The sequence below is a fragment of the Microbacterium sp. K27 genome (assembly GCF_004794435.1).
In the GTDB taxonomy this organism is placed as follows: Bacteria; Actinomycetota; Actinomycetes; order Actinomycetales; family Microbacteriaceae; genus Microbacterium; species Microbacterium maritypicum_A.
The window spans coordinates 55,038-168,688 of sequence record NZ_SSDK01000046.1; the positions used below are offsets into that span (position 1 = coordinate 55,038).

The following is a 113,651-nucleotide window of genomic DNA, read 5'->3' on the forward strand; positions in this document are numbered from 1 at the left end:
GATACGTCATCGGCCACAAGGGCGGACCGGCGGTCTTCGAGCGCAAGGAATCGGGCCTCTTCAGCAAGAAGAACGTCGAACGCACGAACGCGTTCTTCGAGCGCTTCGGCGGCATCACCGTGATCCTCGCGCGCTTCGTGCCGATCGTGCGGACCTTCGCCCCGGTCGCCGCCGGCGTCGGCCACATGCCGTGGCGCAAGTACACGCTCTACAACCTGATCGGTGCGGTCCTCTGGGGCTTCGGGCTCACGATGTTCGGCTACCTCATCGGGTTCATCCCGCCGGTCGCCGAGTTCGTGGAGAGCTACATCGACCTCATCCTGCTCGCGGCCGTCGGTGGCACCGCACTCGTCACGCTGTGGCACTACCTGTCCGAGCGCCACAAGGCGAAGAAGGCCGAGGCGGCGGGCGAAGACGTGGTCACCGATGCCGAGGAAGCGCAGGAGCTCGTGCTCGACGCCGACGTGTTCGACCGCGCCCCTGACCTGGACGGCGACGGCAAGCACTGATCGATCATCGGGTGCCGGTTCCTCGGCACCCGATGATCACCCCGCGTTCTTCGCGCGCTCTTCCTTCGAGCGCGCCACGCTCGCGCGCAGCGCCTCCATGAGGTCGATGACCTCGCCGCCCTCGGCCGCTTTCTCTGCTTCCCCGAAGGTCTCGGCCACGTCGAACGTGTCGCCCGCCTCGATCTTCGCGTCGATGAGGGTACGGAGCTCCTTCTGGTACTCGTCGACGAATGCCTCGGGGTCGAAGTCCGCCGAGTAGCTGTCGACGAGCGAGGCCGAGAGCTCCAGCTCCTTCTTCGAGATCCGCACGTCCTCGTCCAGCGAGGGGAACGCGGCTTCGCGCACCTCATCGGCCCAGAGCAGGGTCTGCAGCACGAGGACCTTCCCCCGCACCCGGAGCGCGGCGAGCCGTGTCTTCTGCCGAAGTGTGAAGCGCACGATCGCCGTGCGGTCCGTCTGTTCGAGCGTCTTCCGCAGCAGCACATACGCCTTGGGCGACTTCGAATCGGGTTCGAGGTAGTACGGCTTGTCGAGGGTGAGCAGGTCGACCTGCTCGGAGGGCACGAACTCGACGACGTCGATCTCCCGGCTCTTCTCCGCGGGGAGGGCGGCGAGGTCGTCCTTCGTCAGCACGACGGTCTGGCCTTCGTCGACGTAGGCGCGGTCGATGTCGGCGTACGCCACGGTCTCTCCGCAGACTTCGCAGGTGCGCTGATAGCGGATGCGCCCGCCGTCCTTCTCGTGCACCTGATGCAGCGGCACGTCGTGGTCCTCGGTCGCGGAGTACACCTTGACCGGCACATTCACGAGCCCGAACGTCAGTGCGCCCTTCCAGATCGTCCTCATCACACCAGTAGACACCAGTCACAGCCGTCACGACCAGCCCCTTGACGGCGCCAGCCCCTTGACGGCGCCAGCCCCTTGACGGCGCCAGCCCCTTGACGGCGCTACCCCTGGCGGCGCTACCCCTGGCGACGCTACCCCTGGCGATGCTGCGCCTTGACTACGCTGGCCCCATGGTCGCAGACGCGCAGATCGTGCAGGTCGACGGTCGTCGTCTGCGGGTGACGAACCTCGACAAAGTCGTCTACCCCTCCACCGGCACCACCAAGGGCGAGGTCATCGCCTACTACACGGCCATCGCTCCACTCCTGCTCCCCCTCCTCGCCGGGCGCCCCGTCACGCGCAAACGCTGGGTCGAGGGCGTCGGGACCGCGGATGCCCCGGCCGACGCCTTCTTCACGAAACAGCTCGAACCGGGCGCACCCTCGTGGATTCCTCGACAGGCGATCCAGCACTCGGACGGTCCGAAGGAATACCCCCTCGTCCAGGACATCCCGACTCTCGTGTGGCTTGCGCAGGTCGCCGCCATCGAGCTGCATGTGCCGCAGTGGCGCTTCTCCTCCGCGGGCCTTCCCGGCAACCCCGATCGACTCGTCCTCGATCTCGATCCCGGCCCTGGCGTGGGGCTGGCGCAGTGTGCCGAGGTCGCCCGCATCGCGCGCGTCCTCCTGTCCGGCATGGGGCTCGACCCTCTGCCGGTGACCAGCGGAAGCAAGGGCATCCACCTCTACGCGTCATTGCCCGGCGAGCAGACGAGCGACGAGGTCTCCGCCGTCGTCAAGGAGCTCGCACGGATGATCGAGAGCGATCACCCGGACCTCGCGACCAGCGTCATGGCGAAGGCGGTCCGAGGGGGAAAGGTGTTCCTCGACTGGAGCCAGAACAACGGCAAGAAGACCACCATCTCGCCCTACTCCCTCCGCGGACGTGCACAGCCCTGGGTGGCGGCCCCTCGCACGTGGGAGGAACTCGACGCCCCGGAACTCGCGCAGCTCGACCTCGACGAGGTGCTCGCGCGAGCCGCCGCGGGAATCGACCCGCTCGCGATGCTCCGCCCGCCGGCGACGACTCCGCTCCCGCAACCCGCGAAGACCCATCACTCCCATCGATATCCCCGAAGCTCTCCCGCCCCTGGCGCCGCTGTCGCCCCTCCGGCCACGGCGTCGATGGCGCCGATGCTCGCGGAGAACGGCACCCCCGGAGTGGCACGCGCACTGAGCGACCCCTCGTGGGTCGAGGTGAAGTGGGACGGCATCCGTGCGATGGGCACCTGGGCAGACGGGCGCATGCTGCTGCACGCGCGCCGCGGCACGGACATCACGGCCCGGTATCCCGAACTCACTGCTGACGGCGCGCCTTTCCTCCCCGTGGCGGACGCCGTCGTCGACGGCGAGATCGTCGCGTTCGACTCCCACGGCCGGCCGAGCTTCTCCCTCCTCCAGAACCGGATGCACCTCACCCGGCCACGGGAGATCGAACGCGAAGTGGTCCGTACCCCCGTCGTCTACATGCTGTTCGACCTGCTGCGTCTCGACGGACACGACCTCACCGGTATGACTCTGCGCGAACGCAGGACCCTGCTCGAGGAGCTGATCGACGATCTCGACGCCCCCGTGCAGATCCCTCCCGTGTTCGACGACGTGGACGCGGCACTCGCCGCGAGCAGGGAGTTCGGACTCGAGGGCGTCGTCGTCAAGGATCCTCAGTCGCGATACCGGCCAGGGCAGCGCTCCCCCTCGTGGCTGAAGCTGAAGCACACGCGGATGCAGGAGGCGGTGATCGTCGGTATCCGGCCAGGGAAGGGCGACAGGGAGAGCACGCTCGGATCTCTGCTGCTCGCCGTGCCCGATCCGGACCGAGGAACGGGCGGTCTCCGCTACGTCGGACGTGTGGGGACCGGATTCACCGACCGAATACTGCGCGACCTGCTCGCACGACTCGATCCGTTGCGCGTGGACGCTGCCCCACTCGACGGCGTCCCCGCGCTCGATGCCTCCGACGCCCTGTGGGTGCGTCCGGAAGTCGTGGGCGAGGTCGAGTTCGCGAACTGGACGCCCGACGGTGTGCTCCGCCATGCCCGTTGGCGGGGGCTCCGCCCGGACAAGAGCCCGCACGAGATCGCCGTCGAAAGCTGAGGTCAGGACCGGATCGCTCAGGCGTGTCGCGGTTCGCAGTCCGCCTGTTCCGCAGGCTCGATCTGGAAGGTCGAGTGCGCCACGTCGAAGTGGTCGGCGAGGCATGCCTGCATCTCGGTCAACAGCTGCGACGAGCGTCCGTCGGCGAACAGCTCCGGCTCGATGCTGACGTGGGCCGTGAACACCGGGGCCCCGCGGGTCAGCTGCCAGACATGGACGTCGTGCACCCCGACGACACCGTCGTAACCGAGCAGGTGGGTACGGATCTCGCTCACCGCCGTGCCCTTCGGCGCGGACTCGGCGAGAACCGAGAACACCTCCCGCAGCAGCGCGATGGCCCGGGGGATGATCATCGCCGCGATGAACAGCGAGGCGATGGCGTCGGCCGGCATCCATCCGGTGATGAGGATGACCGCGGCTGCCACGATGACCGCCACCGAACCGATCAGATCTCCCATCACCTCGAGGTACGCACCGCGCACGTTGATGCTGGTGCGCTGCGCACGACTCAACAGCCACATCGACACCGCGTTCGCGAGGAGCCCGACCACGGCGACGACCAGCATCAGCCCGCCGGCGACCTCGACCTCCCCCGGATTGATGAGTCGCCCGATCCCCTCGATCGCGACCCAGGTCGCGAGGGCGATCAGGATCACCGCGTTGATCAGCGCGCCGAACACCTCGGCGCGCTGATACCCGAAAGTGCGCCGGTCGTCGGCCGGACGTGCGGCGACGGTGGCGGCGATGAGGGCGATCACGAGACCGGACGCATCTGTGAACATGTGCGCCGCATCGGCGAGCAGCGCCAGAGAGCCGGAGAGCAGTGCGCCGACGACCTGCACGAGCATCACCGTCGCAGTGAGGGACAGCGAGATCGCGAGCAGGCGTCTGCTGCTCGCGGAACGGATGCCACCGGGGGCGGGTGCGTGATCGTGCATGCCCCCAGGCTAGACCGGGATCGAGGGCCGGAAGGCGGGTTCCGGCTAGTCGGGAAGGGTAACGATTCTCAGCTTCAGCAGCGGTTTCTCGCGGCCGCCGTGCTCAGAGCGCGGCAAGCAGCGGAGCCAGTTCCGCGAAGGCGCGCGCTCGGTGCGACTGCGCCTGCTTCTCATCGGAGGAGAGCTCACCCACCGACCGCTCCTCCCCTGCCGGCTGGCCGTCAGGGATGAAGATCGGGTCGTACCCGAAGCCGCCGGCGCCCGACGCCGTATGCGCCAGGCGACCCGGCCAGCGTCCTTCCACGACCTGCTCCCGGCCGTCCGGCAGCACGAGGGCGATCGTCGAGGTGAAGTGCGCGGAGCGGTGGGGGTCGGCGATGTCGTGCAGCTGGTCGAGCAGCAGCTCGAGATTCGCCGTCGCGTCCTTCTTCTGCCCCGCCCAGTAGGCGGAGAACACCCCCGGTGACCCGCCGAGCACGTCGACGCAGATACCTGAGTCATCAGCGAGCGCAGCGAGTCCTGTGTGAGCGGCGGCCGCTCGCGCCTTGATGAGCGCATTCTCGGCGAACGTCACGCCGTCTTCCACCGGCTCCGGACCGTCGTAGCCGACGATCTCGAGGTCGGGGCGTGTCTGCTCCACGATCTGTTGGAACTCCGCGACCTTGTGCGGATTGTGCGTCGCGAGAACGACTCGCATCGTCATTCCCCCTTCAACGCGGCGAGCTGCGTGCCCTTCAGGTCGGCGCATCCGGCCAGACCGAGCTCGAGCAGCGCATCCAGCTCCCGCTTGTCGAACGGTGCGCCCTCGGCTGTTCCCTGCACCTCGACGAAGAGCCCACGGCCGGTGACCACGACGTTCATGTCGGTCTCGGCGCGCACGTCCTCGACATATGCCAGGTCGAGCATGGGCTCGCCGTCGATGATCCCGACCGACACCGCCGCGACCGAGTCGAGCAGCGGCGTGGAGTTCTTGCCGATGAACTTCTTCTCCCGGCCCCATTCGATCGCGTCGGCGAGCGCCACGTACGCGCCGGTGATGGCCGCCGTGCGCGTGCCGCCATCGGCCTGCAGCACGTCGCAGTCGATGACGATCGTGTTCTCGCCGAGCGCCTTCGTGTCGACGACGGCCCGCAGCGCGCGCCCGATCAGTCGCGAGATCTCGTGGGTGCGACCGCCGATGCGGCCCTTGACGCTCTCTCGGTCGTTCCGGCTGTTCGTGGCGCGCGGGAGCATGGAGTACTCGGCCGTGACCCAGCCCTTGCCCTTGCCGGTCAGCCAGCGCGGGACGCCGTTGGTGAAGGAGGCGGTGCACAGCACCTTGGTGCCGCCGAAGCTGATCAATGCCGATCCCTCGGCGTGCGCGCTCCAACCGCGCTCGATCGTGATCTCACGAAGCTGATCGGTGGAGCGGCCGTCGACGCGGACGATTTCGGACATGTGCTTCTTTCAGGTCGGGATGGCGGAACGAATCGGAGCGACTCGATCCGGGTTACTCGAAAGCGATCTCGGGGAGGGTGATCACGCCGGTCTGGACCAGTTGCACGTCCCGGACCTCGCGGCCCATCAGGCGGTTGGCCAGCGCGGTGAAGTCGTCGGTCGAGGCGCCGGTGGCCTCGTACACGTAGCTGGCGGTGGCATCCGGCGACGCGAGCAGATCACCCCGGACGAGCTGGCGGTAGACGTCGCCTGCCGTCTCATCGTCGCTGGAGACGAGGGTGACGCCCTCTCCCATGACGTAGCTGATCGCGCCCCGAAGGAACGGATAGTGCGTGCAGCCGAGCACGAGTGTGTCGACCTCGGCGTCTCGAAGGGGCGCGAGATACTCCTCGGCGACCGCGAGCACCTCCGGGGTACCCGTGATCCCGGCCTCGACGAATTCGACGAAGCGCGGGCAGGCGGCGGTGAACACCTGCAGCCTCTCGTTGACCTCGAGCATGTCCTGGTAGGCGCGCGAACCGATGGTGCCGACAGTGCCGATCACACCGACTCGTCCGTTGCGCGTGGTGGAGACCGCGCGGCGCACCGCGGGGCCGATCACCTCGACCACCGGAACGTCGTAGCGCTCGCGAGCGTCGCGGAGCATGGCGGCGGAAGCGGTGTTGCACGCGATCACCAGCATCTTGACGCCCTGCTCGACCAGGGTGTCGAGCACTTCGAGGGAGTAGCGGCGCACGTCCGCGATGGGCTTCGGACCATACGGCGAGTGCGCGGTGTCGCCGATGTAGACGAACGACTCCCGGGGCAGCTGGGCGCGGATGGCTCGCGCCACCGTGAGCCCGCCGACACCGGAGTCGAAGATCCCGATCGGCGCGTCGTTCATGACTCCCCAGCCTACCCGCGCGGAACCCGCCGCGTGCATCGGCGCTCTCACTAAACTGAGCGCATGACCACGTCGACGGCGCTGCTCACCGACCGCTATGAGCTGACGATGCTCGCCGCTTCCCTGCGTGATGGGACGGCGTTCCGCCCCAGCGTCTTCGAGTTGTTCTCCCGACGGTTGTCCGGCGGCCGCCGTTTCGGTGTCGTCGCGGGCACCGGCCGCCTTTTGGGCCTCTTGCGCGACTTCCGCTTCGGCGACGACGAACTGCGGTTCCTCAGAGATGAGAACGTCGTGGATGCCGCGTCCATCGCTCACCTCGAGAACTATCGGTTCACCGGATCCATCCGCGGCTACCGCGAAGGCGAGCTGTACTTCCCGGGCTCTCCGATCCTCACAGTCGAGGGCACGTTCGCCGATGCCGTGGTGCTCGAGACTCTCGCGCTGAGCGTGCTCAACCACGACTCCGCCGTCGCCACCGCCGCATCGCGCATGAGCATCGCCGCCGGCGAACGTCCGCTGGCCGAGATGGGCTCCCGCCGGGCCGCCGAGCGCTCGGCCGTCGCCGCAGCCCGAGCCGCATACATCGCCGGTTTCGGGGCGACCAGCAATCTCGAGGCCGGACGACGCTGGGGCATCCCCACGATGGGCACCGCCGCGCACTCCTGGACGCTGCTGCACGACACAGAGGAGGAAGCCTTCCGCTCCCAGGTCGCGAGCATGGGCACCGGAACGACGCTGCTCGTCGACACGTACGACATCCGCACGGGTGTCGAGACGGCGATCCGCGTCGCCGGCACGGAGCTCGGCGGCGTCCGGATCGATTCCGGTGACCTCCCGATCGTCGCGGGCGATGTCCGCGCGCAGCTCGACGAACTCGGTGCGACGTCGACACGCATCACCGTGACCAGCGACCTCGACGAGTATGCGATCGCCGCCCTCGCCGCCTCGCCCGTCGACGCCTACGGGGTCGGAACGTCGGTCGTCACCGGGTCCGGGTATCCGACCGCCAGCATGGTCTACAAGCTGGTGGCGCGCCAGGATGCCGAGGGGTCCTGGATCGGCGTCGCGAAGGCGTCCGCCGACAAGGCATCGCATGGCGGACGCAAAGCAGCGTTCCGCACCCTGGTCGACGGCGTCGCCACCGCAGAGACGGTCGTCGTGTCGGACGGCTTCGAAGATCTCGACACTGCGGCCGAGCACCCCGACGGCCGCCCGCTGCAGGTGACGTTCGTCGAGGCAGGCGAGATCGACTCCTCGTACGAGGGAGTCGACGGCACGGCAGCGGCACGCGCTCATCATCTGCGTGTGCGCGAAGAGCTCCCGGTACGTGCGCTCGCTCTCAGCAAGTCCGACCCGGCGATTCCCACCGTGTATCTCGAAGCCGACTGAGGTCAGCCGATCATCGACTCGTAGATCTCCTTGCATGTGGGGCAGATCGGGAACTTCTCCGGGTCACGGCCCGGGGTCCACTTCTTGCCGCACAGCGCGCGCACCGGCTTGCCGGTGATCGCGGACTCGAGGATCTTGTCCTTCTTCACGTAATGCGAGAAGCGCTCATGGTCACCCGGTTCGAGATTCTCCTCGCGGAGGAGCTCTTCCAGTTCGCGATCAAGCGTTGCCACGCCGCCCTGATCGGGGCTGTCCAGCGGAGTACTCATCCCGTGAGTCTAGCGGCGTCGAACGCCCAGCGGGCGGTCCTCACGCGGTCTCGACGAACTCCATCAGGCGCTCTCCACTGCGCTCGAAGATGCGACCGCCGACGACGGCTCCGGCTGCCGCGGTCACGAGACCGACGAGAAGCCCGACCCAGAAGGTCGCCGGAGCGTACGCCGAACCGTCGAGAATCGTCGCTGCGAACAACCAGATGGTCGGCACGCTCAGCACGATGGCGCCGAGCAACGCCGCTGCAGGACCGTACGCCCCGCGAGAGGTCGGTCGCTGCGGCTGCTGGAACGGACTGTCACCAGGCCGCGAGACCGCATACGGAGCCACGACCGAGACGATGCTCGAGACGCCGAGCGCGCAGAACAGCAGACTGGCCGCCAAGCCGCCCAACGGCAGCAGCAGACTCCAGTCCCCGATCAGCGCGAGTGAGAGCGGAACCGCGATGGCGAGAACGGGGATGGCGACGAGCAGCACAGGAACGAGACGCCCGAGACGATCAGGAAGCCCCCGGACGCCACTCGCGACGTGGGTCCACAATGCCGTCGAGTCGTAGGCGACGTCGTTGTGCGGCAGCCACCCGAAGAACAGCGCCATCACCGGCACGGGCACGAGCGCGGCGATCTCCAACGGGACTCCGGCCACGACGAGCGGGAGCATCGAGAGCACGCCGGCCACGGGGACGACGATGATGTTCATGATGTAGCGACGGTCACGAAGCCAATACACGAGGCTTCGCGCCGCGATCGCACCGAAGGCGTTCGACGGCAGCAGCCCGAACCACCCGAGTCCGGTGCGCTCGCGCAAGGCGACCGGACGCTCGGTCGTGGTCAGTAGACGCCGGACGAGCCACGTCCACACCATCCAGAGGAGAGCGACGGTGAGCACCACGATGACACCGCTGATCCACGCGGAAGCGGTCGCACCGGCCGCGGAATCGAAGAGGAAGGCGGGGGCAGCAGCGAACGGGCTGTAGCCGAACACGCTCGACAGGGTCGCCAGAGACGGGGGCACGAGACCGTCCCAACGAAGCGATCCGAAGAAGACCGCGACAGGGAAGGCGACCACGATCAACGCGAGTGCGAACAGCGCCGTGAGCTCGCGGGAGCGGCGCTCGGGAAGGAGCAGTGCATTGAGGGCCATACCGATCCGCGAGACCAGCATCGTGGTCAGGACACCGGCGATCGTCACCAGCACAGCCAGAGGCCAGGGCGTGCCTGCTCCGATCGCGACGATGCAGACACTGATGTAGACGGCGAGAAGCGCCATGCTCGGCACGCTGACGAAGGCGGCCAGTGCCAGCACCCAGGGCATCTGGCGATCATCGACGCCGAAGACCGCGAAGCGTCTCGGGTCGAGCTGATCGACGGCCCCGACGAGGATCGGGCCGACGAGGAATCCGATGAGAAGGGCCGCGCCACCGAGCACCGTGACCGCGCGGGCCACCGGTACAGAGGCTGCGGCAAGGCTGAACACGGCGACGCACACCGCGGCGGTGACCGCGACCACCGCGACGAACGAGACGATCGATCGAACCCGACGATCGCCGCGCAGGGAACCGAGAAGAAGCGCGAGTCTCAGTCGGAGAACGTGTGCAGCCACTCGAGCCCCTCCACCTCTCCGCTGGTGCCGGCGAGTTCCACGAAGCGCGCTTCGAGCGTCTGACCCGCGCGCACCTCGTCGATCGTCCCCTCGGCGAGCACTTCACCGCCGACGATGATCGCGACGCGCGAACACACGCGTTCGACGAGATCCATGCCGTGGCTGGAGAGGATCACCGTGCCGCCGTGCGACACATAGGCGCGGAGGATGTCCAGGATGACCGCCGACGAGACGGGGTCCACCGACTCGAACGGCTCATCGAGGACCAGCACGCGCGGCGAATGGATCATGGCCCCTGCGAGCATGATCTTCTTCGTCATGCCTGCCGAGTAGTCCGAGACCACGCGGCCGAGGGCATCGCCCAGATCGAAGGCACGAGCGAGGTCGGCCGCGCGCTTCTCGATCACATCCGCGGCGAGGCCGCGCAGCAACCCGTAGTAGTAGAGCAGTTGCCGACCGGTGAGGCGGTCGAACGTGCGCAACCGATCGGGGAGCACACCCATCAGCCTCTTCGCCGCGAGCGGCTTCTTGGCCTGGTCGACACCGCAGATGACGACGCTGCCCGCGTCGGCGCGGAGAAGCCCGGCGACGATCGAGAGCGTCGTGGTCTTGCCGGCACCGTTGGGCCCGACGATTCCGTAGAACGACCCCGCGGGCACGGTCAGGTCGATGCCGTCGACCGCGCGGTTGTCGCCGAACTGCTTCACGAGCCCGCGGATGCTGATCGCCTCGCCGGCGGAGAGGACCTCACCGGGCTCCACGGCATCGGAAGCTGCGTCGTCGGACTCCCCGACCGCCTGGATGGAATCGCTCGACTCCACCTCGGACGGATCGCCGACGGGCGTCTCCGTCTCGAGAAGTTCCGCACTGACAGATTCCTCGACAGGCTCCGCAGCGAGAGGCGGCACCGAGGCGGGCGCGGGCGCAGGCTCTGCGGCGGGCACGGGCTCCGCGACAGACCCGGTCGGCGCCGCAGCGGAGGCGGCCGGAGGAACGGTCTCGACGACCGGTTCGGTCTCGATCACGGGAGAGGCCGCAAGAGGAGCGGCCGCGACGGGCGGAACTTCGGGTGCGGTCACCGCCGTCTCCGCGGCCGCCTTCGCCTCCTCTGCGGCCTTCTTCGCCGCCGCCTTCTTCGCGGCCGCCATCTTGGCCGCCGTGGCCTTCGCGGCTGTGGTCTTCGCGGCAGCCGAGCGCGCCGTGGTCTTCGCCGCAGCCGCCTTGGATGCAGCGGCCTTCGCCGCCGTCGTCTTGGCTGCCGTCGTCTTGGCTGCCGTCGTCTTGGCCGCGGCCGTCTTCGCAGCCGTCGTCTTCGCAGCCGCTGTCTTCGCAGCCGCTGTCTTCGCCGCCGTCGTCTTCGCCGCCGTCGTCTTCGCCGCCGTCGTCCTCGCAGCCGTCGTCTTGGCCGCGGTGGTCTTCGCAGCCGTGGCCTTCGCGTCGGCATTGCGCGCCGCGGCGGTGCTCCGGGCGGAGCTCGCGGTCGACGAGAGGTTCGCCGTCGAGCCGTTGACGGCCTTGACGAGCGGCTCGACCACGACATCCGCACTGGGAGCCGCTTTCTCGGCAGCAGCCTGCGTCCCGGACGTCGCTGCCGACGACTTCCCAGCCGACGACTTCGACACCGCGGCACTGCCGGCCTTCGAACCCGCGGAGGTGCTCGCGCTCGCAGGCTTCTTCACCGCGGGTTTCTTCGCGGCGGGCGTCTTCGCGGCGGGCTTCTTCACCGCGGGCGGTCGCGCCGACTTCTCGGCGGCGGATGCCGCGTCCGGACTCTGCTTCTTCGCCGGCGCGCGCTTCGCCGACGTCTTCTCTTGCGCGGTCTCGGTTTGGTCCACCTGGGCGGTGCGGTCGTCAGGGGAGGCAGTCACCGTCCTACGGTATCAACGGGTGCCTGTACGCCAAGGCCGCCGCGCAATAAACTGCCCTCGGATCGCGCATTTCCGCCGCGATCGCACGGGAGACGGAACCCTGTGCATCCGGTGTGTAGTCGGTCACGAAATGACAACAGGGGCCTCCCGGCCCTGAGCTTCCCAGGCGGAATCGATACCATGAACGCGGCACGACGAAGTGTCTGGTCGGTTAATCGACCGTGAACACAACTTCCTTTAGGAGCACTCGTGACTCTTCAGACCGTCATCCTCGCCGCCGGAATGGGCTCGCGCCTCGGCCGCGCGCTGCCGAAGCCGCTCACCGAACTGAGCGACGGCCGCACGATCATGGGCCAGCAGCACGACAACATCCGCGCCGCATTCGGTTCGGACGCCCGCATCACCACCGTCGTCGGCTACCGCGCCGAGACCATCATCGACGCGTTCCCGCAGGTCAACTACGTCCACAACGAGCGTTATGACGAGACCAACACCTCGAAGAGCCTCCTGCGCGCCCTGGGCGCGACCGGTCGCGGCGGAGTTCTCTGGATGAACGGCGATGTCGTCTTCGACCCGATGATCCTCGGCCGCGCACTCGAGTACATCGAGCGCGACCAGTCGTTCGTCACGGTGAACACCTCCAAGGTCAGCGACGAAGAGGTGAAGTACACGGTCACGGCCGAGGGCTTCATCAACGAGCTGTCCAAGACCGTCAAGGGCGGACTCGGCGAGGCCGTGGGAATCAACTACATCTCCTCCGCGCACAAGAAGGCGTTCATGCGTCAGCTGCAGCGCGTCGAGGACCAGGATTACTTCGAGCGCGGCCTCGAGCTCGCGATCGCCGAGGACGGCCTGCTGCTCGAGCCGATGGACGTGTCCGACCTGTACGCGGTCGAGGTCGATTTCGCGGAAGACCTGGAGCGTGCGAACCTCTTCGTCTGATCGCTCGACTCGAAAGCCCGGCCTCTCGGAGGGGCCGGGCTTTCGGCGTTTTCGCGGGCTGGCTCCATAGGATCGCACCATGGCTCCCAAGGTGCACAAGATCCATTCGCTCCCGGACGACGCTCCCTGGGACAAGGGCGTGCCCCCTGCCGGATCGGCGGAGCACCCAATGATGGTGCGGGGCCTCGACCGCGTGCTGTCGATCCAGCGCCCGCTCGTCCTGGCGCACATCCGGAGCATCCGCCTGCGCAATCCGCACGCATCGCCTGCGGAGATCATCCGCATCCTGGAGCGTCGCTACCTCGCAGCCGTGACGACGGGCGGAGCGGCGGTCGGCGCGACGGCGGTCGTCCCCGGGATCGGCACCGGCATCACGCTTGCGCTCTCCGGCGTGGAGACGGTCGGCTTCGTGGAGTCCACCGCTCTGTTCGCGCAGTCGGTCGCCGAGGTGCACGGGATCGCGGTCGCGAACCCGGATCGCGCCAGAGCGCTGGTGATGACGCTGATGCTCGGCAAAGAGGGCGTCGACCTCGTCGGACAGCTCGCCGGTCAGGTGGCCGGGCGTGGAGGAAGCAGATCGTCCTACTGGGGCGAGCTCGTCACGAAGTCGCTCCCCCGCGCCGCGGTCGGCCCCCTCGTCGATCAGCTCAAGAGCATGTTCGTGAAGCAGTTCGCGGCGAAGGGCGGCGCTTCGGTCATCGGCAAGGCACTCCCGTTCGGCATCGGCGCTGCGATCGGAGGCGCGGGGAACAACATCCTCGGCCGTCGCGTGCTGACGACGTCCCACAAGGCCTTCGGTGCCGCCCCGATGGACCTTCCCCTCGAGTTGGAACCCGTGCCCGGCGCCGAGAAGCTGGAGTTGCGGATGCTGCGAGGTGCCCGCTACGCGGGCAACGCGGTCGCGGGAGCGGCCGGCACGACCGTCCGCGGGGTGGAGTGGGCGGGACGCAAGGCCCGCTCGATCGGCCGCCGCCCCAAGACCGACCCGGAACTCGAGTCCGGTGAACCCGAGGGCTGAGCGCACTTCGCCAAAGGATCGGCCGCCCCGTTGTGGCGAGCATCCAACAGCCGGAGGCGAGCCGACGATAGGGTGGAATCCGTGACGGACAAGCCCGACCTCTTTACCACCGCCGGCAAGATCGCGGATCTGCGCGCTCGCTATACAGAAGCCGTCGTCGACGCGGAAGCGAAGGCGAAGGAGAAGCAGCACGCGAAGGGCAAGATGACCGCCCGCGAGCGCATCGAACTGCTCGTCGACCCCGGGAGCTTCGTCGAGTTCGACGAGTATGTGCGCCACCGCACCACGGCCTTCGGCATGGATCGTTCGCGACCGTACGGCGACTCGGTCGTCACCGGCGTGGGCACGATCAACGGCCGCACGGTCGCAGTGTACTCGCAGGATTTCTCCACCTTCGGCGGTTCGCTCGGCGAAGTCGCCGGCGAGAAGATCATCAAGATCATGGAGTTCGCCCTCGCCGGCGGGATGCCCTGCATCGGGATCCTCGACTCGGGGGGCGCGCGCATCCAGGAGGGCGTCGTCGCCCTCGGCAAGTACGGTGAGATCTTCCGCCTGAACACCCGCGCGTCCGGTGTGATCCCGCAGATCTCCATCATCATGGGGCCGGCTGCGGGCGGCGCGGTGTACTCCCCCGCCCTCACCGACTTCGTGATCATGGTCGACAAGACCAGCCAGATGTTCGTGACCGGCCCCGACGTGATCAAGACGGTCACCGGCGAGGACGTCGGAATGGAAGAGCTCGGCGGCGCCTACACGCACAACACCCGATCGGGCGTCGCGCACTACCTCGCCGAAGACGAGGACGACGCGATCGACTACGCCCGCACGCTCCTCAGCTTCCTGCCGGACAACAACATGGCGGAGCTTCCCACATACGAGAGCACCTTCGAGTTCGAGACGACCGACGCCGACCGCGCGCTGAACACGCTCGTCCCCGACTCGACCAACCAGCCGTACGACATCCACACCGTCATCGAGCACGTGGTCGACGAAGGCGACTTCCTCGAGGTCCAGCCGCTCTTCGCGCCCAACATCGTGATCGGCTTCGGACGCATCGAGGGCCGGTCGGTCGGCATCATCGCCAACCAGCCTTCGCAGATGGCCGGCACGCTGAACATCGAAGCCGGCGAGAAGGCGAGCCGCTTCGTACGCTTCTGCGACGCCTTCTCGATCCCGATCGTCACGCTCGTCGATGTCCCCGGCTACCTCCCCGGCACCGATCAGGAGTGGACCGGCGTCATCCGCCGCGGCGCGAAGCTGCTCTACGCCTACGCCGAGGCGACCGTGCCGCTGGTCACCGTCATCCTGCGCAAGGCTTACGGCGGCGCCTACATCGTGATGGGCTCGAAGCAGCTCGGTGCCGACGTGAACCTCGCATGGCCGACGGCCGAGATCGCGGTGATGGGCGGCCAGGGCGCGGTCAACATCCTGTATCGGGGCGAGATCAAGAAGGCGGAGGAGGCCGGCGAGGACGTCGCGGCCGTCCGCACCCGACTCGCGAACGAGTACACGTACAACGTGGCCTCCCCGTTCCTCGCGGCAGAGCGGGGCGAGCTCGACGGGATCATCGAGCCGGCCAACACCCGCGTCTCGATCGCGAAGGCGCTGCGCGCACTGCGTGGCAAGCGTGCCGAGCTGCCCCCGAAGAAGCACGGGAACATCCCGCTGTGACCGGGAATGACACGCAGGACCACGGCGCTTCGGGTTCGGAGACGCCGATGCTCGACATCACGCGTGGGACAGCTACGGAAGAAGAACTCGCCGCCCTCATCGCCGTGATCAGCGAGGCCTACGCGACGGAGGCGGCGGACGCCGTCGCCGAGGAGCCGTCTGTCTCGGCGTGGACGCGGACACAGCGTCCGCTCCGCCGTCCGCTGCGGCGTGACATCCCGTGGGGACGTTTCGCGGGCTGACAGCCACTGCGGAGCATGCGCCGGCTCCGGTGGCGCAGGAGTGCGTCTGCGTGATCCGCGAACCCTCCGCTTCACGAATCACGCAGACGATCGTCGCAGGACCCCCAGAGCCCCGCTCGGCGACGTTCCCCGTTGCCGCCTCACCCTTCCCGTGCAGGGTCGGGCGTCCACCCCGGCGCAGACCGGAGTCGCCTTCTCGACGTGCGACGGTGCCGAGCGCACGGGGAGACGGTGGACTCCACTCGTCTGGTCGTGGGGGAACGCCAAATACTACATCGAATCGACTTATAGTCGCAAAACCCGCAGCCTCGACCGCTGCCGGACGGCGTTTGGTCCGGAGATCAGCTCTCGAGCAGCAGGTCGGAGGCGCGAGGGCTGAGAACGGAATCGAGCACGACGCACGCGGCCCCCACGGCACCGACGTCGTCCCCGACGACGGTGCCATCGACGGGGAGAGTGCGCACCGCGCGGGTCGCACTCGCGTGATCGAGCCTGCCGGGAACCTCTCGGAGGTACACATCGGCGAGCCGTGACCAGAAGGGACCTCCGAACACGACCCGATCCACATCGAGCATGTTCGTCAGAGCCGCCGTCAGCACCGTGATGTGTGCCGCTGCCTGTCGCAGAACCTCGACAGCCGCGGCATTCCCGTCCGCCGCGTGCTCACACAGTCGGCTGAATCTCGCATCGACTGCCGCAGCATCGGACGCCTGGTGGGCGTCGTCGAACACTCCCGCGCGCTCAGCCCGTTCGACGATCGCCTGCGGGGTGCAGACGACCTCCACGCACCCTCGGGACCCGCACCAGCATGAGGGCCCGTCGGGGTCGACGATGATGTGCCCGACCTCGCCGATGTTGCGTGTGCTCCCGCGGACCGCCTCGCCGTCTCTCGCCAGGGCGGCGCCGATGCCGATCCCCAGGTAGACGAACACGAAGGAGTCGTCGGCCGACTCGCGTCGTGTCCACAGCTCTCCGACCGCGGCCGACGTCGTGTCCTTCTCCAGCACCACCGGCATCCCCGTCATCTCCGCCAGCACCGCGCGCAGCGGCACACGATGCCACCCGGCGAGCTTCGGCGGGTCGATGACCGTGCCCTTCTCGGCGTCGAGCGGACCGGGAGCCGCGACTCCCACCCCTGCGATCCGCGAACGATCCACACCGGACTCCGCGATCAGGGCATCGATCGTCTCCGCCATGGTCTCCACGATCCGGAGCGGATCATCGGCCGGCGTGCGCACACTCCGGCGTCTGACGATGGCGCCGGACAGGTCGAGCAGCACGAACGTCATCAGGGCGGGATCGAGGTGCACGCCGACCGCGAAGCGGCTGTCGGCGACGAGCCGCAGGGTCACGCGCGGCTTGCCCGGTCCATTGATCGTGCGGCCGGCCTCTCGGATGAAGCCGTCATCGAGCAGTCGCCGAGTGATGTTGGTGACGGTCTGCGCCGACAGCCGGGTCGCGGTCGACAGCTCGATCCTGCTCAACCCCTCTCCTGATTGGCGGATCGCCTCCAGGATCACGGACTGGTTGAAGTCGCCCATACGCGGAAGATTGGTGCCACGACGCGTTGCCATCGTCCAATGATCCCCCATCGACGGGAAAATCGTGTCCCCCGAAATGCCGAATCTTGTCCCCCAAAATACCTACAGACAATGTTTGCGGAACCCCTCAGACTGAAGAGGACGCTTCGCGTTCGGCTGGTCTCTCTGTCCCAGGGTAGACAGACGCTGATCGGCCACCAGCGGATGGTTTTCGGGTAACTGTCCGCACGGAGAGGGGCAGGCGGATTCGCCGCCCCTCTCCCACTCTCACATCCTCGACTCCGGTCACCTCCCCAGGCCGGGGCCGAGGACGGAGCCGAGGTCGCTCACCGGTCCTGCCGAAAGTTCTTCCGTCAGCGCGGAATCTCGTGCCAGAGGTCGACCGCGTCGTCATCACCCGAGGAGCGGGTGCCCGCGCGGCCCACCACCGTCACGGCGACACGCGGGTCCCGCCCCGAGCGGATGATGAGCCGAGATGTCTGTGCATGACTCAGCACGACCGCCAGTTCGTCCCTGATCGCCTTGCGACGGGACTCGTCTATGCCGTCGAACCCGCCCTCATCGAAGACGGTCACGACCACTCCACGCCGTCGGGCAGCTTCGATCGCGTTGCGTACCGCGTCGTTGAGGAGGTCGGCGCCGCGCAGTTCGTCGCGCAGCCTGCCCTCGGCGAGCCGCGCGTCCAGACGTTCCTGATCGTTCAACACACCTCGCGCCGCGACCACTCTGCTGAGCACCGGACCGGCGACAGCCAGAGCGAACTGCGTGCGCAGACGCCTCTCGCGCTGACGCACCCGCTGCGTGGCATGCCACGCGGACACCGCCTGCTGGATCTCGGCGAGGCGCTCGGTGTCGCGCACCGCACGATCCCAGAACATCACGAGGAGTCGAGCGACGGCCACCCACATGATCGAGCCGACCAGCCCCAGGTTGAGGGCCACGACGAACCCCAGAGCCACCGACGCGGCCAGGACGAGCACCGCCAACACGAGCCAGCCGATCAGAGACCGCCGACGCACCACACACACGACCGCGAGCAGTCCGAGCGCCCCGATGTACCAGGTCGCGAACGGGGCGGTACGATCCGCCGGCTCGAGCGAGAAGGTCACGAGCACGGGAATCGCCATGCTCGCGAGCAGCGCGAGGACCGCCGACCACGTCGGCATCCGCACCGAGGAGCCGTCGCCGAGGATGGCGATGTTCACGACCACGAGATACAGGCCGATGGCGAGGACCATGAGCAGCGGAGCGGTCGGCTGCTCGATCCACCAGATCCCCCGTGCGACGAAGTACAGGGCGAAGCCGACGGCGAGAGAGGTGGCGACGCTGCGCACGGTGCGGTTCACGCGCGCTCCCATCCCAGGGTCACGGTCGTGCCGTGCGCGTCGGAGACGATGTCGGCCGTGCCGGCGACGCCCGCCATACGTGCGAAGATCGACGCCCGGATCCCGAGACGGTCGGCACCGATCGACGCCACGTCGAAGCCGCCGCCGGTGTCCGAAACCGTCACGCCGATCCCCTCGTCGCCGTGCCCCTCGACGATGATGTGGAGTCCACGACCGTTGGCGTGGGACACGGCGTTGCCGATCGCCTGCCGCGCGGCGAGCACGAGTGCGCGAGCGGCCCGCCCGGGTATGAGGCCGATGCCGCCGCGCTCCTCGACGATCGCATCAGCGCCGAGCTCGGACAGGGCTCTACGCAGCTCCACGACGATCTGCGCCGTGCCGACCGGCTCGTCACTGCCCTCCTGCGCGACGGCCGCTTCGGTATTGGCGAGGCGAGTGAGTGCCTCCCGGGCCATGGCGACGGCGAGCTCTTCGGCACGCTCCCCCTCCGCCCGCTCCGCGGCGATCAGCGCGGCGAGGACGCTGTCATGCATCAGTGCGGACATCGTCGCCCGCTCCTCCTCCGCGGCGGCCGCCGCAGCCGCTGTCGAGTACGACGCCACCGCCTGTCCCCTGGCCTCGTCCACGCCGGCGGCGACGGAACGGAACATCCAGCCCAGGGAGATGATGACGACCCCGAGGATGAGGGTGAACGACACGTCGAACGCCGTCGTCACCCAGAACTCGCGCGAGAACTCCCCCTGGACGAGCCGCACGTAGCCGTAGACGAACGGCATCCCCGCCGCCCAGGCGAACTGGAGCGGCAACGGGAACGCGAGCATCGCCGCGACCACGCCGACATTGACCAGGAAGAAGATCCAGGGCTGCTCGCCGGCGCCCTTGTCCGACGGGTCGACGATCGTCGGCCAGGCGGCGAGCGCGAGGACGTAGACCACGGCGAAGATACCGGAGAAGGTGCGCACCCCCCGGCCCACCAGACAAGCGACCAGCATCGCAGCCAACGGCACGAACACCACGATCAGGGTGACGACGTGCGCAGGATCCGCGTGCGAGAGCGACGCCATCGCAGAGATCAGCGCCTGCGCGCCGAGAACCGCCGAGCCGATCGCGACGACGATCGCGAGGATCCGCTCCATGCGTGTGCCGGTGAAGCGCTCGTACGCCGTCTCCGTGCTCCCCGGAGAGGGGATCTTGCTCCACGCGTCGCGGATGCTGAGCGGCTCAGCGGCCACCGGGTGCCTCGTCAGCCGTGACGATCCCGTCTTCCATCGCCCGGCGCAGCAGGTCGACCTTCGTCGGCGCCGGGCGCCCGACCTCGACGTACTTCACGCGGATGCGGGTGATGTTCTCCTTGGCCGTGGAGTAGGCGACACCCAGCTTCTCGGCGACGGCCTTCAACGGCAGCCCCGTCGCATACAGACGGAGCACCTCGCGTTCGCGCGTGGCGAGCTGCGCATCGGCGAACGCCCGGTCTCCCTCGACCGCGCTCGCCCATTCGACGTTGTTGAGAGCCTCGCCTTCCGCCACCGTGCGGATCGCGTCGAGCACGTCGTCGAGGGCGGAGGACTTGCTCACCACGCCGGCGGCCCCGGCGGCGAGCGCCTCGCGCACGGCTGCCGGCCGATCGGCGACGCTGTGGATCACGACGCTCGCGCCGTCGTTGACCAGCGAGGTCACGTTCTCGGTCACGGTCGTGCCGTCGCCGAGGGTGAGGTCGAGGACGACCACCTCGGCAGGTGCGGCCGCGGTGGATTTGCGCCATTCGAGGTAGGAGACCACCGTGCTCCCGGAGAAGACCACGGTCTGCGAATCACGCGCGCACGCGGCCTCGAGGCCGAGGCGAACGGACTCGTGATCGTCGATGAGTGCGACCGTGCTCATCCCCTCAGCCTACTGAGTCCCCCCGAGAAGCCGCGGATCGCTCATCGTGTGAGCAGCGCGACGACTTCGAAGTGGTGCGAGTGCGGGAACAGATCGAAGCCCCGAAGTCGGTCGACGTTCCAACCGAGGGTGCGGAAGGTGCCGAGATCCCGGGCGAGTGCCACGGGGTCGCACGCGACGTACGCGATGGCCTCCGGCGCGAGTGCGTGCACCGCTTCGACGACCTGCCGACCGGCACCGGCGCGGGGCGGGTCGAGCACGACGGCGCCCGTGCGCCCGCTCTTCTGCGTCGCCAGGAAGCGATCGACGCGCGCCGTCACGGCGTTCACTTCGAGCGGCGCGAGATTCGCGGCGGCGTGCGCAGTGGCGCGTGCACTCGACTCGACCGACACGATGTCGGTCCCGCCGAGATCGGCGAGCGTCGCGGCGAACAGGCCGACCCCTCCATACAGGTCGTAGTGCGTCTTCTGGTCGTCGACATGTCCGTCGAGGATTCCGTAGACCGCGGCGTCGAGCACGGAGGCCGCGCGCGGGTGCACCTGCCAGAAACCCGTGGCGTCGACCTCGAATCGACGGTCGTTGACCATCTCGTGGATCACCTCGGGAATGGGACGCTTGCGGAACCCACGCTGCACGCGGGGGGCGCGCTCGGTCTCCTCACGTCGGATGACGCGCACCGTGCCGTCGGCGGGCTCGACGAGTTCGATGCGGCCGGGGGCCTCGCCCCGCAGCGCGAGCGCCGCTTCGGCGATCGCGGGCCTGGCCAGCGGATGCGAGGTCACGGGGACGACGCGGTGGCTGCGTGCGGCGAACGGACCGGCGACTCCCGTGTCGTCGACATGCAGGGTGACGCGTGTGCGCCATCCGAAACCGTCGCCCGATTCCACCGACTCGATCTCGGGGGCGACCAGACCGCTGCCTGCGAAACGCTCCAGCGCCTCGGTCAGCACGCGCTGCTTGAGCTCACGCTGGTGGTCGATGTCGATGTGGCCGAGGTCGGCGCCACCGGGGCGGTCGGCCGGGTCCCGCGACACGTCGGCTTCCGCCCACACGTGCGGGCGGCGGTGCTCCGACGCCTCCAGCACCTCGATGGTCTCGGCCCGCCAGAAGCGGCGGGTCGAGGCGTCCGCCCCCTCCTGCGGGGCGATCAGCCGGGCACGGACCCGCTCTCCGGGGATCGCGTCGGAGACGAAGACCACGCGTCCCTCGTGGCGGGCGATGAACGTGCCCCCGTGCGCGATGCCGGTGATGTCGAGTTCGAGCACGTCGGCTGGGGAGGAAGTCATTCTTCGAGGATACGGTGGTGGACATGCGCGTCTGCCTCGCCTCCACCTCGCCCGCCCGACTCATGCTGCTCCGGCAGGCGGGAATCGAACCGCTCACGGTGTCGCCGGACGTCGATGAGGATGCGGTCGCCGCCGCCGAGGAGGAGAAGCGGGGCGCCCCCCTCGCGCCGGAGGAGCTGGTGCTTCTGCTCGCCCGTGCGAAGGCGGCCGCCGTCGCACGGAGCCTCGCTGCGGACGGGACCTTCGACGGTCTGGTGATCGGGGGGGATTCGATGTTCGCGCTCGGCGGGCGGGTCTACGGCAAGCCGTACACCGCCGAGGAGGCGACCAGGCGCTGGCAGGAGATGCGCGGCGAGACCGGCATCCTGCATTCCGGGCACTCGGTGTTCCGGGTCTCCCCCGACGCCGAGCCTAAAGAGGCCACCGCGGTCGCCGCGGCCGCCGTGACGTTCGCCGACGACGTGAGCGACGCCGAGATCGCCGCGTACGTCGCCTCCGGAGAGCCGCTCCTCGTGGCGGGAGCCTTCACCGTCGACAGCCTGGGCGGGGCGTTCATCACCCGTGTGGACGGCGATCCTTCGACGGTCGTCGGCATGTCCCTGTCGACCGTCCGCCGTCTCGCCACCGAGCTCGGTGTCCGTTGGACCGACCTCTGGTCGTAGACTCCCCTCCACGTTTTCCCGACTTTCTTGTGGGGAGTCGTCAAAGGGATCGGGGTCGTTCTCGCTAGGCTGGCAAGCATGCCTGCTATCGCCAAGGTGCTCATCGCCAACCGCGGCGAGATCGCCGTCCGCATCATCCGCGCCGCCCGCGACTCCGGGATCGCCTCGGTCGCCGTCTACGCCGACCAGGACCGGGATGCCCTGCACACCCGCCTCGCCGACGAGGCCTACGCTCTCGGCGGCTCGACCAGCGCGGAGACCTACCTCCAGATCGAGAAGATCCTCTCCATCGCCCGCCGCGCCGGTGCCGACGCCGTGCACCCCGGCTACGGGTTCCTCGCCGAGAACGCCGAGTTCGCACGCGCGATCATCGAGGCGGGGATGACCTGGATCGGCCCGTCTCCGGAGGCCATCGAGGCTCTCGGGGACAAGGTGACCGCGCGTCACGTCGCGGAGAAGGTCGGCGCGCCTCTCGCTCCCGGCACCCCCGGCCCCGTCGAAGGCGCCGATGAGGTCATCGCCTTCGCGAAGGAGTTCGGCCTCCCGATCGCCATCAAGGCCGCGTACGGCGGCGGCGGACGCGGCCTCAAGGTCGCCCGCGAGCTCGACGAGGTCGCAGAGCTCTTCGAATCCGCCACCCGCGAGGCCGTCGCCGCCTTCGGACGCGGCGAGTGCTTCGTCGAGAAGTACCTCGACAAGCCGCGTCACGTCGAGACCCAGTGTCTGGCCGATGCCGCAGGAAACGTCGTCGTCATCTCGACGCGCGACTGCTCGCTGCAGCGCCGCCACCAGAAGCTCGTCGAAGAGGCACCGGCCCCGTTCCTCACGGAGGAGCAGAACGAGCTGCTCTACTCGGCATCGAAGGCCATCCTGAAGGAGGTCGGATACGTCGGTGCCGGCACCTGCGAGTTCCTCATCGGCGCCGACGGCACGGTCTCATTCCTCGAGGTGAACACGCGCCTGCAGGTCGAGCACCCCGTCTCCGAAGAGGTCACCGGTATCGATCTGGTGCGCGAGCAGTTCCGCATCGCGGCCGGCGGCACCATCGACTACGACGACCCGAAGCCCCAGGGGCACTCGATCGAGTTCCGCATCAACGGCGAGGACCCCGGTCGCGGATTCCTGCCCCAGCCCGGCCCGATCCACGTCTTCAAGACCTTCGGAGGCCCCGGCATCCGTCTCGACTCCGGCGTCACCGCCGGCGACTCGGTGTCCGGCGCCTTCGACTCCCTGCTCGCGAAGATCATCGTGACGGGCAAGGACAGGGCGGAAGCGCTGGAGCGCTCGCGCCGCGCACTCGATGAGTTCGAGGTCGCCGGTCTCCCCACCGTCATCCCGTTCCACCGCAAGGTCGTGCGCGATCCCGCGTTCACGGCGGAGGACGGCGAGTTCGGGATCTTCACCCGCTGGATCGAGACCGAGTTCGTCAACGACATCCCCGCGTGGGACGGGGAGCTCGAAGCACCGACCTCCGCCGAAGCACGTCACACCGTGGTCGTCGAGGTCTCCGGCAAGCGCCTCGAGGTGAGCCTCCCCGACCGCGTCGCCGTCGCCGCCGGCACCGCCGGACGCCCGGCAGCGGTTCCGCCGTCGCGCCGCAGCCACGCCACCACCGCCAACGCCGGGGCCTCGGGCGACGCGGTGAAGTCGCCCATGCAGGCGACCGTCGTCAAGATCGCCGTCGCCGACGGACAGCAGGTCGTCAAGGGCGACCTGGTGGTCGTGCTCGAAGCCATGAAGATGGAGCAGCCGCTGCAGGCGCACAAGGACGGCGTGGTCGGCAACATCAACGCGGATGCCGGCGCCACAGTCTCCGCAGGACACCAGCTGCTCACGATCAGCTGACACCCGGCATCAGCGGAAAGGGCGCCCCACCGAGGTGGGGCGCCCTTTCCGCATCTCTCCCGGGATCAGGAGATGTTCACGAGATGCATCGCCCTGCTCGCATCGGTGATGCTGCTGGAGAGCGAGGGGTATGCCGCGAAGACCCGCGAGACCTGGTCGACCGTGAGACGGCGTTCGACCGCGACCGCGATCGGGTAGATCAGCTCCGATGCCTTCGGCGCCACGATCACGCCGCCGATCACGGTACCCGATCCCTTGCGCGCGATGAGCTTGACGAAGCCATCCTTGATGCCCATCATCTTCGCGCGCGGGTTCGCCGCGAGCGGGAGCTTGTAGACCAGGCCGTCGGCCACACCGTCCTCGACATCCTTCTCGCCGTAGCCGACCGTGGCGATCTCGGGCGCGGTGAAGATGTTCGAGGTGATCTTGATCTGTTCGAGCGGGATGACGATGTCGCCGAGGGCGTGGAAGACGGCCGTGCGCCCCTGCATCGAGGCCACTGAGGCCAGCGGGAAGAAGTTCGTGCAGTCGCCGACCGCGTACACGTTGGGGACGGAGGTGCGCGCGACCCGGTTCACCCGCACGTGTCCCGACTCATCGAGCTCGACACCCGCCTCTTCCAGACCGATGCCCGCGGTGTTCGGGATGGAACCGACCGCCATCAGGCAGTGGCTGCCATCGACCGTGCGCCCGTCCGACAGGGTGACCGTGACCCCGTCATCCGTGACCTCGACGCGGTCGGCACGGGACTTGGAGAGCACCTGCATGCCCCCGCGCTTGAAGACCTTCTCCAGAACGCTCGCCGCATCCTTGTCCTCGCCAGGGAGCACCTGCTCGCGGCTGGAGATCAAGGTCACCTTGGCACCGAGGTTCATGTAGGCGGAGGCGAACTCCGCACCGGTGACACCGGAACCGACCACGATGAGATGCTCGGGGAGCGCCTTCATGTCGTACAGCTGCGTCCACGTCAGGATGCGCTTGCCGTCGGGCTTGGCCGAGTCCAGCTCGCGCGGAGAGGCACCGACCGCCACGATGATCGTGTCGGCCTCGACCCGGTCGAAGTCGGTCCCGCCCTGGCCCGTCGACACGATGATCGCGGTGGGCCCTTCGAGGCGACCGTGACCGGAGAGGATGCGTACGCCGGCTTCGAGGAGCGTCGCACGCATGTCCTCGGACTGCTGACCCGCCAGCGCGAGGAGCCGCTTGTTCACGGCGGCGAGGTTGATCGCGATCTCGGGCTTGAGGGGTCGCGAGTGGTCGCCCTTGGCGTAGAAGTTGACCCCGAGGTCGCTCGCCTCGGAGATGGCGACGGCCGCATCGGCGGTGGCGATCAGGCTCTTCGAGGGCACGACGTCGGTGAGGACGGCGGATCCGCCGACTCCCACGCGCTCGACCAGGGTGACCTCGGCCCCCAACTGGGCTGCCGCGAGGGCCGCCTCGTAGCCGCCGGGACCGCCGCCGAGGACGGCGACGCGCTGAGTGCGCTCGAAAGTGGTGGAAGACATGGAATCCATTCTCGCGCAATCCTGGCACCCGAGCCTGCACCTTCCTAGAGTGGATCCATGCCCGAAACGCACAGCAACCCCCTCGACGACCCGACCGCGAACCCCTTCGAGGTCGCCGCACAGGCCGCCGCCGACATCGCCCGTCTGACCGGCGTCGAGAAGCACGACATCGCCCTCACCCTCGGCAGCGGCTGGGGCAAGGCCGCGGACATCATCGGCGAGACCGTGGCGACGATCCCCGCGACCGAGGTCACCGGCTTCTCCAAGCCCGCGCTCGAAGGACACGTCGGTACGCTGCGCAGCATCCGCACCCCCGACGGCAAGAACGTCCTCGTCATCGGCGCGCGCACCCACTACTACGAAGCCCACGGTGTGCGCCGTGTCGTGCACAGCGTGCGCACCGCCGCCGCGACAGGCGCCAAGATCATGGTGCTCACGAACGGCGCCGGCGGCATCCGCGAGACGTGGACGCCCGGTCAGCCCGTGCTCATCAGCGACCACATCAACCTCACCGCCGACTCTCCGCTCGAGGGCGCCACGTTCGTCGACCTCACCGACCTCTACTCGAAGCGTCTGCGCGAGATCGCCCGGACGATCGACCCGATGCTCGACGAGGGCGTCTACACGCAGTTCCGCGGCCCCCACTACGAGACGCCGGCGGAGGTGCAGATGGCGAAGCACATCGGTGGCCACATCGTGGGCATGTCGACCGCGCTCGAGGCGATCGCCGCCCGCGAGGCCGGCATGGAGATCCTCGGGTTCTCGCTCATCACCAACCTCGCCGCCGGCATCCAGCAGACACCGCTCAGCCATGCCGAGGTGATCGAGGCCGGGCGCGAGGCCGAACCGGTGATCTCCGCGCTTCTGGCCAGGGTGGTCGAGGCCCTGTGAGCGACGAGCGGCTCGCCCAGGCCCGCGCCTGGTTGCGACAGGACCCGGATCCGCAGACGCGCGACGAGCTGGCCGGCGTGATCACACGTGCGGCCGCCGGCGACCGAGAGGCCGTCGCCGACCTCGACGACCGCTTCCGCACGCGCCTCGCCTTCGGAACCGCGGGTCTCCGCGGCGAACTCGGCGCCGGCAGCAACCGGATGAACCGGGTTCTCGTCGGCCAGGCCGCAGCCGGCTTCGCCGCCTACCTGCGCGAGAAGTCGCACGGCGCGACCCCGACGGTCGTGATCGGCTACGACGGGCGCCGGAACTCCCGCGTGTTCGCGACGGACTCCGCCGAGCTGTTCGCCGGAGCCGGTCTGCGGGCGATCCTGCTTCCCCGCCTGCTCCCGACGCCCGTCCTCGCCTTCGCCGTGCGCCACTTCGGCGCCGATGCCGGCGTGATGGTGACGGCGAGTCACAACCCGCCGAACGACAACGGTTACAAGGTGTACCTCGGTGGCGCCGACCAGGGATCCCAGATCGTCGCCCCGGCGGACGCCGAGATCGCCGCGCACATCCAGCGCATCGCCGACGAGGGCTCCATCACCGCGTTGCCGCGCTCCACCGAGTATGAGACGGCCGGCGAAGAGGTCGTCGAAGCCTACATCGCGGCAACCGTGGCCGTGGCGCCAGCACCCGCCGGGACGACCGGGATGCGGTGGGTGTACACCGCGATGCACGGGGTCGGCTGGGAGACGCTGTCCCGCATCGTCAAGGAAGCGGGATACCCGCAGCCGTTCGTCGTCGACGAGCAGCTCACCCCCGACGCCACGTTCCGCACCGTGTCGTTCCCGAATCCGGAAGAACCGGGGGCGATGGATCTCGCGTTCGCGCGCGCCCGACGAGTGAAGGCCGACTTCATCCTGGCGAACGACCCCGATGCGGATCGACTGGCCGTCGCGGTCCCCGACGACTCCGCCCCCGACGGCTGGCGTCGTCTCACCGGCAACGAGGTCGGTCTCCTGCTCGGCGCGAGAGCCGCACGCGCGGCGGCCGGCACACCGGGCGCCTCGCTCGCGTGCTCTCTCGTCTCTTCCCCCGGCCTCGGCGCCGTCGCCGCGCATCACGGGTTGGACTTCCACGAGACCCTCACCGGCTTCAAATGGATCTCCCGGGCACCGGGTATCGTCTTCGGCTTCGAAGAGGCTCTCGGCTACCTCGTGAATCCGGAGACCGTGCGCGACAAGGACGGGGTGTCGGCGGCCGTCGCCATCCTCGGCCTCGCCGCCGAGGCCCGCGATCGCGGAGCCACGCTCGTCGATCTGCTCGACGAGCTGGGTGAGACGTACGGGCATTTCGCGAGCGGTCAGGTGTCGGTGCGGGTCGAGGACCTCGCCGTCATCGGCTCCGTGATGCTCGCGCTACGCACACTCCCGCCGACGCACATCGGCGGCCGATCGATCGCCTCGGCCGAGGACCTGCTGCAGGCCGCACCGGGTCAGCCCTCCGGAGACGTGCTGCGGTACCGTCTCGGCGACGGCTCCCGTGTGATCGTGCGCCCCAGCGGGACCGAGCCCAAGCTGAAGGTCTACATCGATGCGAGCGCGGAGTCGGCCGAGAGCGCACGTGACGCCGTCGCGGAGCTCGAAGCGGGCGTCCGCGCCCTCCTCGACGAACGCTCCTGAGCATGCCGGTCCGACGCCTCATCGTCAGCGCGCACAACGGGGTTCACGCGCGTCCGGTGGCCGAGCTCGTGCGACTCGCGCAGTCGCACGAGGCTCCGGTCACCCTGCGCACGGCCGACGGCACGACCGTCGATCTGACGAGCGTGCTGGCGGTCATGGACCTGGGGATCGCCTCCGGGGACTCCGTGGTGATCGAGACGGCGCCCTCCGCGACGGCGGAGGCCGTTCTCGACCAGCTCGCGGAGGTACTCGCTCCCCGCGGGTGACCGCTGCGCCGTCAGCCGTCGATCACAGCGACGAGCTCATCGAGGAACGCCTCGAACGTCGTTCCCTTCCGGACGATCCGCTGCACGCTCTCGCGTTCGCTGAACACTTCGACGAGCTGTTCGAACACGGTCTGGAACGCCGCACGATCGCTCTCGCTGAACGCGGCGAGCGCGACGACCTGCACGCGTCCGCCGCCCCAGGCCGCTGAGCCGTCCGCGACGCCGATGGCGATCGCGGTGCGGGTGGCGGTCATCTGGAGTGCGTGGGGGACGGCGAGTGCATCGGTGAACGCCGTCGACGACATCCGCTCGCGCACGATGGTGTTCTCGACGTAGTCCTCGCCGATCAGGCCGGCCTGCACCAGGAGACCGCCGAGACGACGGATGATCGCCTCCTCCCCCTCATCGGGAAGCGGGAACACGTACGCGTCGGCGAGGAAGTAGCGGGCGAGTTCGCCACGGAGGCGCGTGAGACGTCGCCCCCGGCGCACCCGGGCGGCCGCCTGCTGGATCCGGTCGACGTCGGCGTCGGTCAGGAACGGCTGGATGCGCACGAATCGGTCGCCGGACGACCCCGGTTCGATCGTGCTGAGCACGAGGTCGGTGTCGAAGGACGCCCAGTCGGGATCGACGTTGGTCACGACGGTCGTGACCTCGATCGCCGACCCCAGGGAGCGGTCGACGCTGGAGCGGAGCAGCTCATGCAACTCGTGATAGCCCGGGCAGACGATGGTGGCGGTGAGGATCGACTCGGCCTTGCGGCTGCGTTCGAGACGCCCACCCACGTGCATGGCGATGTAGGCGATCTCGTCGTCGTGGATGGGTGTGCCGACCCGGTCGTGCAGGCCGCTGGCGATCGAGACGGCCACCTCGAAGATCATCGGGTACGTCGTCTTCAGCGACCGGGTGAGCGGATTGCGGGTGAGGGCGCTCTCTTCGGCGCGGCGCAGCAGATTCTGCACGTGCAGGGCGAGACGCAGCACGAAGGTCTCGTCGACGAGGTCGACCTGGAAGTCCTCCGCCGCTCGGGCGATCTCCGCGCGTACCGCGGCCTCGACTTTCGGATCCACGCCGCTGCGTGCGACCTCACGCGTCGCGTCCTCGCCCGGCGCGACGATGCGGGTGAGCACGAGGGATGCGAGATGACCGCTGTCCCCCTCGCCGAGGACCACGGAGAAATGCTCGAAGGCGAGGCGGGCGATGACGGTCCCGACGCGCGGGATCTCCTCTCGGGTGCCCGCCGGGGTCGATTCGAGGGTGTGTCCAGCGGCGACCCGCTCGGCGGCGATCGCGATGTGCAGCAGCACATCGGAGATCGCGAGTTCGTTCACGTAGTAGCCGAGTTCGCCGAGTTCGCGCACGAGCGCGGACTTGAACGGCCCGACCGCGCTGGCGGCCACCGCCGATCCGGAGAGCGCCCGACGGAACGTCTCCGGATGGAACGAGGCGTCGTCCATCTCGTCGTGGGCGAGTCTGCTGAGCAGGCGGCGCTGCGCCGTCTCGTTGCCGCGCAGTCGCACGGTCTCGCGCTCGCGCTCGAGCACCAGATCCGTGCCGTCGAGCAGACCCCGCACGCGCACCAGGTCCGCTTCGAGCGTCGCTTCACTGACGTGCAGATCCTCGGCGGTGTCGAACACGTCGATGCCTCCGTGCTCGTCGAGCAGGAGCCGCACAAGCGTGTGCAGACGGTCGCGGGGTGCGGAATCCCCCGTCTGGCGCATCCGCAGCGCGCCACGGGCGCCGGATCCGGCACGGTAGCCCGCAGGACCCGACTCGATCACCGCGGCCCCGGGCGTGCGGGCGTTCAGCGCCGCGACATAGGAGCGGATGCTGCGCGGGGTGACGCCCATCAGGTCGGCGAGGCTCGCCGCCGTCGCCCACCCCTCCTGGCGCAGCAACGCCGCGAGGAGCTGGTCCTGGCGCTGGCGCGACATGATCCTCCCCTTCCGCGTGCTGACCGCACTGTCTCGACGTGTTCTCCATGATGTCAGGTGCCCGGCGCCCTCGGGCGGAAGGGCCTGTTCCGCAGGGGCGGAAAGGAACGTGTTGGCGCGCACCCCTCCACCGTTCCCAGACTGTTCTCAGGAAGGGTGGGCATCGATGAGGATTCTCGTGGTGTGCGGTGCGGGAGCATCGAGCACGTTCGTCGCGCAGCGGCTCCGCCGTGCGGCAGCCGCGGCCGGTCTCGATTGGGACGCGGCGGCCGGTATGGAGAGCTCCGTCGCCGGATCCGACCATGACCTCGTCCTCGTCGGCCCTCATCTGAGCGACCGCCTCGACGCCATCCGCGAAGGTGCGAGCGCGCCCGTCGCGGTGCTTCCGGACGACGTCTTCGCCGATCTCGACGGCTCGCGCACGCTCGACCTCGCCCGATCGATCCTCGCCGCCGCCGGCGAAACCCCGAAAGGAACATCATGACCGCCACCCGCACCGTTCGGATCGGCTCCTCGCACGGATTGCACGCCCGCCCCGCGAAGCTCTTCGCGCAGGCCGCGAAGGATTCCGGCATCGCCGTGACGATCGCCAAGGACTCGGGCAAGCCGGTCAACGCGGCGAGCATCCTCGGGGTCATCGCCCTGGCCGTCGAGCACGGCGACTACGTGACGCTCACGGCCGACGGCGAAGGCGCCGAGAACGTGCTCGACACGCTCACCGAACTCCTCACCACCGACCACGATCAGGACTCCGCATGAGCGAGCTCCGGGGAGTGGGGATCGGTCTCGGGGTCGCCCAGGGCCCGATCGTCCGCATGGCCGAGGCGATGCCCGCTCCGGAGAACACGCCCAGCACCGCGGGCGCGGACGTCGAACGCGCCCGAGTCCGCGACGCCGTCTCCACCGTTGCGAACGAGCTGAACGAACGGGGCGAAGCCGCCGGCGGATCCGCGCAGGAGGTGCTCGAGGCGCAGGCCATGATCGCCGAGGACCCGACTCTCCAGGACGAGGTCGACACCCGGATCGACGCGGGTGCGACGGCCGAATGGGCTGTGCACGATGCGTTCGCCGGATTCCGCGCCACGCTCGAAGCCGTCGGCGGCTACCTCGGCGAGCGCGCAGCCGACCTCGACGACATCGCGCAGCGCGTGCTCGCCCGCCTCCGCGGCGTCGACGCCCCCGGCGTTCCGAACCCGGGACACCCGTTCGTCCTGGTCGCGCGCGACCTCGCCCCCGCCGACACGGCGCTCCTCGATCTGGACCAGGTGCTCGCGCTGATCACCACCGATGGCGGCCCGACATCCCACACCGCGATCCTCGCGCGGGAGAAAGGCATCGTCGCGATCGTCGGGGTCGCCGACGGCGAGATGCTCACCACCGGCGAGACCGTGATCGTCGACGCGGCCAGCGGCGTCGTCACACGCGAACCGACGGATGACGAGAAGGCCCGAGCCACGGAGCGCGCAGCCGCTCGCCAGTCGGCCGACGCGGCCCCACCCACTCCCGGCGCTCTCGCCGACGGCACGCCTGTCGCGCTGCTCGCGAATCTGGGGAAGCCTGCAGACGCGGCCGATGCGGTCGTTCGGGGGGCCGAGGGCGTCGGGCTGTTCCGCACCGAGTTCCTGTTCCTGTCCTCGGCGCAGGCACCCACCATCGCGCAGCAGCGCGAGTCGTATCGCGAACTGCTGGCGGCGTTCCCCGGCAAGAAGGTCGTGGTCCGGATGCTGGATGCGGGCGCCGACAAGCCGCTGGCGTTCCTCAACGACGCGCACGAGGAGAACCCGGCTCTCGGTCTTCGGGGCCTGCGGGCGCTGCGGGCGAGCGAGGACATCCTGCGCGAGCAGCTCACCGCGCTTGCGGAAGCCGACGCCCAGACGGAGGCGGACCTCTGGGTGATGGCCCCCATGGTGGCGACGGTCGAGGAGACGATCTACTTCACCGGCCTCGCTCGGGAATACGGGCTGAAGACCGCCGGCGTCATGGTCGAGATCCCGGCGAGCGCCCTGCTCGCCGACCGCGTGCTCGCCCATGCGGACTTCGCGTCGATCGGTACCAACGACCTCACGCAGTACACGATGGCTGCCGACCGCATGCTCGGCTCGGTCGCCGGCTTCCAGGACCCCTGGCACCCCGCCGTCCTGCGCCTGGTGCGCGAGGTCGGCGATGCGGGCGCACGTCTCGGCAAGCCCGTCGGGATCTGCGGCGAGGCCGCGGCCGACCCTCTCCTCGCCGTGGTGCTGGTCGGGCTCGGCGCGACCAGCCTCTCGATGGCACCGTCGGCCCTCGCCGACGTACGACACGCGCTGTCCGAGCGCACCCCGTCCGAGGCGCGGAGCCTCGCCCAGGCCGCCCTGGCTGCCGACGATGCCTCCTCCGCCCGAACCGCCGTGGCGACGCTCGCCGCGGAACTCCCCCTCCACAAGAAAGAGACGACATCATGACGACGACGTCACCTGCCGCCACCAGACCCGGCGGCCTCCGCGTAGGAGTGCAGCGCTTCGGCACATTCCTCTCGGGCATGATCATGCCCAACATCGCGGCCTTCATCGCCTGGGGCTTCATCACGATGCTCTTCATCCCGGCCGGGTTCTTCGGCGCGGACAGCCCGTTCGGCTGGCACTGGGCCGGCGTGTCCGAGATCATCGGCGGGGGCGGCGACTCCGCCATCATCGGGTGGCAGGGTGCCATGACCGCGGTCGCCGAGGGTGACAACGGGAACATCCTCGCCTACGTCGGCCTCGTCGGACCGATGGTCACGTACCTGCTTCCGCTGCTGATCGCGAACACGGCCGGCCGCATGGTCTACGGCGAGCGCGGCGGTGTGGTGGCCACCATCGCCACCGTCGGTGTGATCGTCGGCACCAACATCCCGATGTTCCTGGGCGCCATGATCATGGGCCCGATCGCCGCGTGGATCACCAAGCAGATGGACCGGCTGTGGGAAGGCAAGATCCGCCCCGGTTTCGAGATGCTGGTGAACAACTTCTCCGCCGGCATCCTCGGAATGATCCTCGCGATCGTCGGCTTCTTCGCCTTCGGCCCCGTCATGCTCGGCATCAGCGCGGCGCTCGGCTCCGCGGTCCACTGGCTCGTCACGCTGCAGTTGCTGCCGCTGGTGTCGATCATCGTCGAGCCGGCGAAGGTGCTGTTCCTGAACAACGCCATCAACCACGGCGTCTTCACCCCGCTCGGGATCGAGCAGGCGGCGGAGACCGGCAAGTCGATCCTCTTCCTCATCGAAGCGAACCCCGGCCCCGGCCTCGGACTGCTGCTCGCCTTCACGTTCTTCGGCGTCGGCGCGGCGAAGGCCTCCGCACCGGGTGCGGCGATCATCCAGTTCTTCGGCGGCATCCACGAGATCTACTTCCCGTACGCGCTGAGCAAGCCGACCACGATCCTCGCGCTCATCGCGGGTGGCGCGGCCGGAGTCACCACGAACATGGTGCTCGGCGGCGGTCTGGCATTCCCGGCCGCACCGGGGAGCATCATCGCCGTGACCGCGGCCGCCATCGGACCCGGCGTCGGCAACCTGCTGGTCGTGTACCTGTCGGTGATCATCGCCGCCACCGTCACCTTCCTCATCACCGGTGTGATCCTGCGGGCCTCCCGCAAGCGCGATCTGGAGGCCGAGGGTGACACCTTCGGTGCCGCGATCGCCCAGACCGAGGCGAACAAGGGCAAGTCGTCGGCCGCGATGGACGCGCTGCGCACGTCGACCGCGACCTCATCCCCCGAGGCGGCTGCCGCCGCGAGCACGACGGTGATCGCCGCCGCGCCGATCGAGCGCATCGTGTTCGCGTGCGACGCCGGCATGGGCTCATCCGCCATGGGCGCCAGTGTGCTGCGCAACAAGCTGAAGAAGGCCGGCATCGAGGACATCACGGTCACCAACGAGGCGATCGCGAACCTCGACGGAACGGCCGACGTGGTGATCACGCAGCAGCAGCTCACCGAGCGCGCCGAAGCGAAGTCGCCGAACTCGGTCCACGTGTCGGTCGACAACTTCATGAACTCGCCCAAGTACGAAGAGGTCGTCGAGATGGTGCGTGAACAGCGAAAGGAAAACGAATGAGTGTTCTCACCCCCGAACAGGTCCGCATCCACCCCGGAGGGGCGTCGCGCGACGAGGCCCTCCAGGAGGCGACCGACATCCTGGTCGCGGCCGGAGCCGTCACCCCGGCCTACGTCGACGCGATGCGGCAGCGCGAGGAGACCGTCTCGACCTTCATGGGGAACGGGCTGGCGATTCCGCACGGCACCAACGACGCGAAGGACACGATCCTCGCGTCCGCCCTGTCGGTGGTCCGCTACGACGGCGGTGTCGACTGGTCCGGTGACCCTGCGACGTTCGTGATCGGCATCGCCGGCGTGGGTGACGAGCACCTGGAGATCCTCTCCCGGATCGCGATCCTGTTCTCCGAGGAGGACGACGTGGCCCGGCTCTCCGCTGCGCAGACCCCGGAGGAGCTCTACGCCCTCCTCTCGGAGGTGAACGAGGGATGAAGGCGGTCCACTTCGGGGCGGGCAACATCGGGCGCGGATTCGTCGGTCTGCTGCTGCGCGAGGGCGGGTACGAGGTCGTCTTCTCGGACGTCGCCAACGCGCTGGTCGACGCGATCAACGCGGTCGACTCGTACACCGTGCACGAGGCCGGCCCCGGAGGGACCGATCACGTCGTCACCGGATTCCGTGCCGTGAACAGCCGGACGGACCCCGCCGCAGTGGCGGAAGAGGTGGCGTCGGCCGACGTCGTCACCACCGCCGTCGGACCGACGGTGCTGCGGTTCGTGGCCCCGTCGATCGTCGCGGGACTGGCCCTGCGCTCCCCCGCCGCCGCACCGCTGCAGGTGATGGCATGCGAGAACGCGATCGGCGCCACCGACCTGCTGCGCCGCGAGATCGTCGCCGCAGCAGGAGCCGATGCCGAGACGCTGCTGACCAGAGCGGTCTTCGCGAACACCGCCGTGGATCGCATCGTGCCGGCGCAGCCGGAGGGATCGGGCGTCGACGTGACGGTCGAGCCCTACTTCGAATGGGCGATCGAGTCGGGACCGTTCGGCGGAGAGCTGCCGAGAATCCCCGGCGCGCACTTCGTCGACGACCTGGCGCCGTACATCGAGCGCAAGCTGTTCACCGTGAACACGGGGCATGCGGCAACGGCATACTTCGGGGCCCGTGCGGGCATCGAGCGCATCTCGGATGCCCTGGCCGATCCGACGATCGCCGCGAGCGTCTCGGCTGCCCTCGAAGAGACGTCGGCCGTGCTGGTCGCCGAGCACGGCTTGGACCCGGAGGATCTCGCCGCCTATCGCGCGAAGATCCTCGACCGGTTCCGCAACCCCGCACTCGTCGACACCGTGCAGCGGGTCGGACGTCAGCCGCTGCGCAAGATCTCGCGTCACGAGCGGTTCGTGGGCCCCGCAGCCATGGCCGCGGAGCGCGGACTGTCCACCGAGGCCCTGGTCGCCGCCGTCTCGGCAGCGCTCGAGTTCGACGACCCGGCCGACGAGCAGTCGGTCGAGCTGCAGCAGCTGCTGCGCGCGGAGGACGCCGCAGGGTTCACCACGCGGACGACGGGCCTCGACCCCGAGCATCCGCTGTTCCCGCTGATCCGGGATGCCGTCAACGCCCGCCAGCAGCACATCGAGAGGGCCTGAGCCGCGACCCGTCGACGCCCCCGCCTGCCGATACGATCGGTGGGCGGGGGCGTTTCGCGCACGACGAGGTGCGAGAACACACAGGTATCCGGGAGCCACATGAACAGATATGCCGTGATCGGCGCTGGTCCGTCCGGCCTCGCCGCAGCGCGCGCCCTGCAGAAGCGCGGGATCTCCGTGGACGGATACGAGGCCTCGCACGGCGTCGGCGGGCTGTGGGACATCAGCAATCCCCGCAGCACGATGTACGAGTCCGCGCATCTCATCTCCTCCCGCACGACGACCGAGTTCACCGAGTTCCCCATGCGGTCCCGGGTCGACTACCCCGGACACCGGGCACTCAAGGACTACTTCGACGACTATGCCCGGCACTTCGGGCTCGCCGACCTCTTCCTCTTCGACACGCGGGTCGCGCGTCTCGAGCCGCGCGACGGCGGCTGGGATCTGACCAGTTCCGGCCCCAGGGGAGACGAGACGCACTGGTACGCGGGCGTCGTTCTCGCGAACGGGACGCTCGCCGAGCCGAACATCCCGGCATTCCCTGGTGAGTTCACCGGCGAACTGCTGCATACACACGCGTACAAGTCGCCCGAGCAGCTCAAGGACCGGCGCGTGCTGCTGATCGGCGCGGGCAACTCCGGCTGCGATATCGCGGTCGACGCCGTGCATCATGCGGTATCCGTCGACATGAGCGTCCGCCGCGGGTACTACTTCGTTCCGCGGTATCTGTTCGGCAGGGCGAGCGACACTCTCAACCAGGGGCGACCGCTCCCCGCGCGCATCAAGCAGGCCATCGACAGTCGTGTGCTGCGGGCCTTCACCGGCGACCCCGTGCGGTTCGGGTTCCCGAAGCCCGACTACCGCATCTACGAGTCGCACCCGATCGTGAACACCATGGTCCTGAACCACCTCGGGCAGGGCGATCTGCGCATCCGTCCCGACGTCTCGCGCTTCGACGGCGCGAGCGTGCACTTCCGTGACGGCAGCGCCGACGACTACGACCTCGTGCTGCTCGCCACCGGCTACACCCTCGACTATCCGTTCGTCGACCGCGAGCACCTGCACTGGCGCGGTGCCGCGCCGCGGCTGTTCCTGAACGTCTTCCCCGCCTCGTTCAACGGCCTCTACGTGATGGGCATGATCGAGGCCTCGGGCATCGGCTGGCAGGGCCGCTACGAGCAGGCGGAGCTGCTCGCGGCCTACCTGAACGCGGTCGAGCAGGATCCGGAGCGCGCGTCGCGATTCCGCGATCGTGTGACCGGAAGCCCCTGGCCCGATGTGACCGGCGGCTACCGCTACCTGGGCCTGGATCGGATGGCCTACTACGTCAACAAGGACGCCTACCGCGGTGCCGTCCGGAACGAGAAGCGCATTCTGGAGTCACGGGCGTAGCACCCCTCGGTGACGAGCGACCGTCGACCGGGCGGAGTAGCGTTGTCTCGTGCAGAAGAAGCCCCGCCGGATCCTGAAGCGCGTGCTGTGGAGCGTCGCGATCGTGCTGGTCGTCGCCGTCGGCGGGGTGCTCGCCTGGACCCAGATCGGCGTCATGGCCGCGGAGCCGGAGCCGCTCGCCTCGGTGCGGGAGAACCCGGCCATCACCGTGACCGATGCCGACCAGGGCATCGTGCTCGCCCCCGCCGACGGGAGATCGGACCTCGGCCTCGTCTTCATCCCCGGGGCCAAGGTGGATCCGTGGGCGTATGCCGCGATCCTGCAGGGGCTGGCCGAAGAGGGGATCACGGTCGTGATCACACGCCCGTGGCTGAACCTGGCGTTCTTCGACCCGCGCGGACTCGACGCCTTCACCTCGGCGGCCCCCGACATCGATGTCTGGGGCGTCGGCGGGCACTCCCTGGGCGGCGTGCGTGCATGCCAGCTCGCGGACGACGCCGATGCGCTCGTCCTGTTCGCCTCCTACTGCGCGAACGATCTCTCCGGCAGTGGGCTTCCCGTCCTCAGCCTGTCCGGCAGCGAAGACGGGCTGTCCACCCCCGAGAAGATCGCCGATGCGCGCGATCAGCTGCCCGCCGATGCCGACATGGTCGAGATCGAAGGGGCGTCGCACGCGTCCTTCGGCGACTACGGACCGCAGGACGGCGACGGCACTCCGACGATCTCCCGCGACGAGATGCACGCGGAGGTCACGCGTCTGACCGACGAGTTCCTCGCACCGCTCTCGCCCTGAGCGTCACCTCCCCACGGCCCCGAGGACCGGGTCGAGCAGCGGATGGAGGTGCCGGGTGCGCAGGACCGCCGCCGCCGAACGCGCCCCCGCCTCGAGCGCAGTGGTGACGCCCGCCCCGTCGAGCCGCGCGTCGAGCACGCCCGCGAGGAACGCATCACCCGCGCCGTTCGTGTCGACGACCTCGACGGGCACCGCAGGAACCCGATGCACCACGCCGTGCTCGTCGACCGCCACGGCCCCCTCCGCTCCCAGGGTGCACACGGCCAGGCGCGCTCCCGCCGCGATGCGGGACTGCAGGAACACGACCGGGTCGTCCAGCCGGTCGGCGTTGCAGAACACCGCATCAGCGGCGTCGAGGAACGGCTGGTGGTAGTGCGCCCTGCCGTCGTAGTCGTGCACATCCACCCAGATCGGCGTGCCGGTCGATCGGGCGAGAGGCAGCAGGCGCAGGGGTTCCGCGGCGAGGTCGAGCACGACCGCATCGGCAGCGACCATCCGGTCGCGCATCCGGTCGTCGCGCGTGCCCTCGGCCGTGCTCGGGGTCGACAGGTACAGCGAGACGCGACCGCCTTCACGCGTCATCAGGTTCAGATGCCGTTCGGTGACCCCGTCGTCCCAGGAGGTCTGCACGCCGGCGGCGCGCAGTGCGTCGCGCACGCGCCCGCCCTCCGCATCCGTCCCGGAGATGGCATGCAGCCGTGTGGTCCGGCCCAGCGCGGTCAGGCTGAGCGCCTTGCCCGCGCTGGTCCCTCCGACCGTCTCCCACGTGTCCTCGGCGAACTGCATGTGCGGCACCGGCTCAGGAAGCCGATCCAGCACGATGATCGTGTTCCACGATGCCGGCCCGACGATGACGACGGAGGCGGATTCCGCTGCGGACTCTGAGGAGGAGGGCATGGGACCATCCTGCCGTGCCTCGTCTCGGCCGTCTCCTTCAGCCGATGCGCGACACCAGCGCGTCCAGCCCCATGCCGTAGTCGATGCGCACGACGGGAAGGGCGAGCTTGTCGGTGCCGACCTTCACATATCCGGGCTCGATGGTGCGACCCATCTCGTAGCCGGCCTGGGCGACGCCCTGCTTGGTGGTGTCGTTGTAATGCCCGTACGGATACGCCACGACCTGGCCCACACCGAGGATCTGAGCCGACGTCGTCAGGTCTGCCGCGATCTGATCGGCCGTCCAGTTGACCATCCGCCCCTTGCCGTTGTCGCCCGCCTGGTGCATGTCATGCGTGTGCGAGCGGCGCTGCACGTAGATGGACGGCGCCGGGTCCTGCCGAGCGGCCGTGATCATGAACGACGTGCTGAGCAGCTTGTACTTGTCGACGACCGGCACCGCGAGATCGAACCACGACTGGTCGGCGTCGTCATCGGTGATGATCACGCTCTTCGCAGGAAGCGAGAGCCGCCCGTCGATGAAGGCGCTGAGCTCGTCCCAGGTGGGCAGGTAGAAGCCCGTCGTCGCGATGTGGTTCATCTGTGCATCGAAGTCACCGATGTAGGCGTAGTTGCCGCGCAGCCAGCCCTTCTCCCCCTCGGGGTTCGCCGTGAACTGGTGATACATGAGGATGGGCACTCGCACGTTCTCCGCGGCGTTCTCCTCCGGCGTCTTCCAGGCGGCGAAGAGCTCGACCTGCTGGTCCGTGCACACCACGGGGTCGGCGCCGTTCACGCGGGCCGCGACCGTCAACGCTCCGGCGTCCGCCGCCGTCGCGTACCAGCCGGCGAACACCCGACCCTCCAGCTGCGGGATCGGAAGGCCCTGGTACAGGGCGTCCTGGAACTGCAGCATCGGGTCGGCAGGAGCCCCGTCGCCCGAGAAGGTCACCGCACAGGCGCGCGGATCGTTCGCATCCGCCACGATCTGCTCCGCCGGCGTCAGCGGATGCTCGATCGTGGCGGACTGCGCCTTCGGAATCGTGTTCTCCTGCGCACGGTTCAGCCAGACGAAGGCGGCAGCGCCACCTCCGACGACGACGGCGGTCACGACGGCGCTGACGATGATCGCGGCGCGCGTGCGGCGCTTCTTCCCCCCGGAAGCCATGGTCAGGCGTCGAAGCCTTCGGCGATCATCTCCACGAGCTCCTCGCGCTCCTCGACGGGGAGGAACGCCGCGGCGGCGGCGTTGAACTGAAAGGTCTCGAGGTCGTCGAGGTCGTACTCGAACGCCTCGACGAGCAGGGCGAGCTCACGCGTGAGAGACGTGGCGCTCATGGTGCGGTTGTCGACGTTCACGGTCACCGCGAACCCGAGCTGGTAGAGCAGGTCGAAGGGGTGGTCCACCATGGTGTTGCCCCACGCGGCGATGGCCCCGGTCTGCAGGTTCGACGAAGGCGAGAGCTCGAGCGGGATCTCGCGGTCGCGGACCCAGCGCGCGAGGTCGCCGAACTGCACCTGCACCTCGTCGCCCTCCTGGGTGATGACCTCGAGGTCTTCGGCGATGCGCACACCGTGGCCGAGCCGCAGCGCGCGCCCGTCCAGCAGAGCCGAGCGGATGGAGGCGGGACCCGCCGCCTCTCCCGCGTGCACGGTGACGGGGAAGAAGTTCTCGGCGAGGTAGTCGAACGCCTTGCGGTGGTTCGACGGCGGGAAGCCATCCTCAGGACCGGCGATGTCGAAGCCCACGGCACCGCGTCCGCGGAAGTCGACCGCGAGTTCGGCGATCTCGAGGGCGCGATCGGTGTGCCGCATCGCCGTGATCAGCTGCCCGATGCGGATGCTGCGTCCCGAGCGGTCCGCGGCGTCCTCACCCTCTTCGATGCCCTGCTGCACCGCCTCCACCGTCTGTTCGAGCGTGAGGCCGCGAGCCAGGTGCTGCTCGGGCGCCCAGCGCACCTCGCCGTAGATCACGCCGTCGGCGGCGAGGTCTTGGACGAACTCCCGTGCGACACGGGTGAGGCCCTCCTGCGTCTGCATCACGGCGGTCGTGAGGTCGAACGTCTTGAGGTACTCGACCAGCGAACCGGAATCGCTCTGCTTCGCGAACCACGATCCCAGCGCCTTCGGGTCGGACTCCGGAATCTCCAGGCCGATCGCGTCCGCGAGCTCGATGATCGTGGCGGGCCGCAGCGCGCCGTCGAGGTGGTCGTGCAGCGACACCTTGGGAAGGCTCCGCAGGGAGACCCCCTGAAGTGTGACGTCGCCGTTCGCATCGATCGACATGGTGATCCTCTCGGTCGCGGATGTGCTCAGTTCAGGCTAGCGGTCCGCCGTCACGCCGTGATGCGCTCACGGACGATGGGGCCGGTCACCGGCGCCTCATCCCCGATCTCCCACGAACCATCGAGGGCGTCGAGAGCCCTGCCGAACCGGGCATCGTCGGCGGCTGAGAGGGTGAAGAGCGGCTGGCCGGCGACGACGCGATCGCCCGGCTTCGCATGCAGATCGATGCCTGCCTCGAAGACCACCGGGTCCTGCGCCCTGGCGCGCCCCGCGCCGAGACGCCAGGCAGCGACGCCGAACGGGAGGGCATCCATGCGCGTGATGATTCCGTCGGTGGGGGCGAGCACCTGGTGGGTCTCGCGCGCCGTCGGGAGCGCGGCATCCGGATCTCCGTCCTGAGCGCGGATCATCGCCTTCCAGGTGTCCATGGCGCGGCCGTCGTCGAGAGCGGCCTCCACGTCGGCGTCCGGCTGTCCTGCGAGGGCGAGCATCTCGCGTGCCAGGGCGATCGTGAGCTCGCGCACATCCGAGGGTCCGCCACCGGCGAGGATCTCGACGGATTCACGGACCTCGTTCGCGTTGCCGATCGCAAGGCCGAGCGGGACGTTCATGTCGGTCAGCAGGGCGGTCGTCGCGACCCCGGAGTCGGTGCCGAGAGCGACCATGGTGCGGGCGAGCTCGCGGGCGCGATCGATGTCCTGCATGAACGCACCGGAGCCGAACTTCACATCGAGCACGAGAGCGTCCGTGCCCTCGGCGATCTTCTTCGACATGATGCTCGACGCGATCAGCGGGATCGCCTCGACGGTGCCGGTGACGTCGCGGAGCGCATACAGCTTCTTGTCCGCGGGTGCGAGGCCGGAGCCGGCGGCGCAGATGACCGCACCCACGTCTCCCTGCATCTGCGCGAACATCTCCTCGTTGCTCAGAGCAGCGCGCCATCCGGGGATCGACTCGAGCTTGTCGAGCGTGCCGCCCGTGTGACCGAGCCCGCGACCGCTCAGCTGCGGCACGGCCACGCCGAACGAGGCGACCAGCGGGGCGAGCGGCAGCGTGATCTTGTCGCCGACGCCACCGGTGGAGTGCTTGTCGACCGTGCGCTTGCCGAGGGAGGCGAAGCTCATCCGCTCCCCTGACGCGATCATCGCGTCGGTCAGCACGCGGATCTCGTCGCGCTCCATGCCGCGCTGGAAGATCGCCATCGCGAACGACGCCATCTGCGCGTCCGAGACATAGCCGCGGGTGTAGGCATCGACCATCCACCGCAGCTCCGCCTCGGGCACGGCACCCCCGTCGCGCTTGGCGCGGATCACATCGATCGCGTCGAACGGTTCGATGGCTCCCTGAGCCTGTCCAGCGGTCATCGTGCTTCCTCCAGGTCGCGCGGCCCGAACGCATCGGGCAGCACCTCGTCGATCGTGCGGATGCCGGAGACGGTCTCCAGGAGCATCCCGGGCATCGCATGCTCGAACAGCAGCTGGCGACAGCGTCCGCACGGCATGATCGTCTGCCCCTCGTTGTTGACGCACACGAACGCGACGAGCTGGCCGCCGCCGGACATGTGCAGGTCACCGACCAGGGCGCACTCCGCGCACAGCGTCACACCGTACGACGCGTTCTCCACGTTGCAGCCGGCCACGATGCGGCCGTCGCCGACGAGGGCGGCCGCACCCACGCGGTAGCGCGAGTACGGCGCGTACGCCTTCGTCATGGCATCCGTGGCGACCTGGCGCAGTTCATCCCAGTCGATGTCGGTCATTGCGATGATTCTCTCTTCCGGCAGGGCTACGACTTGATGTAGGGCTTGCCGTCTGCGGCAGGGGCCTTGATCTGCCCGGCGAATCCGGCGACCGCGAGCAGCGTCACGACATACGGCAGCATCAGCATGAACTCGCCCGGGATGGGCGTCTTCAGGATCGACAGCAGGTTCTGCAGGTTGGTCGCGAAACCGAACAGCAGCGCCGCGAGGGTCGCACGGATGGGATCCCATCGGCCGAAGATCACAGCGGCGAGGGCGATGAAGCCGAGCCCGGCCGTCATGTCCTTGCCGAACTGCGGCACCGAGACGAGGGTGAAGTACGCGCCTCCCATGCCGGCGATCGCGCCGGCGAGCAGCACGTTCCAGAACCGGGTCGGGTTCACCTTGATACCCACGGTGTCGGCCGCCTGCGGGTGCTCCCCGACGGCACGCAGCCGCAGACCCCACCGGGTGCGGTAGAGGCCCCAGGCCACCACGGCGACCGTGATGAACATCAGGTACCCGATGAAGGTCTGGTTGAACAGCACCGGCCCGATGATCGGGATGTCACTGAGGACCGGGATCTCGACGCGCGGGAATCGCACGGGCGTGTTCAGGGTCGCCTCGTTCGGAGCGAGGAGTGCGCCGTAGAGGAAGCCGGTGAGACCGGTGACGAGTACGTTGAGGACGACACCGACGATGACCTGCTCGACCAGATACTTGATCGCGAAAGCGGCGAGGACACTAGCCACCAGGACGCCGCCGATCATCGCCCCGACCAGGCCGACGAACGGGTTCCCGGTGATGCTCGACAGGAGCGCTGCCGAGAAGGCACCGAGAAGCAGCTGCCCCTCGATCGCGACGTTCACGACGCCGGCACGCTCGCCGATGACACCGCCCAGAGCGCCGAACACCAGGGGCACCGAGAGCGAGACCGCGCCGAACAGCAGGCTCGTGACCGGCACGAGTCCGCCGGCGGAGGCCCAGACGAGGAACGCGAAGACGGCCAGCACGCTGAAGGCGATCACGAGCCACAGGGACGGCGGACGGTAGGTCCATGCCCGCAGGAACGCCCCCACCGTGAGCACCACGAGGATGCCGAACACGACCCAGAAGGTCGAGGCCGTCGGCAGCGCCACATCCGGCAGCGCGAGCGCCGAGGACTGGTCGGAAAGGCGGAACGTGCTGATGCCGTCGCGCGGGACGAGCAGGAACAGCAGGGCCAGGAGCACGGTCGCTCCGGCCAGCACGATCGGCGCCTTGAGGTGCCGCTCCTTCACGGTCGCGAGCTGCACCGTGCCGTCGGCGGCCTGGGTCTGCACGAGGGACATCATGCCGCCACCGCCTTCTTCGCGGCCTTGGCTCTGAGCCGTGCCGCCTTCTCGATATCGGTCTTGGGGAGGAAGAACACCGTGCGCAGCAGCGGCGGTGCGGCGATGAACAGCACGACGAGCGACTGCACGACGAGCACGATGTCGACCGGGATGTCCTGCGCCTGCATCGAGAACGACCCCGCCTTGAGCGCGCCGAACAGGATGCCGGCAGCGAACGTGCCCCAGGCACGACTGCGCCCGAGGAGGGCGACGGTGATGGCGTCGAAGCCGATACCGGCATCGATCGTCTCGGTGACACCCGTGGTCACCGCTCCCTGGATCTGATTCATGCCCGCGAGGCCCGCGAGGCCGCCCGCGAAGAGCATGGCGTACACGTAGATGCGCTGCACGCTGATGCCCGCGGCCCGCGCGGCGTGCGGGTTCTCGCCCACGGCGCGCATCCGCATGCCGAGCGACGAGCGCTCGATGAGCCACCAGACGAACAGGGTCGCCACGATCACGATCACGAAGCCGAGGTCGAGAAGGGGGAACTGCGGTCCGAGCAGCGTCGGGAACTGCGCGCTCTCCGGCGTCGCCGATCCGAGGGCCTGGTTGGTGCCCGGCTTCTGCAGCAGACCCGGGGTGCGGATCATCCAGAGCAGCAGGTAGTACGCGATGTAGTTGAGCATGATCGTGAGGATCACCTCATGCGCACCGGTGCGCGCCTTGATGAGTCCCGCGATCGCACCCCAGAGCGCACCGCCCGCGATACCGGCGATGAGCGTGACCGGGATGTGCAGCCAGATCGGGAGGTCGAGCGAGAACGTCAGCAGCGCGGCGACGGCGACGCCGATCAGCATCTGACCGCGAGCACCGATGTTGAACAGCCCGACGCGGAACGCCAGCGCGACGCCGAGGCCGGCCGCGATGAGCGGTGCCGCGAAGCCGAGCGTGTTGGTGAGGGGTCGGATCTGCGCCGCGAAGTCCGCGCCACGGGCGTTGAAGATCGCCCCGCGGAACAGCGCCTCGTATCCGTTGTAGACGGCGTTCCAGGCGGCGACGAACGTGTCACCGGGCTGCGCGAAGAAGTAGACGGATGCCGCCTGGACGTCTTCGTTCGTCAGCGCGATGAGGATGCCGCCGACGATGAGCGCCAGCACGATCGCGAGGATCGTGGTCACGGCGCTGCCGCGGAGGATCTCCTTGAGGATGACGTTGCCGCGCGGGGGCGGCGGCACGTCGGAAGGGTCGCGCGGGACCGTGCCGGTGCTCGTGGCGAGCTCCTGCGGCGGGATCCCCTTGGTCACATCTCCTGCGCCGGGCGTCGCTCCGCTCACGCGGCCACCTCCCCTTCGGCCGCTCCGGCCATCATGAGTCCGAGCGTCTCCCGAGGCGTGTCGCCGGGGACGATGCCGACGATCGTGCCGCGGTACATGACCGCGATCCGATCGGCGAGAGCTGCGACCTCGTCGAGCTCCGTGGAGACCACGATCACGGGCACACCCGCGTCACGCGTCTCGATGATCCGCTTGTGGATGAACTCGATCGAGCCGACGTCCACGCCGCGGGTGGGCTGCGCCGCGACGAGAAGGCGCAGATCGCGGCTCATCTCCCTGGCGATGACGACCTTCTGCTGGTTTCCGCCGGACAGCGTGCCGGCGGGGGTCTCGGGACCCTGCGTGCGGATGTCGTACTCCTTGATGCGCGCACGGGCGAACTCGTCGAGTGCTCCACGCCGCAGCGTGCCGGCGCGGCTGAACGCCGGGTCGTCCGAACGGTCGAGGATCAGGTTCTCGGCGACGGAGAACCCGGCCACCAGGCCGTCTTCCGTCCGGTCTTCCGGCACGAAGCCGACGCCGGCGTCGAGGATCGCCCGCACGCTCTTGCCGACGAGTTCGTTGCCGTCGAGTCGGATGCTGCCTTCGACACGGGCGGCGAGACCGACGATGGCCTCCACCAGCTCGGTCTGACCGTTGCCCTGGACGCCCGCGATCGCGAGCACCTCCCCCGGCCGGACGGCGAAATCGACCCCGTCGACGACGATGGCGCCGGTGGGCGTCAGAACGCGCAGACCCGTGACCTCGAAGCCGCCCTCACCCAGGCGCGGCGGCTCCTTGTGCACGGTGAGTTCGACCGCGCGGCCGACCATGAGCGATGCCAGCTCGGAGTTCGTCGCAGTGGGCGAAGCCTCACCCACGACCTTGCCGAGGCGCACGATCGTGATCTTGTCCGCGACCTCGCGGACCTCACGGAGCTTGTGCGTGATGAACACGATCGCCGTGCCCTCGTCACGCAGCTGACGCATGATGCCCATCAGCTCATCCGTCTCCTGCGGAGTGAGCACCGCGGTGGGCTCGTCGAACACGAGCACCTTCGCGTCGCGCGACAGCGCCTTGATGATCTCGACGCGCTGCTGCACGCCGACGGGAAGATCTCCGACCAGCGCATCGGGGTCGATGTCGAAGCCGAAGCGGGCCGCGACCGATCGCACGTGCTCTCGCGCCTTCGCGATGTCGAGCGTGCCGAGGGCCTTGGTCTGCTCATGTCCGAGCATGACGTTCTCGGCCACGGTGAACACCGGGACGAGCATGAAGTGCTGGTGGACCATGCCGATCCCCGCAGCCATCGCGTCACCGGGACCGCGGAAGCGCTGCACCTCGTCGTCGAGGAGGATCTCGCCCTCGTCGGCCTGATACAGGCCGTAGAGGACATTCATGAGGGTGGACTTGCCTGCGCCGTTCTCACCGAGCAGCGCGTGGATCTCACCCGGTTCGACCACCAGATCGATGTGGTCGTTGGCAACGAGGGTGCCGAATCGCTTGGTGATGCCGCGAAGTTCGAGCTTCATATCTGCACCTTATCCAGAAGAGTCATCCAGAAGAGCCATCCAGACGAGTCTTCCAGGGGGATCATCGTGCGTCCACGACACGGGGCGAGTGGCATCCTGCTCACCACTCGCCCCGTGCGGGAACTGCGACGGATTTACTTGGAGGTCGGGGAGTTCGGGGACTCCACCTTGATGTCGCCCGAGATGATCTGCTCCTGCAGAGTCTTGAGCTCGTCGGTCAGACCTTCCGGGAGCTTCGACTCGAAGTCACCGAAGCCGGAGAGCTTGACGCCCTCGTTCTCGAGCGTGCCCACGTACGGGGCCGGGTCGAACTCGCCCTGGGCCGCGGCCATGGTCGCGTCCTTCACGGCGACGTCGATCGCCTTCATGATCGAGACGAGCGTGATGCCGGCGACACTCGGGTCGGCGACGGCGAGGTCGCTGTCGACACCGAGCATCAGGGTGTCCTTGCCGCTGTCGGCGATCGCCGCAGCCGCGCTCTGGTAGACGGGGCCGCCGACCGGGAGGATGACGTCGACGCCCTGGTCGAGCACACCCTGTGCGGTCTGCTTGGCGGTGTCGTTCGCGTCGAAGCCGCCCGTGAACGAGCCCTTCTGCGTGGCCTCGTCCCAGCCGAAGACCTCGACCGCAGCGGACTTGTCCTCGTTGTACTTCTCGACACCGAGCTGGTAGCCGTCCATGAACACGGCGACCGACGGAATCTGCATTCCGCCGAAGGTGCCGACCTTGTTCACGCCGCTCTGCGCGGACCAGGACGCGGCGGCGTAACCACCGAGGTATGCGGCCTGAGCCGTGTCGAAGACCAGGGGCTTGATGTTGGGAGCATCGACGTTGCCGTCGAAGTCGTTGTCGGCCCAGTCGTCGATGATCGCGTAGTCGATGTCGGGGTTCGCGAGAGCCGACTCGACCGTGGCGGCGGACAGCTTGAAGCCGACCGAGACGATGAGCGAGCAGCCCTCCGAGACCGCGGTCTCGAGGTTCGGCGCGTAGTCGTTGTCATTGGCCGACTCGAACTCGAGCGGCTTGATGTCCAGCTCCTTGGCGGCGCTGTCCATGCCCTCCTTGGCGGACTGGTTGAACGACTTGTCGTTCCATCCGCCGGCGTCGGAGACGAGGCAGGGAAGGAAGTCGGAGGCAACCGGCTCGCCGGAGCCGGCGGGCTTGTCTGTCGGAGCCTGGCCGCAACCGGCGAGTGCGAAGACGACGCCAGCGGCGACGGTGACGCCGAGCAGCTTCTTGGTGGTGGAGATGGTCAACTGATGCCTCCCTCAACGAAACCGCGGCCATCGCGGATCGATCAAAGTTACCTACTGTTTCGGCTTTTGTGCACGCCCGTGCCGCACGTGCTGGCCAATGGTTACCAAGCTGAAATCAAGACAGCCGATGAGCGTCTCCGCCTGCTCATCGGAGCAGACGTCAGAGCACGTCCCCGCGACCGGTGAGCTTGAGCGACTCGACGACGCTCTTCACCCGCTGCGCATTCTGCACCGTCGTGACCAGCAGCGCGTCGGGGGTGTCGACCACGACGATGTCCTGCACCCCCACCAGGCTGATGACGCGGGACGTCTGGCTGACGAGGATCCCACTCGCACCATCCGTGAGCACCCGCGCGTTCGGGCCGAGCACGGCGAGGTCGTTCTTGCGACCGTTGGTGATGAGCTTCGTCAGCGACGCGAAGTCCCCCACGTCGTCCCAGTCGAAGTGACCGGGGACCACGGCGAGGCGTCCCCGTCGGGCGGCGGGCTCGGCGACGGCGTAGTCGATGGCGATCTTCTTCAGTCGCGGCCAGATCCGATCGACCGCGGGGCCACGACGGTCGCGATCGTCCCAGGCCTCGGCGAGTTCGAGCAGTCCCGCGTGCAGCTCAGGCTCGTTCACGGCCAGCTCTTCCAGCAGCACACCGGCCTTGGCGATGAACATGCCCGCGTTCCAGAGGTAGCCGCGGTCGGCGATGTACGCCTTGGCGGTCTCGAGGTCGGGCTTCTCCACGAAGCTCGCCACCAGCGCGGCCTCACGCGCACCGTCGACGACGAGCTCGGGTCCCATCTTGATGTAGCCGAAGCCGATCGCCGGCTCGGTCGGCGTGATGCCGATCGTGCAGATGTAGCCCTCACGCGCCACCTCGACCGCATCGCGCACGGCGAACTCGAACACCCGGGTGCCGCGGATCACGTGGTCCGCGCTGAAGGAGCCGATGATCACGTCGGGATTGCGACGGTGCAGGATGGCCGCGGCGAGCCCGATCGCGGCCGCCGACTCGCGCGGCTCCGACTCCAGGAACACGTTCAGGTCGGGGATCCCCGGCAACTCCGCCTCGACGGCCGCCCGGTGAGCCCGGCCGGTGACCACGGCGATCCGATCCGCACCGGCGAGCGGCACGAGCCGATCCCAGGTGTCGCGCAGCAAGGAGTGTCCGGATCCCGTCAGGTCATGCAGGAACTTCGGTGCATCCGCGCGAGAGAGCGGCCACAGCCTGCTGCCGATGCCGCCGGCGGGGATCACTGCGTAAAAGTCCTCGATGGGTGTGCTCACCCTGCCCAGGGTAGCCGCAGCGATCATCTCGACATCGAGACACTTAGGCTCCCCTTCGTCGCTCCCAGTGATCTGACAGGAATAGGATGGACAGCGATCGGGCGTGCCTGACACTTCGACAGGCTCACACTTGGACAAGCGCAGCGCACGCGACCGAGTCACATCGATCCAGGGAGGACGACCGTGTCCACAAGCGCCCGCTTGACACCGTCGATTTCGGAAACCACGTCCAAGACCCCCCGCGGCACCCTCTACCGGGGTCGCGAAGGCATGTGGTCGTGGGTGCTTCACCGCATCACCGGAGTCGCCATCTTCTTCTTCCTGTTGGTGCACGTGCTCGACACGGCGCTGATCAGGGTGTCACCGGAGGCGTACAACGCCGTCATCGGGACATACAAGAACCCGATCATGGCCCTCGGTGAGGTCGTGCTCGTCGCCGGCATCGTGTTCCACGCGATGAACGGCCTGCGCATCATCGCCGTCGACTTCTGGTCGAAGGGCGCCAAGTACCAGCGCCAGCTGTTCTGGGGCGTCCTGCTGGTGTGGGGCATCATCATGGCCGGCTTCGTGCCCCGCCACCTGATGCTCGCGTTCGCCGGATTCGGAGGGGGACACTGATGTCTGCACAGACCATCGCCGCCGCCCCGGCTCGTCGCCGCCGCGGCGTCAACCTCGAGAAGTGGGGCTGGATCTTCATGCGTGTCTCGGGCGTCGTGCTCGTCGTGCTGATCTTCGGTCACCTGTTCGTCAACCTCATGGTCGGCGAAGGCATCCACGCCCTCGACTTCGCGTTCATCGCGGGCAAGTTCGCCACGCCGTTCTGGCAGTGGTGGGATGTGCTGATGCTGTGGCTCGCACTCATCCACGGCGCCAACGGCATGCGCACCATCGTGAACGACTACGTGACGAACAGCACGGCGCGCAAGGCGCTGGTCTGGGCGCTCGGGCTGGCCGCCGGCCTGCTCATCATCCTCGGCACGCTCGTGGTCTTCACGTTCGACCCGTGCCTGGGTGTGACCGAGGACAGCGTCCTCTGGTCCGAATGCGCCGCGATCGTCGGGAACTAGAAGAAGGCATACGAGAAGTGACTACCGAGACGCAGGATTCCGTCGTCCGTGACGGCGTGCACTACCACCAGTTCGACATCGTGATCGTGGGAGCCGGTGGAGCGGGCATGCGTGCCGCCATCGAAGCGGGCCCGGGCGCGAAGACCGCGGTGATCTCCAAGCTGTACCCCACGCGCTCGCACACCGGTGCGGCGCAGGGCGGCATGGCGGCAGCCCTCGCGAACGTCGAAGAGGACTCCTGGGAGTGGCACACCTTCGACACCGTGAAGGGCGGCGACTACCTCGTCGACCAGGACGCCGCCGAGATCCTCGCGAAGGAGGCCATCGACGCGGTCATCGACCTCGAGAACATGGGCCTCCCGTTCAACCGCACGCCCGAGGGAAAGATCGACCAGCGTCGCTTCGGCGGTCACACGGCCGAGCACGGCAAGACCCCGGTCCGCCGGGCCTGCTACGCCGCCGACCGCACCGGCCACATGATCCTGCAGACGCTGTTCCAGAACTGCGTCAAGCTCGGCATCAACTTCTTCAACGAGTTCTACGTGCTCGACCTGCTCACGGTGAAGGATGCCGACGGCAAGACCCAGGTCTCCGGCGTCGTCGCATATGACCTGGCCACCGGCGAGCTGCACGTCTTCCAGGCCAAGGCCGTGATCTTCGCGACCGGCGGCTTCGGCAAGATCTTCAAGACCACCTCGAACGCGCACACCCTCACGGGTGACGGCGTCGGCATCGTGTGGCGCAAGGGACTCCCCCTCGAGGACCTGGAGTTCTTCCAGTTCCACCCGACCGGGCTCGCCGGTCTCGGCATCCTCCTGACCGAGGGCGCGCGAGGCGAAGGCGCGATCCTGCGCAACGCCTCCGGTGAGCGCTTCATGGAGCGCTACGCCCCGACCATCAAGGACCTCGCCCCGCGTGACATCGTCGCGCGCTGCATGGTGCAGGAGGTCCTGGACGGGCGCGGCGCCGGCCCCCACAAGGACTACGTGCTGCTCGACTGCACGCACCTGGGCGCCGAGGTGCTCGAGACCAAGCTCCCCGACATCACCGAGTTCGCCCGCACGTACCTCGGTGTCGACCCGGTCGTCGAGCCCGTGCCCGTGATGCCCACCGCGCACTACGCGATGGGCGGCATCCCGACCAACAACGACGGCGAGGTCCTCGCGGACAACACCACCGTCGTCCCCGGCCTCTACGCCGCGGGCGAGTGCGCCTGCGTCTCGGTGCACGGCGCCAACCGCCTCGGCACCAACTCGCTGCTCGACATCAACGTCTTCGGCAAGCGCGCCGGCCGCAACGCCGTCGAGTACGTCAAGACCGCCGAGTTCGTCCCCCTCCCCGAGAACCCCGCCGGCTTCGTGTCGGGCATGCTCGAGGACCTGCGCAACAACCAGGGCACCGAGCGCATCGCCGTCCTGCGCAAGACGCTGCAGGACGAGATGGACAAGGGCGCGCAGGTGTTCCGCACGCACGACTCCCTCCAGCACGTGCTCGGCGTCATCGCCGAGCTGCGTGAGCGCTACAAGAACGTGCACGTCGACGACAAGGGTCAGCGGTTCAACACCGACCTGCTCGAAGCCGTCGAGCTGGGCTTCCTCCTCGACATCGCCGAGGTCGTCGTCTACGCCGCGCAGAACCGCGCGGAGAGCCGCGGCGGCCACATGCGCGACGACTTCCCGAAGCGCAACGACGAGAAGTACATGAAGCACACCATGGCTTACCTGACCGGTGATCCGCACTCCTCCACGCCGAGCGACCACATCAAGCTCGACTGGAAGCCGGTCGTCTTCACGAAGAACGATCAGGGCGAGTTCAACTACCCGCCGATGGAGAGGAAGTACTGAGCATGTCGACCGCCATCGCAGAGGCACCTGCCGACACGACCGAAGAGACCGGCATCCAGTCCTTCATCGTCACGTTCAACATCCGCCGGTTCAACCCGGAGGTCGACTCCGAGCCGCACTGGGTCGACTACGACGTGGAGCTCTATTCCACCGACCGCGTGCTCGACGCCCTGCACAAGATCAAGTGGGAGGTCGACGGCTCGCTCACCTTCCGGCGCTCGTGTGCCCACGGCATCTGCGGCTCCGACGCCATGCGCATCAACGGCCGCAACCGCCTGGCCTGCAAGACGCTGATCAAGGACCTCGACATCTCGAAGCCGATCTACGTCGAGGCGATCAAGGGTCTGCCGCTCGAGAAGGACCTCGTCGTCGACATGGAGCCGTTCTTCGCGTCGTACCGCGAGGTGCAGCCGTTCCTCGTCGCCAGCTCCGTTCCGGAGAAGGGCAAGGAGCGCGTCCAGTCCATCGCCGACCGCGAGATCTTCGACGACACCACCAAGTGCATCCTGTGCGCCGCGTGCACCTCGTCGTGCCCCGTGTTCTGGACCGACGGCCAGTACTTCGGGCCGGCGGCGATCGTCAACGCGCACCGCTTCATCTTCGACTCCCGTGACGACAACGCGGCTGTCCGCCTGGACATCCTCAACGACAAGGAAGGCGTGTGGCGCTGCCGCACCACCTTCAACTGCTCCGAGGCCTGCCCCCGTGGCATCGAGGTGACCAAGGCGATCGCCGAGGTCAAGCAGGCCGTGCTCCGCGGTCGCCCCTGACGCCGCGACAGGCAACAACGCGAGAACAGGCGGTCCCCTTCCGGGGCCGCCTGTTCTGCGTTCCTGCCCTGCTCACGCCCGTTCCGCTCTTGGATAGGGTGGGGAGGTGTCCGAACCCGATGGCTCCGCGACCGACCCCGGTCGCCTCGATGCGGCCGTCGAGCGCGCGACCGCGCTGACGCAGCGCACCCTCGGACTGTTCCCCGTGCGCGTCTGGCGCCACTTCCTGCAGCACAACGGATTCCTCCTCGCCGCGGGCGTGAGCTACCAGGCCCTCTTCGCGATCTTCGCCGCGATCTACCTGGCCTTCGCGATCGCCGGACTCTGGCTCGGCGGCAGCGATGAAGCCGTCGACGCCCTCATCGCGATGATCAACAGCTACATCCCCAACCTGATCCTTCCCGAGGGCGGTGTGGTCACGCCCGATCAGGTGAAGGACATCGCGGCGAGCACTACCGGAGTGCTGAGCGTCACCGGTCTGATCGCGCTCGGCACCGTGATCTGGACCGCGATCGGCTGGGTCACGTTCTCTCGTCGTGCGACCAGAGACATCTTCGGCCTGCCGCCCGATCGCCGCAGCTACGTGATCCTGAAGGCGCGCGACCTGCTCGCGGCGGTGATCTTCGGAGCTTCCCTGGTGGCCGGTTCGGTCCTCAGCTCGGCGAGCGCCGCGATCCTGAGCTGGCTCCTCGGTCTGCTCGGCTGGGACTCCAGTTCGAACGGGGTGATCCTCATCCGCATCGGCGCCGTCATCGTCTCCTTCGCGCTGATGTCGGGCGCCCTGGCGGCGATGGTCCGATTCCTCACCGGGACCTCCCTGCACTGGCAGACGATCTGGCCCGGCGCTCTCCTGGGCGGCGGCGCGATGACGATCCTGCAGTTCGGTGCGGGGTTCCTCCTCAGCTACACCCCGTCCAACCCGCTGCTCGCGACGTTCGCGATCTTCATCGGTCTGCTGCTCTGGTTCCGCATCAACGGCGTGGTGATGCTGGTGGCCTCCTCCTGGATCGCGGTCGCTGCACAGGACCGCGACCTGCCCCTCCTCACGCTGACCGAGGCCGAGCGCCGCATGGCGGAGTATCAGGCCCTGCTGACGGCCGCGCGCATCCGCGTGCGCGAAGCCCATGCCGCACGTGAAGCCGCGCCCTGGTACCGCGCGTGGAGCGCGGCGAAGGCCGTGCGCGATGCGGAGCAGGAGCTCGCCGACCTCGAAGCCTCTCCTCCCCCGCCGCCCGATCCGAGCACGCCGCTCGCCCAGCGTCTGCTCTCCGAACTGCACCGACCGGGACGGGATGTCGGCAGCGCTCGTTAGGCTTGTGACCATGCCTCATCTGCGTATCGCCACGGTCAATGTCAACGGAATCCGAGCGGCGGCTCGCAACGGGATGAGCTCCTGGCTCGACGACGCCGGAGTCGACATCCTCACGCTGCAAGAGGTGCGCGGACAGGACGAGCATCTCGAGGCCGCGCTCCCCGGCTGGTCATTCGTCCACGACGAGGCCACCGCGAAGGGACGTGCCGGAGTCGCCATCGCCAGTCGCACGCCTGCGCTGGCCTCGCGCACCGCCTTCGGCCCCGACGACTTCGACTCCAAGGGGCGATGGATCGAGGCCGACTACCTGATCGGCGACCGTCCGCTGACCGTGGTGAGCGCCTACGTGCACTCCGGCGAGGCCGACACCCCGAAGCAGGATGAGAAGTGGAAGTTCCTCGACGCGTTCGGCACGCGGCTCGCTGAACTCGGCGCCGAAGGCGCCCTCGCCCTCGTGACCGGCGACCTGAACGTCGGACACCGCGAGCTCGACATCAAGAACTGGCGAGGCAACCGCAAGAAGGCCGGTTTCCTTCCCCGCGAGCGCGCGTATTTCGATCGGTTCCTCGGCGAGGCCGGCGCGGAGGTCTCCGGTGTCGACGGCACGGTGGGCACCGGCCTCGGCTGGATCGACGTGGGGCGGAAGTTCCACGGCGAGGTCGACGGGCCGTACACCTGGTGGTCGATGCGCGGGCAGGCGTTCGACAACGACTCCGGGTGGCGCATCGACTACCACCTGGCGACGCCTGCACTCGCCGAGCGTGTGGAGACCTACCACGTCGCACGCGCTGCGGCCTATGACCAGCGCTGGAGCGACCACGCGCCCGTCGTCGTCGACTACCGCTACTGAGCGGCGCCGAGGGTGGCATCCGCGTAGCGGTACCATCCCCGGTACTCCAGGACGGTCCCGAGCACGGGACTCGTCGCGCGCATCTCGATGGTGCGTCGGTCGTGGGTGTCGTCCCAGCCGTCGACGAGATCGACGTCGATGCGGAGAATCCCGCGCAACGCGATCCTGCATCGGCCGAGACGCAGCGCGACGGCCCGAGTGCGCATACGCAGCGCACCGTCGTCGGTCACCGAGCACTCCTCGAGCATCTCGACCCGCCCCCTCGACCCCAGCGCATTCTGGACGAGGCCGGGATGTCCCGTCGCGAAGAGCCGGTCGACGACGTGCTGTGTCGTGTCGGCGAAACGGAACTCACGGACCGTGTCGAGCGTCGGCCGTCCCGAGGGCGATCGACCGGACACGGTATCGATCCGGAAGGGCACGTCGCGGCCGAACCGCGTGACGAGCAGCCGCGGCCCGACGAGGGGCGACGCGAGGGCGGCGAGGCGCCCGAACCAGCTGCCGGCGACCGCGAAGACCCCCTCGGCTCCGTCGTTCCTCGCCTCGACGCGCATCTGCGCCAGGAGCTCGGGATGAAGCCTCTCCGCCTCCTCCCCCAGCGCTTCGAGAAAGGCGGCTCCGCGCGCGGTCACTCGCGGATCTCCTCGCGGTACGGCTTGACGGTCTCCGGAGCCGGTCCGCCGACGAACTCGCAGGTGAAGGCACCGCGGTAGCCGAACAGGAACCCGAAGACATCGTTGTGGATCTCGAGGTCGATCAGATACCGCTCCTGCTCGTCGTCGTAGCGCTCGATGAGCCGAGCGCGCCCGCTGAAGAGCATCGGGAAGCGGAAGGCGATGGGCCCCTCGTAGAAGCGCTGTGCGCCCGAGGTGAGCAGGAGCCCGCCGTCGTCGGTGACGGCCAGATCGAGGTCGACGGCCAAGTGCTGGTGCGTACCCAGATAGTCGACCACCCGTCGACGTGCGTCGCTGTAGATCATGGTCGCGTCGAATCGGCGGCGGCGGCCGGGGCGCACGTCCATCGTCCGCACGAAGGTCACGGTCTCGCGACCGAAGTCGTCGACGTAGGCCAGGTTGTCGATCCGGAACGGCACATCCCGCCCCCGCTCGGGGAACAGGATGTTGCGGAACGTGCCGATCAGCAGGAAAGGCAGGGTCCACCACGGGCCTCGCCGGACCTCGGACATCACCCCGCGTCCGATGCAGCCGTATCCGGCGTCCACGCCGACCCCGAAGCGGCGCTGCAGCTGCGGATGGAGGCGCGCGAAGTCGGCTCCCAGTGCGCGCTCGAAGATCCCGGTCCCGGTCGTCATGCGATCTCCTCGAGGGATACCGGTGCGTCCTCCATGATGGTCCGCCCGGTGCGCCGGGGGCGCGAGAGGCAGTTGCGTGCGCGTGGTCGGTACCCGCGCCGGAGCGACCGCCAGCCGCTGGTCTCCTCCGGAGGTATGCCCAGTTCGGCCCACAACCGGAGACGATCGAAGCTGCGGGCGGTGAGCCACCAGACGAACCGTCGGGTCACCAGCGGATCGAGAACGCGTCCCAGCCATCCCCATCCCGGTGCGTAGTCGTAGCCGGTGAGGAATCGCACGCCCTTCTCCGTCGGCACGTAGCGCCAGTAGCCGCGCCCGGTTCCGAGCGGCGAGAGCGCGTCGTCGGTGTCGAAGAGCAGCGCGGAGGTGCGCTCTCCCGTGGAGCTCTCCTTCGTGGCGTGCGATACGCCGGTCCCGCGGATCGTGTGCACCACGAGATCGAGCTCGTAGCGGAAGTCCTGCGCACCGTCTGCTCGGGTGCGCTGCGGCACGATGTCGCTGAAACGCGCATCCCAGCGCACGTGCGAGGCCGGATCCTGCGTCAGCCGCCACACCTCGTCGAGGGGCGCGACGATGAGGATCTCGACATAGAGGGCCCGATCCCCTCGCGACCGTGAGCGCGGGGATACGGAGGCCATGCGCCCATCGTAGGGGCACGGCACGCACCCCATAGGATTGACTCCGTGACGAAACCTCGCCTTTACTCCGGAATGCAGCCCTCCGCCGACTCCCTCCAGATCGGCAACTACATCGGCGCGCTGCTCCAGTGGCGGGACCTGCAGAGCTCCTACGACGCGTTCTTCTCCGTCGTCGACCTGCACGCGATCACGGTCGCGCAGGATCCGGCCGAGCTCCGCGAGAAGACGCGTCGCACGGCCGCCCAGTACATCGCGGCCGGCATCGAGCCGTCGCTGTCGACGCTGTACGTGCAGTCGCACGTGCGAGCACACGCCGAGCTCGCGTGGATCCTCAGCACCATCACGGGCTTCGGCGAGGCCGGCCGGATGACCCAGTTCAAGGACAAGTCCTCCCGGTATGGCGCGGACTCCACCAGCGTCGGACTGTTCACCTACCCGGTGCTGATGGCCGCCGACATCCTGCTCTACCAGACCGACGTGGTGCCGGTGGGTGACGACCAGAAGCAGCACGTCGAGCTCACCCGCGACCTCGCCGAGCGCTTCAACTCGCGCTTCGGTGAGACCTTCACCGTGCCGATGCCGGTCATCCAGAAGGAGACCGCGCGCATCTACGACCTGCAGAACCCGACGTCGAAGATGTCGAAGTCGGCCGAGAGCGATGCCGGCGTGCTGTGGATGCTCGACGACCCGGCGAAGTCGGCGAAGAAAGTCATGCGTGCGGTGACCGACAACGAGGGATCGGTGCGGTTCGACCGCGAGAACAAGCCCGGCGTCTCGAACCTGCTCACGATCTACGCGGCCCTCACCGGGCGCCAGGTCGCCGCGATCGAGGACGAGTACGCGGGTCGCGGTTACGGCGACTTCAAGAAGGGTCTTGCCGAGGTCGTCGTGAACGAGTTCGGGCCGGTGCGTGCCAGGGCCCTCGAGCTGCTCGACGATCCTGCCGAGCTCGATCGCATCCTGGCGGAGAACGCCGCGCGCGCTGACGCCGTCGCCGACGCGACCCTCTCCGACGTGTACGACCGGGTGGGTCTGCTCCGGCGCGTCTGAGCCTCGCCTTAGGATGGGGGCGTGACTGATCCGCAGCTGCCTCCCCCGCCCGGTGCCGTGCCCTCCGACCCGTCTGCGTCGCCCGCGACCGGCGCGTTCCCGCCGCCGACCGCCCCCGGGTACCCTCCGGCAGCTCCCGCGTACCCTCCGGCAGCTCCCGCGTATCCCCCGGCGGGTGCACCGTATCCTCCGGCAACGCCCTCCGGCTACCCGGCAGCACCCGCGCCCGGGTATCCGGCAGCCCCTCCCGGGGCCTACCAGGTGCCTGTCGGCGGCTACGCCACCCCGGCCGGCGCCTATCAGGTGCCCGACGCCGCGACACCGTCCACCTCCGGACTCTTCGGAACACTTGCGCTGGTTCTCGCGCTCGTCGCGGCCGTGGTGCCGGCGATCGTCGTGGGCATCAGCGCGTTCGAGATCGGTCGGTTCCTCCCGAACGGCGCATCGGTCACCGCCGACGATCTCCGCGTGCTCACCCCTGTGCGGGATCAGGTGCTCTGGGCGGAGCTCTCCTTCTGGATCGGGACCGTCGTCGGCATCGCAGCGATCGTGCTCGGTATCGTCGCGATCGCCAAGAAGCGTGGCCGCGGCGCGGGAATCGCCGCTCTCGTGGTCGCCGTCCTGGCGTCGGTGATCTTCTTCATCGCCCTGGTCGTCGCGCTGACCGCGGGCGCTGCGACGGGCCTGTCGACCTATACGGCCTGACCGCGCCACGACCCCGCAGCGGCCGTCTCAGCGCGGCGCGTGGTGCTTCTGCTGTGCCGCGAGAAGGCCTTCGTCGACCAGCAGCTCGACCGCGTCGGCGGCGTCCGCGATGAGGATCGGCAGGTTCGGCCGCTCTTCCTTGCCGAACGGGGCGAGCACCCAGTCCGCGGGATCCTGACGCCCGACCGGACGTCCGATGCCCACCCGCACACGCGGAAAGTCGGCAGTGCTCAGCGCCCGTGCGACATCACGGACACCGTTGTGTCCGCCGTGTCCTCCCCCGGTCTTGAGCTTGACCGTGTCGAACGGGATGTCGAGTTCATCGTGTACCACGATCACCTGCTCTGGCGGCACCGAGTAGAACCGGGCCAGCGCCGCCACCGGGGTCCCCGAGACGTTCATGAAGGTGTTCGGCTTGGCCAGCACGAGCTTGTCCGCGCCGGGGCGCACCCATGTCTCGACGACGCGGGCTCCGCCCTTGTGCTCACGGAAGGCTTCGCCGCGCCGCGATGCCAGCTCGTCGACCACCATCTGCCCGATGTTGTGTCGCGTGGCCTCGTATCGCGGGCCGGGGTTGCCGAGCCCCACCACGAGCCAGGTCGATGCCATGTCGTCGTCCTCTCCCCGCCGGGTGCGCAGCCCAGGTCAGGATACGACAGAGGGGACGCGATCGGATCGCGTCCCCTCTGTGATGAATCAGTCGGAGGTCACTCCGCGGCGGCCTCTTCGGCAGCCTCGGTGGCCTCGCCGGCCTCGGCGGCCTCTTCGTCATCCTCGGTGGGTGCAGCCGGGACCGAGATCGCCACGACGAGGACCTCGGGGTCGGAGAGCAGCGTGGAGCCCTTGGGGAGCTTCACGTCGGCGCCGGTGATGTGCGCGCCCTCTTCCAGTCCCTCGACGGAGACCTCGATGTTCTGCGGGATGTGCGTGGCCTCGGCCTCGATCGACAGCGTGGTCGCGTCGAGGTTGACGATGGTGCCGGCAGCGGACTCGCCCGTGACGACGATCGGGACGTCGATGGCGACCTTCTCGCCCTTCTTCACGACGAGCAGGTCGATGTGCTCGATGATCTGGTGCACCGGGTCGCGCTGGACGTCCTTGACGAGGGCGAGCTGGCCCTTGCCCTCGATGTCGAGCTCGAGAAGCGCGTTGGCGCGACGGATGATGAGCGAGACCTGGTGGCCCGGCAGCGCGACGTGCACCGGCTCGGTGCCGTGGCCGTAGATGACGGCGGGGATCTTGCCGGCGGCGCGGAGGCGGCGGGCGAAGCCCTTGCCGAAGCTCTCGCGGAGCTCGGCCTGGACCTTGGTGTCTTCAGACATGGGTTCTCCTTCGGGACACGCAGCGAAGGCGCCGCGCGGTGGTCTTGGAATTTTCGAACTCGCTGACGCAGGAGGAAAGCCACCGGGCTTGCTTCGCCGCGTCGATAACGGATGTTCGCGCACGCGCAGAAGCATCCCTCGCCGAGGTACAGCCTCAATGGTACCGGATGACCCGATAGGCTGAGGACACCGGTCCTTTTTCTGCAGAACACGGAGAACCCCCATGCTCGACGGCGCCTTCCTCTCGCACGCACTCCTCTGGCTGATCGGCGCCATGACCGTGTGCGCAGCCGTCACCTCGTTCATCGCGCTGTTCGCGATGGGACGCTCGGGATACCGCAAGGACTGACCGCCGGCCGCAGAGCCGTTTCCGCACGCTCTGCCCCGAACTCTCAGCGCCGCTGTGCCGCTTCGGCGATGACGGCGGCCGCGGTCAGGACGTCCGCCGACTCGTCCACCCGGATTCCAGCCTCATCGGCCTCGAGCGATTCGAGCGTCTGGAGCTGCGAGTCCAGGAGCGCCGCCGGCATGAAGTGATCGGCCCGCAGCCGCATCCGCTCCTCGAGCACCGCGCGACCGATAGCGAGTTCGGCGAAGAACGTCTCGGGCGCTCCGGTCCGGATGACGTCGCGATAGACGCGCTTGAGCGCCGAGCACGCCACGACGACGCGGTCCTCACTCTGCAGCGTCTCGCCGACCAGACGGAGCCAGGGCAGCCGATCCGTGTCGTCCAGAGGCACCCCGGCCGCCATCTTGCGGACGTTCGCGGCCGGATGCAGATCATCGCCGTCGATGAAGCGCGCACCGAGGCTCTCGGCAAGGAACGCACCCACGGTCGACTTGCCCGAACCGCTCGGGCCCATCACGACGACGCGCACACTCATGCCTCCCGGCCGAAGTCGACGAGCACCTTGCAGGAACTCGCGGGGTCGGCGGCCAGTGCGAACGCGTCGAGCGCGTCGTCCACAGGCACCACCTGGCTGATGATACCGCGCACGTCGAGGCTGCCATCGGCGAGGGCGGCGATGACCTCGCCGAACTCCGCGCCGAAGCGGAAGGACCCCCGCAGCGTGAGCTCGCGAGTGATCGCCGTGGCCATCGGCGCGGGAACCGCGCCCCCGCGCTGGAGCCCCAGCATCACCACCGTGCCCCCGCGGACAGCAGCGGAGACGGCGGCGTCGAGCCCCGGAACCGTTCCGCTCGACTCGATCACGACATCGGCATACAGCTCGGAGATCTCGGTCTCGGCCCGCGCATCGATCGCTCGGATCCCGCGCGCCTCGGCGATCTCCCTCGGCCGCTGCTGCAGGTCGGTGACGGTCACGGAGGACGCGCCGGCACGCTGGGCGACGGCGGCGACGAGCTGACCGATGGGTCCGGCGCCGATCACGACCACTCGCCGGTCGCGCACATCCCCCGCCCTCTGCACCCCGTGCCAGGCGACGGCGGCGGGCTCTGCCAGCGCCGCCGTCTGCAGGTCGAGGCCGGAAGGAAGCGGATACAGCATGCGCGCAGGGAGCGCCACGCGCCGCGCGAAGGCTCCCTGCGTGTGCGGCAGGTGCATCGCTGACCCGAGATACGTCGAGGCCGGTGCGAGATTCGGATGCTCGGGGGGCCAGGGCGTGCGACCGTCGCCGTGCGCGGTGAGCGGATGGACGGCCACGGGGGTGCCGACGGCCGGTCCCGTGCCGTCGGCCGCAGCGACGGCCACGACCCCGGACACCTCGTGCCCGAGGATCATCGGCTCGCGCAGCACGGATGCACCGGCCGCGCCGTGCTGCCAGTAGTGGAGGTCGGATCCGCAGATGCCCCCGTAGGCGATGCCCACGACGGCCTCGTCCGGTCGGGGCGCCGGGGCGCCGATGTCATCGATCCGCAGGTCTTCGGCGGCGTGCGCCACCACGGCGAGGTTGTTCACCGCGCTCCTTCCTCGGTCACACGAAAGCCGTGACCAACTCGATCCCCGCCACTCTGACGGTCACGATCTGCCCCGGCCCCACGGGCGCCTGCGAGTGCGGAGCACCCGTCATGACGACATCGCCCGGGCCGAGCGGCGACCACGCGGCCACGTAGGCGAGGCAGTCGCGGATCGACATCGGCAGCTGCCGGCTTCCGGTCTCGGCGACCGGGCGTCCGTCGACCTCCACCTGAAGGCGCACATCGTCGATCCCGGCTGCGGTGTCGATCCAGGGGCCGAGCGGCGTATACCCCTCCCCCGACTTCGATTCGAAGTTTCGCGGATCGAACGCCGCGCGCTCCGGACTCGAGAGGTCGTTCACCGCGGTGACCCCGAGCACGTACTCGTGCGCGGTCTGCGCGGTCAGCCCCCGGGTCGGGCGGCCGATCACGACCGCGATCTCCCCCTCGGCGACCTGGCCGCCCGCATCGCGGCGCAGGACGACGTCGACACCGCCGGCGGTCACCGTCCGCGGGCTCTTGAGCCACGCCTGCACGGGAGAGACGTGGGCGGGTCCGTTCTGGGCTATGCCGACGATCACCAGCGGATCCACCGGCGCGATGACCGTGCCTTCGATGCGCGGCCCGGCATCCTCCGGCTCCTGCCCCTCGGCGAAGGCGACGAACGGATCCGTCACCGGGATCAAGCCGTCGGCCGCCTGCCGTACCCACCGGGGGCCTCCGGTGGTGGCGACTCGTCCGAGACGCATCAGACGACCGCCGTCATGCCGCCGTCGACGAACAGCGTCTGTCCATTGACGAAGTCGCTCGCGCCGCTGGCGAGGAACAGCAGGGCCCCGACGAGGTCCGCGGTGTCACCCCAGCGCCCGGCGGGTGTGCGCCCGCGGACCCACTCCGAGAACTGCTCGTCGGCGACGAGAGCCTTCGTGAGCTCGGTGGCGAAGTATCCGGGCGCGATCGCATTGGCCTGGATACCGTGCGGGGCGAGATCGGCGCACAGCCCCTTCGTGAACATCACGATCGCGCCCTTGGTCGCCGCATACGCCGCGATCGAGGGACGGGCGAGCTGCGACTGCACGCTGCCGATCTGGATGATCTTGCCCGAGCCGCGCGCGATCATCCCCGCGGAGACCCGTCGCGACAGGTGGAAGACGCTGGAGAGGTTGGTCTGCACGAGGGCGTCCCAATCCTCGTCGGCGAACTCGGCGATCGGCGCACGGCGCTGGACACCGGCGTTGTTCACGAGGATGTCGGGAGTACCGACCAGATGCTCCACCTCGCCCATGCCGGCATCCACCGCCGCCGCCTCGGTCACGTCGAAGACGACGCTGTGCACGACGGCTCCCGTGCCCTGTGCGATCACGCCCGCCGCCGCCTGCGCCTTCGCGGCATCGCGCCCGTGCACGACGACGGTCGCTCCTGCACCGGCGAGGCCCTCGGCGAGGGTCCTGCCGATGCCCTGACTCGATCCGGTGACGAGCGCCGTGCGCCCGGTCAGATCGAAAGCAGCGAGTCCCGCCGGCAGCGCCGTCATCGTCCGACGGCCTTGATCGACACCGTGGTGGCGAACACGTCGTCGCCGCCCTCCCCGCGCGAGACCTTGATCGCGTCGTCGACACGGGTGAGGTCACGGCGGAGGGTCTCGGGAGCGAGGAATGTCGACGCGGTGGTGATGAGGGCCAGCACAGCCATGTAGATGGCCAGGAGCACCCAGTTGCCGTCGCTCACCGCGATCAGGTAGGCACCGAGGACACCGGCGAGGCCACCGGCGAGCACGGCCGAGATCTCGCGGGCCATCGCCACGCCCAGGTAGCGGTGACGGTTTCCGAAGAGCTCGGGAAGCATGGCGCACTGCGGTCCGAGCATGCTGTTCACGGCGACGCCGATGCCGATCGCGATCACACCGATGGCCACGGCGTAGTTCCCGAGCGACAGCAGCCACCACGCGGGGAACGTGTAGACCAGCATGAAGACCGCTCCGAAGCGGTAGACGGTACGGCGCCCGAAGCGGTCGGAGAGGTGGCCGGTGAACGGCACGGAGAAGACGCCGATCAGCGAGCCGAGGGTGACGCCCCAGGTGAGCAGACTCTTGTCGGCGTTGTCGCCGACGACCGTGACGAAGAAGGCGAGACCGAGCGTCTGGAACATGTACGAGCCGCCGTTCTCGGCCATCCGCAGCCCCACGCCGACGATCACGCCGGGCAGGCCGTGGGTGAAGATCTCCTTGATGGGGCGGTCGGCGATCTGCTCGTGCTTCTCGAGCTCGATGAACGTCGGCGTCTCGCGCAGCCGCATCCGGATGAACAGCGCGAGCAGGATCAGCGCGAAGGAGGCGAGGAAGGGCACGCGCCATCCCCAGCTCAGCAGCTGGTCCTCGGGGAGCAGCGTGATCAGGCCGAACACCACCGCGGCGAGCAGTGTGCCCGCCTGGATGCCGACGAACGGGAGTGCCGAGAAGAAGCCCCGGCGCTTCACCGGCGCGTACTCGGCCATCAGCACCGTCGCCCCCGCCTGCTCGGCACCCGCTCCGAAACCCTGCAGCAGCCGCATCAGCACCAGCAGGATCGGTGCCCACACGCCGATCGCCGCGTAGGTGGGCAGCAGTCCGATCGCGGTGGAGGCGCCGCCCATCAGCACGATGGTCGCGACCAGGACCCACTTGCGCCCGAGCTTGTCACCCAGGACGCCGAAGAACAGGCCGCCGAACGGACGCGCGAGGAATCCGACGCCGAAGGTCGCGAACGCGGCGACCGTCGCCATCGCCGGGTCATCCTGCGGGAAGAACAGCACATTGAAGATCAGCGCCGTGGAGAGGCCGTAGAGCGCGAAATCGAAGTACTCCAGCGCGCTGCCGATGCTCGACGCGAGGGTCGCGCGGCGCAGGTTCGCCGCGTATTCCGGGTCATCGGACGCTGCTCGGGGTGAGGTGCGGGGGTCTGTCACGGCCATCTCCTTCGATCGGCTTCGCCTGCGGCGTTCCCCGACTGTACCAGCCCGTTGGATTGTGTTCAACCCTTTGGACCGACTTCGCGTCCCGCCGCAGGCACGCAAAAGGACCACCGCGCCCTGCGGGCGCGATGGGGCGCAGGAGGGCGTCAGTGCCGAACGGCTGAGCTGAAGGGGTTCGTCAGCGCGGCGGCGGCGTCCCGCAGCGCCTCACCCACCCGCTCGATGCGCTCGTAGTCGGCCTCGGCGGCACGGATCGCAACACCGAGCGCGAGCGGCGGGTCCGTCGGCGCCCAGCCTTCCAGGGGCACCGCGACGCCGACGATGCCGCGGAAGGACTCCTCGGCATCGAGCGCCCAGCCCCGTCGACGGGCGGTCGCCAGCACCTCCAGCAGCCCCGGCATGGTCGTCGCGCTCCGCTCGGTGAGCTGAGGGAAGACGGCATCCTCACCGAGGAGCTCGACCACTTCAGCGTCACTCATCGCCGCCAGGAGCGCGCGCCCCGTGGCCGACAGCGGCGCCGGAAGCCGCGAGCCGAGCGGGGTGCCCAGCCGGAGCGAGCGCGACCCCTCATGTCGCGCGAGATACAGCGCATCGGTGCCATCGAGCATCGCGACCTGGACCAGCTCGGAGGCGAGCTGCGGCGAGGCCTCGCACACGCTGTAGAACTCCCGCACCTGGTTGAACTGGGCAGCGAACGCACCGCCGAGCTCGGCCGTGCGCACCCCGAGACGATAGCCCTGCGGGGTGCGATCGATCATGCCCCCGGCCTCGAGCGCCAGGCAGAGGTTCGCCGTCGACGACTTCGCCAGCCCGAGTTCCCCCGCGAGCTCGGTGAGCGTTCGTGGACCCCCGGACTCGGCGAGGATGCCGAGCAGGCGGATGCTGCGGGTCACGGCAGGTGCGGGGTCGCGCCCTTCGCGGGTGTCATCATCCATGGCCGCACCTTCCGACAGCGGGGAGCCACAGGCGCTCGATCACCTGTGGGCCGATCAGTAGAACTCGACCGTATCGACCACGGCGGTCAGCGGCTCGCCATCGAGCAGGCGCGCCGCGTTCTCCGCGAAGCGACGGGCGATCCGCTCCTCCTCCTTGGAACTGAGGGCGGCGGTGTGCGGGCTCACGAGCACGTTCGGATGCGACCACAGCGGCGACGCACCGTCGAGGGGCTCCTGCTCGAAGACGTCGAGCGCGGCGAAGGCCACGCGGCCGTCGTCGAGCGCACCGAGCAGAGCGCTCTCGTCGATCACGGTGCCGCGGCCGACGTTGGTGATGATCGCGCCGGGTTTGACCGCATCGAACACGTCGGCGCCGATCAGATGGTGCGTCTGCGCCGTGCCCGGAAGGGTGACGACGATCGCGTCGACGTGGGCCACCGCGTCGGTCAGCTCGTCCAGCGGCACCAGGCGATCCACTCCCGCCACCGGCTGCCCGGAGCGCGTCGTCCCCCACACCCGTGCGCCGAGCGCATGGAAGCGTCGCGCGCACTCCGTGCCGATGCCGCCCAGACCGACGACCAGCACCGTCATCTCGTCGAGCTGACGCATCTCCCAGCGGTCCGGCCAGGTACGCGTGCCCTGATCCGCGAGCAGGCGCGGAAGGTTCTTCGCGCCGGCCATCACTCCGAACACCGCGAACTCCGCGAGCGGGCCCCCGTGCACGCCGGCACTGGTGGTGAACACGATGCGATCGAGAGCGGCTCGGTCGAGACCCGCGGCCTTGACCGAGGCCCCGCCACCGGCGGCTGTCGTCATGACCCAGCGCAGATGCGGGTTCGCAGCGACGGTGCGAGCCAGCGCAGCGGCGTCCACGTCGGGGATCCCGAAGAGCACGTCGGCGGAGTCGACCAGTTCGTCGAAAGCCTGCTGCGCGCTCGGCGTGCGTACGTACTCCGGGTCGCCGGACCAGTCGGCCGGTCCGCGCATCGGCGGCAGGAGTGCGTGATCGCGGACCACCTCGAGGCGAGGCTCGAGCTCCTCGATCAGTCGACACAGGCGTTCCGGCAGCGGCACCGCCACGACGGCGCGCAGTTTCTTCTCGGTCCCCGTCATGCTGGTCCCCTCCCTCGGGAAGTCTGGATCCCTCACCTTAGCCCAGTTCCACCCTGTTGGACACTGTTCTATCTGTTGGATTGTTGCTACCGTGTGCGCATGAGCATCTCATCCGTCACCGTCGGCGTCGTGGGCCTCGGCGCCATGGGCCGCCCCATGGCCGACCGCCTGCTCGCCGCCCACGGGGGGCTCGTCATCCATGCGCGCCGCCCGCAGCCGGAACTGCTGGCCGCCGGCGCCTCGTGGGCGCCGACACCACGCGAGCTCGCCTCCAGAGTAGACGTCCTGCTCATGATGCTGCCCGACCTCCCCCCGTTCGAAGCCATGCTCGACGGTCCCGACGGGCTGCTCGCCGAAGCCGGAGACCTGCTCATCCTCATCGGGTCCACCTCTTCTGCTCCCGCCGTCCGTGCGCTCGCGGACCGCGTCGGAGCGCAGACGGGCGGCAGGGTCAGGATCGTGGACTGCCCGGTCTCGGGTGGGGAAGACGGAGCGGTCGCCGGGACCCTCTCGATCATGCTCGGCGGCGACCCGGACGATGCCGCCGTCGCCGCCGAGGTGCTCGCGCCCTGCGGAACCCCTGTGCTGCTCGGACCACTCGGGGCCGGCGAGGTCGCCAAGGCCTGCAACCAGCTCGTGGTGTCGGCGACGATCATGGCGCTCGGCGAGGCCACCGTGCTGGCCGAGCGCTCCGGACTCGACCTCGATGCGCTCTGGTCGCTGCTCTCGGGCGGCTACGCCGGCTCGCGCCTGCTCGACAGTCGTCGCGAGAAGCTCGTCACCGGCGACGACTCCCCCAGCGGCATCGCGCAGTACATGGTGAAGGACCTCGGCTTCGCGGCCGACATCGCCGAAGCCACCGGCACCTCACCCGTCCTGCTGCCCACCCTGCGTGCGGCCTTCGACGAACTGGTCGCCGCCGGGCTCGGAGACCGCGACATCGCGGTGTCACGACGCTTCATCGCCTCTCGTGACACAGGTGGCCACTGACCTCCCGTACAGCGATACGCTGAAACCACCCCTTCTTCACGATCGAGGAGCCTTCTGTGCCCGAAGCATCAGCGAACATCGGAGTCGTCGGACTCGCCGTCATGGGATCGAACCTCGCCCGCAACCTCGCCAGCCGCGAGGGAAACACGGTGGCGATCTTCAACCGCAGCTACGAGAAGACCCAGACGCTCCTCGACGAGCACCCCGAGGCCGGATTCGTCCCGGCCCACACCTACCAGGAGTTCGCCGACTCGCTCCAGAAGCCGCGCACCGCGATCATCATGGTCAAGGCCGGCGGCCCGACCGATGCGGTGATCGACGCGCTGGTCGAGGTGTTCGAGCCGGGCGACATCATCGTCGACGGCGGCAACGCGTACTTCCCCGACACCATCCGTCGCGAGAAGGCGGTCCGCGAGACCGGCATCAACTTCGTCGGCGCCGGCATCTCCGGCGGCGAGGAGGGTGCCCTCACCGGCCCCTCCATCATGCCCGGCGGCTCTGACGAGTCGTGGGTCACGCTCGGACCGATCCTGAAGTCGATCGCCGCGATCGCCGAGGGCGAGCCGTGCGTCACGCACGTCGGCCACGACGGCGCCGGGCACTTCGTCAAGATGGTGCACAACGGCATCGAGTACGCCGACATGCAGCTCATCGCCGAGGCCTACGACCTCATCCGCCGCGGCACGGGCAAGTCGCCGGCCGAGATCGCCGAGATCTTCGCCGAGTGGAACAAGGGCGAGCTCGAGTCGTACCTGATCGAGATCACCGCAGAGGTGCTCCGCCAGGTCGACGCCGAGACCGGCAAGCCGCTCGTCGACGTGATCCTCGACCAGGCCGGCGCCAAGGGCACCGGAGCCTGGACCGTGCAGACCGCGCTCTCGCTCGGTGTCCCCGTCTCCGGCATCGCCGAGGCGACCTTCGCCCGCTCGCTCTCGTCGCACCCCGAGCAGCGCGCCGTCGCCGGCGGCCTCCCCGGCCCCGACGAGGAGTTCACGGTCTCGACCGAAGACACCGAGCAGTTCATCGAGGATGTGCGCCTGGCGCTCTACGCCTCCAAGATCGTGGCCTACTCGCAGGGCTTCGACGAGATCCGGGCGGGGGCGGCCGAGTACGGCTGGAACATCGACCTCGGCGCGATCTCGAAGATCTGGCGCGGCGGTTGCATCATCCGCGCCCAGTTCCTCAACCGGATCGCCGACGCCTACGCGGCGACCCCCGACCTGCCCGTGCTGATGACCGCACCGTACTTCGCCGAGGCGCTCACGCGTGGCCAGGCATCGTGGCGTCGCGTCGTCGTGACCGCGGCCCAGGCGGGCATCCCGGCTCCGGCGTTCTCGTCGTCGCTGTCGTACTACGACGGCATCCGCGCCGACCGCCTCCCCGCCGCGCTCGTGCAGGGACAGCGCGACTTCTTCGGTGCGCACACCTACAAGCGCATCGACAAGCCGGGCACGTTCCACACGCTGTGGTCGGGCGACCGCACCGAGATCGAGGCGGAAGACACGCACTGACGTCCCGTCGTCGAAGGGCCGGATACCGCGAGGTACCCGGCCCTTCGTGCACCATGGTGGTGCCATCCCACCGCCTACCTCGTGATGTCCTGGACGACACCCTTCGTGAGGCGCAGACGCCGTGTCGCGCGTCGCGCCACCGCCGAGTCGTGCGTCACCACGATGATCGTGATCCCCTCGGCGCACAGCGATTCGAGAAGCGTCAGGATCTCGTCGCGCATGCTCTCATCGAGGTTGCCCGTCGGCTCGTCGGCCAGGAGCACCCGCGGCCTCTTGACGAGGGCGCGCGCGATCGCGACGCGTTGCTGCTGACCTCCGGAGAGCTCGGCGGGCCGATGGTCGCCTCTGTCGTCGAGACCGACGTGGGCGAGAGCCTCAGCGACCCTCATGCGCCGCTCTCCCTTGTCGAGATCGAGGGGCTCGAGCGCCATGTCGACGTTCTCCGTGGCCGTGAGCGTAGGGATCAGGTTGAACCCCTGGAACACGAATCCGAGCTCCTCCGCCCTGAGGCGTCCGAGTTCCTTCGCCGAGGCCGACGCGAGTTCGCGGCCGTCGAGCAGGAGGGAACCCGTCGTCGGCGTGTCGAGCGCACCGAGCAGTTGCAGGAGCGTGGACTTGCCGCCGCCGGTGGGGCCCTGGATCGTGACGAACTCGCCGGGCATGATGTCGAGGTCCACACCGGTCAGCGCTTTCACGATGCGCCCCTTCTGCGTGTACGTCCGGGTCACGCCCGTGACGCGGTAGATCGGCTGCGCGTGCCCGCCTCGGGGCGCCGTCTGCTCGAGGTCTGCGATGGTCATGTGCGTCTCCTGCTCGTGGGTCGTCGGCTTCCGGGTTGTTCGGATCGGGGGTGGCGGGTCGTGCCGGACGTCGCCCGCGCGTGCGGTGATCATGCGACCGACCGCAGGGCTTCCGCCGGGCTGAGACGCGCGGCGCGCCAGCCGCCGAACGCTCCGGCGACGAGTCCGCCGAGCACCGCGAGACCGACGGCGGCGACCAGCACCCCGGGGGTGAACGGCGCCTGGAGCACGACATCCGCCGCGGCGGTCTGGAGTATCCCTCCACCTCCGGTCGGTCCCCCGCCCATGCCCCCGCCGATGGCACCGGGACCCGCGCCCTGGCTCGCACCGCTCGCAGCGACCGTGGGCCTCAGGACGTTGATCAGCACGATGCCGGCGATACCCAGGACGAGGCCGACCGCTCCCCCGATCAGCCTCTGCACCATGGACTCTCCGGCGACCTGACGGACGACCCTGCCGTTCGACCAGCCGATCGCCTTGAGCGTTCCGAACTCCCTGGTGCGACGCCCGACGCCCGACAGGGTGAGCAGCACCGAGAGCAGCACGGCGACGGCGAGCACGATGATCGAGAGCCAGGTGCCGAGGTTCGTGATCAGTGCGGTCGCGCTGGAGAGCGAACCGGAGACGGTCGCGGCGAGCTCGGACTGCGAGGTGACGGTCGCATCGGGGAGCGCGTCGGCCAATGCGGACTGCACGGCCTCGATCGAATCGGCCGAATCCGCCTGCACGTAGACGGTGGAGATGACGTCGTCCACTCCGGCGAGCGTCTGCGCGGTGCGCAGCGGCAGATAGACGTTCGCGGCCGTATCCGCGCTGTCCGAAGTCGAACCGAGGATGCCGACGACCTCCACATCGGAGCCGGCGACATCGATCGTGTCTCCCACCGCGATCTCATTGGTACCCGCGTAGGTGCTGTCGACGAGGGCGACGAGCGCCTCGGCATCATCGGCGTCGAACCCGCGTCCGTCCGTCACCTCGGCCGACGCGAGCGGACCGACCGAGGTCGCTGCGGGGTCGATGCCGAGCACGGAGAAGGAGTCGACTCCGAAGGATCCTCCTCCGCCGCCCTGTCCGGCGTCCGGTGCGGTCTGCCCCTCCTCGGGCGCGGCCGGCTGCTCGCCGTCCTGCGGAGCGAATCCACCGCTGGGCAGCTCACCGGAGAAGGTGGCGTTCGTGAGGCTGAGCGCCCCGGATGCCGCGGCGACCCCGTCCGTGGCGGTGACGGTGTCGAGCACCGATGAGTCGAGCGTGCCGCGCAGGAAATCGGTCCGCAGCGTGGACTGCGCGAGCTTGGTGGTCTCGCCGTCGCTCTGACCTGCATCCGCGTCGAAGTCGAAGCGCGGCCCTTCGCCTTGGCCGGGTTCGGCGGGCTCGCCCGTCACGGTGAGATCGGTGCCGACGCCGTAGACGGAGGCGAGGGCCTGCGCCTGCGCGTCCCGCACTCCCGCCGTGAGGGCGTTGACCACGATCACGAGGGCGATCGCGATCGCCAACCCGATCGCGACGATCATCGTCTGCTTCTTGCGGCCGGCGAGTTCGCGCCGCAGATACGTTCCGTACATCTCTCTCCTTCCGCCGCGGCCATCGCGGGGCGAGATCGACGTTAGGAATCGCGCATATGCGAGATCGAGGGGCCGATGATGAGGAACCTATGGAGTGCGCCGGTCACCCCGCGCGCACGGCCTGCATGAATGCCCCGGCGCGGACGGCGAGCGCGTCGAGATCGCCGCCGGGACTCGCCGCATCGCCGACGAGAGGCCCGCCCACCCCGATGCCGAACGCCCCGGCGGCGAGGTACTCGGCGACAGTGTCGACGCGCACCCCTCCCACGGGGATGATCCGCGCCTGCGGGAAAGGATCGCGGACGGCGCGGATGAAACCAGACCCGAGCGCCGATGCGGGGAACAGCTTCACCGCTGCACTGCCGAGGTCGTGGCCGCGCTGGATCTCGGTGGGCGTGTACACGCCCGGGAGCACGCCGATGCCCTGACTGACCGCATACGGGACGGATGCACTGAGGGTGGGCGTCACCATGAACTGCGCTCCGGCGGCGACGGCGCGTTCGACATCCGCCTCATCGAGCACGGTACCGGCGCCGATCAGCGCTCCGTTCGGCGCGTCCTGCACGACCTGGGCGATCGCCTCCTCCGCGTCAGGCAGGGTGAGTGCGATCTCGAGGGTGAGCACGCCCGCCGCGAGCAGCGTCCGCGCCGCGCCGACCGTGGCGTCGACATCCGTCCCCCGCAGGATCGCGACGAGTCGGGTGCGGCGCAGGCGTTCCTGCAGCTGCGCGTTGTCCACGGTGCTCACGAGGCCCCCTCCTCGATCGAACCGGCCGCCGTCGTCGCCGGCACCGCGCCTCGCCATGGGAACGCGGGTGCGCCGCCGACCTCCACCTCCACGCCGAGCAGTGCCCCGTCGGCGTCGGCGGGATCGGTCAGTCCGATGCTCGCGGTGGTGATCACCAGCAGCCGGTCGACCAGAGCCACGGCTGTCGGCCGCTTCGCCGGAAGGACGATCGTCTCCAGGAGCTCCCCGGCCGGCGAGTAGCGGCGCACCTCGGACGCATCCCAGACCGCGACCCAGAGCATACCGTCGAGGTCGATCGTCATGCCGTCGGGGTTGCCTCCTTCGACCCGGCACACCGTGCGGCGGTTCGAGAGCTCTCCGTCCGGCGCCACATCGAACGCCTCGATGCGGCGATGCGGGAGCGTGTCGATGTAGTAGAGCGTGGCACCGGTGCGGTCGAAGGCGAGGCCGTTCGACACGGTGATGCCGCCGAGGCGCGCGACGGGCTCCCCGTCGGGACCGAGGCTCCACAGTGTGCAGTGCGGGTCGCGGGGCATGGCCTGGCTCCCCACCCAAAAGCGCCCGGACGGATCGCCCCCGCCATCGTTCATGTAGTCGCCGGGTCCCGCGATGTCGTCGGTGATCGGCGAGACGACGCCATCGTCGCTCACGTGGACGACGCGGCGGTCGACGCCGACCAGCCACCCCGTGCCCGGCTGCGCGAGCGGGATCGGGGCACCGATCTGCGCGCCGACGACGACCGCGGCCTCGGGAACGACCGTGATGCCCTCGATGCGTCCGCGGTGCAGCGAACCCGTCGCCATGTCGATCCAGAGGAGGCTGCCGTCACGGGCATCCCAGCGTGGAGATTCGGCCTGGACGTAGCGGGCGTCGGAGAGGATCTCGACGGTGCGGGCGGCCTGAGGGTGCGACATCCGGGTCATCCTTCTCTGGTAGGTCATAACCGTTATGTGGCAGACTATCTCACAATATGCATAACACTTGCGAGAAATGTGGATACACGATGATGAAGCGGGGAAACAGCTGATGGCTCCGACACTCCACGGCTTGATGCCCATCCTGGCGACGCCTTTCGACGAGTCGGGTGCCCTCGACCGCGAGAGCCTGCGCCGACTGGTCGAGTTCCAGCTCGCGTCCGGAGTCGACGGCGTCGCCGTCTTCGGAATGGCGAGCGAGGGCTTCGCGCTCACCACCGAGGAGCGCCGCACGATCCTGGACGATGTCGTCCGTGTGGTCGAGGGCCGGGTGCCCGTGATCGCCGGCGTCAACGGCACGTCCACGGCGACCTCGATCGAGCAGGCCCTCCTCGCGGAGGAAGGGGGCGCTGATGCCCTCATGGTGCTTCCTCCGTTCATGGTGAAGCCGCCCGCCGGGACGCTCGTCGACTTCTACGGAGATGTCGCCGACGCCACCTCCCTCTCGGTCATGGTGCAGGATGCCCCCGGCGTCACCGGCGTCGTGATGGCCCCTGCGCTGATCGCCGAGATCGCCCGCCTCGAGGGCGTCGACTCCGTCAAGGTCGAAGCCCCGCCGACCGCGCCCAAGGTCGGCGCGGTCGTCTCGGCGATCGACGATCCGAACTTCGCGGTGCTCGGTGGACAGAATGCGCAATTCTGCCTGGAGGAGTATGCCAGGGGCGCCGTCGGCACGATGCCGGCCTGCGAGTTCCCCGACCTCCTCGGTCCGGTGCTCGCGCAGTTCACGGAGGGGCGCGTCGACGAAGCCCGTGCCGAGTTCCGTCGTATGCTCCCTCTCGTGCTGATCGGTCTGCAGGGCGGCATCGCGTGGGCGGTGCACAAGGAGGTCCTCGTCGCGCGCGGCGTGATCGACCACGCGACGGTGCGCTACCCGGCTTCGCGCCTGGACGCCGGCAGCCGTGCATCGGTCAAGCTGGTCATCGACGAGCTCGCCCTTCCGCCCATCCCCACCGCGGTGCGCGTGTGACCCGCCGCGGCGTGCTGCTGATCGGCGGCAGTTCCGACATCGGTCTCGCGATCGCCCGCGCCTTCGTCGACGGTGGAGACGCCGTCGTCGGGGTGGGGCTCGAAGACTCCGACGATCCCGTCTTCGAGCGATACCTCGTCGCGGACTGCAGCCGACCGGAGGCCGCCGACCGCGCCGTCGCGGATGCGGAGCAGGCGCTCGGCCGACTCGACGTCATCGTGCTCGCGGCCGGCCGCATGCCGATCGCCCGCGCGGAGGCGACGAGCGACGAGGACTGGCGCGGCGCGCTCGGCGCCACGCTCGACTCGGCGTTCTTCGTGGCACGAGCCGCTCTCCCCCGCCTCGCATCGGGGTCGTCGATCGTCGCGGTGACCTCGGTCAACTCGTCCCTCGCGGCTCCTGCCCTCCCGGCCTATGCGGCCGCGAAGGCCGGTGTGGACGGCCTCATCCGCCAGCTCGCCCTCGACTACGGCCCCCGTGGCATCCGCGTCAACGCCGTGCAGCCTGGCAGCATCTCGGCCGTCGACACCGGAGAGAGCGAGGGCTACCCGCTCGGGCGCATCGGGCGCCCGGAGGAGGTGGCTTCGGTCGTGGCGTTCCTCGCCTCCGACGCCGCATCCTTCGTCACCGGCACCTCGATCGCCGTCGACGGCGGTCTGTCGATCTCCTCGCCCGCCGCCTGGCTGAAGCCGGTGCTGCGGGAACGCTGGCTCTGAGCCGCTCGTTCCCACGAAGAAGGCCGCGTCCCCATCGGGACGCGGCCTTCTGACTCTGCGATCCGCTCAGGCGTTCGCGTCGAGCAGACCCTGCACTTCCTTCTTCAGCGCGTTGAGGCCGGCCTGCACCTCGACCTGACCGGCGAGGATCGTCGCGACCCCCGCTCCGATGGCCGCATCGATCTGCGCGGTGACCGCGACGCGGTCCCAGGCGGCGCCACGGGCGTGCTCGGAGACCTCGGTGCGGAACGCGCCCTGGAACTTGTCTGCCGCGAGGGCCGGGATCTTGTCGGCGACGCTCTTGGCGGCAGGTGCCACCGCGGAGTTCTCGTACAGCGCGGTCGCCGCTTCGACATTGGTCGCGGCGTAGAGGATGAAGTCACGGCTCGTGAGCTCTCCCTCGCCCGCCGTCGCGAAGACACCGCTGCCCCAGGCCCGGTTGAACGAATCCTTGCCCCCGGCGGTCGGACGCGAGATCGCGCCGATGTTGTCGATGATGTTCTGGGCGGCACCGTTCGTTTTGACGAAGGTCGATGCGAGCGGGGCGTCGTCGTACAGGGCCGCCCGTCCGCTCGCGAACAGGATGCGGGCATCGCTGCGCGCCACGTTCGTCTGCGTCAGCCCTGCGTCCTGCAGGGACTTGTACCAGGTGACGGCCTTCACGCTCTCGGCGTCGCCCAGGGTGCACTTCAGATCGTCGGTGACGACGTCGCTGCCGAAGCCCCACATCCACGGGACGGCGTCCTTGAGGTCGGGGTTCTTGGTGACGGCGGCGTACGGGATCAACGAGGAGTCCTGCTTCTTGATCTTCTCGAGCGCCGTGGCGAACTGCTCCACGGTCATGCCCGACTTGATGCCGACGCTCTTCGCGATCTCTCCGTTGGTGATGATGCCGATGCCGGCGGCCGTCAGGGGCAGCACGAGCAGCTTGCCGTCCATCGTGTACGAGTCGAGCACACCCTGCGGGATGCCGAGCCCCTTCGCGAGGTCGGAGAGGTCGGCGAGCACGTTCATGGGGGTGAGCACCTGCCACCCGCCCGACTGTCCGACGCCCATGAGGTTGCCGGAGCGTCCGGTCAGCGCCAGCTGGGTGGCCGCCTGATCGTACGGGTAGATCACGGGGGCGACCTTGACGCCCTCCTGCTTCGAGAATCCGTCGAGGATGCCCTGCCATGCCGACTTCAGGGCCTCCTCGCCGAGCGAGTTGCCGTAGAAGTTGATGGTCTTGGCCTTCGTGGCCCCGGCGGCCGTGGCTCCGGCACCGGTGCCGGGGGCGGCGGGAGTGGCACAGCCGGCGAGCGCGAGAGCGCCGAACGCGGCGAGGACCGTGCCGCCTCCGAGGAAGGCTCGGCGGCTCAGCTGCGAGTTCGAGATGTTCATGAGACTGCTCCTTCGGGATGAGGGGGACGAGCTGTTCTGCGGTGCATCGCTAGCCCTTGACCGCTCCGGCGGCAAGGCCGGAGACGAAGTAGCGCTGCAGGAGGATGAAGATGATGACGAGCGGGAGGGAGGTGATGAGGGACGCCGCCATGAGTGCCGGCCAGTCGGCCGTGCCCTCACGGATGAACGCCTGGGTGAGTCCGGCGGGCAGAGTCTGCTTGTCGGGGCCGGCGAGCGTGAGGGCGAAGAGCAGATCGCTCCAGCCGCGCATGAACGCGAACATGCCCGCGGTGATGAGACCGGGGACCACGAGCGGGAACACGATGCGGAACATCGTGCCCGTGCGCGACAGGCCATCGACCTTCGCCGCCTCGATGATGTCGTCGGGGAGGGCGTCGATGATGCCCTTCAACAGGAACACCGCGAGCGGCAGTGTGAACGTCGTGAACGAGATGATCAGCGCCGTGTAGGTGTACAGCAGCCCGGCCGAGCTCAGCATCAGGTACAGCGAGATGAGCAGAAGGGCGCCGGGGATCAGCTGGCCGATGAGGAACATGAACATGACGGCGTTCCGGCCGCGGTAGCGGAACTTCGACAGCGAGTACGCCATCAGGCCGCCGACCAGGACCGCGAGCAGAGCGGTTCCGGTGGAGACGATGATGCTGTTCATGAGGTTCTTCAGCAGCAGGTCGTTCTGGAAGAAGCCGACGAAGTTCTCGAAAGTCGGGTCGACCGGGAAGAACGGACGGTCCAGGGAGAAGACGTCCTCCTTCTTCGTGAACGCGGTCGCCGTGAGCCAGTACACCGGCAGCAGGCCGAACAGAGCGAGGAGCAGGAGCAGCACGCGCCCCGGGATGGACAGGTGGGGGCGGATGATCGACTCCCCCACATCGCGACTACGGCGCATCACTTCTCCAGCCGTCGGTTGAGGAACAGGTATCCGGTCGTGATGATCGCGAGCAGGACGAGCCAGAGTGTGCCCATGGCCGAGGCCTTGCCGAGCTCGTAGCTGCCGAAGGCCAGGTCGTAGAGGCTGACCGCGAGCGTCGTGGTCGAATTGCCGGGCCCGCCGCCGGTCATGACGAAGATCGTGTCGAAGTTGCCGAAGTTGTAGATGAACTCGAGCACCGCGACGAGGGTGACCGGGCCGGCGATGTGCGGCAGCGAGATGTGGCGGAACCGCTGCGCACGCGTCGCACCGTCGATCGTGGCCGCCTCGATCTGCTCGCTCGGGAGGGTCTGGAGCACCGCGAGGGCGACGACCATGATCCACGGGAACGAGTGCCAGGTCTTGGCGATGACCACGGCGGCCATCGCGCCGGTCGGGGTGCCGAGCATGCTGACCTCCGGCAGGCCGAAGACCGAGAGCACGTGGTTGACGACGCCGTAGCTGTCGTTGAAGATCCACGCCCAGAGGAAGGAGACGACCACGCCGGGGAGCAGCCAGGGCAGCATGAGAGCGCCGCGCAGGATGTTGCGTCCGCGCATGCGGGCGTTCAGCAGCAGGGCGAGAGCCACACCGAGCACGAGGGGGAAGACCGTGGAGAGCGACGCGAACACGAGGGTCGTGCCGAGCCGGGCGAAGAACTCCTCCCACACGGCCGCATAGTTGTCCAGACCCACGAAGGTGCGCTCGGGACGCAGGAGCGATTGATCGAACAGGCTCGTGAAGATGCTCGACACGAGGGGGAAGATCGCGATCACGAGGAACAGCAGGACCGCAGGAAGTGCGATCATGAAACCGAAGGTGCGATCCTTCGCGCCCAGCGTGGAGCGTCGCCCGGAGCGTGGCTCGACGGCCTTCTGCTCGCTCTCCGCGGGCCGCTCGAGTATGGCTTGTTGCATTGCAGTCACTTTCCAGTAGAGACGACCCCCGGGGGCCCTGCGCGTCGTCGTCACAGTCGTCAACGTCGACGTGCGGCCAGTTAACCACAATGCGGATGCGAAATCCACAAAATGCATAAGACACCCACATTTGTGTTGCTCGAAGCCATTTCACTGCATAAGATGACTGGCAGCGGCGACCAGCCGCAGCGTCGCATCCGCGGCGGCAGTACTGAGGAGGAGTGACCATGGCATCGGAATCGGTGGGCGGCACCCAGACCGTCGAACGGGCGATGTCGTTGCTCGCATGCTTCACCGAGGAGTCCGGCGAGCTGAGGGTCTCCGAACTCTGCACGCTCACCGGGCTCGGCCAGTCCACCGTCTCGCGCATGATGTCGGCACTCGACCGCATGAAGTTCGTGGTGCAGGACGCCCGCACCGGCCTCTACCGCCTGGGACCGGCAGCCGTGGCGCTCGGCACGATCGCCCTCAACGGCTCCCCCATCTTCCGCGCGTCGCGGCAGATCGCCCAGAACCTCGCCCGCAAGATCGAGATCGGCGTGAACGTCGCCGAGCTCAGCGGCTTCACCTTCACCTACCTCTGCAACTTCGAAGGCGCGCTCGCGCCCAAGTCCTTCGCGATGGCCGGACGCACCGGCCCTCTGCACGCCACCGGCCTCGGCAAGGCCCTGCTCTCCGGCATGACCGATGAGCAGGTGGACGAGTACTTCGCCCAGACGCCTCAGCGCTTCACCCCTCATACGATCGTCGACCGTGCAGCCATGCAGCTCGCCCTCGACGAGACCCGCAGCCGGGGCTATGCGACCGAGATCGAGGAGCTCGCCTTCGGACGCGCGTGCATCGCCGCCCCCATCCGCAACCGCGCGGGTGAGATCGTCGCCGGGCTCTCCGCGAGCGGTCCCCTCTCGGTGCTCGATCTGCACGCCCCGCACCAGGAACTCGCGCTGCAGCTGATCGAAGCGGCCGACGAGATCTCCGTGGCTCTCGGCTACAGCCCCTCCCGCACCGCGTCGGCCTTCGCCGCGCTCTGACTCCTCCGCCGCGACGCGGCCCCCTGATCCGATCCTGATCCCTGACCGCGGCACCAGCCGCCGGCCGCTCGCCCCTCGATGTCTTTGGAGACCCCTGTGAGAATCACGCGCGTCCAGACCTTCCCCCTCTACCTGTCGAAGGAGGAGGCGAACAACTCCTACGCCGGCGACACCGCAGTCGACCACCGCGGCTACGTGATCCGCCCGCCCTGGCGGAGCCTCTACTCCCCCGGCTACGAGACCCTGCTGGTGAAGATCGAGACCGACGAGGGTCTCGTGGGCTGGGGCGAGGCGCTGGCGCCGGTCGCCCCCGTCGTCGCCGCGGCGATCGTCGACAACCTGCTCACCCCCCTCATCCTCGGTGAGGACCCACGCTCGGTGCGCACGCTCTGGCACCGCATGACAGAGTCGATGCGCGAGCGCGGGCACCTCACCGGCCACCAGGCCGACGCCATGGCAGCCGTCGACATCGCCCTGTGGGATCTCTGGGGCCATGCGACCGGCCTCTCGGTCTCCGAGCTCGCCGGGGGACGCTTCCACGAAGTGCTGCCGACCTATGTCTCCGGGATCCGCGGTGTCGACGACGTCGAGCGGGCGGAGAAGGCGGCCGAGCTCGTCGAGGGCGGCGTGCGCCGCATCAAGCTGCACCTCGGCGTCGACATCCGCACCGACCTCGCCACCTACGACGCGGTCCGGGGTGTGCACCCCGACCTCGACGTCGCGCTCGACGCGCACTGGACCTACCGGCTCGGCGAGGCGCGGGCCCTCGGTCGGGAGCTCGACGACCGGAGGGCATGGTTCTTCGAGGCGCCGCTGGCTCCCGAAGACGTCGAGGGACACCGCGACCTCGCGACCGCGCTCGCCACCCCCATCGCGGTGGGCGAGGCGATGCGCAGCCGCTTCGAGTTCACCGACTGGCTCACCCGCCGCGCTGTCGGCCTCACGCAGCCCGACATCGGCCGCACCGGCATCACCGAGGGGCTCGCGATCGCGGCAGTCGCCGACGCGTTCCACGTGCAGGTCGCCCCGCACCACTCGGCCGCCTTCGGCATCGCGATGGCTGCCGGCGTGCACGTCGCGGCGAGCGCCACCTCGCTCCTCGCGTTCGAGTACCAGCCGTTCACGCTCCCGGTCGCCAACCGCCTGCTCACGACACCGCTCGAGGTGCGTGCCGACGGCGGGTTCCTGGTCCCGACCGGTCCCGGCCTCGGCGTGACCGTCGACGAGGACGCGATCAAGGAGTACGTGCGGCACTGACGCCCCTCCGCACCCACCACGAAGGGGTGGCCCGGCCGGATCTCTCCGGCCGGCCCACCCCTTTCGTCATGTCAGTCCCCGATGCGCACGAACTGCGCCGCGCTGACGCGGTGGATGCTGGTGTTGCGGACCTCGAGCCGCACTGTTCCGGTCGCACCGGCCGCGTAGCGGAACGAACCCAGCGATCGCCACGCTGCAGCGCCCTGGGTCTGATCCACGATCACCTCGGAGCTGCCGTTCTGATGCTCGACGACGTAGGCGGCCGCGGTCGTGGTCGTGGGGTTCGTCGGGTACCAGACCGAGACGCGGTAGAGCCCCGCCTGCGGAAGGTCGACGTTCCACGTCACGGTGCTGCCCACGGAGTCGGAGTCGCTGTAGCGCGTGCGCGTGCCGTTCCAGCCGGAGAGTCCACTGGGGTACCAGTTGCCCGATTCCAGGTAGCCCGGCCACGGCGACTGCGTGTGTGCGATCACGCCCTCATCGGCGACGCGCACGAGCACTCCGCGTCGCAGAGTCTGGTCCAGGCGCGCCTCGAATCGGGTCGACGATCCCGGCGCGACGCCGGCCCCTGCCGTCACCGTCCAGGTGTGGGTCAGATCCGACCTCGGCGGCACCGTGATCGTCGCACTCTGCTGCCCGACGCTCCACCCGGTGAGGCCGTAGAGCGCGAGCGTGCCCTGCAGCGGGGTGACCCCGGTGTTGATGACGAGTGCCGTCAGCTTCGCGACCGCGCCGGGACCGCTGACGATCTCGACGTCCGAGGTGAGCGACACCAGGCGGCGACGGTCGATCACCTCGATCGCGGCGGGGCGCAGCGTCACGGGGTCCTCGCCGGCGACCGACAGCTTCGCCTTCACCTCGACCTCGCCGAGCGCCGCTGCGGTCGCGATGACGGCCGCGGACTCGACCCGCGCGGAGCCCTGCGCGGGAACGGAGATCGCCGGGACGGCACCGTCGAGGCTCCAGCCAGACGGCAGGGTCACAGCCACGGTGCCGGTGACGGGGTCGTCCGTCGCATTGCGCACTTCGATGATCAAGGGAACCCGGTCTCCCGCGGTTCCGGTCGCCTGCGCGATCACATCGCCCGCCAGCCCGGGGTTGGCCCCGCTGATCCGCGACGGCAGCTGGAGGGTGACCTCGGGCGTGGTCGTGCCCCCGGAGGTGATCGTGTACCGGAACGTCTTGGTGAGGTCGTCGACGGGGATCGTCCACTCGAACGGGTACGCCTTCTGCGGAGCCTGCTGCACCGCCTGCGCACCGATGCGGTACGACAGCGTGGCCTGCTGCTCGGTGTCGATCTGCACGTAGGCGTCGTACCCCTGCCCGTCGGGACGCACCAGAAGCATCCCGCGCGCGACCCCGTACTCGGTGGCGGGGTCGGAGTCGATCTCGTGGAAGCTGTCGCGCCCGTGATCGACGACGTCATCGAACGGCAGCCCCGGCCGCTGCACCGTGACGTTCCGCACCACCAGGGCCAGCAGTCCGCGTGCGGGCACCGTGACGGTGACGCGACCGTTCTGGGCCGCCGAGGTCGAGCGGGCGCCGTTCGCGGCGACCACCTCGACCGCGGTCGACGAGCTGCGGGGCAGGCCGGTGAGATCGGTGGAGAGGTCGATGACCACCTGCTGCGCGGTGCCCGCGGAGTTGGTGAGGCTCACGTACAGGGCACCGTTGCCGACGCCGCCGATCCAGTTGACCAGAGGGTTGTCGACCCCGATGAGCCCCTCGGGGAAGTACGGCCACACGCCGTCCTCGCCGAAGAACGTTCCCGGCGCATGACCGTAGGCGAAGAACTTGAAGTAGGCGAAGTCGGCCTCGAACACGTGCGGGAACTCGATCGCGCCGGCGCTGCGGTAGAAGCTCTCGCTGATCAGGTAGTCCATCGCGAGTCCGAGCTGGGCGGGCGCGTGGTGGAAGTAGTAGCCCGTGATCCCCACCGGACCGCTCGTCGCGAAGTCGGGCTTCATGTGCGCGACCTGGAACTGCCGTCCGTAGTAGCCGGGATACGTGGTGAACCGTCCGATCACCATGTTGTGCGCGATGTCAGCGAGCAGCTCGTCTCCGGTGTGATGTGCCAGGCGCAGCAGAGCTCCGGCCCAGCACGGGTTGAACACGTAGCCGCCGCCCGGGTTGGTCAACGTGCTGACACCGAGCTTGAACGACGACAGCGCCTCGAACGTCAGGCCGGAGGGCGAGACGTACCAGGCCGGCACCGTCTCCGTCGGAACGTTCGTCGTCGGGTACGACGGGAGCGACGAACGCGACTCCCAGTCGTACTGCTGCTTGATGACGGCTCCGACCGGGACCGTGACGTTCGTGTCGGGAACCGGGCGCACCGCCGTCTGCGTGATGAACCGTTGCACCTCGCGATATGCCCCGTCGAGGAACTCGGTCTCGCCCGTCGCCTCGAACATCTCCAGAAGGTCGACCCAGTACTTCGAGAAGCTGTAGGCGAAGCCTCCCGGCGGTTGGCCGTTGCTGCGATACGGCGTGAGGATCTGCTCCTGCGCATACCTCCGGGCGATCAGCGTCGCCTCCGCCAGATAGGCGGGATCCCCCGTGACGCGGTAGGTCGCCAGCGCGTTCGAGAACGGCGCCCTGCTCTGCCCGACCACGCCCGCCTTGGTCGCCTGCACCGCAAGCCGCTGGATGCCGGCGTTGCGGCCGTGCGTGAGCTGGTAGAGCGACGCGAGGTTCACGGCATCGGTGGGGATCTTCCCGATCCGGTACTGCGTCTTGTCGTTGTACACCGGGCTGCCGATCATCGGCGTGTGCCCGATGCCCTTGCGGGAGAGCTGGTACTCCACGAGCGGACGCGCGCGACGGTCGTAGAGCGTGCTGTCGGCGGTCCCGGTCAGGTAGTGCGCGGCGAGCACGACTCCGCTGGCCGCCGTGCGGACCGCATCCTCGTTCTCGACGTCGACGAATCCCTTGGCGCGGTTCCACCAGCCCGAGTACGACGGCACGTAGTCGACGGAATCGTCGCCGCTCGGCTCGACCGCGATCAGGGCGGTCATCGCGTGCACCGCGTCGGTCAGCGAACGGTCGTACACATTGCGCCGATACGCGGTGAGGCCGTACTCGTTCCGGCACAGCTGCGTGTAGGTGCCGTACAGGGTGTCGGCTCGAGCGGCGATGCCGAAGGCGAAGCCGCGCTGCTGTCCGACCGTCATGGCCGTGCGCAGCCCGGGCTGCGGCGAGTACATGGACGGCACGATGTCGAGGCTGTCGTTGCGCAGGCTCATGCCGTACGGCTGCCGATCCGACATGAGCTGCCGTTCGTGCACGAACTCGGCCACCTCCGACGGCAGGTACACACCCGAGGTGACGGCGACGTCGCCCACGGAGTACTGCGTCAGCGCCATCGGGGCGAAGAGCTCCCACGCTCCCAGGGGCGCGGAACCGTCGAGCACCGAGAGCGCGTGCTGGTACGAACCGCACAGCACCTCGTCGAGGTCGTCGAGCGACTTCGCATCCTGGCTCTGATAGCCGACGATGTAGTCCCCCGCGGTCTTGGCCGTCACCACGTAGTGCGCTTCAGGATGGGCGCCCTCCAGGCGCCACCGCACGACCAGGTCGACATCGTCGGTGCTCGTGGTCAGCTCGATCGCCTGCGGCCCGAGCACCTGGAACGAGGTGAATCCGAGCCAGCTGGGCGTGAGCGGTCCGTACAGCTCCGGCGCGCTCCCCGACGGCAGCGTCCCCTCCAGCACCAGCCACTGCTCGTCGAACCGGTGGGCGGGATCGGTGATCGCCAGCCAGCCGCCGTTGCGCTTGACCTCGAGATCGCGCACGATCGTCGCCCCGCCGTCCCAGGTGGCCTGGAAGAACGTCATGCGGTGGTCGTCCCCGACCAGCTGTGCGACCTGGGTGAATGCCAGGTTCGGCTTGTCCAGGCGACGGAGGGCATCGGCGTAGACCCCTCCCGACGTCGTGAGTTCTGTCGCGGCGGCGGGGGCCGAGCCGTAGGGCGAGCCCAGCACCGGAGGAAGCACACCGGCGATCACGAGCATGCGCAGCACGGAGCGGCGGCTCCACAGCAGGGGATGGTCTTCGGCTCCGTTGCCATCTATTGAATCCATGATGCACATAATGCAATTCATATGCGATCATGTCAATGGATCCGCCTCGCCGATCACGCGCGCTTCTCCCCCTGTCGGCGCCGGTAGCGTCATCGAGGCAGACCATCTGGAAAGGACGCCCGCGGTGACCCACAATCCTCCCGAGGAGATGACCGAGTACTCGCTGGGCGCCCTGCTCACGCCGCTCGCATCGCCGGACGAGCCCGAGGACTTCGACGACTTCTGGCAGGCGACATTCCAGGAGTTCGGCGTCGGACCGGTGGCGTGGAAGGTCGCACTGGAGCACCCCGCGACCGCGACGCATCGCGTGACGGAGATCCGCTTCCGCTCCTCGGCCGGGGAAGACGCCACCGCCTTCGTGATGCTGCCGCACGCCACCGCCGACGTCCGCAGCGGCCTCGTCGTCGGACACGGATACGGCGGTCGGACCGGACCGGACATCGAACGGGTGCCCGCCCGCACCGCGGCGATCTTCCCCGTCGCCCCCGGGACGCACGTCGGCACCGCCAGCCGCTTCCCCGTCTCGCCCGACGAACACGTGCTGGCCGGAATCGCACACCGCGACACGTACTCGCATCGGTTCAGCGCAGCCGACATCTGGCGGGCGGCGACGGTCCTCCTCGAGATGGCGCCGTCGGCGGCGACAGCTCTCGACTTCAGCGGCGGCAGCTTCGGCGGTGGCATCGGCGCCCTGGCGCTCCCCTGGGATGCCCGGTTCCGCCGTGCGGCTCTCGACGTGCCGAGCTTCGGGAACCACGATGTGCGCCTCTCGCGGCACTGCACCGGGAGCGGAGAGGCCGTTCGCCAGCACCTCCGTCACCACCCGGAGGTGCGGCCGGTGCTCGACTACTTCGATGCGGCGACCGCCGCACGGCGCCTGCGCATACCCGTGCACGTCAGCGCGGCGGTGCTCGACCCCGCGGTGGACCCGCGCGGACAGTTCGCGGTCTATCACGCACTGTCGGGCCCCAAGAGGCTCGGGGTGCGCGCAGGCGGTCACCTCGACGGACCGGTCGGCGTGCTGTCCGACCGACTCGCCCTGCAGGACGGCATGGATTTCCTCGCGCTTCCCGACGAGCGCATCGCGTGAGCGCGTCGTCTCCTCGCGACGCGGCATCTCTCAGAGAACACATAGCATTCTCCATAGAAATCGCATAGGAGATTCCGCAGAATAGGGACATGACCAGCGACCTGCCCGAACTGCGCCGCCCCGACGGCTCCCCCCTGCGCATCCTCGCCGTCGACGACGAGCAGATGCTCACCGATCTCCTCGCCATGGCCCTGCGCATGGAGGGTTGGGAGGTGCGCACGGCCTCGTCCGGGATGGAAGCCCTCCAGGTGGCGCGCGAGTTCGAGCCCGACGCGCTGGTGCTCGACATCATGATGCCCGATCTCGACGGGATGTCCGTGCTCAAGCGGCTCCGCGAGTCCGGCAACCTCGTCCCGGTGCTCTTCCTCACCGCGAAGGACGCCGTGGGCGATCGCGTCGCCGGGCTCACCGCGGGCGGCGACGACTACGTCACGAAGCCGTTCAGCCTGGAAGAGGTGATCGCCCGTCTGCGCGCGATCATCCGGCGCACCGGTCACGCCACGGCCGACGACGGGCAGTCGATCCTGCGCGTCGCCGACCTCACCCTGAACGAGGACAGTCACGAGGTCGTGCGCGACGGCACCGAGATCGAGCTCACCGCGACCGAGTTCGAGTTGCTGCGCTATCTGATGCGGAACGAACGCCGTGTGCTCTCGAAGGCGCAGATCCTCGACCGGGTGTGGAGCTACGACTTCGGCGGCAAGTCGTCGGTCGTCGAGCTGTACATCTCCTACCTGCGCAAGAAGATCGATGCCGGCCGCACACCGCTGCTGCACACCGTCCGGGGCGTCGGTTACATGATCAAGGCTCCGCAGTGAGCTCAGCGACGGTGATGAGACGGCCGATGAGCCTGCAGACACGGCTGATGACCGCCGTGATCGGATTCGTCTCGCTGATCCTCATCATCGTCGCCGTCATCACCAGCGCGACGCTGGGCAGCACGTTGGAGCGGCAGCTCGACGAGAAGGTCGAGAGCTATGCCGCGGGCATCACGAAGCAGCTCGTCCAACAGGTCCCGGCTGAACGAGCCACGGTCGACAACATCCTCAAGGGCGGCAACCCGCAGATTCCCGGCCTGCTGTTCGCCGTCGCGAGTCCTGTCACCGGGGCAACCGGAATCGCCTTCGACAACTCGAACGGCGACCTCGGCGGAACATCCCAGGCTCTCACAGCGGATCAGCTGCACGAACTCATCAGCGCTCTGGGCAGCGGCACGCCGGCGACCGTCTCGCTCGCGGGGCTCGGTTCCTACCGGGTCGTCGCAAACCCTGCGAGCACGGGCGTCGTGGTTGTCACCGGACTCCCCCGTGACGAGATCCAGAACCAGCTCACGCAACTGCTCACCGTCATCGCCCTCGCGACCATCGGCGGGCTCATCCTGCTGGCGCTGACCACTGCGATCACGATCAGAGTGAGTCTGCGACCGCTGCGTGCTGTCGCGATGACCGCGACCAGGGTCGCCAACCAGCAGCTCGATCGCGGCGAGGTGACGATCACCGAGCGCGTACCGGCGTCCGAGGCGGATCCGCGCACCGAGACCGGGATCGTCGGAGCCTCCCTGAACAAGCTGCTCGATCATGTGAACACGTCGCTCGCCTCCCGCCAGAAGAACGAGGAGCGGATGCGGCGCTTCGTCGCCGACGCCAGCCACGAGCTGCGCACCCCGCTCGCCTCCATCCGTGGATACTCGGAATTGTCGCTGCGCGCGCTGCGTCAGTCGAACGCGCAGGCGGAGCGTCCCGAGGTCATCGAGGGCACGACCTCGTCGTTGGAGCGCATCCAGGCCCAGTCGCTGCGGATGACACGCCTCGTCGAGGACCTGCTGCTGCTGGCCCGACTCGACGAAGGCCAGGAGCTCGTCTACGGCACGGTCGACCTGACCCAGCTGGCCCTGGAAGGCCTCTCGGACGCACGCCCGACCGCGGCCGACCACCACTGGAACATCGACGTGCCCGACGAACCCGTCACGATCGTGGGAGACGCCGGACGCATGCATCAGGTCGTCGCGAACCTGCTCGCGAACGCCCGCACCCACACGCCCGCCGGCACGACCGTGACACTGAGCGTCGCGCAGGAGGGTGAGGATGCCGTGCTGCGCGTGCACGACGACGGTCCGGGCATCGACCCCGCCATCCGTGACGAGCTGTTCGCCCGTTTCGCCCGTGGAGACAGCTCGCGGGCCCGGCAGACCGGCGGCACGGGCCTCGGACTCGCGATCGCGAAGGCCATCGTCGAAGGGCACCATGGCTTCATCACCGTCACCAGCGAACCCGGTGACACGACCTTCACCGTCCGCATCCCGCGTAACCCGGCGGCAGCCGACGACGACACCGCCGAGGCCTGACCCGACGGGTCGGTCGACTCAGTATCCGGCGAACGCGTCGGTGGTGAGGCTGCGGGCCTTCTGCAGGGCAGGGGCGAGGTCGGCGATGAGCCGCGGCGGGCCCGAGATGAACGCATGACGCATGGCCAGGTCGGCGACGGCGCGCTCCAGGGTCTCCGCATCCAGACGTGCGCCTCGCGCCCAGGACCAGTGCGCGGGCAGGTCGCCAGGCTCGTCACGTGTGAACACCACGGTGGGCACCCCCGTCGCGGCGAGCTCATCGCGGAAGGCGAGTTCGGAGGCGTCGGAGGCGACATACACGAGCACCACATCGCGGCGCTGACCAGTCGCCTGCAACTGCCGCAGCTGCGAGACGAACGGTGTCACTCCGATGCCGGCCGCGACCATGAGCACCGGCTGGTCTCCGCGAGGAAGGATGAAATCCCCCCAGGTGCCGGTCACCGCGAAGGTCGCCCCCGGCTCTGCGGCGGCGAGAGCGCGCTTGTAGCTCGACGGATGCTTCTGGTCGCCGTTCTTGTACGCGATGCGCAACGTCGGAAGATCGGCGGGTGCCGACACGATGCTGAACTCCCGCCGGGTTCCGCGGGCGTCGGGGCGATGATGCGGAACGTCGAGCTCGAGGTACTGCCCCGGAAGGAAGCGCACGCGCCCCTTGGCACGGAACGTCAGCTCCTGCGCGGTCGGGGTGATGAACTCACGCCGCTCGAGCACGAGCCGCACCGAACCGCGCAGGGCGAACGCGAACGCCACCAGGTTGCCGATCAGCAGCGCACGCTCCTGACCGAGGGTGAACAGCCCGGCCACCGAGATCGGCCACCCCGCGAGCAGACCCACCACGACGGCCACGACGAGCTGTTGCCGACGGCGCGGCGGGAGGGTGAGCGGCTCCGAGAGCATAAACGCCCCGAGGAACAGGAAAGGCGACTGCAGCACCGCGAACTGCAGTGCGGTCACGATGTCGAACGTGATGTCGAACTCTGTGGCCTGCACCATCTGACGCACGACCGACGTGGCGACGGCGACGAGCAGGAACACCAGCACGATCCGGATCTTCTCGGTGCGCCACAGCACGGCGAGGCCCAGCACCGCCACAGGGATCGTGAGCACCGGCGTGCCGACCCACCACGACGACGAGGTCCCCAGCCACTCGAACGCTCCGAAAGCGCCGAGGATCGAGACCACGGCCGCCCCGAACGCGGCGGGGTTGAAGATGTGCCGCCCACGCCATGCGATCAGATACTTCGAGACGCTCGCGACGGCACCGGCGAGGGCGAGGCCGAGGAGCGCGCCAGGCTCGATGCCCGGCCGGAGGACGAACAGGAGGATGAGTGCCGTCACCAGTGACGATTCGACGCGCCAGGGCAGCCGGAGGATGCGCTGCGCCACCGCGTCGACGGCGGAGATGACGACCGCGAGCACGAGGAACGAGGCCACGAGCTCGAGCGGGGTCGGCGACACGATCACGCCGAAGAGCGACAGGACGAAGGCGATGACCGCGAGAGCGACGAGCGCGAACAGCACGAGGCGGTACATCGACAACGATCCCAGCACCGCGAGGACCCGCTGTCGTGCGGCGGCGAATGAGGTGATCACTTCTCCACTCTTCCCTAATTCCGACCTGAGGGGTGCGACGGCCCCGCGGTGACGAACAGTTCGGCCGGGCATCCGGGCGAGCGCTGCACGCGCCCGTCGGTGCTCATGCGCACCCACTCGACGTTCCACATCGCTGCGAGCTCGACACCGCCGTCGAAGAAGAGAGCCGTCGCCACGGCGTCGGCCGTCATCGTCTCCGGCGCCCATGCCCAGGTCGCGGCCCACGTGCGCACGGGAATCCCGGTGCGGGCATCCAGCACATGATGCAGCCCGCTCCCCCACGCCCTCCGGTTGATCGCCGAGGCGCACAGCGCCTGGTCGTGCACATCGACGACCCCGATCGCCTTCGTCGGATCGTACGGGTGCTCGAGGCCGATGCGCACACCGGAGCCGCGGACCCGGATGTCACCACCGGCGTCGACCACGAGGTCTCCGGGCACCGCGGCCAACGCCGCCGCCACGAGGTCGACGAGACGCCCTTTGCCGAGCGCGCCGACATCGATCAGGGCAGGCGCCGAGGCCGTGACATCGGTATCCGTCCAGGACACGTCCTGTTCCCAGGCCCCCGGTGCGCGCACGGGATCGCCCGGCACGAGGGAGTAGTCGGCGTCGTACCCGAGCGCGGCGAGGCTGTCCGCGACGAGCGGGTTGACGGCGCCTCCGGTCGCGGCGGAGAGCTCACGGTACGCGTCGAGCATCGGCCGGGCATCGGCGGAGGCGAAGCCGCCCCCCTCACGTCCGAGGCGCACGACCTCCGAATCTGCACGGAATCGGGACCACTCGCGGTCGAAGCGGTCGATCTCCGCCGTCACCGCAGCGCGTGCCGACTCCGGCAGGGGTTCCGTCGTCTCGATCTCCCACTGCGTCCCGATGGCCTCGAAACGCCAGCTCGCCATGGAGAATCAGGCGCCTAGGCGGCGGCCTGCTCCTTGATCGCCTCGACGGCCTTGTTGAACCCACCGCTGGTGAGCGACGAGCCGGCGACGCGGCTGACGTTCAGGTCGTCGAGAGCCTTGCCGTCGACCTGCTTGTCGATCCCGTCGATGAACTGCCCCTGGTACTGCTTGCTCTCTGGGGCCTGCGGGTCGCCGGTCACCTCGACATCGGTCACGACGCCGTCGGCGAGGGTCAGGGTGACGGAGATCTGCTCCACCGTCTCGGGCGTCTGGTACGACCCCTCGGCGGTGTAGGTGCCGTCGGCGTAGGTTCCCGTGGAGTCGCCACCGGAGGACGAGGAGGAACCGGCGTCAGGGGTGCTGCTGTTGTCGGCGGGCGCCTCGGCGTCGGCGTTTCCGGAGCATCCGGCGAGGACGAAGAGTCCCGCGATCCCGAGGAGTGCGGTTCCCTTGCGGACAGAGGTCGGTACGGTCGTGCGGATCATGGTGGTCCTCCCGGCTCGGTGTCGGCCGACGCGCTCGTCGGCCATTCGACCGTAAGCACCCCGGCTATGCGCGGGCTGTGCCGTGACGATGCGTTACGCGTCGCCGCCGAACATGCTCGTCACCGAGCCGTCTTCGAACACCTCGTGGATCGCGCGCGCCAGCAGCGGGGCGATCGGGAGGATGGTCAGCTTGTCCCAGCGACGCGACTCGGTGAGCGGGATCGTGTCGGTGATGACGACCTCGTCGATGGACGAGTCCTGCAGCCGATCGGATGCCGGGTCGCTGAAGATCGCGTGCGTCGCTGCGACGATGACGCGGTGGGCGCCGTTCGCCTTGAGCGCCTGGGCGGCCTTGACGATCGTGCCACCGGTGTCGATCATGTCGTCGACGAGGAGACAGGTGCGGCCGTCGACGGCACCGACGATCTCGTGCACGGAGACCTGGTTCGCGACCTTCGGGTCGCGCCGCTTGTGGATGATCGCCAGCGGTGCGCCGAGGCTGTCCGACCAGGTGTCGGCGACGCGCACGCGGCCCATGTCGGGCGAGACGACGGTGAGGATCTCACGGTCTTCGGACGACAGCGTGCGCTCGAAGTAGTCCAGGAGCACGGGCTTGGCGAACAGGTGGTCGACGGGACCGTCGAAGAAGCCCTGGATCTGCGCGGCGTGCAGATCGACGCTCATGACCCGGTCGGCGCCCGCGGTCTTCAGCAGGTCGGCGACGAGACGGGCGCTGATCGGCTCACGACCGCGGCCCTTCTTGTCCTGACGCGAATACGGATAATACGGCGCGACGACGGTGATGCGCTTGGCCGACGCGCGCTTGGCGGCGTCGATCATGATGAGCGTCTCCATGAGCCACTCGTTGACCGGCTCGCCGAAGGTCTGGATCAGGAAGAGATCCACACCGCGGATCGAGACCTCGAAGCGGGCGTAGATCTCGCCCGAGGCGAACGTCCGGTGCTCGACCGGTGCGATCTCGGTGCCGAGGGCCTCGGCGACCGCTGCGGTGAGTTCGGGATGCGAACGTCCACCGGCGACGACGAGCCGCTTCTTGGTCTTCGCGATGATCCCGGGGGCCACGCCGTTGTCGCGATCCAGATCGACCGTCTTCTTCTTGCGCGCCATGTCCGCCTATTCCGCCGAATTCTCGCGGGACGCAGCATCCGCCGCGCCCGTCCCTGCTCTGTTCTTCTCGACCCAGCCCTCGATGTTGCGCTGGGGGGCGACGCTCATGGCCAGCGCGCCGGCGGGGACGTCCTTGCGGACGACGGCGCCTGCACCGGTCTTCGCACCGGCTCCCAGCCTAACGGGCGCGACGAGCACCGTGTGCGACCCGGTGTGCACCTCGTCACCGATCTCGGTGCGGTGCTTGTTGACGTCGTCGTAGTTCGCCGTGATGGTGCTCGCGCCCAGGTTCACCCCGCGGCCGATCGTCGCGTCGCCCACGTAGGAGAGGTGCGGAACCTTGCTGCCCTCGCCGATCTCGGCGTTCTTGGTCTCGACGTAGGCGCCGATCTTGCCCCGGGCTCCGAGGATCGTGCCGGGGCGGAGGAACGAGAACGGGCCGACCGTCGCCTCGGCACCGATCACGGCCAGAGTGGCATCGGTGCGGCGGACGATCGCGTCCTCCCCGACCTCGCAGTCCACGAGCGTCGTGTCCGGACCGATGACGGCGCCGGAGGCGATCACCGTGGCGCGGAGGATCTGCGTGTTCGGGAGGATCGTGACGTCGGGTGCGAGCTTCGCGTCGTCGTCGATCCAGGTGGTGGCGGGGTCGATCACGGTCACGCCCTCGAGCTGCCAGCGACGCACGATCCGCTGGTTGAGCAGGCGCCCGACCTCGGCCAGCTGGGCGCGGTCGTTGACGCCGAAGGTGACCGAGATGTCGGAGACGACGGATGCCGCCACCCGGTCGCCGTCACGGCGGAGCAGGCCCGGCACGTCGGTCAGGTACATCTCGCCCTGGGCGTTGTCGACGCCGACCCGCGGAAGGTAGGCCCGAAGCGTCGCCGCACGGAACACGTACATCCCGGCGTTGATCTCGCGGACGGCGGCCTCCTCGGCGGTGGCGTCCTTCTGCTCGACGATGCGGTCGACTCCCCCGTCGGCATCGCGGACGACGCGTCCGTAGCCGGTCGGATCGTCGACCAGCGCCGTCATCAGCGTGGCCGGTGCGCCGGAGGCGCGGTGCTCCGCCAGGAACGCGGAGAGGGTGTCGACATCGGCCAGCGGGCAGTCGCCGGAGAGCACGAGCACGTCGCCGTCGAAGTCGGCGGGGAGGGCATCGACGGCCACCTGCACCGCACGACCGGTCCCGGGGATGTCGTCCTGGTCGACGAAGACCGCATCGGGGTAATCGACCGCGAGCGCCGCGACCACCTGGTCGCGCTCGTGACGGACGACGACCTCGACGTGCGCGGCCTGCAGCCGCCCCGCGGTGGTGAGCACGTGCCCCACCAGTGGACGTCCGCTGATCGGATGCAGCACCTTCGGCAGGCGCGACTTCATGCGAGTGCCCTGGCCTGCGGCGAGGACGATGATGGCGAGATTGTTCCCAGTCATGCTCCGCCGCCAGGACTCGAACCTAGACCTCACAGCTCCAAAGGCTGTCGTGCTGCCATTACACCACGGCGGACCGCGCCGCCCACGAGGGCGCCGCGGCATCAAGTCTGCCATGCCCGAGCCCCGGTTCTGCTGACACCCCGTGCGTCATCCACCCGAAACACCGCTCTGGGATGCTGGCGTCATGAGCATCGTGATCGAACGGGTGGAGACCGCAGACCCCGCCCTCGCCGAGTTCCTGATCGCCCACCACGCCGAGTTGGAGCACACGGCTCCACCGGAGAGCCGTCATGCCCTGGTGTTCGAGCGTCTGCTCGCGCCGGGAGTGCGGCTGTTCGCCGGGCACCTCGACGGCCGCCCCGTCTCCACCGGCGCCCTGGCGACGGTGGAGGAAGGGCACGAGGAGATCAAGTCGATGCGCACCGACCCCGCGCTGCGCGGGCGCGGTCTCGGACGCACCATGCTCGCCTTCCTCCTGGAGGATGCCGACGCGCGCGGCATCAGCCGCGTCTCGCTCGAGACCGGGAGCGCCGAGTTCTTCGTCCCGGCGCGCGCCCTCTACTCCGCCGCCGGCTTCCGCGAGTGCGGCCCTTTCGGCGGTTACGTCCTCGACCCGCACAGCACCTTCATGACGATCGACCTGCCGGCGGCGTCCTGATCCCCGAGCCGCACACGCGATAATGGGCGGATGAGCGAGGTGGATGAGGTCGACCGGATCGTCGGCGCGTGGAACACCCAGCGCCCCGACCTCGACTTCTCCCCGCTCGAGGTGCTGTCGCGGATGGACCGGCTGTCACGCCACCTCGACCGTGCCCGACGCGACGTGTTCCGCCGCAGCGACCTGGAGCACTGGGAATGGGATGTGCTCTCGGCGCTGCGTCGAGCAGGGGCGCCGTTCCAGCTCTCCCCCAAGCAGCTGCTGCAGCAGACTCTGGTCTCGAGCGGCACGATGACCAACCGGATCGACCGTCTGGTCGGCCGCCGCTTCGTGCGCCGCGAGGCCGACCCCGGCGACGGGCGCAGCGTGCTGGTGACGCTCACCGACGATGGGCGCATCCGCGTGGATGCCGCCATCACGCGTCTCGTCGACGTGGAGGCCGACCTGCTGCAGGCCCTCTCGCGCTCGGATCGGGATCGCCTCGCGGGGCTGCTGCGCAAGCTGAGCCTGAGCTTCGACTCGTGACCGGCCGCATCTGATGGGCATGCCCTCCCCCCTCCCCGTGCGCGACGGCGTGGGAGCCACACGATTGCACGTGCCCCTCTCCGGCTCGTGGCCCACCGTCGCCGCCTACATGGTCGAGCGCTTCTTCCACCTCGACCCCGAGCGTCTTCTCCAGAGGTTCGACCGCGGTGAGATCGTGCGGGCCGACGGCTCCCCCGTCCCTCGCGACGCCCCGCTCGGCAGCGTCGAATTCGTCTGGTACTACCGCGAACCCGCCGTCGAGACGCGGATCCCCTTCGAGATCGAGGTCCTGCACCAGGACGAGCATCTCGTGGTCGTCGACAAGCCGCATTTCCTGCCCACGACTCCCGGCGGCAAGTTCCTGCAGAACTCGGCGCTGGTGCGCCTGCGCAACCTCCTCGACAATCCCGACCTGGCGCCGATCCACCGGCTGGATCGCGCGACCGCCGGCCTGCTGATGTTCTCGACACGACCGGCGACCCGCGGCGCCTACCAGCTGATGTTCGAGAAGCGGCAGGTGCAGAAGGTGTACGAGGCGGTGTCGGAGCTCCCCGATCACGGCGAGCTCCCCTCGTTCCCGCTCGTCTACCGCAACCACATCGAGAAGCCCCGCGCCCAGGTGCGTGTGCAGGTCGACGATGCCAGGGAGCCGAACGCCGAGACGCTGATCGCGCTGATCGGCAGCGACGATCGCGTGGTGCATACGCTGCTCCGCCCGCACAGCGGCAAGATGCATCAGCTGCGCGTGCACCTGGCCGCCCTCGGCATCGGCATCCTGAACGACCGGTTCTACCCGGAGCTGCTCGACGACCTGCCCGACGACTTCGACCGCCCGCTGCAGCTGCTCGCTCGTGAACTGCGCTTCATCGATCCGCTGAGCGGGACGGAGCGGGTGTTCACCACTCGTCGCACCCTACAGGAGGCGCCTGCCGACGAGAACCCGGTCGAGAGCCCCGTCAGCGGCGCATGACCTTGCGGGCCAGGCGGGTTCCGAGCGTCTGCGCCACGTGCACGAAGACGACGATGAGCAGCACGGCCGCCCACATCACCACGGGCTCGAACTGACGACGTCCGTAGGTCAGTGCGAAGTTTCCGAGACCGCCTGCACCGATGTAACCCGCCATCGCGGTCATGTCGATGAGGGCGACGATGACGAACGTGTACCCGAGGATGAGCGGCCCCAGGGCCTCCGGGATCACGACGGTGAAGAGCGTCCGCCAGGGGCCGGCCCCCATGGCGCGTGCGGCTTCGATCACTCCGGGTGAGACCCCGACGAGATGCTGTTCGACGATGCGGCCGATCGCGAACATCGAGGCCACGACGAGCGCCACGATTGCGGCGTTCGTGCCGATGCCGCTGCCCACGATGAAACGCGAGAACGGGATCAGCACCGTGATGAGGATCACGAACGGGATGGGGCGGAAGAAGTTGATGAAGAGGTTCAGGACTGCGGAGACCGCCCGATTCTGCAGCATCCCTCCCGGCCTGGTGAGGTACAGACCGACGCCGATCAGACCGCCCAGCAGGCCGCCCAGCACCAGCGTGAGAGAGACCATGTAGAGAGTCTCGACAGCAGCCGTCCAGAACTCGGGCCCCAGCTCGATGAGACGATCCATCAGCGCACCTCCTCGCTGTCGATGTCGGACACGTCGACATGTGGGGCGATGCTCGCGAGCGTCTGCTCGATGACACCGTCCTCGCCGCGGATCGCGAGAGTGAGGTGTCCGAAGGCACGTCCGCGGATGTCGTTGATGCCCCCGAACACGAGCTCGAATTCCAGTCCCGCGTCGGCGAGCTGGAGAAAGACCTGCGCCTGGGACGGACCGCCGTCACGGAACGAGAACGTCACGAGGCGTCCATCGTGACGTTCACGGAGCACCGCCCGTTCAGACGGAGAGGGCACCCCCTTCACGACCGTGCCGACGAACCGCTGCGAAGCGGCGTGCTGTGGGTTGGAGAAGACCTCGAACACGTCGCCGTGCTCGATGACGCGACCGCGGTCCATGACGGCGACCTTCGTCGCAATCGTCTGGATGACATCCATCTCATGTGTGATCACGACGATCGTCACGCCCTGTTCCTCGTTCACCTTCTTGAGCAGTGCCAGCACCTCGTGCGTGGTCTCCGGGTCGAGCGCGCTGGTCGCCTCGTCTGCGAGGAGGATGGCCGGCCTCGTGGCGAGGGCTCTGGCGATGCCCACACGCTGCTTCTGACCGCCGGAGAGCTGTTCGGGGTATGAGCGCGCCTTGTCGCTCAACCCCACGAAGCTGAGCAGCTCGGTGACACGCGCCTCGATGTCGGGCTTCGACCACCCGGCCAGCTTGAGGGGATACGCGACGTTCGCCCGCACGCTCTTCGACGAGAAGAGGTTGAACTGCTGGAAGATCATTCCGATTCCACTGCGCACCCGGCGCAGTTCGCGCTCCGCGAGAGCCGTGATCTCCACGCCATCGACAGTGATCCGCCCCTCGGAGGCAGGCTCCAGAGCATTGATGAGACGCACGAGCGTCGACTTGCCTGCGCCGGAGTATCCGATGATGCCGTAGACATCTCCCTGATCGATCTGCAACGTGACGCCGTCGACCGCCGCGATCTGCTCGTCAGCCCCAGCCGGGGACGGGTATCTCTTCGATACGTTCTCGAGGGACACGATGGGCATGGAGTGCTCCGGTCTTGAAGGGGAAAAGGAAGGGCGTGGTCGACCTGCAGACGACGAATCGGGCGACGCTCGCGCGTCGCCCGATTCTCTCAGGTCGACCTGATCAGCTGTTCGCCGCGACGTCCTTCTGAACGTCCTTGAGCAGCGAGGCCAGCTCGTCGGCCGGCGTCTGCAACGTGACGCCGGTGCCGCCCGACGACTTCGCCAGGCCCTCCTGCACGTTCTTGTCGGTCTGGAAGATCTCGACCAGCTTGAGGTAGGTCTCGTTGTCGACGTCTTCGGCGCGCGACGCGAAGATGTTCACGTACTGGAGCGCACTCGGGTCCTCGGGGTCGTCGGTGAAGAGCGCGTCGTCGAACGAGAGCCCCGCGTCCTCCACGAAGTCGTTGTTGATGACGGCTGCTGCGACATCGGGCAGGGCTTCAGGGGTGAGGGCCGCTTCCAGCGCTGTGACCTTGACCTTGGACGTGCTCTCATCGACGTCAGCGAGATCCGAGAAGGCGGTGCCGCCGTCCTTCAGATCGACGAGTCCGGCGGCCTGCAGCACCAGCAGCGCCCTGGCCTGGTTCGAAGCATCATCGGGTACAGCGACGGTCTCGCCTTCCGGGATGTCCTTCACGGAATCGTACTTCGTCGAATAGAGACCCAGCGGGTAGATCTGCGTCGATCCGATCGCCGCGAGATCATCGCCCGATGCCTCGTTGTACTGAGCCAGATACACGATGTGCTGGAACTGGTTGAGGTCCACCTCGCCCTCGCTCAACGCAGGGTTCGGAAGCTCGTACGAACCGAAATCGACGAGCTCGACCGTGATTCCTTCCGCCGCAGCCGCATCCACGAACGCGGGCCACTGCGGATCGCTCTCGCCGACGACGCCGATCTTGACGACCTCGTTCTCGGACGATCCCTCACTGCCGGATCCGGCATCGGACGACCCCGTGGCGCACCCGGTGAGTGCGACGAAGAGCGGGACCGCGGCGAGCGCGGCCAGGATGGAAGTGGTACGGCGTGACATGTGAAGGAGTTCCTCTCTTGGGGGACTCGAATACGTTAGGCAGGCCGCGCGACGCACGCGGAATCGAGTGTCACACGGCGTCACAGCGACAGGTCGACCGTCTTCACCCGACTCGGATCGACCGCGCACGCCTGTGCCCTGGCCGTGCGTCATCGAACGACACAGTCGGCGACGGCGAGAAACAGTCGGCGACAGCAGGACACAGTCGGCGACAGCAATCGCACCGTGTGTTCTGCTCGACGCACTCGAAAGAGTGTCGGTGCCGTCCGGCACCGATCCAACGACCGGAGACGTCATGAAAACACGAAAGAAAGTCGCACTCGCCACGGCCACCGCGGTACTTCTGTCCTTCTCGCTGCCCGCCGCCGCTCACGCGGCGACAGAGGAGCATCTGTACGCGAACTCGACAGTCGTCGTCACGGATGTGAGGACCGGAGCGATCGTGTATCAGCAGTCGGAGCAGATCCCTGTGGATACGAACAGCACGTCGGCCACGATCGAGGCGCGGATCCCTTCGACCGAATCATCAGCTGCTCCAACTGAGCCGGGCATCATCGCCCCGCGGTCCTCCGTCGGCGGGAATCACGACAACGGTTCGGTCAAGTCGTCGATCACGATCCAGTACACCTTGAAGGGCGATCAGATTCGGACAGAGAAGGTCACGGGCAGCTGGACGCCCGACCCGGGGTTCGGACTCAAAGAGCGGAAGGTGGAGATCTACAGCGGCGGTGGAGTGCCGTCGATCATCAAGAAGGCGCCGACGGCGAACAGCTATAGCTACAACACCGGATGGGGCTTCCAGATCAAGCCACCGCAGAACTCTCTCACCTCCCCACGGGTGCTGGCCGAGGTGAAGTACCAGCTCTCGGGGACGGGCAGTGCGTGGCTGAAGCTGACGCACTGGGTCGACCTGTCCGGTATCTGATCCCGTGGTGAGGAGGGTCCGAGCAGTGTTCGCACACTCGGACCCTTCTCTCACCTCCCACGCGGAAGCGTGCGGCACACAGCGTCACAGCTGGCGCGAAGAGCGCGGTGCGCGCAACGCCAGCTTTCCCACGTAATGGCTTCGCAGCGCGTGGTGCGCCTGGGCGACCTCGGCCGCGTCGAACACCTGCGCCACGTGCGGGGCGATGAGACTGGACTCGATGACCTCGTTCAGACGCTGCAGCGCCGCTCGGCTGCGGTCGCCGTCGTAGAACGACACACGCTCGACGACCTCGGCCGACGGTGGCGGATTCACACCGTGCGCCCACGCGATGCGCCCCGACGGTGCCACCCCGCGCAGCGCATCCTCGGCCGCCCGACCTCCGGCGGTGACGAGTGCGCCGTCGAGGCCCTCCGGAGCGAAGCTCTCGATGGCCGCCATCACGTCGTCCCGCCTCCCGTCGACGACGACATCGGCGCCGAGGCCCCCGGCCAGCGACACGCCGTCCTGTCCTGAGGCGACCGCGAACACCCGGAGTCCACGGTGTTTGGCGAGCTGCACCGCGAGGTGACCGATCCCTCCGCTCGCGCCGAAGATCATCACGGCGTCTCCGGGGCGCGCATCGATCGTGTCGAGTCCGCTCGTGGCCGTCAGTGCGTCCCAGGCGAGCACTCCGGCCTGCTCGTCGGTCAGCCGCGCGGGCACCGGGGCGACATGCTCCTGGTCGACCACCGCATACTCGGCGTAGAACCCGCCTCGCGGGACGGGGGTCGACGCGGCGTACACCCGATCCCCCGGGGCGAAGCGCGTCACGTCGGCGCCGACCGCCTCGACCGTTCCCGCCCCTTCCCACCCGAGGATGTAGGGGAAGGTCGACGGCACGCCGAAAGCTCCCTCGTAGTGGCCTTCGCGCTCCTCCCGATCCCATGACCCGATGCCGGCGACATCGATGCGGATGAGTACATCACCTTCGCCGACCGCGGGGATCGGAACCGACTGTTCACGCAGCTCCCCCTCGTCGCCGAATCGATCGAGAATGATGGCTCTCATCATGGTGGGCATCGGTCTCCTCGTTCTCAGGCGGATCGTTCTGGCGGGTGCGCGCCGTCGTCTCGATGCGCTCCGACGGCGGTGTCGTCCGCTCGGGTGTTCAGTCGTACTCCTCGATCCCCTGCAGGCGCACCTGCTCGAGGTCGAGTCGGGCGGAGATGCGGCGCACGACGATGTCGTCGACCGTGCCGGCGCCGCGCAGCCCGAGGAGGACCTCACGCTTGCGGTCGATCAGGGCGAGCTTGAGTCGCGTGTGCTCCTCATGCCGGATCAGCGGCGAGCGCTGCGCGAGGTCGACATCGGTCGAGGTCGCGATCATCTGCAGCACCGTGCCGTCGGTGCCCTCCCCCTCCGTCGCCTGGGAGGTTCCGCCTCCCGTGGTGGGGTCGTCTCCGATGTCGGCGGTTCCGGCACCGAGGGGGTCGGGCTCGCCGAGCATCTCGTCGAGAGCATCGGCTTCCGCGTCGACGAGGGCCTGCTCGCGGGCCAACGACCGGGCGTTCGCGAACTCGAGCATCTGATAGCCCTCCGACCGCACGCGATCGAGGACTTCCTGGCCCACGCCGTGCTCAGCCGCGAGGTCGTCGAGAGCGGCGAGCGCCGCCCCGGAGATCGCCCGCTCGGCGAGTTCGTATTCCTCGTCCTCGACGTGGTCGACGGGGAACCGCGCCCACCGCACGATCGCGGGCAGGAGCGGCCCCTGCACGAGCAGACTCAGCAGGATGACGCCGGCGGTCACGAACACGATCTCATCGCGTCCGTTGATGGCCCCACCCTCTGTGATGCTCGTGGGGACCGACAGCGCGATCGCGAGCGAGACGGCGCCGCGCATACCGGCGACGGTGGATACGACTCTGGCCCGTGCCCTGGCGCCGCGTGCGGGTCTCGGCCCGGCCTGACGCTGGAACAGCACGTTCACCAGCTGGAACAGGTAGCGCACGGCCAGCAGCGTCGCCCAGACAGCGAGCGTGATGAGCACCAGGCGACCGATCGCCGCTGCGGAGATCTCATGCACGACGTACTGCACCTCGAGCCCGATCAGGACGAACAGGGCGCCGTTGAGCAGGAAGACGCCGAACGGCCACGCCGCGTCGGCCTGCCGCCGGGAAGAGGCCGTCGTGACCCTCGGCGACACGTAGGCGACGATGAGACCCGCGACCACGACCGCCAGCACACCGGAGGCGTGCACCATCTCGGCGACGAGGAACGCCGTGAAGGGGATCAGGAGCAGAGCGACGTTGATCACGATCGTCGACGACGTGCGCCGCAGCAGCAGGTACCCGAGAGCCGCGACGACGACACCGGCCGCGATGCCGCCGACATAGGAGACCAGCACGTCGAGCGTGACCGACAGCGGGGTGATCTGGCCGCCGAGCGCCAGCGACACCGCGATCGCGTACAGCACCAGGGCTGTGCCGTCGTTGGTCAGGCTCTCGGCCTTGAGCTTCATGAACATGCGGCGCGGCAGCAGACGCCCGAGGGCGGCGACGGCCGTGGCATCCGGCGGCGCGACCGCGGCACCCAGGATGAGGGCGATCTCCCACGGCATCCCGAACAGCACTCCGATACCGGCGACCGCGAACGCCGAGGCGACGACCAGCACTGTGCTCATCGGCAGGATGTAGCGGAAGTCACGGCGGATCGACCGCAGAGACGTGGTGAGGCTCTCCCAGAAGAGCATCACGGGCAGGAACAGCAGCAGCACCGTCTCGGGAGGCAGCTGCACTTCGCGCAGCGGAGGCACGAACCCCAGCAGCAGTCCGAAGATGACGAGGACGAGGGGCAGCGCGAGACGCACGCGCGGGGCGATCAGGGTTCCGACGAGAATCGTGAGTCCGAGCAGGACAGTTACTTCGAGGCCTTCCATCCCTACCTCCCAACAGCGTTGGGAGAAGGATATTCCTCCGTCAGCCGATCTCGTCGGTGAGTTCGAACCAGCGCAGCTCCAGCTCCTCGATCTCGGCCTGCTGCTCGCTGATCTTCTTCATCCGGTCGCCGAGACCCGCATAGTCGGACTGGTCGTGGTCCGCCAGCGCGGTCTTGGCGGCGTTCACCTGCTGCGTGAGCTTCTGGATGCGTCGCTCGAGGGCGGACACCTCCTTCTGCGCTGTGCGCAGTGCCGCACCGTCGAGCCCCTTCGCGGCAGCTGTGGCCGTCGCCGTCGCTGCGGCCGTCGCGGTCTGCTTCGACCCGGTGGAGGACTGCAGGTGACGCAGTCGCAGATACTCGTCGACCCCGCCCGGGAGGTGACGCAGGTGACCGTCGAGGATCGCGTACTGCTGGTCGGTGACGCGCTCCAGGAAGTACCGGTCGTGGCTGACGACCAGGAGCGTGCCCGACCAGGAGTCGAGAAGGTCCTCGATCGCGGCGAGCATGTCGGTGTCGAGGTCGTTGGTCGGCTCGTCGAGGATCAGCACGTTCGGCTGGTCGAGCAGCACGAGAAGCAGCTGCAGGCGACGCTGCTGTCCACCCGAGAGATCCTTGACCGGAGTGGAGAGCTGGGCGGAGTCGAACCCGAGCCGTTCGAGCAGCTGCCCGGGCGTGAGGTCCTGCGCCTTGGAGCCGGCCCCCATCGTGTAGGAGGTGCGCAGGCCCGAGATGATCACACGCACCGGGTCGTTCCAGTGCTGGGTGAGCTCGTCGAGCCGCTGTGTGAGGGTCTGCACCTTCACCGTCGTGCCGCGCTTGACCCGTCCGACGGTCGGCTCCACGGTGCCGGAGATGAGGCCGAGCAGCGTCGACTTGCCGGCGCCGTTCACACCGAGGATCCCGGTGCGCTCCCCCGGCGCGATGCGCCACTCGATGTCGCGCAGCACGACCTTCTCGCCGCCGTCCGCCGTCGGGTAGGTCACCCCGACGTCGAGCAGGTCGACCACGTCCTTCCCGAGTCGCGAGACGGCGAGCGACTGCAGCGACACCTTGTCGCGGATCTCGGGGACGTCGGCGATGAGCTCATTGGCCGCGTCGATGCGGAACTTCGGCTTGGCCGTGCGGGCCGGAGCGCCACGGCGGAGCCACGCGAGCTCCTTCTTGGCGAGGTTCTGACGCTTCGCCTCGGTGGCGGCCGCCATCCGGTCGCGCTCGACGCGCTGCAGGATGTACGCCGCGTAGCCGCCCTCGAAGGGCTCGACGATGCGGTCGTGCACCTCCCAGGTCTCGGTGCTGATCTCATCGAGGAACCATCGGTCGTGCGTCACGACCATGAGGGCGCCCGAGTTCGGCGACCAGCGCTTCTTGAGGTGTCCGGCGAGCCAGGTGATCGCTTCGACGTCGAGATGGTTGGTCGGCTCGTCGAGGGCGATGACGTCCCAGTCTCCGGTGAGGAGCTTCGCGAGCGACACCCGACGCCGCTGCCCACCGCTGAGAGAACCGATCTCGGCATCCCACGGGAGGTCGGTGAGCAGCCCTTCGATGACGTCGCGGATCCGCGCATCGCCCGCCCACTCGTACTCCGGGGTGTCGCCGACGACCGCCGCACTGATGGTGAGGTCGTCTGGCAGGTTGTCGGCCTGATCGAGCACGCCGATCCGCGTTCCTCCGCGCACCGTGACGCGTCCGGAGTTCGGTTCCTTGATGCCTGCCAGCATTCCGAGCAGGCTCGACTTGCCGTCGCCGTTGCGGCCGACGATGCCGATGCGGTCGCCCTCCTCGATGCCGAGGGTCACGGAGTCGAAGACGACCCTGGTCGGATATTCGAGGTGGAGGGCTTCAGCCCCGAGAAGATGTGCCATGTTCCTTCCAGGGTAGCCGCGTGCGACGAACCGTCCGGCCGTTGCCCGGAAGGTTGCCTCCGACGGACGTCGCCCGATCTAGGATCGACGGGTGCCAAGGAATCGCCGGGTGTTCTCGCTCATGCTCGACAATCGCAAGGCGAAGCTGATGGAGTCGAAGAGACGACCCGGTCGCTTCGAGCTCAGCGTCGATGGGATTCCGCAATCCGTCGTCTCGATGACCGATCCCACCGCGCTCGAATACGCCTACATCCAGCACATCGCCAGAGCGATGGACGCCGCGGCGGAGCCCGGTGCCCCGCTGTTCACCGTGCATCTGGGCGCCGGAGCACTCACGCTGGCACGCTACGTCGCGGCCACGCGTGCCGGGTCCCCGCAGCTCGCGGTGGAGTTCGAACCCGCCCTCTACACCGCGGTGGTCGCCGCCCTGCCGCTGCCCTCCGGCACCGATCTGCGCGTCATCTTCGGCGATGCACGAGCGGTCGCAGACGCGGATCTCCCCGACGAGAAGCGCTCGTCGGCGCCCTCGTCCTCTGTCCCCGCGGTCGCCGCGGCTGCAGCGGAGAGCACCGCGATCGACACCGACTGGGTGGATACGCAGTTCACCGTCGTGGATCTGTGGGATGCCGCGGTCATCCGACATCGTGTGGCCAGCCAGGAGTTCTACCGCCGCGTCGCCGCACGCTCCGCCGCGGCGGGCGTCGTGGCCGTGAACCTGCTCGACGGGCACCCGTTCGAGTACTCACGGCGACAGGCGGCCACCCTGCGCACCGTGTTCGACCACGTCGCCGTCGTCCTCGACGCCGAACCGGAAGATGATGAAGGGCCACTGGGCAACGTCGTCATCTTCGCGAGCGACGAGCCGCTGAGCATCGTGACGATCCCCGAGCTTCTCGGCCCGCCACGACCTCATATGCTCCACGACGATTCTCTGACGTCGTGGATCGCCGAAGCGCGCATCATGACCGACGCCGACGGCACGGACTCCCCCGACCCCGACGATCCGATCTGGGACTAGCCCCGGCGCGACCGCCTCGTCAGCCCGCCTCGTCAGCCCGCCTCGTCAGCCCGCCTCGTCAGCCCGTCTCGGTCGCTGCATCGGCCGAGACCGCCGGTGCGGTGACCGACCCCGCCGTGCGGAGGAACACGATGATCCAGCTGAAGATCAGCACGGCGGCGATCAGCTCGACAGCGGTGAGGTTGTAGTAGCCGACCGCGAAGAAGGCCGCGAGCAGGATGATCACCAGCACGTAGGTCCACCCGAAGGCCACGAACACACGAGGGATGGTCGGCAGGAACCACGGCAGGCCGACCACGACGATCCCGAACACCACGGTCATACCCGTCGCGACGGTGTTGTGCAGGAGGAAGAACTCGTCCACCGGGAAGATACCGACGCACGCGAGGAAGATGCCCATCAGGATCAGTCCGCCGCGCACCATGAAGCGTCCTCGCCGTTCCTCCGGGCTCTTGGCCGGGAGCCCCGCGGTCGCGTAGCGGGAGATCGTCGTGATCATCACCCCGGCGATGACCAGCGTCACATTGAACGCGACCGATGCGCTGTTGGTGCTCATGCCGAGCGCCGACAGGTTGTCGCGCCACCAGTGCACGTCGCTGGAGGCGAGCATGCTGGCGAATGCGCCGACCACGAGGAAGACGGCGAGCACCAGCGACAGCACCATCGGGGTCAGGGCGACGGCACTGAGGAAACAGACGTATCCGGTCAGCGCGAAGGCAACCGCCACCAGGATGGCGCCGGGGAACGGGAACACCGGGGCATCGGTGAAGCTCCGCTCGAGGAGCTCGGCGACGCCGAGCCAGCCGAGGTACGCGATGGCCGCATGCGCGAAGGCGATGGCGGTGAGGTCGTACCACCGCAGCCGATCCCCCGGCACGCTGAAACCGTCGCGCGCCGCGCGGGGGTCGGGCTGCGCGGGTCGCACGGCGACGCGCCCGAGGGTGAAGGCGATGACGGCGGTGATCGCGCCCCCGTACGCCGCGAAGACTCCGATCGAGCCGCTGCCGCTGATCGCCAGGTCGTGGCCCCAGAAGACCGGGAGTCCGATCAGGAATCCTGCGACGAAGAAACCGGCGCCGACGATCAGCGCCGTCGCCTCGAAGACGGCCTCCGCCGTCGCCGGGCCGCGCACCTGACGCAGCACCTGCATCACCCTGCTCGCGAGTGCGTTCATCCTCGTCCTTCCCGGTCCACATCCTAGAAGCCGCGCACGCCGCGCACCGGCCTGCGCGCGCCCGTGCGTTCGTCGCGTGTGCGACTAGCCTGGACGGGTGACCCAGACCATCGCCGCCCGCGCCGCCCTCCTCGACATGGACGGCACCCTCGTCGACTCGACCGCCGTCGTGGAACGGCTGTGGCTCGCATGGGCAGAGCCGCACGGCATCGATCCGGAGACGGTGCTGCGCACCGTGCACGGGCGACAGGGCCATCAGAGCATGGCGATCATGCTTCCGGAGCGCGATCATGCGATCAACCTCCACGAGAACGACATCATGCTCGCGAACGAGGCGGGTGACGTCGACGGAGTGATCGAGATCCCCGGCGCACGTGCGCTGCTCGATGCGCTGCGGCCCTTCCCACACGCGATCGTCACCTCCGCGAACGTCGCACTCATGACCGCACGGATGCGGGCCGCGGGCCTCACCGTTCCCGCACAGAAGGTCACGGCCGAGGATGTGTCCGCCTCCAAGCCCGACCCCGAAGGGTTCCTCCGCGCGGCAGAGCTGCTCGGGATCGCTCCGGCGGATTGTGTCGTGTTCGAAGACTCCGGTGCGGGCATCCAGGCGGGCCTCGCTGCGGGAATGCGCGTCGTCGGCGTGGGCACGCACGCCGCGGCCCACCACCCGACAGTCCTGGTCACCGACCTCTCCCAGGTCGCTGTCTCCCCCACGGCCGACGGGTTCGAGCTCACGATCGGCTGACGTCGCCCGCTCCTCGCGCCGACCCTTCACGATCTGCCCGCGCCGCTACGATGAGGCGATGCGACGTTTCCCCGCCTCGGTCTACGAAACCGGTGAGGAGCCCGATCCGCGCTTCTCCCTCGCGAACGAGCGGACGTTTCTCGCCTGGACGCGCACCGGGCTCGCGCTGATCGCCGGTGGCGTCGCCCTCGAGGTGCTCGGCCTCGACCTCCACGCCGGCTTCCGTCTCGCAGCCTCGCTGGTGCTGATCGTCACCGGCACTGCCGTCGCACCGCTGGCCTGGTGGGAGTGGATGCGCGCCGAACGTGCGATGCGTCGCTCCCGCCCACTGCCCGGAGCATTCTCTGCCGTGGTGCTCGCGATCGTGGTGACGGTCGTCGGCCTGCTCGTCCTGGCCGGGGTGCTCTGGCGGTGACGGCTCGCAGGTCGGATGCCGGACGACCGGATGCTCCGGGGCCACACGCACAGGGGCCTTTCGATCCGGGCCTGCAACCCGAGCGCACCGAACTCGCCTGGCGCCGCACGGCCCTCGCGATCGCCATCGGCTCGCTGGTGTCGCTGCGCATCTTCCCTCTGCTGCTACCGCCCGCCTTCACCGCGTGGGGGTTCGTCCCCGGTGCTGTCGGCCTCGTGGCGGCCTGCGCCCTCTGGTTCGCGGCACGCCGACGTCAGCTGCGGATGACCGCATGGCTGCACTCGACACTTCCGGGCGCGACGCCGCCGGGCTCGGCGCGGATCACGGCGCCCGGCGGAGGGCTGCTCGTCGCCCTCACCGCTCTCGCAACGGCATTCGGGGTCCTGTGCATCGGGATCGTCGTCGTGTCGTCGTTCGTTCAGTTGCGCGGATAGTCCTCGAAGATCAGCGTCGTCCTCGTCGAGCGGATCGAGGGGATCGCCTGGATGTCCTCCAGCACGATGCGACGCAGATCGCGGGCGTCGTTCGCACGCACCAGCAGGATCACGTCGAAGTCGCCACCGACCAGCGCCATGTGCTCGATCTCGGGTATCGAGCGCAGCCGTTCGCTCACCGCCTGCCAGGTCGCCTGCTCGATCGCGAGAGTCACGTAGGCACTGGCGTGGTGCCCGAGCAGCACAGGGTCGGTGCGCACCGTGTAACCCGTGATGACGCCTGTGTCGGTGAGCCGTTTGATCCTCGCGTGCGCACCGGCGCGCGAGATGTGCACGGCATCCGCGATCGCGGTCATCGACGCGCGCGCATCCTGACGCAGTTCCTCGAGGATTGCCCGATCCGTCTCATCCAGAGCGACCATGCGACCCCTTCCTCGATGCAGAATTTCTGACACTTCGCTCAAGAATGCCTCATGTGGCGCGCTTTCATCCACGATTCCGCAAAAGATCTTGGATGAGTGACACCCCACAGGCATGCTGTCCTCATCGAGTTCGGCAAGGAGGGCGAACGCATGCTGCACACCGACCTGCTCCCGCGCGACACCGCGGTGCAACTGATCGACGAAGACGGAACGGCCGTCGCCGACGAGCGGTATGCGCTCCCCGATTCGGACACGCTGCTCGCGGCGTACCGCGGGCTCGTCGAGGGCCGGCGCATCAACGATCAGGCCGGAGCCCTCGTGCGCCAGGGCCGCCTCGCCGTCTACCCGTCATCGCACGGGCAGGAAGCCTGCCAGGTCGGTGCCGCCATGTCGCTCGGCGCCACGGATTGGCTGTTCCCCACCTATCGCGACTCGGTCGCCGTCATCGCGCGCGGTGTCGACCCCGCCGATGCGATGGTGCTCCTCAAGGGCGACTGGCATTCGGGGTACGACGTGCGCGCACACCGCGTCGCCCCGCAGGCCACTCCGCTCGCCACCCAGCTGCTGCACGCCGTCGGCTTCGCCCAGGCGGCGAAGCATCGGGGCGAGGACACTGTCGTCCTCGCGCTCTGCGGCGACGGCGCCACCAGTGAGGGCGACTTCCACGAAGCCATGAACTTCGCCGCGGTGTTCCACGTCCCCGTGGTCTTCTTCGTGCAGAACAACGAGTTCGCGATCTCGGTCCCGCTCTCTCGCCAGACGGCCGCCCCCTCGCTCGCCCACAAGGCCATCGGCTACGGGATGCCCGGGCAGCGGGTCGACGGCAACGACGTCGCCGCCGTGGTCGCCGTGCTCGACGAGGCCATGTCTCGCGCCCGCGCCGGCGGAGGGCCGAGCCTCGTCGAGGCGCACACGTATCGGATGCAGGCGCACACCAACGCCGACGACGACACCCGCTACCGGGAGCGCGACGAGGTGCAGGCCTGGATCGCCCGTGACCCGCTGCTGCGCCTTCGGGCGCACCTGACCGCCACCGGCGCGCTCGACACCGCGACCGAGGAGCGCTTCGCCTCGGGAGCCGAAGAGATCGCCGCAGCGATGCGGACCGCGCTGAACACCGACACCGTTCTCGACCCCGAAGACCTGTTCCGCTTCGTGACCGAGACCCGATCCGCTCAGCTCGACGAGCAGTGGGACCTGCTGCGCGGCGAGATCGAACGGTCGCGTCTCACCGATGCCGGAGCCGGAGCCGGAGCCGCGATGAACGGAGCACGCCGATGACGATCGCACAGGACGACACCCGCACCGAGAGCGAAGCCGCCACGGTGACGACGATGACGATGGCCGCCGCGTTGAACCGTGCCCTGGCCGATGCCATCGAGTCCGATCCCGATGTCGTGGTGTTCGGCGAAGACGTGGGCGCGCTGGGCGGCGTCTTCCGCATCACCGACGGTCTCACCGCCCGCTTCGGCGAAGAGCGCTGCTTCGACACCCCGCTCGCGGAATCCGGCATCGTCGGCACCGCTGTCGGCATGGCCATGAACGGCCTTCGTCCCGTGGTCGAGATGCAGTTCGATGCGTTCGCCCTCCCCGCCTTCGAGCAGGTCGTCAGCCACGTCGCCAAACTCGGCAACCGCACCCGGGGCGGCATGCGGATGCCGTTGGTGATCCGCATCCCCTTCGGCGGCGGCATCGGCGGGGTGGAGCATCACTGCGACTCGTCCGAGGCGTACTACGCACACACGCCCGGCCTCACGGTCGTCAGCCCGTCCACTCCGCAGGATGCCTACTCGCTGCTGCGTGCGGCGATCGCCTCCCCCGACCCTGTGGTCTTCCTCGAACCGAAGAAGCTCTACTGGGCCAAGGGCGAGGTCGACACCTCGGTCACCGCCGACCTGGGAACGGCCCGAATCGCCCGTGAGGGTTCCGACGTGACGCTCCTGGCATACGGGTCATCGGTTCCGCTCGCGCTCGACGTCGCCGACGTCGCCGCCGCCGAGGGGCGCAGCGTGCAGGTCGTCGACGTGCGCTCACTCTCGCCGTTCGACGATGCGACGGTGGCGGCCGCCGTGAAGTCGACCGGCCGCGCCGTGGTCATCGCCGAGGCCCCGGGATACGTGAGCGTCGCATCCGAGATCCAGGCTCGCGTCTTCGAGCGCTGCTTCGAGTACCTCGCAGCTCCCGTGCGACGGGTGACCGGCTTCGACACTCCGTATGCCCCGCCGAAGCTCGAGCACTGGTACCTGCCCGACGTCGATCGCGTGCTCGACGCGATCGACACGCTGCACTGGGAGGACGACGCATGAGCACCCCGCTGAAGCCGCATGCCGGCACGCAGGTGTTCCTCCTGCCCGACCTCGGCGAAGGCCTCACCGAGGCCGGACTCGTGCAGTGGCTCGTGTCGGTGGGAGACACCATCACGACCGATCAGCCGATCGCCGAGGTCGAGACCGCGAAGAGCATCGTCGAGCTGCCGTCGCCGTTCGCCGGCATCGTCACCGCGTTGCACGGCATCGCCGGCGACACGATCGACGTCGGTGCCCCCGTGCTCGAGGTGGCGGACTCCCTGCCGTCTCCGGCCGCGCCCACCGCCGGACCGGCGCAGCCCGAGCACGAGGCCTACCGCGAAGAGGAGCGCGCGGGTTCGGGGAACGTGCTCATCGGCTACGGCACCACCGCGCGTCCCGCCATGGGGCGACGCCGTCCGTCAGCCGCCTCGGTGTCTGCGTCTCGGGCACCGGCGACAGCATCGATCCCCATGCCGACCGCGGTCCCTTCCGCCCCGAGCACCCCCGCGACTCCTCCTCCGTCGCGATCGGCCGACCGCAGACCTGTCGCTGTCCGCTCCCCGCTCGTTCGCCGACTCGCTCGGGACCTCGGTCTCGACGTGCACTCGATCGCCGCGACCGGCACCGACGGCGCCGTGACGCGCGCAGACGTGCTGCGGGCCGCCGTCGAGAACGCCGTCGACACTGCCGTGGACACTGCCGTGGACGCTGCCGTGGACGCTGCCGCTGCACACCATGACGGCTCCACCGCAGGCGGCGGCACGCCCGGACACCCGCTCGCCGAGACGGTCGACGGTCTCGGCGTGCGCTCCCGCGAGCGGATGTCGCCACTGCGCAAGGCCGTGAGCGCGAAACTCTCCCGCAGTCGTTCCGAGATCCCCGAGGCCACCGTCTGGGTCGACGTCGATGCCACCGCGCTGTGGGACCTGCGTTCGCAGATGGCACCGGCGGGAGGCAAGGCTCCGTCGGTGACCGCGCTCCTCGCACGTTTCGTCCTGCTCGCCCTCGAGGACTATCCCGTGCTCGCATCGCGCCTCAGCGAGAGCGGGGACGAGATCATCTCGTTCGACGGCGTGAACCTCGGCATCGCGGCAGACACCGAACGGGGGCTCCTTGTTCCGGTGGCCCCCCGCGCGCACGCGCTCACGGTCGCGCAGCTCGACACGGCGCTGCGCGAGCTCACCGCCACGGCGCGCTCCGGGACGATGCCGCCGGAGCGCCTGCGGGGATCGACGTTCACCCTCAACAACTACGGCGGCCTCGGGGTCGACGGCTCGGCCGCGATCATCAACCACCCCGATGTGGCGATCCTCGGCATCGGCCGGATCATCGAGCGACCGTGGGTCGTGGAGGGGGCGATCGTGGCGCGCCGGATCGTGCAGCTCTCCCTCGCGTTCGACCACCGGGTGTGCGACGGCGGCTACGCCGCGGGCTTCCTGCGGCGGGTGACCGAGCTCATCGAGCATCCGCTGCGCGCGTTCGGGAGGGTCTGAGTCTGCCGCAGTGCGGTGGACTCAGACTCCGATCACGAGAACCTGAGAGGGCGCTTTGTCGCGTCCTCCACCGTGATTCCGATGATCACCGCACCGGGGTCGACGACGTCACGATCGGTGTGGAATCGGAAGAGACGGCCGTCGCGCGTCGCAACGTCGTACCAGTCGTCTCCGGACGAGGCGACGGTGACCGTCGTCCCACCGGGAAATGCCGCGATCGCGTCGGCGATCGGAGCACCCACCCGAACGCCGCCTCGAAGGGGGAGCGCGGCGCCGTCCTGGGCATCCTCGTCGAAGATACGCTCATTGCCGACGGTGATCGATGCCACGGCGGAACCGTCATCCGTCGTGGCGACCAGTATCGACCCGGTACCTTCTGCGTTCACAAGCTTCCACGGATAGCCCGCGCCTGCGGGTTCGATAACCCGAGCGGCCTGCCCTGCGGCGACCGCATCGGCGATCGG

Annotated in this window: 108 protein-coding genes and 1 tRNA gene (2 of these 109 cut by a window edge); 49 read left to right on the forward strand and 60 right to left on the reverse strand. The window is 68.8% G+C overall.

Annotated elements, in window-relative coordinates:
• Positions 1-509, forward strand: the 3' portion of a protein-coding gene (locus DW307_RS15990) for a DedA family protein (protein ID WP_168441054.1). Its footprint begins 271 nt before the window's first position; the window shows 509 of its 780 coding nt (coding positions 272-780); its start codon lies beyond the left edge, outside the window; the stop codon is at positions 507-509.
• A gap of 36 nt (positions 510-545) precedes the next feature.
• On the opposite strand, the gene ku is transcribed toward DW307_RS15990, so the two are convergent.
• On the reverse strand, positions 546-1,355 hold the full coding sequence (ku, locus tag DW307_RS15995; RefSeq protein WP_029265674.1) for a non-homologous end joining protein Ku: 810 nt from the start codon (positions 1,353-1,355) through the stop codon (positions 546-548).
• 170 nt (positions 1,356-1,525) lie between these two features.
• Between ku and ligD the strand changes: the two genes are divergently transcribed.
• Positions 1,526-3,487 carry a non-homologous end-joining DNA ligase gene (gene ligD, locus DW307_RS16000; protein WP_136025203.1) on the forward strand — a complete coding sequence of 654 codons (1,962 nt, stop codon included), beginning with the start codon at positions 1,526-1,528 and terminating at the stop codon, positions 3,485-3,487.
• A 17-nt stretch (positions 3,488-3,504) separates the two neighbouring features.
• Here the strand turns inward: ligD and DW307_RS16005 are convergent, their stop codons facing one another.
• The 4 genes from DW307_RS16005 to murI all read right to left on the reverse strand — a co-directional run bounded on the left by DW307_RS16005 (position 3,505) and on the right by murI (position 6,745).
• Entirely contained in the window at positions 3,505-4,425 is a 921-nt protein-coding gene (locus tag DW307_RS16005; protein WP_029260589.1) for a cation diffusion facilitator family transporter, read from the reverse strand.
• A 103-nt stretch (positions 4,426-4,528) separates the two neighbouring features.
• Positions 4,529-5,128 carry an RdgB/HAM1 family non-canonical purine NTP pyrophosphatase gene (gene rdgB / locus DW307_RS16010; protein ID WP_029265679.1) on the reverse strand — a complete coding sequence of 200 codons (600 nt, stop codon included), beginning with the start codon at positions 5,126-5,128 and terminating at the stop codon, positions 4,529-4,531.
• A complete protein-coding gene (rph, locus tag DW307_RS16015; protein ID WP_029260587.1) occupies positions 5,125-5,862 on the reverse strand; it encodes a ribonuclease PH in 738 nt (245 codons plus the stop codon). Before rph ends, rdgB begins: the two co-directional genes overlap by 4 nt.
• A gap of 52 nt (positions 5,863-5,914) precedes the next feature.
• Complete coding sequence (gene murI, locus DW307_RS16020; protein WP_021199673.1) at positions 5,915-6,745, reverse strand: glutamate racemase; 831 nt, start codon at positions 6,743-6,745, stop codon at positions 5,915-5,917.
• Between the two features lie 63 nt (positions 6,746-6,808).
• Here murI and DW307_RS16025 point away from each other — a divergent pair, with 63 nt between their 5' ends.
• Positions 6,809-8,134 carry a nicotinate phosphoribosyltransferase gene (locus tag DW307_RS16025; protein WP_021199674.1) on the forward strand — a complete coding sequence of 442 codons (1,326 nt, stop codon included), beginning with the start codon at positions 6,809-6,811 and terminating at the stop codon, positions 8,132-8,134.
• Positions 8,135-8,136: 2 nt separating this feature from the next.
• Here DW307_RS16025 and DW307_RS16030 read toward each other — a convergent pair whose 3' ends face one another.
• From DW307_RS16030 to DW307_RS18315, 3 genes are read right to left on the reverse strand one after another with little or no spacing between them, the layout of a single operon-like run.
• Positions 8,137-8,403, reverse strand: a complete 267-nt coding sequence (locus DW307_RS16030) for a DUF3039 domain-containing protein (RefSeq protein ID WP_026049764.1) — start codon at positions 8,401-8,403, stop codon at positions 8,137-8,139.
• Between the two features lie 40 nt (positions 8,404-8,443).
• A complete protein-coding gene (locus DW307_RS16035; RefSeq protein ID WP_021199675.1) occupies positions 8,444-10,009 on the reverse strand; it encodes a hypothetical protein in 1,566 nt (521 codons plus the stop codon).
• On the reverse strand, positions 9,985-11,877 hold the full coding sequence (locus tag DW307_RS18315) for an ABC transporter ATP-binding protein (protein ID WP_240750723.1): 1,893 nt from the start codon (positions 11,875-11,877) through the stop codon (positions 9,985-9,987). Before DW307_RS18315 ends, DW307_RS16035 begins: the two co-directional genes overlap by 25 nt.
• A 249-nt stretch (positions 11,878-12,126) precedes the next feature.
• Here DW307_RS18315 and DW307_RS16045 point away from each other — a divergent pair, with 249 nt between their 5' ends.
• The 4 genes from DW307_RS16045 (at position 12,127) to DW307_RS16060 (ending at position 15,750) form a co-directional block, all read left to right on the forward strand.
• Positions 12,127-12,819: a phosphocholine cytidylyltransferase family protein gene (locus DW307_RS16045; RefSeq protein ID WP_017828502.1), complete on the forward strand. Its 693-nt coding sequence runs from the start codon at positions 12,127-12,129 to the stop codon at positions 12,817-12,819.
• Positions 12,820-12,898: 79 nt separating this feature from the next.
• Positions 12,899-13,837 (forward strand): hypothetical protein, encoded by a 939-nt coding sequence (locus DW307_RS16050; RefSeq protein WP_136025204.1) that lies wholly within the window; start codon positions 12,899-12,901, stop codon positions 13,835-13,837.
• Between the two features lie 81 nt (positions 13,838-13,918).
• Positions 13,919-15,508, forward strand: a complete 1,590-nt coding sequence (locus tag DW307_RS16055) for an acyl-CoA carboxylase subunit beta (protein WP_373695373.1) — start codon at positions 13,919-13,921, stop codon at positions 15,506-15,508.
• Between the two features lie 47 nt (positions 15,509-15,555).
• Positions 15,556-15,750, forward strand: coding sequence for an acyl-CoA carboxylase subunit epsilon (locus tag DW307_RS16060; protein ID WP_036271958.1), 195 nt, complete (start codon positions 15,556-15,558; stop codon positions 15,748-15,750).
• A gap of 341 nt (positions 15,751-16,091) precedes the next feature.
• On the opposite strand, the gene DW307_RS16065 is transcribed toward DW307_RS16060, so the two are convergent.
• The 5 genes from DW307_RS16065 to DW307_RS16085 all read right to left on the reverse strand — a co-directional run bounded on the left by DW307_RS16065 (position 16,092) and on the right by DW307_RS16085 (position 21,804).
• Complete coding sequence (locus DW307_RS16065; RefSeq protein WP_136025267.1) at positions 16,092-17,291, reverse strand: ROK family transcriptional regulator; 1,200 nt, start codon at positions 17,289-17,291, stop codon at positions 16,092-16,094.
• A 353-nt stretch (positions 17,292-17,644) separates the two neighbouring features.
• Positions 17,645-18,637 (reverse strand): hypothetical protein, encoded by a 993-nt coding sequence (locus DW307_RS16070; RefSeq protein WP_231479847.1) that lies wholly within the window; start codon positions 18,635-18,637, stop codon positions 17,645-17,647.
• A complete protein-coding gene (locus DW307_RS16075) occupies positions 18,634-19,869 on the reverse strand; it encodes an ATP-binding protein (protein ID WP_021199683.1) in 1,236 nt (411 codons plus the stop codon). The genes DW307_RS16070 and DW307_RS16075 overlap by 4 nt, the downstream gene beginning before the upstream one ends.
• Positions 19,859-20,518 carry a response regulator gene (locus DW307_RS16080; protein ID WP_136025205.1) on the reverse strand — a complete coding sequence of 220 codons (660 nt, stop codon included), beginning with the start codon at positions 20,516-20,518 and terminating at the stop codon, positions 19,859-19,861. Before DW307_RS16080 ends, DW307_RS16075 begins: the two co-directional genes overlap by 11 nt.
• Before the next feature lie 41 nt (positions 20,519-20,559).
• Complete coding sequence (locus DW307_RS16085) at positions 20,560-21,804, reverse strand: class I SAM-dependent RNA methyltransferase (protein ID WP_136025206.1); 1,245 nt, start codon at positions 21,802-21,804, stop codon at positions 20,560-20,562.
• Positions 21,805-21,827: 23 nt separating this feature from the next.
• On the opposite strand from DW307_RS16085, the gene DW307_RS16090 reads away from it, so the two are divergent.
• Positions 21,828-22,466 carry a Maf family protein gene (locus tag DW307_RS16090; protein WP_031207282.1) on the forward strand — a complete coding sequence of 213 codons (639 nt, stop codon included), beginning with the start codon at positions 21,828-21,830 and terminating at the stop codon, positions 22,464-22,466.
• A 78-nt stretch (positions 22,467-22,544) separates the two neighbouring features.
• A complete protein-coding gene (locus tag DW307_RS16095) occupies positions 22,545-24,311 on the forward strand; it encodes an acetyl/propionyl/methylcrotonyl-CoA carboxylase subunit alpha (RefSeq protein WP_021199687.1) in 1,767 nt (588 codons plus the stop codon).
• Positions 24,312-24,376: 65 nt separating this feature from the next.
• On the opposite strand, the gene DW307_RS16100 is transcribed toward DW307_RS16095, so the two are convergent.
• A complete protein-coding gene (locus tag DW307_RS16100; RefSeq protein ID WP_021199688.1) occupies positions 24,377-25,825 on the reverse strand; it encodes an NAD(P)H-quinone dehydrogenase in 1,449 nt (482 codons plus the stop codon).
• A gap of 48 nt (positions 25,826-25,873) precedes the next feature.
• Here DW307_RS16100 and DW307_RS16105 point away from each other — a divergent pair, with 48 nt between their 5' ends.
• The 3 genes from DW307_RS16105 to DW307_RS16115 are packed head-to-tail and all read left to right on the forward strand — an operon-like array spanning position 25,874 to position 28,640.
• On the forward strand, positions 25,874-26,707 hold the full coding sequence (locus tag DW307_RS16105) for a purine-nucleoside phosphorylase (RefSeq protein WP_021199689.1): 834 nt from the start codon (positions 25,874-25,876) through the stop codon (positions 26,705-26,707).
• Positions 26,704-28,374 carry a phospho-sugar mutase gene (locus DW307_RS16110; protein ID WP_136025207.1) on the forward strand — a complete coding sequence of 557 codons (1,671 nt, stop codon included), beginning with the start codon at positions 26,704-26,706 and terminating at the stop codon, positions 28,372-28,374. The genes DW307_RS16105 and DW307_RS16110 overlap by 4 nt, the downstream gene beginning before the upstream one ends.
• A 2-nt stretch (positions 28,375-28,376) precedes the next feature.
• On the forward strand, positions 28,377-28,640 hold the full coding sequence (locus DW307_RS16115) for an HPr family phosphocarrier protein (protein ID WP_029260575.1): 264 nt from the start codon (positions 28,377-28,379) through the stop codon (positions 28,638-28,640).
• Between the two features lie 11 nt (positions 28,641-28,651).
• Here DW307_RS16115 and DW307_RS16120 read toward each other — a convergent pair whose 3' ends face one another.
• On the reverse strand, positions 28,652-30,574 hold the full coding sequence (locus tag DW307_RS16120; RefSeq protein WP_029265695.1) for a BglG family transcription antiterminator: 1,923 nt from the start codon (positions 30,572-30,574) through the stop codon (positions 28,652-28,654).
• Positions 30,575-30,740: 166 nt separating this feature from the next.
• Between DW307_RS16120 and DW307_RS16125 the strand changes: the two genes are divergently transcribed.
• From DW307_RS16125 to DW307_RS16160, 8 genes are all read left to right on the forward strand, one after another.
• On the forward strand, positions 30,741-31,058 hold the full coding sequence (locus DW307_RS16125; RefSeq protein ID WP_029260573.1) for a PTS sugar transporter subunit IIB: 318 nt from the start codon (positions 30,741-30,743) through the stop codon (positions 31,056-31,058).
• Complete coding sequence (locus DW307_RS16130; protein ID WP_021199694.1) at positions 31,055-31,333, forward strand: HPr family phosphocarrier protein; 279 nt, start codon at positions 31,055-31,057, stop codon at positions 31,331-31,333. Before DW307_RS16125 ends, DW307_RS16130 begins: the two co-directional genes overlap by 4 nt.
• The gene (ptsP, locus tag DW307_RS16135) at positions 31,330-33,015 is read left to right on the forward strand and encodes a phosphoenolpyruvate--protein phosphotransferase (RefSeq protein WP_036331196.1); all 1,686 of its coding nucleotides are present in this window, start codon (positions 31,330-31,332) and stop codon (positions 33,013-33,015) included. Before DW307_RS16130 ends, ptsP begins: the two co-directional genes overlap by 4 nt.
• Positions 33,012-34,646 carry a PTS mannitol transporter subunit IICB gene (locus DW307_RS16140; RefSeq protein ID WP_136025208.1) on the forward strand — a complete coding sequence of 545 codons (1,635 nt, stop codon included), beginning with the start codon at positions 33,012-33,014 and terminating at the stop codon, positions 34,644-34,646. Before ptsP ends, DW307_RS16140 begins: the two co-directional genes overlap by 4 nt.
• The gene (locus tag DW307_RS16145; protein WP_029265700.1) at positions 34,643-35,077 is read left to right on the forward strand and encodes a PTS sugar transporter subunit IIA; all 435 of its coding nucleotides are present in this window, start codon (positions 34,643-34,645) and stop codon (positions 35,075-35,077) included. Before DW307_RS16140 ends, DW307_RS16145 begins: the two co-directional genes overlap by 4 nt.
• Complete coding sequence (locus DW307_RS16150; protein ID WP_136025209.1) at positions 35,074-36,231, forward strand: mannitol-1-phosphate 5-dehydrogenase; 1,158 nt, start codon at positions 35,074-35,076, stop codon at positions 36,229-36,231. The genes DW307_RS16145 and DW307_RS16150 overlap by 4 nt, the downstream gene beginning before the upstream one ends.
• Before the next feature lie 99 nt (positions 36,232-36,330).
• Positions 36,331-37,623, forward strand: a complete 1,293-nt coding sequence (locus tag DW307_RS16155; protein ID WP_136025210.1) for a flavin-containing monooxygenase — start codon at positions 36,331-36,333, stop codon at positions 37,621-37,623.
• Positions 37,624-37,672: 49 nt separating this feature from the next.
• Complete coding sequence (locus DW307_RS16160) at positions 37,673-38,416, forward strand: alpha/beta hydrolase (protein WP_168441051.1); 744 nt, start codon at positions 37,673-37,675, stop codon at positions 38,414-38,416.
• A gap of 3 nt (positions 38,417-38,419) precedes the next feature.
• Here DW307_RS16160 and DW307_RS16165 read toward each other — a convergent pair whose 3' ends face one another.
• The 10 genes from DW307_RS16165 to DW307_RS16210 all read right to left on the reverse strand — a co-directional run bounded on the left by DW307_RS16165 (position 38,420) and on the right by DW307_RS16210 (position 50,009).
• Positions 38,420-39,313, reverse strand: a complete 894-nt coding sequence (locus tag DW307_RS16165) for a carbohydrate kinase family protein (protein ID WP_136025211.1) — start codon at positions 39,311-39,313, stop codon at positions 38,420-38,422.
• Positions 39,314-39,350: 37 nt separating this feature from the next.
• On the reverse strand, positions 39,351-40,460 hold the full coding sequence (locus DW307_RS16170) for a polysaccharide deacetylase family protein (protein ID WP_136025212.1): 1,110 nt from the start codon (positions 40,458-40,460) through the stop codon (positions 39,351-39,353).
• Positions 40,461-40,462: 2 nt separating this feature from the next.
• Positions 40,463-41,578, reverse strand: a complete 1,116-nt coding sequence (locus tag DW307_RS16175) for an adenosine deaminase (RefSeq protein ID WP_136025213.1) — start codon at positions 41,576-41,578, stop codon at positions 40,463-40,465.
• Positions 41,579-41,628: 50 nt separating this feature from the next.
• A complete protein-coding gene (locus DW307_RS16180; protein ID WP_021199704.1) occupies positions 41,629-42,942 on the reverse strand; it encodes a thymidine phosphorylase in 1,314 nt (437 codons plus the stop codon).
• Positions 42,939-43,337 carry a cytidine deaminase gene (locus DW307_RS16185; protein ID WP_017828470.1) on the reverse strand — a complete coding sequence of 133 codons (399 nt, stop codon included), beginning with the start codon at positions 43,335-43,337 and terminating at the stop codon, positions 42,939-42,941. Before DW307_RS16185 ends, DW307_RS16180 begins: the two co-directional genes overlap by 4 nt.
• Positions 43,338-43,363: 26 nt before the next feature.
• The gene (locus DW307_RS16190; protein WP_021199705.1) at positions 43,364-44,650 is read right to left on the reverse strand and encodes an ABC transporter permease; all 1,287 of its coding nucleotides are present in this window, start codon (positions 44,648-44,650) and stop codon (positions 43,364-43,366) included.
• On the reverse strand, positions 44,647-45,966 hold the full coding sequence (locus tag DW307_RS16195; RefSeq protein WP_029260564.1) for an ABC transporter permease: 1,320 nt from the start codon (positions 45,964-45,966) through the stop codon (positions 44,647-44,649). The genes DW307_RS16190 and DW307_RS16195 overlap by 4 nt, the downstream gene beginning before the upstream one ends.
• Positions 45,963-47,477, reverse strand: a complete 1,515-nt coding sequence (locus DW307_RS16200) for an ABC transporter ATP-binding protein (RefSeq protein WP_021199707.1) — start codon at positions 47,475-47,477, stop codon at positions 45,963-45,965. The genes DW307_RS16195 and DW307_RS16200 overlap by 4 nt, the downstream gene beginning before the upstream one ends.
• A gap of 134 nt (positions 47,478-47,611) precedes the next feature.
• Positions 47,612-48,733, reverse strand: a complete 1,122-nt coding sequence (locus tag DW307_RS16205; protein ID WP_021199708.1) for a BMP family lipoprotein — start codon at positions 48,731-48,733, stop codon at positions 47,612-47,614.
• Positions 48,734-48,893: 160 nt separating this feature from the next.
• Entirely contained in the window at positions 48,894-50,009 is a 1,116-nt protein-coding gene (locus DW307_RS16210; RefSeq protein WP_029265715.1) for a mannose-1-phosphate guanylyltransferase, read from the reverse strand.
• Between the two features lie 183 nt (positions 50,010-50,192).
• Between DW307_RS16210 and sdhC the strand changes: the two genes are divergently transcribed.
• The 6 genes from sdhC (at position 50,193) to DW307_RS16240 (ending at position 55,852) form a co-directional block, all read left to right on the forward strand.
• Positions 50,193-50,627, forward strand: a complete 435-nt coding sequence (gene sdhC / locus DW307_RS16215) for a succinate dehydrogenase, cytochrome b556 subunit (protein ID WP_072591539.1) — start codon at positions 50,193-50,195, stop codon at positions 50,625-50,627.
• A complete protein-coding gene (locus DW307_RS16220; RefSeq protein WP_029260561.1) occupies positions 50,627-51,076 on the forward strand; it encodes a succinate dehydrogenase hydrophobic membrane anchor subunit in 450 nt (149 codons plus the stop codon). The genes sdhC and DW307_RS16220 overlap by 1 nt, the downstream gene beginning before the upstream one ends.
• 17 nt (positions 51,077-51,093) lie before the next feature.
• The gene (gene sdhA, locus DW307_RS16225; RefSeq protein ID WP_136025214.1) at positions 51,094-52,920 is read left to right on the forward strand and encodes a succinate dehydrogenase flavoprotein subunit; all 1,827 of its coding nucleotides are present in this window, start codon (positions 51,094-51,096) and stop codon (positions 52,918-52,920) included.
• A gap of 2 nt (positions 52,921-52,922) precedes the next feature.
• On the forward strand, positions 52,923-53,690 hold the full coding sequence (locus tag DW307_RS16230; RefSeq protein WP_021199713.1) for a succinate dehydrogenase iron-sulfur subunit: 768 nt from the start codon (positions 52,923-52,925) through the stop codon (positions 53,688-53,690).
• A gap of 106 nt (positions 53,691-53,796) precedes the next feature.
• Positions 53,797-55,002 (forward strand): YihY/virulence factor BrkB family protein, encoded by a 1,206-nt coding sequence (locus tag DW307_RS16235; protein ID WP_021199714.1) that lies wholly within the window; start codon positions 53,797-53,799, stop codon positions 55,000-55,002.
• Positions 55,003-55,012: 10 nt separating this feature from the next.
• Positions 55,013-55,852 carry an exodeoxyribonuclease III gene (locus tag DW307_RS16240; RefSeq protein ID WP_029260559.1) on the forward strand — a complete coding sequence of 280 codons (840 nt, stop codon included), beginning with the start codon at positions 55,013-55,015 and terminating at the stop codon, positions 55,850-55,852.
• Here DW307_RS16240 and DW307_RS16245 read toward each other — a convergent pair.
• From DW307_RS16245 to DW307_RS16255, 3 genes are read right to left on the reverse strand one after another with little or no spacing between them, the layout of a single operon-like run.
• Complete coding sequence (locus tag DW307_RS16245; protein WP_136025215.1) at positions 55,846-56,484, reverse strand: DUF4166 domain-containing protein; 639 nt, start codon at positions 56,482-56,484, stop codon at positions 55,846-55,848. The two genes, DW307_RS16240 and DW307_RS16245, sit on opposite strands and share 7 nt — an antisense overlap.
• The gene (locus tag DW307_RS16250; protein ID WP_021199717.1) at positions 56,481-57,164 is read right to left on the reverse strand and encodes a DUF4166 domain-containing protein; all 684 of its coding nucleotides are present in this window, start codon (positions 57,162-57,164) and stop codon (positions 56,481-56,483) included. The genes DW307_RS16245 and DW307_RS16250 overlap by 4 nt, the downstream gene beginning before the upstream one ends.
• Entirely contained in the window at positions 57,161-57,802 is a 642-nt protein-coding gene (locus tag DW307_RS16255; protein ID WP_081860201.1) for a hypothetical protein, read from the reverse strand. The genes DW307_RS16250 and DW307_RS16255 overlap by 4 nt, the downstream gene beginning before the upstream one ends.
• Positions 57,803-57,847: 45 nt before the next feature.
• On the opposite strand from DW307_RS16255, the gene trpS reads away from it, so the two are divergent.
• Positions 57,848-58,852 (forward strand): tryptophan--tRNA ligase, encoded by a 1,005-nt coding sequence (trpS, locus tag DW307_RS16260; RefSeq protein ID WP_136025216.1) that lies wholly within the window; start codon positions 57,848-57,850, stop codon positions 58,850-58,852.
• 21 nt (positions 58,853-58,873) lie between these two features.
• Positions 58,874-59,557, forward strand: coding sequence for a hypothetical protein (locus DW307_RS18320; RefSeq protein WP_240750725.1), 684 nt, complete (start codon positions 58,874-58,876; stop codon positions 59,555-59,557).
• A 27-nt stretch (positions 59,558-59,584) separates the two neighbouring features.
• On the opposite strand, the gene pth is transcribed toward DW307_RS18320, so the two are convergent.
• Both pth and DW307_RS16275 read right to left on the reverse strand, forming a co-directional pair.
• A complete protein-coding gene (gene pth / locus DW307_RS16270) occupies positions 59,585-60,166 on the reverse strand; it encodes an aminoacyl-tRNA hydrolase (protein ID WP_021199721.1) in 582 nt (193 codons plus the stop codon).
• A gap of 98 nt (positions 60,167-60,264) precedes the next feature.
• A complete protein-coding gene (locus DW307_RS16275) occupies positions 60,265-60,879 on the reverse strand; it encodes a 50S ribosomal protein L25/general stress protein Ctc (protein WP_021199722.1) in 615 nt (204 codons plus the stop codon).
• Positions 60,880-61,102: 223 nt separating this feature from the next.
• Between DW307_RS16275 and DW307_RS18365 the strand changes: the two genes are divergently transcribed.
• Entirely contained in the window at positions 61,103-61,228 is a 126-nt protein-coding gene (locus DW307_RS18365; protein WP_017828452.1) for a hypothetical protein, read from the forward strand.
• A gap of 43 nt (positions 61,229-61,271) precedes the next feature.
• On the opposite strand, the gene DW307_RS16280 is transcribed toward DW307_RS18365, so the two are convergent.
• The 7 genes from DW307_RS16280 to DW307_RS16310 all read right to left on the reverse strand — a co-directional run bounded on the left by DW307_RS16280 (position 61,272) and on the right by DW307_RS16310 (position 67,793).
• Positions 61,272-61,763: a gluconokinase gene (locus DW307_RS16280; RefSeq protein ID WP_136025217.1), complete on the reverse strand. Its 492-nt coding sequence runs from the start codon at positions 61,761-61,763 to the stop codon at positions 61,272-61,274.
• Positions 61,760-62,797 (reverse strand): zinc-binding dehydrogenase, encoded by a 1,038-nt coding sequence (locus tag DW307_RS16285; RefSeq protein WP_136025218.1) that lies wholly within the window; start codon positions 62,795-62,797, stop codon positions 61,760-61,762. Before DW307_RS16285 ends, DW307_RS16280 begins: the two co-directional genes overlap by 4 nt.
• A gap of 16 nt (positions 62,798-62,813) precedes the next feature.
• Positions 62,814-63,545, reverse strand: coding sequence for a fumarylacetoacetate hydrolase family protein (locus DW307_RS16290; RefSeq protein WP_136025219.1), 732 nt, complete (start codon positions 63,543-63,545; stop codon positions 62,814-62,816).
• Positions 63,545-64,330 carry an SDR family oxidoreductase gene (locus DW307_RS16295; protein ID WP_029265733.1) on the reverse strand — a complete coding sequence of 262 codons (786 nt, stop codon included), beginning with the start codon at positions 64,328-64,330 and terminating at the stop codon, positions 63,545-63,547. The genes DW307_RS16290 and DW307_RS16295 overlap by 1 nt, the downstream gene beginning before the upstream one ends.
• Positions 64,327-65,745 (reverse strand): MFS transporter, encoded by a 1,419-nt coding sequence (locus tag DW307_RS16300; RefSeq protein WP_029260549.1) that lies wholly within the window; start codon positions 65,743-65,745, stop codon positions 64,327-64,329. The genes DW307_RS16295 and DW307_RS16300 overlap by 4 nt, the downstream gene beginning before the upstream one ends.
• Positions 65,746-65,891: 146 nt before the next feature.
• The gene (locus DW307_RS16305) at positions 65,892-66,680 is read right to left on the reverse strand and encodes an IclR family transcriptional regulator (RefSeq protein WP_029260548.1); all 789 of its coding nucleotides are present in this window, start codon (positions 66,678-66,680) and stop codon (positions 65,892-65,894) included.
• 54 nt (positions 66,681-66,734) lie between these two features.
• Entirely contained in the window at positions 66,735-67,793 is a 1,059-nt protein-coding gene (locus DW307_RS16310; RefSeq protein WP_136025220.1) for a D-2-hydroxyacid dehydrogenase, read from the reverse strand.
• A 99-nt stretch (positions 67,794-67,892) separates the two neighbouring features.
• On the opposite strand from DW307_RS16310, the gene DW307_RS16315 reads away from it, so the two are divergent.
• Both DW307_RS16315 and gndA read left to right on the forward strand, forming a co-directional pair.
• The gene (locus DW307_RS16315; protein WP_136025221.1) at positions 67,893-68,783 is read left to right on the forward strand and encodes an NAD(P)-dependent oxidoreductase; all 891 of its coding nucleotides are present in this window, start codon (positions 67,893-67,895) and stop codon (positions 68,781-68,783) included.
• Between the two features lie 56 nt (positions 68,784-68,839).
• Positions 68,840-70,294, forward strand: a complete 1,455-nt coding sequence (gene gndA / locus DW307_RS16320; RefSeq protein ID WP_021199731.1) for an NADP-dependent phosphogluconate dehydrogenase — start codon at positions 68,840-68,842, stop codon at positions 70,292-70,294.
• Positions 70,295-70,368: 74 nt separating this feature from the next.
• Here gndA and DW307_RS16325 read toward each other — a convergent pair whose 3' ends face one another.
• From DW307_RS16325 to DW307_RS16340, 4 genes are all read right to left on the reverse strand, one after another.
• Positions 70,369-71,094 (reverse strand): ABC transporter ATP-binding protein, encoded by a 726-nt coding sequence (locus DW307_RS16325; protein WP_240750727.1) that lies wholly within the window; start codon positions 71,092-71,094, stop codon positions 70,369-70,371.
• An 89-nt stretch (positions 71,095-71,183) separates the two neighbouring features.
• The gene (locus tag DW307_RS16330; RefSeq protein ID WP_136025222.1) at positions 71,184-72,656 is read right to left on the reverse strand and encodes an ABC transporter permease; all 1,473 of its coding nucleotides are present in this window, start codon (positions 72,654-72,656) and stop codon (positions 71,184-71,186) included.
• Between the two features lie 103 nt (positions 72,657-72,759).
• On the reverse strand, positions 72,760-73,404 hold the full coding sequence (locus DW307_RS16335; RefSeq protein ID WP_231494492.1) for a bifunctional 4-hydroxy-2-oxoglutarate aldolase/2-dehydro-3-deoxy-phosphogluconate aldolase: 645 nt from the start codon (positions 73,402-73,404) through the stop codon (positions 72,760-72,762).
• The gene (locus DW307_RS16340; RefSeq protein WP_021199735.1) at positions 73,401-74,318 is read right to left on the reverse strand and encodes an SMP-30/gluconolactonase/LRE family protein; all 918 of its coding nucleotides are present in this window, start codon (positions 74,316-74,318) and stop codon (positions 73,401-73,403) included. The genes DW307_RS16335 and DW307_RS16340 overlap by 4 nt, the downstream gene beginning before the upstream one ends.
• Positions 74,319-74,430: 112 nt before the next feature.
• Between DW307_RS16340 and DW307_RS16345 the strand changes: the two genes are divergently transcribed.
• Together DW307_RS16345 and DW307_RS16350 are read left to right on the forward strand one after the other, a co-directional pair.
• A complete protein-coding gene (locus tag DW307_RS16345) occupies positions 74,431-75,348 on the forward strand; it encodes a dihydrodipicolinate synthase family protein (protein ID WP_136025225.1) in 918 nt (305 codons plus the stop codon).
• A complete protein-coding gene (locus DW307_RS16350) occupies positions 75,345-76,064 on the forward strand; it encodes an SDR family NAD(P)-dependent oxidoreductase (RefSeq protein ID WP_205810527.1) in 720 nt (239 codons plus the stop codon). The genes DW307_RS16345 and DW307_RS16350 overlap by 4 nt, the downstream gene beginning before the upstream one ends.
• 66 nt (positions 76,065-76,130) lie before the next feature.
• Here DW307_RS16350 and DW307_RS16355 read toward each other — a convergent pair whose 3' ends face one another.
• Genes DW307_RS16355 through DW307_RS16365 form a run of 3 tightly spaced genes read right to left on the reverse strand, consistent with a single transcriptional unit; the run spans position 76,131 to position 79,289 of the window.
• Positions 76,131-77,444, reverse strand: coding sequence for an extracellular solute-binding protein (locus DW307_RS16355; RefSeq protein ID WP_021199738.1), 1,314 nt, complete (start codon positions 77,442-77,444; stop codon positions 76,131-76,133).
• 49 nt (positions 77,445-77,493) lie between these two features.
• Positions 77,494-78,351, reverse strand: a complete 858-nt coding sequence (locus tag DW307_RS16360; protein WP_021199739.1) for a carbohydrate ABC transporter permease — start codon at positions 78,349-78,351, stop codon at positions 77,494-77,496.
• The gene (locus tag DW307_RS16365) at positions 78,351-79,289 is read right to left on the reverse strand and encodes a carbohydrate ABC transporter permease (protein WP_021199740.1); all 939 of its coding nucleotides are present in this window, start codon (positions 79,287-79,289) and stop codon (positions 78,351-78,353) included. The genes DW307_RS16360 and DW307_RS16365 overlap by 1 nt, the downstream gene beginning before the upstream one ends.
• Before the next feature lie 227 nt (positions 79,290-79,516).
• On the opposite strand from DW307_RS16365, the gene DW307_RS16370 reads away from it, so the two are divergent.
• On the forward strand, positions 79,517-80,320 hold the full coding sequence (locus DW307_RS16370) for an IclR family transcriptional regulator (RefSeq protein ID WP_021199741.1): 804 nt from the start codon (positions 79,517-79,519) through the stop codon (positions 80,318-80,320).
• A gap of 96 nt (positions 80,321-80,416) precedes the next feature.
• A complete protein-coding gene (locus DW307_RS16375) occupies positions 80,417-81,577 on the forward strand; it encodes a mandelate racemase/muconate lactonizing enzyme family protein (RefSeq protein ID WP_029265757.1) in 1,161 nt (386 codons plus the stop codon).
• A gap of 71 nt (positions 81,578-81,648) precedes the next feature.
• Here the strand turns inward: DW307_RS16375 and DW307_RS16380 are convergent, their stop codons facing one another.
• Positions 81,649-85,659 carry a golvesin C-terminal-like domain-containing protein gene (locus tag DW307_RS16380; RefSeq protein ID WP_136025226.1) on the reverse strand — a complete coding sequence of 1,337 codons (4,011 nt, stop codon included), beginning with the start codon at positions 85,657-85,659 and terminating at the stop codon, positions 81,649-81,651.
• A 124-nt stretch (positions 85,660-85,783) separates the two neighbouring features.
• On the opposite strand from DW307_RS16380, the gene DW307_RS16385 reads away from it, so the two are divergent.
• The 3 genes from DW307_RS16385 (at position 85,784) to DW307_RS16395 (ending at position 89,093) form a co-directional block, all read left to right on the forward strand.
• Complete coding sequence (locus DW307_RS16385; RefSeq protein ID WP_051667894.1) at positions 85,784-86,749, forward strand: acetylxylan esterase; 966 nt, start codon at positions 85,784-85,786, stop codon at positions 86,747-86,749.
• A gap of 89 nt (positions 86,750-86,838) precedes the next feature.
• Positions 86,839-87,567, forward strand: a complete 729-nt coding sequence (locus tag DW307_RS16390) for a response regulator transcription factor (protein ID WP_017828429.1) — start codon at positions 86,839-86,841, stop codon at positions 87,565-87,567.
• Between the two features lie 26 nt (positions 87,568-87,593).
• Complete coding sequence (locus DW307_RS16395; RefSeq protein ID WP_021198767.1) at positions 87,594-89,093, forward strand: sensor histidine kinase; 1,500 nt, start codon at positions 87,594-87,596, stop codon at positions 89,091-89,093.
• Between the two features lie 18 nt (positions 89,094-89,111).
• On the opposite strand, the gene DW307_RS16400 is transcribed toward DW307_RS16395, so the two are convergent.
• The 6 genes from DW307_RS16400 to DW307_RS16425 all read right to left on the reverse strand — a co-directional run bounded on the left by DW307_RS16400 (position 89,112) and on the right by DW307_RS16425 (position 94,705).
• A complete protein-coding gene (locus DW307_RS16400; RefSeq protein WP_029260532.1) occupies positions 89,112-90,686 on the reverse strand; it encodes an FAD-dependent oxidoreductase in 1,575 nt (524 codons plus the stop codon).
• A gap of 14 nt (positions 90,687-90,700) precedes the next feature.
• Positions 90,701-91,582: an FAD:protein FMN transferase gene (locus DW307_RS16405; RefSeq protein WP_029265764.1), complete on the reverse strand. Its 882-nt coding sequence runs from the start codon at positions 91,580-91,582 to the stop codon at positions 90,701-90,703.
• Positions 91,583-91,596: 14 nt separating this feature from the next.
• The gene (locus DW307_RS16410; RefSeq protein ID WP_029265766.1) at positions 91,597-92,067 is read right to left on the reverse strand and encodes an FMN-binding protein; all 471 of its coding nucleotides are present in this window, start codon (positions 92,065-92,067) and stop codon (positions 91,597-91,599) included.
• Positions 92,068-92,160: 93 nt separating this feature from the next.
• The gene (locus DW307_RS16415; protein ID WP_136025227.1) at positions 92,161-93,195 is read right to left on the reverse strand and encodes a ribose-phosphate diphosphokinase; all 1,035 of its coding nucleotides are present in this window, start codon (positions 93,193-93,195) and stop codon (positions 92,161-92,163) included.
• A gap of 6 nt (positions 93,196-93,201) precedes the next feature.
• Positions 93,202-94,632, reverse strand: coding sequence for a bifunctional UDP-N-acetylglucosamine diphosphorylase/glucosamine-1-phosphate N-acetyltransferase GlmU (glmU, locus tag DW307_RS16420; protein WP_136025228.1), 1,431 nt, complete (start codon positions 94,630-94,632; stop codon positions 93,202-93,204).
• A gap of 1 nt (position 94,633) precedes the next feature.
• Positions 94,634-94,705 (reverse strand) — tRNA-Gln (locus DW307_RS16425).
• A gap of 111 nt (positions 94,706-94,816) precedes the next feature.
• On the opposite strand from DW307_RS16425, the gene DW307_RS16430 reads away from it, so the two are divergent.
• From DW307_RS16430 to DW307_RS16440, 3 genes are read left to right on the forward strand one after another with little or no spacing between them, the layout of a single operon-like run.
• Positions 94,817-95,290, forward strand: a complete 474-nt coding sequence (locus DW307_RS16430; RefSeq protein WP_136025229.1) for a GNAT family N-acetyltransferase — start codon at positions 94,817-94,819, stop codon at positions 95,288-95,290.
• Between the two features lie 30 nt (positions 95,291-95,320).
• The gene (locus tag DW307_RS16435; RefSeq protein WP_029260528.1) at positions 95,321-95,815 is read left to right on the forward strand and encodes a MarR family winged helix-turn-helix transcriptional regulator; all 495 of its coding nucleotides are present in this window, start codon (positions 95,321-95,323) and stop codon (positions 95,813-95,815) included.
• Between the two features lie 19 nt (positions 95,816-95,834).
• The gene (locus tag DW307_RS16440; protein WP_197020511.1) at positions 95,835-96,785 is read left to right on the forward strand and encodes a pseudouridine synthase; all 951 of its coding nucleotides are present in this window, start codon (positions 95,835-95,837) and stop codon (positions 96,783-96,785) included.
• Here the strand turns inward: DW307_RS16440 and DW307_RS16445 are convergent.
• The 3 genes from DW307_RS16445 to DW307_RS16455 all read right to left on the reverse strand — a co-directional run bounded on the left by DW307_RS16445 (position 96,772) and on the right by DW307_RS16455 (position 99,489).
• Complete coding sequence (locus DW307_RS16445; RefSeq protein WP_021198776.1) at positions 96,772-97,431, reverse strand: methionine ABC transporter permease; 660 nt, start codon at positions 97,429-97,431, stop codon at positions 96,772-96,774. The two genes, DW307_RS16440 and DW307_RS16445, sit on opposite strands and share 14 nt — an antisense overlap.
• Complete coding sequence (locus tag DW307_RS16450) at positions 97,431-98,474, reverse strand: methionine ABC transporter ATP-binding protein (protein WP_136025230.1); 1,044 nt, start codon at positions 98,472-98,474, stop codon at positions 97,431-97,433. Before DW307_RS16450 ends, DW307_RS16445 begins: the two co-directional genes overlap by 1 nt.
• Before the next feature lie 103 nt (positions 98,475-98,577).
• Positions 98,578-99,489 carry a MetQ/NlpA family ABC transporter substrate-binding protein gene (locus DW307_RS16455; RefSeq protein WP_021198778.1) on the reverse strand — a complete coding sequence of 304 codons (912 nt, stop codon included), beginning with the start codon at positions 99,487-99,489 and terminating at the stop codon, positions 98,578-98,580.
• A gap of 295 nt (positions 99,490-99,784) precedes the next feature.
• Here DW307_RS16455 and DW307_RS16460 point away from each other — a divergent pair, with 295 nt between their 5' ends.
• Positions 99,785-100,414 carry a hypothetical protein gene (locus DW307_RS16460; RefSeq protein WP_136025231.1) on the forward strand — a complete coding sequence of 210 codons (630 nt, stop codon included), beginning with the start codon at positions 99,785-99,787 and terminating at the stop codon, positions 100,412-100,414.
• An 84-nt stretch (positions 100,415-100,498) separates the two neighbouring features.
• Here DW307_RS16460 and DW307_RS16465 read toward each other — a convergent pair whose 3' ends face one another.
• The 3 genes from DW307_RS16465 to DW307_RS16475 form a co-directional block, all read right to left on the reverse strand.
• Complete coding sequence (locus DW307_RS16465) at positions 100,499-101,476, reverse strand: NADP-dependent oxidoreductase (RefSeq protein ID WP_029265772.1); 978 nt, start codon at positions 101,474-101,476, stop codon at positions 100,499-100,501.
• 88 nt (positions 101,477-101,564) lie between these two features.
• Positions 101,565-103,331, reverse strand: a complete 1,767-nt coding sequence (locus tag DW307_RS16470; protein ID WP_136025232.1) for a Na+/H+ antiporter — start codon at positions 103,329-103,331, stop codon at positions 101,565-101,567.
• 40 nt (positions 103,332-103,371) lie between these two features.
• A complete protein-coding gene (locus DW307_RS16475) occupies positions 103,372-105,195 on the reverse strand; it encodes an ABC-F family ATP-binding cassette domain-containing protein (RefSeq protein WP_136025233.1) in 1,824 nt (607 codons plus the stop codon).
• 91 nt (positions 105,196-105,286) lie between these two features.
• Here DW307_RS16475 and DW307_RS16480 point away from each other — a divergent pair, with 91 nt between their 5' ends.
• Positions 105,287-106,213, forward strand: a complete 927-nt coding sequence (locus DW307_RS16480; protein ID WP_136025234.1) for a hypothetical protein — start codon at positions 105,287-105,289, stop codon at positions 106,211-106,213.
• A gap of 58 nt (positions 106,214-106,271) precedes the next feature.
• On the opposite strand, the gene DW307_RS16485 is transcribed toward DW307_RS16480, so the two are convergent.
• Positions 106,272-107,387 carry a DUF998 domain-containing protein gene (locus tag DW307_RS16485; RefSeq protein ID WP_136025235.1) on the reverse strand — a complete coding sequence of 372 codons (1,116 nt, stop codon included), beginning with the start codon at positions 107,385-107,387 and terminating at the stop codon, positions 106,272-106,274.
• Between the two features lie 97 nt (positions 107,388-107,484).
• On the opposite strand from DW307_RS16485, the gene DW307_RS16490 reads away from it, so the two are divergent.
• From DW307_RS16490 to DW307_RS16500, 3 genes are read left to right on the forward strand one after another with little or no spacing between them, the layout of a single operon-like run.
• Positions 107,485-108,135, forward strand: a complete 651-nt coding sequence (locus tag DW307_RS16490; RefSeq protein ID WP_021198785.1) for an HAD-IA family hydrolase — start codon at positions 107,485-107,487, stop codon at positions 108,133-108,135.
• A gap of 58 nt (positions 108,136-108,193) precedes the next feature.
• Positions 108,194-108,550 (forward strand): YidH family protein, encoded by a 357-nt coding sequence (locus tag DW307_RS16495; protein WP_021198786.1) that lies wholly within the window; start codon positions 108,194-108,196, stop codon positions 108,548-108,550.
• The gene (locus DW307_RS16500) at positions 108,547-108,984 is read left to right on the forward strand and encodes a DUF202 domain-containing protein (RefSeq protein ID WP_136025236.1); all 438 of its coding nucleotides are present in this window, start codon (positions 108,547-108,549) and stop codon (positions 108,982-108,984) included. The genes DW307_RS16495 and DW307_RS16500 overlap by 4 nt, the downstream gene beginning before the upstream one ends.
• Here DW307_RS16500 and DW307_RS16505 read toward each other — a convergent pair.
• Positions 108,969-109,406 carry an Lrp/AsnC family transcriptional regulator gene (locus DW307_RS16505; RefSeq protein WP_021198788.1) on the reverse strand — a complete coding sequence of 146 codons (438 nt, stop codon included), beginning with the start codon at positions 109,404-109,406 and terminating at the stop codon, positions 108,969-108,971. The genes DW307_RS16500 and DW307_RS16505 overlap by 16 nt on opposite strands.
• Before the next feature lie 150 nt (positions 109,407-109,556).
• Between DW307_RS16505 and DW307_RS16510 the strand changes: the two genes are divergently transcribed.
• The 3 genes from DW307_RS16510 to DW307_RS16520 are packed head-to-tail and all read left to right on the forward strand — an operon-like array spanning position 109,557 to position 113,187.
• A complete protein-coding gene (locus DW307_RS16510; RefSeq protein ID WP_136025237.1) occupies positions 109,557-110,687 on the forward strand; it encodes a thiamine pyrophosphate-dependent enzyme in 1,131 nt (376 codons plus the stop codon).
• On the forward strand, positions 110,684-111,712 hold the full coding sequence (locus DW307_RS16515) for an alpha-ketoacid dehydrogenase subunit beta (RefSeq protein WP_136025238.1): 1,029 nt from the start codon (positions 110,684-110,686) through the stop codon (positions 111,710-111,712). Before DW307_RS16510 ends, DW307_RS16515 begins: the two co-directional genes overlap by 4 nt.
• On the forward strand, positions 111,709-113,187 hold the full coding sequence (locus DW307_RS16520) for a dihydrolipoamide acetyltransferase family protein (protein ID WP_136025239.1): 1,479 nt from the start codon (positions 111,709-111,711) through the stop codon (positions 113,185-113,187). The genes DW307_RS16515 and DW307_RS16520 overlap by 4 nt, the downstream gene beginning before the upstream one ends.
• A gap of 32 nt (positions 113,188-113,219) precedes the next feature.
• Here DW307_RS16520 and DW307_RS16525 read toward each other — a convergent pair whose 3' ends face one another.
• Positions 113,220-113,651, reverse strand: partial view of a sensor domain-containing protein gene (locus tag DW307_RS16525; RefSeq protein WP_136025240.1) — the final stretch only. It continues 846 nt past the right edge of the window; 432 of the gene's 1,278 nt are visible here — the last part of the coding sequence; the start codon falls outside the window, past its right edge; its stop codon occupies positions 113,220-113,222.

Coding starts and splice junctions, on each gene's coding strand:
- DW307_RS16065 (WP_136025267.1), bottom strand. CDS start 17,291: ATGGGCGACTTCAACCAGTCCGTGATCCTGGAGGCGATCCGCCAATCA.
- DW307_RS16220 (WP_029260561.1), top strand. CDS start 50,627: ATGTCTGCACAGACCATCGCCGCCGCCCCGGCTCGTCGCCGCCGCGGC.
- ligD (WP_136025203.1), top strand. CDS start 1,526: ATGGTCGCAGACGCGCAGATCGTGCAGGTCGACGGTCGTCGTCTGCGG.
- DW307_RS16380 (WP_136025226.1), bottom strand. CDS start 85,659: ATGGATTCAATAGATGGCAACGGAGCCGAAGACCATCCCCTGCTGTGG.
- DW307_RS16465 (WP_029265772.1), bottom strand. CDS start 101,476: ATGCCCACCATGATGAGAGCCATCATTCTCGATCGATTCGGCGACGAG.
- DW307_RS16470 (WP_136025232.1), bottom strand. CDS start 103,331: ATGGAAGGCCTCGAAGTAACTGTCCTGCTCGGACTCACGATTCTCGTC.
- DW307_RS16455 (WP_021198778.1), bottom strand. CDS start 99,489: ATGTCACGCCGTACCACTTCCATCCTGGCCGCGCTCGCCGCGGTCCCG.
- DW307_RS16085 (WP_136025206.1), bottom strand. CDS start 21,804: ATGACTTCCTCCCCAGCCGACGTGCTCGAACTCGACATCACCGGCATC.
- DW307_RS16475 (WP_136025233.1), bottom strand. CDS start 105,195: ATGGCACATCTTCTCGGGGCTGAAGCCCTCCACCTCGAATATCCGACC.
- DW307_RS16450 (WP_136025230.1), bottom strand. CDS start 98,474: ATGCCCATCGTGTCCCTCGAGAACGTATCGAAGAGATACCCGTCCCCG.
- DW307_RS16005 (WP_029260589.1), bottom strand. CDS start 4,425: ATGCACGATCACGCACCCGCCCCCGGTGGCATCCGTTCCGCGAGCAGC.
- DW307_RS16290 (WP_136025219.1), bottom strand. CDS start 63,545: ATGCGTCTCGGACGAGTCGCCACCACCGGAGGCCCCCGGTGGGTACGG.
- DW307_RS16435 (WP_029260528.1), top strand. CDS start 95,321: ATGAGCGAGGTGGATGAGGTCGACCGGATCGTCGGCGCGTGGAACACC.
- DW307_RS16175 (WP_136025213.1), bottom strand. CDS start 41,578: ATGTCGATCGATGCGAACGGCGACGTCACACTTCAGGGGGTCTCCCTG.
- DW307_RS16115 (WP_029260575.1), top strand. CDS start 28,377: ATGCCGGTCCGACGCCTCATCGTCAGCGCGCACAACGGGGTTCACGCG.
- DW307_RS16165 (WP_136025211.1), bottom strand. CDS start 39,313: ATGCCCTCCTCCTCAGAGTCCGCAGCGGAATCCGCCTCCGTCGTCATC.
- DW307_RS16445 (WP_021198776.1), bottom strand. CDS start 97,431: ATGGATCGTCTCATCGAGCTGGGGCCCGAGTTCTGGACGGCTGCTGTC.
- pth (WP_021199721.1), bottom strand. CDS start 60,166: ATGGCATCGACCTGGCTCGTGGTGGGGCTCGGCAACCCCGGCCCGCGA.
- DW307_RS16395 (WP_021198767.1), top strand. CDS start 87,594: ATGAGCCTGCAGACACGGCTGATGACCGCCGTGATCGGATTCGTCTCG.
- DW307_RS16145 (WP_029265700.1), top strand. CDS start 34,643: ATGAGTGTTCTCACCCCCGAACAGGTCCGCATCCACCCCGGAGGGGCG.
- DW307_RS16310 (WP_136025220.1), bottom strand. CDS start 67,793: ATGACGGGGACCGAGAAGAAACTGCGCGCCGTCGTGGCGGTGCCGCTG.
- DW307_RS16155 (WP_136025210.1), top strand. CDS start 36,331: ATGAACAGATATGCCGTGATCGGCGCTGGTCCGTCCGGCCTCGCCGCA.
- DW307_RS16325 (WP_240750727.1), bottom strand. CDS start 71,094: ATGACCATCGCAGACCTCGAGCAGACGGCGCCCCGAGGCGGGCACGCG.
- DW307_RS16090 (WP_031207282.1), top strand. CDS start 21,828: ATGCGCGTCTGCCTCGCCTCCACCTCGCCCGCCCGACTCATGCTGCTC.
- DW307_RS16095 (WP_021199687.1), top strand. CDS start 22,545: ATGCCTGCTATCGCCAAGGTGCTCATCGCCAACCGCGGCGAGATCGCC.
- DW307_RS16230 (WP_021199713.1), top strand. CDS start 52,923: ATGTCGACCGCCATCGCAGAGGCACCTGCCGACACGACCGAAGAGACC.
- DW307_RS16130 (WP_021199694.1), top strand. CDS start 31,055: ATGACCGCCACCCGCACCGTTCGGATCGGCTCCTCGCACGGATTGCAC.
- DW307_RS16120 (WP_029265695.1), bottom strand. CDS start 30,574: ATGTCGCGCCAGCGCCAGGACCAGCTCCTCGCGGCGTTGCTGCGCCAG.
- DW307_RS16440 (WP_197020511.1), top strand. CDS start 95,835: ATGCCCTCCCCCCTCCCCGTGCGCGACGGCGTGGGAGCCACACGATTG.
- DW307_RS16495 (WP_021198786.1), top strand. CDS start 108,194: ATGCGACGTTTCCCCGCCTCGGTCTACGAAACCGGTGAGGAGCCCGAT.
- DW307_RS16295 (WP_029265733.1), bottom strand. CDS start 64,330: ATGACGGCGCTGCCGGCGGGACTCGCTGCTTTCGATCTGACCGGGCGC.
- DW307_RS16360 (WP_021199739.1), bottom strand. CDS start 78,351: ATGCGCCGTAGTCGCGATGTGGGGGAGTCGATCATCCGCCCCCACCTG.
- DW307_RS16200 (WP_021199707.1), bottom strand. CDS start 47,477: ATGAAGCTCGAACTTCGCGGCATCACCAAGCGATTCGGCACCCTCGTT.
- DW307_RS16505 (WP_021198788.1), bottom strand. CDS start 109,406: ATGGTCGCTCTGGATGAGACGGATCGGGCAATCCTCGAGGAACTGCGT.
- DW307_RS16430 (WP_136025229.1), top strand. CDS start 94,817: ATGAGCATCGTGATCGAACGGGTGGAGACCGCAGACCCCGCCCTCGCC.
- DW307_RS16345 (WP_136025225.1), top strand. CDS start 74,431: ATGGCTCCGACACTCCACGGCTTGATGCCCATCCTGGCGACGCCTTTC.
- DW307_RS16150 (WP_136025209.1), top strand. CDS start 35,074: ATGAAGGCGGTCCACTTCGGGGCGGGCAACATCGGGCGCGGATTCGTC.
- DW307_RS16415 (WP_136025227.1), bottom strand. CDS start 93,195: ATGGCGCGCAAGAAGAAGACGGTCGATCTGGATCGCGACAACGGCGTG.
- DW307_RS16300 (WP_029260549.1), bottom strand. CDS start 65,745: ATGGCCGTGACAGACCCCCGCACCTCACCCCGAGCAGCGTCCGATGAC.
- DW307_RS16510 (WP_136025237.1), top strand. CDS start 109,557: ATGCTGCACACCGACCTGCTCCCGCGCGACACCGCGGTGCAACTGATC.
- DW307_RS16105 (WP_021199689.1), top strand. CDS start 25,874: ATGCCCGAAACGCACAGCAACCCCCTCGACGACCCGACCGCGAACCCC.
- DW307_RS16370 (WP_021199741.1), top strand. CDS start 79,517: ATGGCATCGGAATCGGTGGGCGGCACCCAGACCGTCGAACGGGCGATG.
- DW307_RS16410 (WP_029265766.1), bottom strand. CDS start 92,067: ATGATCCGCACGACCGTACCGACCTCTGTCCGCAAGGGAACCGCACTC.
- DW307_RS16180 (WP_021199704.1), bottom strand. CDS start 42,942: ATGACCGCTGGACAGGCTCAGGGAGCCATCGAACCGTTCGACGCGATC.
- DW307_RS16170 (WP_136025212.1), bottom strand. CDS start 40,460: ATGGCTTCCGGGGGGAAGAAGCGCCGCACGCGCGCCGCGATCATCGTC.
- DW307_RS16125 (WP_029260573.1), top strand. CDS start 30,741: ATGAGGATTCTCGTGGTGTGCGGTGCGGGAGCATCGAGCACGTTCGTC.
- DW307_RS16275 (WP_021199722.1), bottom strand. CDS start 60,879: ATGTCTGAAGACACCAAGGTCCAGGCCGAGCTCCGCGAGAGCTTCGGC.
- DW307_RS16185 (WP_017828470.1), bottom strand. CDS start 43,337: ATGACCGACATCGACTGGGATGAACTGCGCCAGGTCGCCACGGATGCC.
- DW307_RS16050 (WP_136025204.1), top strand. CDS start 12,899: ATGGCTCCCAAGGTGCACAAGATCCATTCGCTCCCGGACGACGCTCCC.
- glmU (WP_136025228.1), bottom strand. CDS start 94,632: ATGACTGGGAACAATCTCGCCATCATCGTCCTCGCCGCAGGCCAGGGC.
- ku (WP_029265674.1), bottom strand. CDS start 1,355: ATGAGGACGATCTGGAAGGGCGCACTGACGTTCGGGCTCGTGAATGTG.
- DW307_RS16365 (WP_021199740.1), bottom strand. CDS start 79,289: ATGCAACAAGCCATACTCGAGCGGCCCGCGGAGAGCGAGCAGAAGGCC.
- DW307_RS16485 (WP_136025235.1), bottom strand. CDS start 107,387: ATGAACGCACTCGCGAGCAGGGTGATGCAGGTGCTGCGTCAGGTGCGC.
- DW307_RS16250 (WP_021199717.1), bottom strand. CDS start 57,164: ATGACGACCGGGACCGGGATCTTCGAGCGCGCACTGGGAGCCGACTTC.
- DW307_RS16460 (WP_136025231.1), top strand. CDS start 99,785: ATGAAAACACGAAAGAAAGTCGCACTCGCCACGGCCACCGCGGTACTT.
- rdgB (WP_029265679.1), bottom strand. CDS start 5,128: ATGACGATGCGAGTCGTTCTCGCGACGCACAATCCGCACAAGGTCGCG.
- DW307_RS16100 (WP_021199688.1), bottom strand. CDS start 25,825: ATGGATTCCATGTCTTCCACCACTTTCGAGCGCACTCAGCGCGTCGCC.
- DW307_RS16240 (WP_029260559.1), top strand. CDS start 55,013: ATGCCTCATCTGCGTATCGCCACGGTCAATGTCAACGGAATCCGAGCG.
- rph (WP_029260587.1), bottom strand. CDS start 5,862: ATGTCCGAAATCGTCCGCGTCGACGGCCGCTCCACCGATCAGCTTCGT.
- DW307_RS16060 (WP_036271958.1), top strand. CDS start 15,556: ATGCTCGACATCACGCGTGGGACAGCTACGGAAGAAGAACTCGCCGCC.
- DW307_RS16280 (WP_136025217.1), bottom strand. CDS start 61,763: ATGAGTGTGCGCGTCGTCGTGATGGGCCCGAGCGGTTCGGGCAAGTCG.
- DW307_RS16330 (WP_136025222.1), bottom strand. CDS start 72,656: ATGTACGGAACGTATCTGCGGCGCGAACTCGCCGGCCGCAAGAAGCAG.
- DW307_RS16025 (WP_021199674.1), top strand. CDS start 6,809: ATGACCACGTCGACGGCGCTGCTCACCGACCGCTATGAGCTGACGATG.
- DW307_RS16190 (WP_021199705.1), bottom strand. CDS start 44,650: ATGATGTCCCTCGTGCAGACCCAGGCCGCCGACGGCACGGTGCAGCTC.
- DW307_RS16305 (WP_029260548.1), bottom strand. CDS start 66,680: ATGGATGATGACACCCGCGAAGGGCGCGACCCCGCACCTGCCGTGACC.
- DW307_RS16405 (WP_029265764.1), bottom strand. CDS start 91,582: ATGGCGAGCTGGCGTTTCGAGGCCATCGGGACGCAGTGGGAGATCGAG.
- DW307_RS16520 (WP_136025239.1), top strand. CDS start 111,709: ATGAGCACCCCGCTGAAGCCGCATGCCGGCACGCAGGTGTTCCTCCTG.
- DW307_RS16315 (WP_136025221.1), top strand. CDS start 67,893: ATGAGCATCTCATCCGTCACCGTCGGCGTCGTGGGCCTCGGCGCCATG.
- DW307_RS16355 (WP_021199738.1), bottom strand. CDS start 77,444: ATGAACATCTCGAACTCGCAGCTGAGCCGCCGAGCCTTCCTCGGAGGC.
- DW307_RS16080 (WP_136025205.1), bottom strand. CDS start 20,518: ATGAGCACGGTCGCACTCATCGACGATCACGAGTCCGTTCGCCTCGGC.
- ptsP (WP_036331196.1), top strand. CDS start 31,330: ATGAGCGAGCTCCGGGGAGTGGGGATCGGTCTCGGGGTCGCCCAGGGC.
- DW307_RS18365 (WP_017828452.1), top strand. CDS start 61,103: ATGCTCGACGGCGCCTTCCTCTCGCACGCACTCCTCTGGCTGATCGGC.
- DW307_RS16255 (WP_081860201.1), bottom strand. CDS start 57,802: ATGGCCTCCGTATCCCCGCGCTCACGGTCGCGAGGGGATCGGGCCCTC.
- DW307_RS16140 (WP_136025208.1), top strand. CDS start 33,012: ATGACGACGACGTCACCTGCCGCCACCAGACCCGGCGGCCTCCGCGTA.
- DW307_RS16515 (WP_136025238.1), top strand. CDS start 110,684: ATGACGATCGCACAGGACGACACCCGCACCGAGAGCGAAGCCGCCACG.
- murI (WP_021199673.1), bottom strand. CDS start 6,745: ATGAACGACGCGCCGATCGGGATCTTCGACTCCGGTGTCGGCGGGCTC.
- DW307_RS16390 (WP_017828429.1), top strand. CDS start 86,839: ATGACCAGCGACCTGCCCGAACTGCGCCGCCCCGACGGCTCCCCCCTG.
- DW307_RS16340 (WP_021199735.1), bottom strand. CDS start 74,318: ATGTCGCACCCTCAGGCCGCCCGCACCGTCGAGATCCTCTCCGACGCC.
- DW307_RS16030 (WP_026049764.1), bottom strand. CDS start 8,403: ATGAGTACTCCGCTGGACAGCCCCGATCAGGGCGGCGTGGCAACGCTT.